This is a genomic window from Aeromonas bivalvium (genome assembly GCF_000819765.1).
Lineage (GTDB): Bacteria > Pseudomonadota > Gammaproteobacteria > Enterobacterales > Aeromonadaceae > Aeromonas > Aeromonas bivalvium.
Map to the genome: position 1 here is coordinate 35,625 of NZ_CDBT01000010.1, position 113,509 is coordinate 149,133.

At 62.6% G+C, this 113,509-nt stretch carries 106 protein-coding genes, 2 tRNA genes, 1 pseudogene and 1 riboswitch (1 of these 110 running past the window's edge); of the genes and pseudogenes, 38 read left to right on the forward strand and 71 right to left on the reverse strand.

Translation table 11 applies throughout. The annotated features are described in order from the left end of the window. The coding region (locus BN1119_RS03695; RefSeq protein WP_041994110.1) for a GGDEF domain-containing protein at nt 1-1,317 on the reverse strand (1,317 nt) is incomplete at its 3' end. 381 nt (nt 1,318-1,698) lie between these two features. Between BN1119_RS03695 and BN1119_RS03700 the strand changes: the two genes are divergently transcribed. Beyond that, nucleotides 1,699-2,862 carry a trans-sulfuration enzyme family protein gene (locus BN1119_RS03700; protein WP_041994112.1) on the forward strand — a complete coding sequence of 388 codons (1,164 nt, stop codon included), beginning with the start codon at nt 1,699-1,701 and terminating at the stop codon, nt 2,860-2,862. Nucleotides 2,863-3,004: 142 nt separating this feature from the next. Here the strand turns inward: BN1119_RS03700 and asd are convergent, their stop codons facing one another. Beyond that, nucleotides 3,005-4,120 carry an aspartate-semialdehyde dehydrogenase gene (asd, locus tag BN1119_RS03705; protein WP_041994115.1) on the reverse strand — a complete coding sequence of 372 codons (1,116 nt, stop codon included), beginning with the start codon at nt 4,118-4,120 and terminating at the stop codon, nt 3,005-3,007. Between the two features lie 337 nt (nt 4,121-4,457). On the opposite strand from asd, the gene sugE reads away from it, so the two are divergent. Further along, nucleotides 4,458-4,772: a quaternary ammonium compound efflux SMR transporter SugE gene (sugE, locus tag BN1119_RS03710; RefSeq protein ID WP_041994117.1), complete on the forward strand. Its 315-nt coding sequence runs from the start codon at nt 4,458-4,460 to the stop codon at nt 4,770-4,772. 78 nt (nt 4,773-4,850) lie between these two features. Here sugE and BN1119_RS03715 read toward each other — a convergent pair whose 3' ends face one another. Beyond that, nucleotides 4,851-5,549: a B3/B4 domain-containing protein gene (locus BN1119_RS03715; RefSeq protein ID WP_041994119.1), complete on the reverse strand. Its 699-nt coding sequence runs from the start codon at nt 5,547-5,549 to the stop codon at nt 4,851-4,853. Between the two features lie 301 nt (nt 5,550-5,850). Here BN1119_RS03715 and ycaO point away from each other — a divergent pair, with 301 nt between their 5' ends. Further along, a complete protein-coding gene (gene ycaO / locus BN1119_RS03720; RefSeq protein ID WP_041994122.1) occupies nt 5,851-7,611 on the forward strand; it encodes a 30S ribosomal protein S12 methylthiotransferase accessory factor YcaO in 1,761 nt (586 codons plus the stop codon). A 67-nt stretch (nt 7,612-7,678) separates the two neighbouring features. Here ycaO and BN1119_RS03725 read toward each other — a convergent pair whose 3' ends face one another. Both BN1119_RS03725 and uvrB read right to left on the reverse strand, forming a co-directional pair. Next, entirely contained in the window at nt 7,679-7,951 is a 273-nt protein-coding gene (locus BN1119_RS03725) for a YkvA family protein (protein ID WP_084205272.1), read from the reverse strand. Beyond that, a complete protein-coding gene (uvrB, locus tag BN1119_RS03730; RefSeq protein ID WP_041994126.1) occupies nt 7,948-9,960 on the reverse strand; it encodes an excinuclease ABC subunit UvrB in 2,013 nt (670 codons plus the stop codon). Before uvrB ends, BN1119_RS03725 begins: the two co-directional genes overlap by 4 nt. Before the next feature lie 132 nt (nt 9,961-10,092). Between uvrB and BN1119_RS03735 the strand changes: the two genes are divergently transcribed. Both BN1119_RS03735 and BN1119_RS03745 read left to right on the forward strand, forming a co-directional pair. Then, nucleotides 10,093-10,168, forward strand: a tRNA-Asn gene (locus BN1119_RS03735). Nucleotides 10,169-10,949: 781 nt separating this feature from the next. Continuing rightward, nucleotides 10,950-12,635: an aspartate:alanine antiporter gene (locus tag BN1119_RS03745; RefSeq protein ID WP_041994127.1), complete on the forward strand. Its 1,686-nt coding sequence runs from the start codon at nt 10,950-10,952 to the stop codon at nt 12,633-12,635. 110 nt (nt 12,636-12,745) lie between these two features. Here BN1119_RS03745 and alr read toward each other — a convergent pair whose 3' ends face one another. The 15 genes from alr to pspA form a co-directional block, all read right to left on the reverse strand. Further along, nucleotides 12,746-13,810 (reverse strand): alanine racemase, encoded by a 1,065-nt coding sequence (alr, locus tag BN1119_RS03750; RefSeq protein WP_041994129.1) that lies wholly within the window; start codon nt 13,808-13,810, stop codon nt 12,746-12,748. A 410-nt stretch (nt 13,811-14,220) separates the two neighbouring features. After that, complete coding sequence (locus BN1119_RS03755; protein WP_041994131.1) at nt 14,221-15,885, reverse strand: AMP-binding protein; 1,665 nt, start codon at nt 15,883-15,885, stop codon at nt 14,221-14,223. Nucleotides 15,886-15,984: 99 nt separating this feature from the next. Continuing rightward, on the reverse strand, nt 15,985-16,263 hold the full coding sequence (locus BN1119_RS03760; protein ID WP_041994133.1) for a YfcL family protein: 279 nt from the start codon (nt 16,261-16,263) through the stop codon (nt 15,985-15,987). Nucleotides 16,264-16,365: 102 nt separating this feature from the next. Continuing rightward, complete coding sequence (locus BN1119_RS03765; protein WP_041994135.1) at nt 16,366-17,481, reverse strand: ATP-NAD kinase family protein; 1,116 nt, start codon at nt 17,479-17,481, stop codon at nt 16,366-16,368. Between the two features lie 169 nt (nt 17,482-17,650). Further along, a complete protein-coding gene (locus tag BN1119_RS03770) occupies nt 17,651-18,130 on the reverse strand; it encodes an outer membrane lipoprotein YfiB (RefSeq protein WP_041994138.1) in 480 nt (159 codons plus the stop codon). Beyond that, entirely contained in the window at nt 18,127-19,398 is a 1,272-nt protein-coding gene (locus BN1119_RS03775) for a diguanylate cyclase DgcN/YfiN (protein WP_041994140.1), read from the reverse strand. Before BN1119_RS03775 ends, BN1119_RS03770 begins: the two co-directional genes overlap by 4 nt. Then, complete coding sequence (locus BN1119_RS03780) at nt 19,395-19,949, reverse strand: regulatory sequestration protein YfiR (protein WP_041994142.1); 555 nt, start codon at nt 19,947-19,949, stop codon at nt 19,395-19,397. The genes BN1119_RS03775 and BN1119_RS03780 overlap by 4 nt, the downstream gene beginning before the upstream one ends. Nucleotides 19,950-20,175: 226 nt before the next feature. Continuing rightward, on the reverse strand, nt 20,176-21,723 hold the full coding sequence (tyrR, locus tag BN1119_RS03785; RefSeq protein ID WP_041994145.1) for a transcriptional regulator TyrR: 1,548 nt from the start codon (nt 21,721-21,723) through the stop codon (nt 20,176-20,178). Nucleotides 21,724-21,888: 165 nt separating this feature from the next. Beyond that, nucleotides 21,889-22,227 carry a 4a-hydroxytetrahydrobiopterin dehydratase gene (locus BN1119_RS03790; RefSeq protein ID WP_041994149.1) on the reverse strand — a complete coding sequence of 113 codons (339 nt, stop codon included), beginning with the start codon at nt 22,225-22,227 and terminating at the stop codon, nt 21,889-21,891. Nucleotides 22,228-22,273: 46 nt separating this feature from the next. Beyond that, nucleotides 22,274-23,068, reverse strand: a complete 795-nt coding sequence (phhA, locus tag BN1119_RS03795) for a phenylalanine 4-monooxygenase (protein ID WP_041994511.1) — start codon at nt 23,066-23,068, stop codon at nt 22,274-22,276. Between the two features lie 192 nt (nt 23,069-23,260). After that, nucleotides 23,261-24,298 carry a YcjF family protein gene (locus tag BN1119_RS03800; protein WP_041994151.1) on the reverse strand — a complete coding sequence of 346 codons (1,038 nt, stop codon included), beginning with the start codon at nt 24,296-24,298 and terminating at the stop codon, nt 23,261-23,263. Nucleotides 24,299-24,358: 60 nt separating this feature from the next. After that, a complete protein-coding gene (locus tag BN1119_RS03805; RefSeq protein ID WP_041994155.1) occupies nt 24,359-25,774 on the reverse strand; it encodes a YcjX family GTP-binding protein in 1,416 nt (471 codons plus the stop codon). After that, nucleotides 25,771-26,175 (reverse strand): envelope stress response membrane protein PspC, encoded by a 405-nt coding sequence (pspC, locus tag BN1119_RS03810; RefSeq protein ID WP_041994158.1) that lies wholly within the window; start codon nt 26,173-26,175, stop codon nt 25,771-25,773. The genes BN1119_RS03805 and pspC overlap by 4 nt, the downstream gene beginning before the upstream one ends. Continuing rightward, nucleotides 26,172-26,408, reverse strand: a complete 237-nt coding sequence (gene pspB / locus BN1119_RS03815) for an envelope stress response membrane protein PspB (RefSeq protein ID WP_041994160.1) — start codon at nt 26,406-26,408, stop codon at nt 26,172-26,174. Before pspB ends, pspC begins: the two co-directional genes overlap by 4 nt. A gap of 3 nt (nt 26,409-26,411) precedes the next feature. After that, nucleotides 26,412-27,089, reverse strand: a complete 678-nt coding sequence (pspA, locus tag BN1119_RS03820) for a phage shock protein PspA (protein ID WP_041994163.1) — start codon at nt 27,087-27,089, stop codon at nt 26,412-26,414. 195 nt (nt 27,090-27,284) lie between these two features. On the opposite strand from pspA, the gene pspF reads away from it, so the two are divergent. The 6 genes from pspF (at nt 27,285) to BN1119_RS03850 (ending at nt 34,022) form a co-directional block, all read left to right on the forward strand. Next, nucleotides 27,285-28,343 (forward strand): phage shock protein operon transcriptional activator, encoded by a 1,059-nt coding sequence (gene pspF / locus BN1119_RS03825; RefSeq protein ID WP_041994166.1) that lies wholly within the window; start codon nt 27,285-27,287, stop codon nt 28,341-28,343. Between the two features lie 63 nt (nt 28,344-28,406). Then, complete coding sequence (gene sapA, locus BN1119_RS03830; protein WP_041994169.1) at nt 28,407-30,002, forward strand: ABC transporter substrate-binding protein SapA; 1,596 nt, start codon at nt 28,407-28,409, stop codon at nt 30,000-30,002. Nucleotides 30,003-30,176: 174 nt separating this feature from the next. Continuing rightward, nucleotides 30,177-31,136: an ABC transporter permease gene (locus BN1119_RS03835; RefSeq protein ID WP_041994172.1), complete on the forward strand. Its 960-nt coding sequence runs from the start codon at nt 30,177-30,179 to the stop codon at nt 31,134-31,136. A 35-nt stretch (nt 31,137-31,171) separates the two neighbouring features. Beyond that, nucleotides 31,172-32,065, forward strand: a complete 894-nt coding sequence (locus BN1119_RS03840) for an ABC transporter permease subunit (RefSeq protein WP_041994175.1) — start codon at nt 31,172-31,174, stop codon at nt 32,063-32,065. A 61-nt stretch (nt 32,066-32,126) separates the two neighbouring features. Continuing rightward, nucleotides 32,127-33,125: a peptide ABC transporter ATP-binding protein gene (locus BN1119_RS03845; RefSeq protein ID WP_041994178.1), complete on the forward strand. Its 999-nt coding sequence runs from the start codon at nt 32,127-32,129 to the stop codon at nt 33,123-33,125. A 96-nt stretch (nt 33,126-33,221) separates the two neighbouring features. Then, a complete protein-coding gene (locus BN1119_RS03850; RefSeq protein WP_162625831.1) occupies nt 33,222-34,022 on the forward strand; it encodes a peptide ABC transporter ATP-binding protein in 801 nt (266 codons plus the stop codon). 133 nt (nt 34,023-34,155) lie between these two features. On the opposite strand, the gene miaE is transcribed toward BN1119_RS03850, so the two are convergent. Beyond that, nucleotides 34,156-34,923, reverse strand: a complete 768-nt coding sequence (gene miaE, locus BN1119_RS03855; protein ID WP_041994181.1) for a tRNA isopentenyl-2-thiomethyl-A-37 hydroxylase MiaE — start codon at nt 34,921-34,923, stop codon at nt 34,156-34,158. Between the two features lie 152 nt (nt 34,924-35,075). On the opposite strand from miaE, the gene BN1119_RS03860 reads away from it, so the two are divergent. After that, entirely contained in the window at nt 35,076-35,675 is a 600-nt protein-coding gene (locus tag BN1119_RS03860; protein WP_041994182.1) for a Yip1 family protein, read from the forward strand. 79 nt (nt 35,676-35,754) lie between these two features. On the opposite strand, the gene purF is transcribed toward BN1119_RS03860, so the two are convergent. The 8 genes from purF to lrp form a co-directional block, all read right to left on the reverse strand. Then, the gene (gene purF, locus BN1119_RS03865; RefSeq protein WP_041994185.1) at nt 35,755-37,275 is read right to left on the reverse strand and encodes an amidophosphoribosyltransferase; all 1,521 of its coding nucleotides are present in this window, start codon (nt 37,273-37,275) and stop codon (nt 35,755-35,757) included. Between the two features lie 18 nt (nt 37,276-37,293). Further along, nucleotides 37,294-37,785: a CvpA family protein gene (locus tag BN1119_RS03870; protein WP_041994188.1), complete on the reverse strand. Its 492-nt coding sequence runs from the start codon at nt 37,783-37,785 to the stop codon at nt 37,294-37,296. A gap of 124 nt (nt 37,786-37,909) precedes the next feature. Next, nucleotides 37,910-39,499, reverse strand: a complete 1,590-nt coding sequence (locus BN1119_RS03875; protein WP_041994191.1) for an AbgT family transporter — start codon at nt 39,497-39,499, stop codon at nt 37,910-37,912. Nucleotides 39,500-39,733: 234 nt separating this feature from the next. Then, nucleotides 39,734-41,029 (reverse strand): serine--tRNA ligase, encoded by a 1,296-nt coding sequence (gene serS, locus BN1119_RS03880; protein ID WP_041994194.1) that lies wholly within the window; start codon nt 41,027-41,029, stop codon nt 39,734-39,736. Nucleotides 41,030-41,241: 212 nt separating this feature from the next. Next, nucleotides 41,242-42,585, reverse strand: coding sequence for a replication-associated recombination protein A (locus BN1119_RS03885; protein ID WP_041994197.1), 1,344 nt, complete (start codon nt 42,583-42,585; stop codon nt 41,242-41,244). 70 nt (nt 42,586-42,655) lie between these two features. Further along, entirely contained in the window at nt 42,656-43,264 is a 609-nt protein-coding gene (gene lolA, locus BN1119_RS03890) for an outer membrane lipoprotein periplasmic chaperone LolA (protein WP_041994200.1), read from the reverse strand. A 55-nt stretch (nt 43,265-43,319) separates the two neighbouring features. After that, complete coding sequence (locus tag BN1119_RS03895) at nt 43,320-45,818, reverse strand: DNA translocase FtsK (RefSeq protein WP_041994203.1); 2,499 nt, start codon at nt 45,816-45,818, stop codon at nt 43,320-43,322. A 191-nt stretch (nt 45,819-46,009) separates the two neighbouring features. Next, nucleotides 46,010-46,501, reverse strand: a complete 492-nt coding sequence (gene lrp / locus BN1119_RS03900; protein ID WP_005300047.1) for a leucine-responsive transcriptional regulator Lrp — start codon at nt 46,499-46,501, stop codon at nt 46,010-46,012. A 1,073-nt stretch (nt 46,502-47,574) separates the two neighbouring features. Here lrp and trxB point away from each other — a divergent pair. Both trxB and BN1119_RS20835 read left to right on the forward strand, forming a co-directional pair. Further along, complete coding sequence (trxB, locus tag BN1119_RS03905; protein WP_041994209.1) at nt 47,575-48,525, forward strand: thioredoxin-disulfide reductase; 951 nt, start codon at nt 47,575-47,577, stop codon at nt 48,523-48,525. Nucleotides 48,526-48,583: 58 nt separating this feature from the next. Then, a pseudogene (locus BN1119_RS20835) lies at nt 48,584-48,889 on the forward strand (hypothetical protein); the annotation flags it as partial. 89 nt (nt 48,890-48,978) lie between these two features. Here BN1119_RS20835 and BN1119_RS03910 read toward each other — a convergent pair. Further along, nucleotides 48,979-49,449 carry a glycine zipper 2TM domain-containing protein gene (locus BN1119_RS03910; protein ID WP_041994212.1) on the reverse strand — a complete coding sequence of 157 codons (471 nt, stop codon included), beginning with the start codon at nt 49,447-49,449 and terminating at the stop codon, nt 48,979-48,981. Nucleotides 49,450-49,469: 20 nt separating this feature from the next. Here BN1119_RS03910 and aat point away from each other — a divergent pair, with 20 nt between their 5' ends. From aat to infA, 3 genes are all read left to right on the forward strand, one after another. Further along, nucleotides 49,470-50,177 (forward strand): leucyl/phenylalanyl-tRNA--protein transferase, encoded by a 708-nt coding sequence (gene aat, locus BN1119_RS03915; protein ID WP_041994215.1) that lies wholly within the window; start codon nt 49,470-49,472, stop codon nt 50,175-50,177. Continuing rightward, nucleotides 50,174-50,890 (forward strand): arginyltransferase, encoded by a 717-nt coding sequence (locus BN1119_RS03920; RefSeq protein ID WP_041994218.1) that lies wholly within the window; start codon nt 50,174-50,176, stop codon nt 50,888-50,890. The genes aat and BN1119_RS03920 overlap by 4 nt, the downstream gene beginning before the upstream one ends. Nucleotides 50,891-50,958: 68 nt before the next feature. After that, nucleotides 50,959-51,177, forward strand: a complete 219-nt coding sequence (gene infA / locus BN1119_RS03925; protein ID WP_005300033.1) for a translation initiation factor IF-1 — start codon at nt 50,959-50,961, stop codon at nt 51,175-51,177. A gap of 65 nt (nt 51,178-51,242) precedes the next feature. Here the strand turns inward: infA and clpA are convergent, their stop codons facing one another. Both clpA and clpS read right to left on the reverse strand, forming a co-directional pair. Then, nucleotides 51,243-53,495, reverse strand: coding sequence for an ATP-dependent Clp protease ATP-binding subunit ClpA (gene clpA / locus BN1119_RS03930; protein WP_041994221.1), 2,253 nt, complete (start codon nt 53,493-53,495; stop codon nt 51,243-51,245). A 59-nt stretch (nt 53,496-53,554) separates the two neighbouring features. Then, on the reverse strand, nt 53,555-53,872 hold the full coding sequence (gene clpS / locus BN1119_RS03935; RefSeq protein WP_041994230.1) for an ATP-dependent Clp protease adapter ClpS: 318 nt from the start codon (nt 53,870-53,872) through the stop codon (nt 53,555-53,557). A 230-nt stretch (nt 53,873-54,102) separates the two neighbouring features. Between clpS and cspD the strand changes: the two genes are divergently transcribed. Next, on the forward strand, nt 54,103-54,321 hold the full coding sequence (gene cspD, locus BN1119_RS03940) for a cold shock-like protein CspD (RefSeq protein ID WP_041994233.1): 219 nt from the start codon (nt 54,103-54,105) through the stop codon (nt 54,319-54,321). A gap of 196 nt (nt 54,322-54,517) precedes the next feature. On the opposite strand, the gene BN1119_RS03945 is transcribed toward cspD, so the two are convergent. Together BN1119_RS03945 and BN1119_RS03950 are read right to left on the reverse strand one after the other, a co-directional pair. Further along, nucleotides 54,518-54,605 (reverse strand) — tRNA-Ser (locus BN1119_RS03945). A gap of 135 nt (nt 54,606-54,740) precedes the next feature. Beyond that, entirely contained in the window at nt 54,741-55,196 is a 456-nt protein-coding gene (locus tag BN1119_RS03950) for a type III secretion system chaperone family protein (protein WP_084205273.1), read from the reverse strand. Between the two features lie 156 nt (nt 55,197-55,352). Here BN1119_RS03950 and BN1119_RS03955 point away from each other — a divergent pair, with 156 nt between their 5' ends. Continuing rightward, nucleotides 55,353-56,690: a flavohemoglobin expression-modulating QEGLA motif protein gene (locus BN1119_RS03955; protein WP_041994240.1), complete on the forward strand. Its 1,338-nt coding sequence runs from the start codon at nt 55,353-55,355 to the stop codon at nt 56,688-56,690. A gap of 81 nt (nt 56,691-56,771) precedes the next feature. Here BN1119_RS03955 and BN1119_RS03960 read toward each other — a convergent pair whose 3' ends face one another. Together BN1119_RS03960 and BN1119_RS03965 are read right to left on the reverse strand one after the other, a co-directional pair. Next, a complete protein-coding gene (locus BN1119_RS03960) occupies nt 56,772-57,353 on the reverse strand; it encodes a thymidine kinase (RefSeq protein ID WP_041994243.1) in 582 nt (193 codons plus the stop codon). 85 nt (nt 57,354-57,438) lie between these two features. After that, nucleotides 57,439-59,013, reverse strand: coding sequence for a Na+/H+ antiporter NhaC family protein (locus BN1119_RS03965; protein WP_041994246.1), 1,575 nt, complete (start codon nt 59,011-59,013; stop codon nt 57,439-57,441). Between the two features lie 86 nt (nt 59,014-59,099). After that, a riboswitch (Lysine riboswitch) is annotated at nt 59,100-59,271 on the reverse strand. Nucleotides 59,272-59,587: 316 nt separating this feature from the next. Here BN1119_RS03965 and BN1119_RS03970 point away from each other — a divergent pair. Then, the gene (locus BN1119_RS03970; protein WP_041994249.1) at nt 59,588-59,989 is read left to right on the forward strand and encodes an H-NS family histone-like protein; all 402 of its coding nucleotides are present in this window, start codon (nt 59,588-59,590) and stop codon (nt 59,987-59,989) included. Between the two features lie 82 nt (nt 59,990-60,071). Here BN1119_RS03970 and BN1119_RS03975 read toward each other — a convergent pair whose 3' ends face one another. The 5 genes from BN1119_RS03975 to BN1119_RS03995 are packed head-to-tail and all read right to left on the reverse strand — an operon-like array spanning nt 60,072 to nt 62,909. Further along, nucleotides 60,072-60,632, reverse strand: coding sequence for a cob(I)yrinic acid a,c-diamide adenosyltransferase (locus BN1119_RS03975; RefSeq protein ID WP_041994252.1), 561 nt, complete (start codon nt 60,630-60,632; stop codon nt 60,072-60,074). Continuing rightward, nucleotides 60,629-60,859, reverse strand: coding sequence for a DUF3820 family protein (locus BN1119_RS03980; RefSeq protein WP_041994256.1), 231 nt, complete (start codon nt 60,857-60,859; stop codon nt 60,629-60,631). Before BN1119_RS03980 ends, BN1119_RS03975 begins: the two co-directional genes overlap by 4 nt. After that, nucleotides 60,860-61,531 (reverse strand): 7-carboxy-7-deazaguanine synthase QueE, encoded by a 672-nt coding sequence (queE, locus tag BN1119_RS03985; protein ID WP_041994516.1) that lies wholly within the window; start codon nt 61,529-61,531, stop codon nt 60,860-60,862. A 51-nt stretch (nt 61,532-61,582) separates the two neighbouring features. Further along, complete coding sequence (gene queC / locus BN1119_RS03990) at nt 61,583-62,272, reverse strand: 7-cyano-7-deazaguanine synthase QueC (protein WP_041994259.1); 690 nt, start codon at nt 62,270-62,272, stop codon at nt 61,583-61,585. Nucleotides 62,273-62,285: 13 nt separating this feature from the next. Continuing rightward, complete coding sequence (locus BN1119_RS03995) at nt 62,286-62,909, reverse strand: tRNA-uridine aminocarboxypropyltransferase (protein WP_041994519.1); 624 nt, start codon at nt 62,907-62,909, stop codon at nt 62,286-62,288. Here BN1119_RS03995 and rrtA point away from each other — a divergent pair. Then, a complete protein-coding gene (gene rrtA, locus BN1119_RS04000; protein ID WP_084205274.1) occupies nt 62,908-63,486 on the forward strand; it encodes a rhombosortase in 579 nt (192 codons plus the stop codon). The genes BN1119_RS03995 and rrtA overlap by 2 nt on opposite strands. Here rrtA and pyrF read toward each other — a convergent pair. The 6 genes from pyrF to cmk form a co-directional block, all read right to left on the reverse strand. Continuing rightward, nucleotides 63,461-64,162 carry an orotidine-5'-phosphate decarboxylase gene (gene pyrF, locus BN1119_RS04005; protein ID WP_041994265.1) on the reverse strand — a complete coding sequence of 234 codons (702 nt, stop codon included), beginning with the start codon at nt 64,160-64,162 and terminating at the stop codon, nt 63,461-63,463. The genes rrtA and pyrF overlap by 26 nt on opposite strands. A gap of 15 nt (nt 64,163-64,177) precedes the next feature. Further along, the gene (gene lapB / locus BN1119_RS04010) at nt 64,178-65,344 is read right to left on the reverse strand and encodes a lipopolysaccharide assembly protein LapB (RefSeq protein ID WP_041994268.1); all 1,167 of its coding nucleotides are present in this window, start codon (nt 65,342-65,344) and stop codon (nt 64,178-64,180) included. 9 nt (nt 65,345-65,353) lie between these two features. After that, nucleotides 65,354-65,650: a LapA family protein gene (locus BN1119_RS04015; protein ID WP_041994271.1), complete on the reverse strand. Its 297-nt coding sequence runs from the start codon at nt 65,648-65,650 to the stop codon at nt 65,354-65,356. A 157-nt stretch (nt 65,651-65,807) separates the two neighbouring features. Continuing rightward, complete coding sequence (gene ihfB / locus BN1119_RS04020; RefSeq protein WP_041994274.1) at nt 65,808-66,092, reverse strand: integration host factor subunit beta; 285 nt, start codon at nt 66,090-66,092, stop codon at nt 65,808-65,810. Nucleotides 66,093-66,184: 92 nt separating this feature from the next. Then, complete coding sequence (rpsA, locus tag BN1119_RS04025) at nt 66,185-67,855, reverse strand: 30S ribosomal protein S1 (protein ID WP_041994277.1); 1,671 nt, start codon at nt 67,853-67,855, stop codon at nt 66,185-66,187. A 93-nt stretch (nt 67,856-67,948) separates the two neighbouring features. Then, nucleotides 67,949-68,641: a (d)CMP kinase gene (gene cmk / locus BN1119_RS04030; protein WP_041994280.1), complete on the reverse strand. Its 693-nt coding sequence runs from the start codon at nt 68,639-68,641 to the stop codon at nt 67,949-67,951. Nucleotides 68,642-68,894: 253 nt separating this feature from the next. On the opposite strand from cmk, the gene ribA reads away from it, so the two are divergent. Further along, nucleotides 68,895-69,488, forward strand: a complete 594-nt coding sequence (ribA, locus tag BN1119_RS04035; protein WP_041994283.1) for a GTP cyclohydrolase II — start codon at nt 68,895-68,897, stop codon at nt 69,486-69,488. 114 nt (nt 69,489-69,602) lie between these two features. Here the strand turns inward: ribA and cysB are convergent, their stop codons facing one another. Together cysB and BN1119_RS04045 are read right to left on the reverse strand one after the other, a co-directional pair. Then, nucleotides 69,603-70,577, reverse strand: coding sequence for an HTH-type transcriptional regulator CysB (gene cysB / locus BN1119_RS04040; RefSeq protein WP_041994286.1), 975 nt, complete (start codon nt 70,575-70,577; stop codon nt 69,603-69,605). Nucleotides 70,578-70,628: 51 nt separating this feature from the next. Next, entirely contained in the window at nt 70,629-71,525 is an 897-nt protein-coding gene (locus BN1119_RS04045; protein WP_041994289.1) for a LysR family transcriptional regulator, read from the reverse strand. Between the two features lie 88 nt (nt 71,526-71,613). Here BN1119_RS04045 and BN1119_RS04050 point away from each other — a divergent pair, with 88 nt between their 5' ends. Beyond that, nucleotides 71,614-72,816: an MFS transporter gene (locus BN1119_RS04050; protein WP_041994292.1), complete on the forward strand. Its 1,203-nt coding sequence runs from the start codon at nt 71,614-71,616 to the stop codon at nt 72,814-72,816. A 25-nt stretch (nt 72,817-72,841) separates the two neighbouring features. Here BN1119_RS04050 and BN1119_RS04055 read toward each other — a convergent pair whose 3' ends face one another. The 4 genes from BN1119_RS04055 to BN1119_RS04070 form a co-directional block, all read right to left on the reverse strand. Next, nucleotides 72,842-73,402: a VOC family protein gene (locus BN1119_RS04055; protein ID WP_041994295.1), complete on the reverse strand. Its 561-nt coding sequence runs from the start codon at nt 73,400-73,402 to the stop codon at nt 72,842-72,844. Between the two features lies 1 nt (nt 73,403). After that, entirely contained in the window at nt 73,404-74,171 is a 768-nt protein-coding gene (locus BN1119_RS04060; RefSeq protein ID WP_041994298.1) for a hypothetical protein, read from the reverse strand. Between the two features lie 174 nt (nt 74,172-74,345). Then, nucleotides 74,346-75,071 (reverse strand): oxygen-insensitive NADPH nitroreductase, encoded by a 726-nt coding sequence (nfsA, locus tag BN1119_RS04065; RefSeq protein ID WP_041994301.1) that lies wholly within the window; start codon nt 75,069-75,071, stop codon nt 74,346-74,348. 59 nt (nt 75,072-75,130) lie between these two features. Further along, entirely contained in the window at nt 75,131-77,113 is a 1,983-nt protein-coding gene (locus BN1119_RS04070) for a putative bifunctional diguanylate cyclase/phosphodiesterase (RefSeq protein ID WP_041994304.1), read from the reverse strand. Nucleotides 77,114-77,402: 289 nt separating this feature from the next. On the opposite strand from BN1119_RS04070, the gene BN1119_RS04075 reads away from it, so the two are divergent. The 4 genes from BN1119_RS04075 to BN1119_RS04090 all read left to right on the forward strand — a co-directional run bounded on the left by BN1119_RS04075 (nt 77,403) and on the right by BN1119_RS04090 (nt 80,491). Continuing rightward, nucleotides 77,403-77,945, forward strand: coding sequence for a DUF2982 domain-containing protein (locus BN1119_RS04075; protein WP_244463675.1), 543 nt, complete (start codon nt 77,403-77,405; stop codon nt 77,943-77,945). A 72-nt stretch (nt 77,946-78,017) separates the two neighbouring features. Continuing rightward, nucleotides 78,018-78,920, forward strand: a complete 903-nt coding sequence (locus tag BN1119_RS04080; RefSeq protein WP_041994310.1) for a LysR family transcriptional regulator — start codon at nt 78,018-78,020, stop codon at nt 78,918-78,920. A 75-nt stretch (nt 78,921-78,995) separates the two neighbouring features. After that, nucleotides 78,996-80,024, forward strand: a complete 1,029-nt coding sequence (locus BN1119_RS04085) for a response regulator (protein WP_041994313.1) — start codon at nt 78,996-78,998, stop codon at nt 80,022-80,024. Between the two features lie 8 nt (nt 80,025-80,032). Continuing rightward, entirely contained in the window at nt 80,033-80,491 is a 459-nt protein-coding gene (locus BN1119_RS04090) for a PAS domain-containing protein (protein WP_041994316.1), read from the forward strand. 63 nt (nt 80,492-80,554) lie between these two features. On the opposite strand, the gene maiA is transcribed toward BN1119_RS04090, so the two are convergent. The 5 genes from maiA to BN1119_RS04115 form a co-directional block, all read right to left on the reverse strand. Beyond that, on the reverse strand, nt 80,555-81,190 hold the full coding sequence (gene maiA, locus BN1119_RS04095) for a maleylacetoacetate isomerase (protein WP_041994320.1): 636 nt from the start codon (nt 81,188-81,190) through the stop codon (nt 80,555-80,557). Nucleotides 81,191-81,232: 42 nt separating this feature from the next. Next, a complete protein-coding gene (locus BN1119_RS04100; protein WP_041994322.1) occupies nt 81,233-82,216 on the reverse strand; it encodes a fumarylacetoacetate hydrolase family protein in 984 nt (327 codons plus the stop codon). A gap of 10 nt (nt 82,217-82,226) precedes the next feature. After that, nucleotides 82,227-83,378, reverse strand: coding sequence for a homogentisate 1,2-dioxygenase (locus BN1119_RS04105; RefSeq protein ID WP_041994324.1), 1,152 nt, complete (start codon nt 83,376-83,378; stop codon nt 82,227-82,229). Nucleotides 83,379-83,410: 32 nt separating this feature from the next. Next, on the reverse strand, nt 83,411-84,517 hold the full coding sequence (hppD, locus tag BN1119_RS04110) for a 4-hydroxyphenylpyruvate dioxygenase (RefSeq protein WP_041994326.1): 1,107 nt from the start codon (nt 84,515-84,517) through the stop codon (nt 83,411-83,413). 230 nt (nt 84,518-84,747) lie between these two features. Next, nucleotides 84,748-85,401 carry a TIGR01621 family pseudouridine synthase gene (locus BN1119_RS04115; protein WP_041994329.1) on the reverse strand — a complete coding sequence of 218 codons (654 nt, stop codon included), beginning with the start codon at nt 85,399-85,401 and terminating at the stop codon, nt 84,748-84,750. Between the two features lie 85 nt (nt 85,402-85,486). Here BN1119_RS04115 and BN1119_RS04120 point away from each other — a divergent pair, with 85 nt between their 5' ends. The 4 genes from BN1119_RS04120 (at nt 85,487) to BN1119_RS04135 (ending at nt 90,556) form a co-directional block, all read left to right on the forward strand. After that, on the forward strand, nt 85,487-87,079 hold the full coding sequence (locus tag BN1119_RS04120) for an ABC transporter substrate-binding protein (RefSeq protein ID WP_041994332.1): 1,593 nt from the start codon (nt 85,487-85,489) through the stop codon (nt 87,077-87,079). A 173-nt stretch (nt 87,080-87,252) separates the two neighbouring features. After that, nucleotides 87,253-87,909, forward strand: coding sequence for a Bax inhibitor-1/YccA family protein (locus tag BN1119_RS04125; protein ID WP_041994335.1), 657 nt, complete (start codon nt 87,253-87,255; stop codon nt 87,907-87,909). A gap of 126 nt (nt 87,910-88,035) precedes the next feature. Further along, nucleotides 88,036-90,192 carry a YccS family putative transporter gene (gene yccS / locus BN1119_RS04130; RefSeq protein WP_041994338.1) on the forward strand — a complete coding sequence of 719 codons (2,157 nt, stop codon included), beginning with the start codon at nt 88,036-88,038 and terminating at the stop codon, nt 90,190-90,192. A gap of 19 nt (nt 90,193-90,211) precedes the next feature. Continuing rightward, nucleotides 90,212-90,556 (forward strand): TusE/DsrC/DsvC family sulfur relay protein, encoded by a 345-nt coding sequence (locus tag BN1119_RS04135; RefSeq protein WP_041994342.1) that lies wholly within the window; start codon nt 90,212-90,214, stop codon nt 90,554-90,556. A 64-nt stretch (nt 90,557-90,620) separates the two neighbouring features. On the opposite strand, the gene dedD is transcribed toward BN1119_RS04135, so the two are convergent. The 7 genes from dedD to BN1119_RS04170 all read right to left on the reverse strand — a co-directional run bounded on the left by dedD (nt 90,621) and on the right by BN1119_RS04170 (nt 99,154). After that, nucleotides 90,621-91,382 carry a cell division protein DedD gene (gene dedD / locus BN1119_RS04140; protein WP_041994345.1) on the reverse strand — a complete coding sequence of 254 codons (762 nt, stop codon included), beginning with the start codon at nt 91,380-91,382 and terminating at the stop codon, nt 90,621-90,623. A gap of 49 nt (nt 91,383-91,431) precedes the next feature. Further along, on the reverse strand, nt 91,432-92,685 hold the full coding sequence (gene folC, locus BN1119_RS04145) for a bifunctional tetrahydrofolate synthase/dihydrofolate synthase (protein ID WP_041994347.1): 1,254 nt from the start codon (nt 92,683-92,685) through the stop codon (nt 91,432-91,434). Between the two features lie 2 nt (nt 92,686-92,687). Next, a complete protein-coding gene (gene accD, locus BN1119_RS04150) occupies nt 92,688-93,551 on the reverse strand; it encodes an acetyl-CoA carboxylase, carboxyltransferase subunit beta (RefSeq protein ID WP_041994349.1) in 864 nt (287 codons plus the stop codon). Between the two features lie 119 nt (nt 93,552-93,670). Continuing rightward, nucleotides 93,671-94,480 (reverse strand): tRNA pseudouridine(38-40) synthase TruA, encoded by an 810-nt coding sequence (truA, locus tag BN1119_RS04155; RefSeq protein WP_041994352.1) that lies wholly within the window; start codon nt 94,478-94,480, stop codon nt 93,671-93,673. A 105-nt stretch (nt 94,481-94,585) separates the two neighbouring features. Beyond that, the gene (locus BN1119_RS04160) at nt 94,586-96,676 is read right to left on the reverse strand and encodes a FimV/HubP family polar landmark protein (RefSeq protein ID WP_041994355.1); all 2,091 of its coding nucleotides are present in this window, start codon (nt 96,674-96,676) and stop codon (nt 94,586-94,588) included. 242 nt (nt 96,677-96,918) lie between these two features. Beyond that, nucleotides 96,919-97,935 carry an aspartate-semialdehyde dehydrogenase gene (locus BN1119_RS04165; protein ID WP_041994358.1) on the reverse strand — a complete coding sequence of 339 codons (1,017 nt, stop codon included), beginning with the start codon at nt 97,933-97,935 and terminating at the stop codon, nt 96,919-96,921. 97 nt (nt 97,936-98,032) lie between these two features. After that, nucleotides 98,033-99,154 carry a 4-phosphoerythronate dehydrogenase gene (locus BN1119_RS04170; RefSeq protein WP_041994522.1) on the reverse strand — a complete coding sequence of 374 codons (1,122 nt, stop codon included), beginning with the start codon at nt 99,152-99,154 and terminating at the stop codon, nt 98,033-98,035. A gap of 376 nt (nt 99,155-99,530) precedes the next feature. On the opposite strand from BN1119_RS04170, the gene BN1119_RS04175 reads away from it, so the two are divergent. Continuing rightward, nucleotides 99,531-100,301 carry a phosphatase PAP2 family protein gene (locus BN1119_RS04175; RefSeq protein WP_041994361.1) on the forward strand — a complete coding sequence of 257 codons (771 nt, stop codon included), beginning with the start codon at nt 99,531-99,533 and terminating at the stop codon, nt 100,299-100,301. Nucleotides 100,302-100,353: 52 nt separating this feature from the next. On the opposite strand, the gene BN1119_RS04180 is transcribed toward BN1119_RS04175, so the two are convergent. After that, complete coding sequence (locus BN1119_RS04180) at nt 100,354-101,181, reverse strand: MetQ/NlpA family ABC transporter substrate-binding protein (protein WP_041994364.1); 828 nt, start codon at nt 101,179-101,181, stop codon at nt 100,354-100,356. Nucleotides 101,182-101,538: 357 nt separating this feature from the next. On the opposite strand from BN1119_RS04180, the gene BN1119_RS04185 reads away from it, so the two are divergent. Next, a complete protein-coding gene (locus tag BN1119_RS04185) occupies nt 101,539-101,925 on the forward strand; it encodes a VOC family protein (protein ID WP_041994368.1) in 387 nt (128 codons plus the stop codon). A gap of 84 nt (nt 101,926-102,009) precedes the next feature. Next, entirely contained in the window at nt 102,010-102,549 is a 540-nt protein-coding gene (locus BN1119_RS04190; RefSeq protein WP_041994370.1) for an isochorismatase family protein, read from the forward strand. Between the two features lie 2 nt (nt 102,550-102,551). Here the strand turns inward: BN1119_RS04190 and modF are convergent, their stop codons facing one another. After that, nucleotides 102,552-104,015: a molybdate ABC transporter ATP-binding protein ModF gene (modF, locus tag BN1119_RS04195; RefSeq protein ID WP_041994373.1), complete on the reverse strand. Its 1,464-nt coding sequence runs from the start codon at nt 104,013-104,015 to the stop codon at nt 102,552-102,554. Between the two features lie 303 nt (nt 104,016-104,318). Here modF and asp point away from each other — a divergent pair, with 303 nt between their 5' ends. Next, on the forward strand, nt 104,319-106,196 hold the full coding sequence (asp, locus tag BN1119_RS04200) for a serine protease Asp (RefSeq protein ID WP_041994376.1): 1,878 nt from the start codon (nt 104,319-104,321) through the stop codon (nt 106,194-106,196). 18 nt (nt 106,197-106,214) lie between these two features. Continuing rightward, on the forward strand, nt 106,215-106,676 hold the full coding sequence (locus tag BN1119_RS04205; protein ID WP_041994379.1) for a serine protease chaperone: 462 nt from the start codon (nt 106,215-106,217) through the stop codon (nt 106,674-106,676). Nucleotides 106,677-106,923: 247 nt separating this feature from the next. On the opposite strand, the gene ppsA is transcribed toward BN1119_RS04205, so the two are convergent. Next, nucleotides 106,924-109,302: a phosphoenolpyruvate synthase gene (gene ppsA, locus BN1119_RS04210; RefSeq protein WP_041994383.1), complete on the reverse strand. Its 2,379-nt coding sequence runs from the start codon at nt 109,300-109,302 to the stop codon at nt 106,924-106,926. Nucleotides 109,303-109,598: 296 nt separating this feature from the next. Here ppsA and ppsR point away from each other — a divergent pair, with 296 nt between their 5' ends. Further along, nucleotides 109,599-110,411: a posphoenolpyruvate synthetase regulatory kinase/phosphorylase PpsR gene (ppsR, locus tag BN1119_RS04215; RefSeq protein ID WP_041994386.1), complete on the forward strand. Its 813-nt coding sequence runs from the start codon at nt 109,599-109,601 to the stop codon at nt 110,409-110,411. 118 nt (nt 110,412-110,529) lie between these two features. Here the strand turns inward: ppsR and BN1119_RS04220 are convergent, their stop codons facing one another. Then, on the reverse strand, nt 110,530-110,796 hold the full coding sequence (locus tag BN1119_RS04220) for a hypothetical protein (protein ID WP_052448020.1): 267 nt from the start codon (nt 110,794-110,796) through the stop codon (nt 110,530-110,532). A 502-nt stretch (nt 110,797-111,298) separates the two neighbouring features. On the opposite strand from BN1119_RS04220, the gene BN1119_RS04225 reads away from it, so the two are divergent. Then, nucleotides 111,299-112,675, forward strand: coding sequence for an amino acid permease (locus BN1119_RS04225; protein ID WP_041994393.1), 1,377 nt, complete (start codon nt 111,299-111,301; stop codon nt 112,673-112,675). Between the two features lie 109 nt (nt 112,676-112,784). Here BN1119_RS04225 and BN1119_RS04230 read toward each other — a convergent pair whose 3' ends face one another. Together BN1119_RS04230 and der are read right to left on the reverse strand one after the other, a co-directional pair. Further along, nucleotides 112,785-113,021, reverse strand: a complete 237-nt coding sequence (locus tag BN1119_RS04230; RefSeq protein ID WP_041994396.1) for a zinc ribbon domain-containing protein — start codon at nt 113,019-113,021, stop codon at nt 112,785-112,787. Between the two features lie 161 nt (nt 113,022-113,182). Next, nucleotides 113,183-113,509, reverse strand: partial view of a ribosome biogenesis GTPase Der gene (gene der / locus BN1119_RS04235; RefSeq protein WP_041994399.1) — the 3' portion only. The gene runs 1,170 nt beyond the window's last position; the window shows 327 of its 1,497 coding nt (coding positions 1,171-1,497); its start codon lies beyond the right edge, outside the window — the gene reads right to left on this strand; its stop codon occupies nt 113,183-113,185.

A 113,509-nucleotide genomic window follows, 5' to 3' on the forward strand; every position in this document is an offset into this window, starting at 1 on the left:
CAGCTCGCTCAGGGTCTGCGCGCCCTGGGCCCGCCTCAAGCCACCGCTGACCGTGATCCTCATCCCCTCCATCAGATGGGGCTCCGCCACCCCCTGGATCAGGCGTTCGGCCTGGGCCTGCAGCGCCTGCGGCTCCCCCGTCGGCAGCCAGACGGCAAACTCCTCTCCCCCCATGCGGCCGAGCAGGGCCCGGGGCGGCAACAGGGTCTCCAGTCGTCGGCAGAGCCGTATCAGCACCGTATCCCCGGTTGGGTGGCCGAACTCATCATTGATCTTCTTGAAATGATCCACGTCGATCAACAGCAGGGCTCCACCATGGCGGGCCATCCGTTGCTCGGCCTGCTCGCAGAAGGCACCACGATTGAGCACCCCGGTCAGGTAGTCATGGCTCGCCACCTGTTGCAGGCGCGCGAACAGCTGATCCCGCTCGGCCACGGCGCAGGCGGTGGTGATGGCGCTTAGCGCCAATATGGTGATGCCGGCCCGAAACGAATAGACGGTGGCCGCATCCTTGCTCCATTGGTGCAGCAGCTGATCATCGAGCACGGTGAACATGTAGAGAGAAGCGGCACTGGTCGCCAGACAGGTGAAGAAGCGGTTGCCGGAGAGCGCCAGCCAGATGAGGGCGGGTACCGGCAGCACCAGCAGGCCCGGGCCACTCAGATACTGATGGAGCAGCGGCACCAGCAGGAGCAAGACCAGGGCAGGACCCAGATAATGGCGATCTCGCCACAGCGACTGGCGGCACTGGCGCCAGGAGTCCGGCAGGGTCAGCAGGGAGGGCAGCAAGACGGAGAAGTTAATCAGCTCGGCCAGATACCACATGATGGTGCTCTTCAGGCCGCTCGCGCCCCCCAGCCAGACCACGGCGGCACCGCCGCACAGGGCGCCGGCCAGAAGGGCGGGCTGGCAGCGCAGCATGAGCTTGGGAATGGCGGTGGCACTGATCAGCCCCTCTGGCCCCAGGCCCTGACGGCGCAGACTGAGCCAGGCGATGGCGACCGTGAGGATATTGGCACCATTGAGCAGCAGACTCTTGCGCCAGGGGGTGCCGTAACAGGCATCCACCAGCAGGAAACCCAGCAGGGCGATCAGCAGATGAAGCAGACCCGCCCTCGGGTAGAAACGCAGCAGTATCCCCACCAGGGCGGCGTTGGCGGGCCAGAGCAGAGAGAAGCTGGCACCGCTGCGCGCCACCACCCCGAGCCAGGTGAGCAAGACGCTGACAAGCAGCAGGCAGGCCAGAGAGGCGAGGAGCGGACCCGCGCCCGGGTCGGTCTGGGATGAGGGGCCAGTGGCCCCAGGATCGAGAGTCAAAACAGTCTCCATGCGCAACAAATGAGCCTCGATAGTAAGGGAGTGACTCCCCCACTCCAAGTCCGGCGTGCCCCAATCTGGCTGACAGACAGAAAATTGACACAAAAATCGAACACTATTTCGATATTTATCTATAAGTAAGAATTATTTGTTGTTTTGATATCTTTTTCCGAATGAATACTATTGCAGCCCATTCAGATGGCGGCCAACGGCGCCCCGGTGCCAGGAGGCGTCCCGCCGTGAGCCCCCTGGCGGCGAGCGCGTCCTCCCTGTGCCCTCTACCGGGCAAGGGAGCGCCCCCAGTGTCCCCCGGCGCATCCCGCCCCAGGGGCATCCCCCATAACGATGAAGGGCCTATCGAATGGCCATGATGGAGACACGATGAAATTCAAGACCATGAGCGTACACAGCGGCCAACGGATCGATCCCCAGACCGGCGCCCTCACCACCCCACTCTACCAGAGCAGCACCTTCAGCTACGTCAATGCCCAGGCGGGCAAGGAGCGCTTCGCAGGCCAGGCCCCTGGCTTTATCTACAGCCGCTTTGGCAACCCCACCACCGCCGAGCTTGAGCAGAAGCTGGCGGCGCTGGAAGGCGCCGACGAGGCGCTGGTGGTGGCAAGCGGCATGGCGGCGGTGAGCGCCATCCTGTATGCCCTGGCGGACAGCGGCGATGAAGTGGCCTATGTCGGCCCCCTCTACGGCGGTACCGATGCGTTCTTGAAGCAGACCTTCAGCCGCGCCGGCATCCGAGTCACCGGCTACCAGAGCGACCAGGATCTGCTGGCCAACATCAACCCGGCCACCAAGGTGGTGCTGTTCGAGACGCTGACCAACCCCACCCTCAAGGTGGTGGATCCGCGGGTGGTGGTGGAGGCGGCCCGCAAGGTGGGCGCCATCAGCGTGTGTGACAACACCTTCCTCACCCCCTATCTGCTGCGCCCCCTGGAGCTCGGGGTCGATCTGGTGATGCACAGCGGCACCAAGTATCTCGGCGGTCACGGCGACATCATCGCCGGGGTGGTGGCGGGTCGTCATGAGCTGATGAAAACGGTGCGCACCGTGGCCCTCAAGCACATCGGCTCCCCCATAGGCCCCCAGGAGGCCTACCTGCTGCAGCGCGGGGTCAAGACATTGCCCCTGCGCATGGATGCCCACCTGCACAACGCCCAGAAGGTGGCCGAGTTCCTGGCGGCCCATCCGGCGGTGAAGCAGGTGATCTACCCGGGCCTTGCCAGCCATCCGGGCCATGATGCCCTCGGCGCCTTCGCCAGCGGCTTTGGCGCCATGGTGAGCATAGAGCTGGAAGGGGGCTTTGCGCGCTGCGCCACCCTGCTCGACAACCTGCAACTGTTCGTGCAGGCGGTGAGCCTCGGCGATCTCGAGAGCCTGGCCTGCCACCCGGCCAGCACCACCCACGCCGCCATGGATGAGGCGAGCCGCCTCGCCGCTGGGGTCAATGACAGTCTCATCCGCCTCAGCATAGGGGTGGAAGACGCCGACGATCTCATCGCCGATCTGGCGGCGGCCCTGGCCCTGATCTGAGGGCCAGCCTCCCGGCGCAGACGGCCTGGGCAGCAAAAAGGGAAGGCAGATGCCTTCCCTTTTTCGTTATCCGCCCCGTGCTCCGTTGATCGCAAGGGGCACGATAGAGGCACCAGGCCCCAGTGTCGACGAGCCCCCTGGCTCAACCCCGGGCCAGCAGGATGCGCAGCATGCGGCGCAGCGGCTCGGCGGCGCCCCACAGCAGCTGGTCACCCACGGTGAAGGCCGCCAGGTACTCGGGGCCCATGTTCAGCTTGCGCAGGCGACCCACGGGGATATTGAGGGTGCCGGTCACCGCGGCCGGGGTCAGTTCCCGGGCGCTGATGTCGCGCTCGTTGGGGATCACCTTGACCCAATCGTTGTGGGCGGCCAGCAGGGCTTCGATCTCCGCCAGCGGCACGTCTTTTTTCAGCTTGATGGTGAAGGCCTGGCTGTGGCAGCGCAGGGCGCCGATGCGCACGCACAGGCCATCCACCGGAATGGCGGCACCGTCGATCCCCAGGATCTTGTTGGTCTCCGCCTGACCCTTCCACTCTTCCCGGCTCTGGCCATTGTCGAGCCGGGTGTCAATCCAGGGGATCAGGCTGCCGGCGAGCGGCACGCCGAAGTTGTCCACCGGCAGGGTGCCGGAGCGGGTCTTCTCGGTCACCTTGCGCTCGATATCCAGGATGGCGGAGGCGGGATCCGCCAGCTCCACCGCCACCTCATCGCGCAACATGCCCATTTGGGTCACCAATTCCCGCATGTGACGAGCGCCGCCGCCGGAGGCCGCCTGATAGGTGGCCACGCTCACCCACTCCACCAGCTCGGCCTTGAACAGGCCGCCCAGGGCCAGCAACATCAGGCTGACGGTGCAGTTGCCGCCGACGAAGGTCTTGACCCCCTCGTTCAGGGCCTGCTCGATCACCTCGCCATTGACCGGATCCAGGATGATGACGGCGTCCTGCTCCATGCGCAGGGAGGAGGCGGCATCGATCCAGTACCCCTGCCAGCCGGCGGCTTTCAGGCGTGGATAGACATCCTTGGTGTAATCGCCCCCCTGGGCGGTGATGATGATCTCCTGCTCGGCCAGGGCCTCGATATTGAAGGCATCCTTGAGCAGACCGGCATCGACACCGAAGTTGGGGGCGGCCTCACCGGCCTGGGAGGTGGTGAAGAAGGTGGGCTGAATGTGCGCAAAATCCTGCTCTTCCTGCATCCGGCTCATCAGCACGGAACCCACCATGCCACGCCAACCGACCAAACCTACTTTTTTCATAATGTCCTACCCTGGATAGCTGCTAAATAGTGCGGATCCTCTACCCATCCGGCCCGGGAGGGCCACCGCCACATGGCGAAGCCCGGGGGCCTGACGGGTAAAATTCTGCTGCGAAAAATGTGTCTATCCACATTACGGATTGTGGCGAATGGCGCAAGTCGATTTATGCAATATTCTCTGCCAGTTGCTGCAATACCCGCCAACGGGGCCGGACAGACCCCCTGGCAGGGCCAATCCCGTTCTGGCAAGATGGCGCGACACGGCCCTTGGCCCGGCGGGGACGACCCCGTTGCCCACCACCTCGCAGGGACGACCCTGCCCCGTCTGGATGCACATCATGTCCTGGATCCTGCTGCTCGTCGCCGGCCTGTTCGAGGTCGCCTGGGCCATTGGCCTCAAATATACCGAGGGTTTCAGCCGTCCCCTCCCCACCCTGCTGACCCTGGGCGCCATGGGGGTAAGCGTGCTGCTGCTCGCCATGGCGGTGAAGCAGCTGCCCCTTGGCACCGCCTACGCGGTCTGGACCGGCATAGGCGCGGTCGGCACAGTGCTGATGGGGATCTGGCTGTTCAACGAACCGGCCACCCTGGCCCGTGTGCTCTGCCTGCTGCTGATCATCGGCGGTATCCTGGGGCTCAAGTTGATCGGCTGATAGTGATGGGGAGTGCCGCCCCGGCACTCCCCATCACTGCGTATAAAAGCGGCCACCCAAGGTGGCCGCTGCGTCGTCTCATGAGCCCCCTGGGCTGGCTAGCAGTGCGCTCTCTATCCGGGCTGCCGGCATCATCTGCCTTAAGCCGTCCATCAGCCTATCCCCGGCCTCCTGCAGCGCCGCCAGCGGCATTTCAGGCAAGCTTTCCAGGATGAACCACATCTGCCCGGACTCGGCGCTGAGCCGGGTTCGGATCCCCTGGCGCCAATTCCAGCGCCGACAGGTCACGCCTCTGTCATCACACCAGACCACCTCGCCGGGCTCCGGGCGCTCCTGGCCAGGCACCCCTTCCTTCATGGTGTCAAACAGCTCGGTGCCATCGGCGATGATGAGGCGCGGCGCCCCCTCATAGGCGGCAAGATCCTCGCCACCGACCGGGATGGCGTATTCGACGCTGATGGCGTTGTAGAGATCGACGACGGGATCGATGCTGGGCAGGCTTCCCTCCCGCAGCACCCGCTTGCGCAGCGCCTGTGCCGAGCAGGGGGTGCGCGATGGTTTGGCCCCGAAGCGCTTGAACACCTGATCCCAGGCGGACAGATGCGCCTGCGCCCAGGGGGCCCCGCCCGCCGCCACGGACTGGCAGGCCCGGGCCAACGCTTGCGTGCCGACCCTGCGATCGACGATGGCGGCCCCCTCGACCCGGATGCTCAGGGCCCGGAACCCCGGGGCCAGGGCGACCACCCTGGGGTCAATCTGTGGTGTCATGAAGGGCATGGTCGCTCCTTGTGGGTGAATCGTGGCGACGGCGGAGGCGAGCAGGTGGCCATGGCTGACATGCGGGCATGGGCGCCTGCTCGCCCCGCAGCCATCAGAGGGGCCCATGATGGGCGATGGCCTGAGATAAAAAAATCTACTTTTTCTTAAGTCTGTTAAGAAAAACTGATGCTCCACTCCCTCCACGCCCGCTGGCCGCCCCCTGACCCGCCCCAGGAGCGGGATTGTCCTGGCCGCTTTCCCCGCCACTCATGCTATTATCTGCGGCCGAACATGAGCCAATAAACATCAGGACATTGTGATGACCGACCACACTTTTATTCCCGGCAAGGACGCGGCGCTGGAAGACTCCATCGAGCGGTTCCAGACCAAGTTGCAGGCCCTGGGCTTTGACATCGAGGAGGCCTCCTGGCTCAACCCGGTGCCCAACGTCTGGTCCGTGCACATCCGGGACAAGGAGTGCGCCCTCTGCTTCACCAACGGCAAGGGCGCCAGCAAGAAGGCGGCTCTGGCGTCCGCCCTGGGGGAGTATTTCGAGCGTCTCTCCACCAACTACTTCTTCGCCGACTTCTATCTGGGTGAACAGGTGGCGAACGGCGACTTCGTCCACTACCCGAACGAGAAGTGGTTCCCCATCGAGGGAGATCAGCTGCCGGCCGGTCTGCTCGACTCCTTCACCCGCAAGTTCTACAACCCGGACGGTGAAGTGACCGCCGACATGCTGGTGGATCTGCAGTCCGGCAACGAGGAGCGCGGCATCGTCGCCCTGCCCTTCGAGCGCCAGTCCGACCATCAGACCGTCTACATCCCGATGAACATCATCGGCAACCTTTATGTCTCCAACGGCATGAGCGCCGGCAACACCAAGACAGAGGCCCGCACCCAGGCGCTGTCCGAGGTGTTCGAGCGCCACGTGAAGAACAAGATCATCGCCGAGGCCATCAGCCTGCCCGAGATCCCGAGCGAGGTCATCGCCCGCTACCCCGGCATTGCCGCCTCCATCGCCGCGCTGGAGGCCGAAGGCTTCCCCATCTACAGCTTCGATGCCTCCCTCGGCGGCCGCTATCCGGTCATCTGCGTGGTGCTGCTCAATCCGAACAACGGCACCTGCTTTGCCTCCTTCGGCGCCCACCCGCGCTTCGAGGTCGCCTTCGAGCGCACCGTCACCGAGCTGCTGCAGGGCCGTGGCCTCAAGGATTTGGATGTGTTCGTGCCGCCGTCATTCGACAACGAGCAGGTGGCGGATCACCACAACCTGGAGACCCACTTCATCGACTCGTCCGGCCTCATCAGCTGGGATCTGTTCAAGCAGGAGTCCGACTTCGAATTTGCCGACTGGGATTTTCGTGGCACCTCCCAGCAGGAGTTCGACCACCTGCTCGGCATCTTCCACGAGCTGGAGCAACCGGTCTACATCGCCGACTACGAGCACCTGGGCGTCTACGCCTGCCGCATCCTGGTGCCGGGCATGTCCGACATCTACCCGGCCGAGGATCTGCTGCTGGCCAACAACACCATGGGCGCCCACCTGAGGGAAACCATACTGGCCCTGCCCTCCCTGGAGTGGGACTCAGAGCAGTACATGGCCTTCTATGACCAGCTGGAAGAGGAAGGGCACGACGAGCGTACCCGGGTGCGCGAGCTGCTCGGCATAGCCGCCGCCAAGGGCACCGCCCTGCACACCCTGCGGATCGGCGAGCTGAAAGCCATGCTGGCCCTGGCCGCTGGCGAGCTGGAAACGGCGCTGGATCTCATCAACTGGACCATGGAGTACAACCAGTCGGTGTTCCCGGCCGATCGCGCCAACTACTATCGCGCCCTCAAGAGCTGTGTCGAGCTGTTCCTGGACACGGATCGCGATCCCGAGCAGTACCGCGCCGTCTTCACCCGCATGTATGGCGAGCAGACCCTGGCGCAGGCGTGGGCCCACGCCAGCGGCGAGGCCCGCTTCCACGGGCTGTCGAGCGCGGATCAATCCCTCAGCCAGTTCCCGCTGCACCAGAAGCTGCTGGCCGCCTACCAGAAGCTGCAAGTGGCCAAGGGTGCCGCCAACTGGCAGTAACCCTGAGGCAAACAAAAACCGGACCCACTATGGGTCCGGTTTTTTTATGGCCGGAGGATGGGCCGCGCTATTTCGACCTGGTCTGCTGCGCGATGGCCTGGCGCACCTTGGCCGGCAGGCAGGACTCCCACCCCCAGATGAGCCAGGCGAACAGGGTCAGATCGTCGAGCCAGCCGAACAGGGGGATGACGTCCGGCACCAGATCCAGGGGGCTGATGCCGTAGACCAGCACCAGCAGCGCCAGTCCCTTGGCCCAGAGGGGCGTATCCGGGTGACGAAAGCCCAGATAGAGGCGGCGCAGTCTGGGCCCAATCCCCAGCAGAGTGCGCAACGGCCTCAACTCTCGATCAACTCGTGGCGCAGTCGCTGGATGCTGTCGCGCAGGGCGGCGGCCTGCTCGAACTCCAGATCCCGGGCATGTTGGAACATCTGCTCTTCCATGCGTTTGATCTCCTTGGTGATCTCGCTGGTGGTACGGGCATGGTACTCCCCTTGCGGTTCGGCGGCCTTGCGACTCCCTTTGCCAGCCTTGCCCGAGATGCGGCTGCCCCCCATGTCCATCATGTCCCCCACCGCCTTGTTGAGGCCCTTGGGGGTGATGCCGTGCTCGAGGTTATGGGCATGCTGCAGGGCGCGGCGCCGCTCCGTCTCCTCGATGGCTACTTTCATGGAGTTGGTGATGCGATCCCCATAGAGGATAACCCTGCCGTTGAGGTTGCGAGCGGCCCGGCCAATGGTCTGGATCAGTGAACGGGTGGAGCGCAGGAAGCCCTCTTTATCGGCATCCAGTATGGCCACCAGGGAGACCTCCGGCATGTCGAGTCCTTCGCGCAGCAGGTTGATGCCCACCAGCACATCGAACTTGCCGAGCCGCAGATCGCGGATGATCTCGACCCGCTCGACCGTCTCGATGTCCGAATGCAAATAGCGCACCCGCACGTCGTGATCCGCCAGGTATTCGGTGAGATCCTCCGCCATCCGCTTGGTCAGGGTGGTGACCAGCACCCGCTCGTCCACCGCCACCCGCAGCCGGATCTCGGAGAGCAGGTCGTCCACCTGGGTGCCGACCGGACGCACTTCAATCACGGGATCGAGCAGGCCGGTGGGGCGCACCACCTGTTGCACCACATCACCACCGGATTTCTCCAGCTCATAGGGGCTGGGGGTGGCCGAGACAAACACCGTCTGTGGCATCAGGGCCTCAAATTCGTCGAACTTGAGCGGCCTGTTGTCCAGGGCAGAGGGCAAGCGGAAGCCGTACTCCACCAGGGTCTCCTTGCGGGATCTGTCCCCCTTGAACATGGCGCCTATCTGCGGCACGGTCACATGGGACTCATCGATGATGAGCAGACCATCCCCCGGCAGGTAGTCGAACAGGGTGGGGGGCGGCTCGCCGGGGGCGCGCCCCGACAGGTAGCGGCTGTAGTTCTCGATGCCCGAGCAGTAGCCCAGCTCCTGCATCATCTCGATGTCGAACTGGGTGCGCTGGCTGATGCGCTGCTCCTCCACCAGTTTGTTGAGGGAGATCAGCTGTTCGCGCCGCCCCTTGAGCTCCTCCTTGATGTGATCGATGGCACCGAGGATGGTTTCGCGGGGGGTGGCGTAGTGGGTCTTGGGATAGATGGTATGACGCACCACCGTCTGCTCGATGGCGCCGGTCAGGGGGTCAAACAGGGAGAGTCGCTCTATCTCTTCGTCAAACAGCTCGACCCGCAGCGCCAGCTTGTCCGATTCCGCCGGATAGATGTCGATCACCTCCCCCCGCACCCGGAAGGTGCCGCGCTGGAAGGCCAGGTCGTTGCGGCTGTATTGCAGCTCGGCGAGGCGACGCAGTATGTCTCGCTGGTTGATGATGTCGCCGAGTTTGAGGTGCAGCATCATGCTCAGGTAGGCCTGGGGGTCCCCCAGGCCATAGATGGCTGACACCGAGGCGACGATGATCACGTCCCGCCGCTCCAGCAGTGCCTTGGTGGCCGACAGCCGCATCTGCTCGATGTGATCGTTGATGGAGGCATCCTTCTCGATGAAGGTGTCCGTGGTCGGCACATAGGCTTCCGGCTGGTAGTAGTCGTAGTAGGAGACGAAGTACTCCACCGAGTTCTCGGGGAAGAACTCCTTCATCTCCCCATAGAGCTGGGCGGCCAGGGTCTTGTTGGGCGCCAGTATCATGGTGGGTCTGTTCAGGGTCGCTATCACGTTCGCCATGGTGAAGGTCTTGCCCGAGCCGGTTACCCCAAGCAGGGTCTGGTGGGCGAGTCCGGATTCTATCCCCTCAAGCAGTTGGCTGATGGCGGCCGGCTGATCCCCCGCAGGGGAGAACTGGCTGACGAGTTGAAACGACTTGCTCATGAAGACTCCGGACAAGAAAAGCAAAGCGCAAGTGTACCCCGACTTTCCCCGTGACGGGTATCGCTCTCCACCCCCGGGCGGCTATTGACCCGACGTGGCGCTATCTGTATAGTGCTCCTCCTTGCCTGATGTTCCCCCGTAGTTCAGTCGGTAGAACGGCGGACTGTTAATCCGTATGTCACTGGTTCGAGTCCAGTCGGGGGAGCCAATTCCTCACCATCTCGGTGCAAGTTATCCACTTTAGTGCCCCCCTCTGCCAAATTTAATGCACAAGTCATCTTGACTCGCGTTTCACTCCCCTTGCATCCCTTGCTCCCCCGTCAGTATTTTGTGCTGCCGCCATTAACTATTTGATTTTTATAGAAACATATTTTAGCCGGTATTTTTTGAACAGGGCTTCCAGGCCAGTAGCAGCAAGGGCTGGCGCCCCTTTTTCAATTTTCACGCACAGGGTTATCCACAGAATCTGTGGGTAAGTGCCCCAAGCCCAGACGGCGCCTGCGTTTGGCCCATTCAGGCCCTGCTTCCCCTCCCCCTCCCGGGTCAACCCGATTTTCTGCTGTTTTGCAGCCAGAGGCTGCGCGAGCAGAATGGCCTGGCTGCGCCACTTTTTTTGATGCCTGATTGGCAAGCCCAGATGCCATGGGTCAGCGGGGCATGGGACCAGGTGGCCAAGCCGCCCAAGGGGCGCTCCCCTGTGCCAATCCGGCAGCATCATGCTCTGTTATGGGGACGAAATCGCGCCCCGGGCAGCATTCTCTAAACGCCGCCTCGACCTGCGTCTCGCCGGGGGCCAGACAGCACGAATCACTCATTGACAGCGGCTCTGACAGACGGAAAAACTCGCTCTCTCACCCGAGAGGGTGAAAACCCCATGCCCCCGAACGGGGCACCCGCCCGAGATGCCGATTTGTCCCATCCGGCGCTTCTTTATTGGCGAGGGATCCGGCACAATACCGGCCCCACTTTTTTCCTCGGTTATTCCGGGCATGACCATAGATTTCGTGACACTGCTACACCAAAGCGACTCCCTGCTGCTGTTCGTGGTACTGGCCTTCGGCCTGCTGCTGGGCAAGGTGCGGGTCGGCAACTTCCAGATAGGCAACACCATAGGCGTGTTGTTCACCGCCCTGCTGTTCGGCCAGATGGGTTTCCAGTTCTCCGCCACCACGGAAAACCTCGGCTTCATGCTGTTCATCTTCTGCGTCGGCATCGAGGCGGGACCGCACTTTTTTAGCGTCTTCCTGCGCGACGGCATCCACTACATCACCCTGACCCTGGTGATCCTGCTGACCGCCCTGCTGCTCACCGTGGGGCTGGCCAAGTTCTTCAACCTGGGGCCCGGCATGGCCGCCGGCATCCTGGCGGGATCCCTCACCTCCACACCGGCGCTGGTGGGGGCCCAGGATGCCCTGCGCAGCGGATTGCTCAACCTGCCCCATGAGACCGACATGCGCGCCGTGCTCGACAACATGGGTATCGGCTATGCGCTGACCTATCTGGTGGGGCTGGTGGGGCTGATGCTGGTGGTACGCTACCTCCCCGCCATGGCACGGCTCGATCTCAGCACCGAGGCCCAGAAGATCGCCCGCGAGCGGGGCCTGTCGGACAGCGAGAATCGCAAGACCTACCTGCCCATCATCCGCGCCTATCGGGTCGGTCCCGAGCTCGCCGCCTGGATAGGTGGCCGTACCCTGCGGGAAACCGGCATCTATCCCCACACCGGCTGCTATGTGGAGCGCATTCGCCGCAACGGCATACTGGCCAGCCCCGATGGGGACGCCGTCATTCAGGAAGGGGACGAGATCGCCCTGGTGGGCTATCCCGAGAGTCACGAGAAGCTGGACGTCAACTACCGCAACGGCAAGGAGGTGTTCGATCGCAACCTGCTTGACCTGCAGATCGTCACCGAAGAGATCGTGGTGAAGAACGATGCCGTGGTGGGCCGCCATCTGGTGGAGCTCAATCTCACCGAGAAGGGGTGCTTCCTCAACCGGGTGGTGCGCTCCCAGATAGAGATGCCGTTCGATCGCAACATCATGCTGCAAAAGGGCGACGTGCTGCAGATCAGCGGCGAGAAGCAGAGGGTCAAGCAGCTGGCCAACAAGATAGGCTTCATCAGCATCCACAGCCAGACCACGGATCTGGTGGCCTTCGCCACCTTCTTCGTGCTTGGCCTGCTCATCGGCTCCGTCTCCCTGGTGTTCGGCCAGATTGAATTTGGTCTGGGCAACGCCGTCGGCCTGCTGCTGGCGGGGATCCTGATGGGCTACCTGCGCGCCAACCACCCCACGGTCGGCTATGTGCCGCCGGGCGCCCTGCGCCTGGCCAAGGATCTGGGCCTCGCCGTCTTCATGGTGAGCACGGGCTTGAAGGCGGGAAGCGGCATCCTGGATCATCTGAGCCAGGTGGGGGCCGTGGTGCTCTTCTCCGGCATGCTGGTGACCACCTTGCCGGTGCTGGTGGGTTACCTGTTTGGGGTCTGGGTGCTCAAGATGAACCCGGCCCTGCTGCTGGGGGCCATCACGGGGGCCCGCACCTGCGCCCCGGCCATGGACGTGGTCAACGAGGCGGCCAACAGCTCGATCCCGGCGCTCGGCTATGCGGGCACCTATGCGGTGGCCAACGTCATGCTGACCCTGGCGGGCTCCTTTATCATCGGCTTCTGGTTCTAGCGCCCCCTGCCATCACGTCTCCCCAGGGAGACGTGTTCCTCTGCGGCGTCTCCTTGCGCACCATGACAACAAAAAGGCCGCCCACGGGCGGCCTGTTGCCAGCTGGCGACTCAGCACATCTGCCATGCGACCCGCCCGGTCAACCGGGTCACCAGCTCGTAGGGAATGGTGCCTATGTGCTCGGCTACCCGCTCGACCGGCAACCCCTCCCCCCACAGTACCACCTCATCCCCCACCCGATCGGTCGCCGCCGGGCCGAGATCCACGGTCAGCATGTCCATCGAGACCCGCCCGACGATCGGCACCTCGCGACCATTGATGAGCATGGGCGTCCCGGTCGGCGCCAGCCTGGGATAACCGTCCCCGTAGCCGGTTGCCACCACCCCGAGCCGGGTGACCTGGGGGGCGTGCCAGTGGGCACCATAGCCAACAGGGGCCCCGGCCGGACAGTCGCGCACCGCCATCAGCCGGCTCTTGAGGGTCATGACGGGACGCAGCCCGCGATCCCGTCCGCTCTCACCGGCGAAGGGGGAGATGCCATAGAGCGCGAGCCCGGGCCGCACCCAGTCCCCCAGCGCATCGGCCCAGCCCAGTAGCCCGGCCGAGTTGGCCAGGGCCTTCTCCCCCGGCAGGTGGCGGGTCAGGGCATGAAAACGGGTGATCTGCTCGGCCGTCGCCTCGCAGTCAAGCTCGTCGGCGCGGCCAAAATGGGTCATCTGCCGCACCGGCTGCGTCACCCCAGGGCAGCGCGCGAGGCGCGCCAGCACAGCGGCCAGCTCCTCACCCCGGATCCCGAGCCGGTTCATCCCCGTGTCTATCTTGAGCCAGAGGGTGACGGGGCGGCTCGGCGCCGCCTGCTCCAGCAGCGTCACCTGTTCGTGGCAGTGCAGGGTCGTCTGCAATTCCCACTCGGCCATCTGGGCCAGCTGCTGCCCATCATGGAAACCGCCCAGCACCAGGATGGGCTGCCTGATGCCATGGCGGCGCAGCTGGATCCCCTCATCGACACGGGCCACGGCAAACGCCGGGGCCTCGGCCAGCGCCTGCGCCATCTGCACCATGCCATGCCCATAGGCGTTGGCCTTGAGCACCGCCATGATCCGGCGATCCCCCGCCTGGGCCTGCAATACCTTCACGTTGTGCCGTAGCGCCGCGACGCTGATCTCCGCTCTCACTGGAACCTCCTGTTCACTCGCCGCTACCCGCGGCGATATCGGGCAAAACAACGCCGTTTCGCGATCCCTGTGGTTCGCAAAATTGGGAGACGGCTGATGATGGATCCCCGGCCTGCCAGGCTGGACGAAGGTTCGCCAGTGGGCCGGTTCACGATGGAGGCAGTATACGATAGGGGTTACAGCTTTTTGCGCTCTTTTAACAAGAAAAACACATAATCAACAAAATAACAAACCACAAAAATGACATGTGATAGATATCATTACTGGTCATTCCATGCATATGTAAAACAATACCCCACAAACAGCGCCACTACGCAGTCCATCGCGCTGCCATTGTGCTCCCCACCTGTCTTCCGCCATGAAAAAACCCCGCATGGCGGGGCTTTCGGAGAATAACGCGGCGGGAGGGATCAGGATTCCCACACCACGTTGCGATCGGCCGGCCACTGCTCCCCCAGCTCGGCATATTTCTGTTCCAGCAGATGACGGCGGATCTTCATGGTCGGCGTCAGCACCCCGTTTTCTATGTTCCAGGGGGTCTTGACCACCAGGATGCCCCTCAGCCTGGCATGGGCCTCCAGCTGGCCGTTGACCCGTTGCCGCGCCGCCTCCAGCTGAGCCTCTATCTCGGCATGCTCTCCCTGCATGGCCCGCTCGGCCAGCTGCACCAGAGCGATGGGCTGGGGCATGCCGTAACCGATGACACACAGCTGCTCTATGATGGGATCCTGTCCGAGCAGCCCCTCGATGGGCACCGGAGCCACGTACTTTCCCTTGGCGGTCTTGAACACATCCTTCATCCGCCCCGTGATGGTGAGATAGCCCTCGCTGTCGAGCTTGCCCATGTCCCCCGTGTGCAGCCAGCCTTCGGTGTCGATGGCTTCACTGCTGTGCTCGGGATCCTTGTAGTAGCCCAGCATCATGCCCTCGCAGCGACAGAGGATCTCTCCTTCCGGGGAGATCTGGATGCGCACCCCGGGCCCCGCCTTGCCGACCGTGCCTATCTTGTCGGCCCGGAACGGGTAGTTGAGGGTGGCATAGGCATGGTTCTCCGTCATGCCCCAGGCCTCTGTGATGTTGAGGCCTATGCTGTGGTACCAGGCCAGCAGTGCCGGGGCCACCGGAGCCGAGCCGCAGCCCAGCACCCTGGCCTGATCCAGCCCCAGTCCCTGTTGCAGCTTGCGCTTGATGAGGCCGGAAACGAGGGGGATCTTGAGCAGCAACGCCAGCTTCTTCTGGGGCAGCTTCTCGTGGATCTTGATGCGGAACATGGCCCACAGACGAGGCACAGAGATGAAGACGGTGGGACGACAGCGTTTGACGTCGTCGATGAAGGTGTCGAGGGACTCGGGGAAGCTGATTTCGGCGCCGCTGAACAGGCTGCCGCCATAGATGTAGACCCGCTCCGTGATGTGGGCCAGGGGCAGGTAGGAGAAGCCGCGATCCTGCTCCCTCAGCCCCACCGCCTCCACCAGTTTCTCGCAGGACCAGGCGTAACGCTCGACGCTGAGCATGGCGCCCTTGGGCTTGCCGGTACTGCCGGAGGTGTAGACCAGGCTCAGCAGATCCTCGCCACGCTGGGCAGGCAGATCCCGGGCCGGCTCGTGACTGGCCAGCAGGGCCTCCCACTGATGCTGGGCCGGCATGGTGTCATAGGGCATGGCGATGCGCGGCAGATCCGCTGGCAGACCCGGCTCCTGGCTGCGCCAGTCGTCCAGCTTGCCGACGAACACGGCCCTGGCCTCGCTGTGACGCAGCACATATTCGATGGTATCGACGTTGGCGGTGGGATAGATGGGCACGCTGACATACTGGCCCATCTGCATCGCCAGATCGGCGATGAACCACTGGGCACAGTTCTTGGAGAGCAGGGCAATCTTGTCCCCCGGCTCGAACCCCATGGCGCGCAGGGCCGTCACCAGGCGACGGGCCTCATCGGCCACCCTGGCCCAGCTGAAGTCGTGGTACTGACGGTTGATGGTCTGACGAAGGTAGATCCGATCCGGACAGTGCTGCTCCCAGTGATAGAGCATGTCGAGGGGCAATCGCTGGGCGATGGTGGAGGCGCTGGTCATGGTGCTTTCCCTGAAACAGATGAGGTTATTTATTATTAACCTTTTGTTAACTTTCGGGAAAGCACCAATCTTAAACTTGTGTTTGAATTGTGTCTGGGATCAAGCTTCTGCCTGCAGTTGCAGCCGTTTCCACATACCCTGCACCAGGGTCTCATCCTGCTCCGACAGCTCCCCCTGCAGGATCGCCTCGTTGAGGCTGCGCAGCACATAGCTCTTCACATCCCGCACCAGGGTCTTGCCCTCCAGCTCGGCCCGGGCCACCGCCAGCGAAATATGGCCTCGCAGATAGCCCCCGGCAAACAGCTCGTCATCGGTCGCCGTGGCCACCATGCTGTCTATCAGTTCCAACAACTTGTGCTCAAAATCATGAATCGTCATTTAACGCAGCCTCATTCGCCGGGGTGGCCGGCAAGATAACGTTGGGGTGGAGCCCAGGTCCGGTTGACCGGGCGCCACAGGGTCAGCCGCATCCTTGCAGTGCTATTGCGGGTTGGCCACCGGATAGATGACCTGATCCCGATATCCTGTGATGATGCGCCGATAACCACACAGCGCCCGATCCAGCACCTCGTCACCGGTATCCACCAGCAGGGGGCGTCCGTCGAGCAGGGCCAGCTTGCGTTTGCTCGCCACTATCTGGATGTTGTCCAGACCGACCGCCCGGATCACCTCCGGGCTGAGCTGCTGATTACCGCGGCCAAACAGGTGTCCCTGACCGCCGATCAGGGTCACGATCAGCTGGCAGCGACGGCCCTGGATCCGGGTCAGGATCTCGCGGGCGCCCAGATCCTGCCCGATCAGCCGGCCATTTTCCACCAGATCCACACCGAGCAAGCTATTTTCCAGGCCAAGGTGCGCCATGCAGGCGGCAACCGTGCCCCCCGAGCCCATCAGGTAGAGGGTATCGGGTGCCATCTGCTCCACTATCTCGGCGGCGATCTCCTCGAGCACCAGCTCCTCGCTCTCCCGGCCCCCCTGCTTGACCGCCTGCACGTAGCGCAGATCCCCCGGCACCTTGAGCTGGCCATAGTGGCGGGCACGCACCCTCCCCTCGCGAAAGGCCGCCTCGTCGATGTCCATCACTTCCCCCTCCATGAGGCTGAGCAACTCCCCCTCTATCATGCGGGCAGCCACCCGGCCGCTGGCCTGGGGGGTCACGCCGTAGACACCGGAGTGGATCTTGCAACCGGCGGGGATGCCGAGCACATGGAGCCGCTCCCCCACCTCGGCGCAGATGTCCCGCGCCGTGCCATCCCCACCGGCGAACAGCAGCAGATCCACACCGGCCTCCAGCATGCGCCGCGCCGCCGCCCGCGTATCCTCCGGGGTGGTCTGGGGGGCCGCTGGCCGATAGATGATGCTGTGGCTCAGGCCAAGCTCGGTCACCAGGCGCTCCCCCATCTCCCCGGCCACGGTCACCACCTCGAACGGGCGCGACAGTGCCAGCAGGGGTTGCAGTGCCAGGCGGGCCCGTTCATTGGCCCTCGGCACGGCCCCCCGGGCCAGGGCCTCGGCCAGCATGCCGTCGCTCCCCTTGAGGGCAACCTGACCCCCTATGCCGGCGACCGGGTTGATGATCACTCCTAGCCGAAACATGGCTCTTCTCCCTGCATCCTGTCCGATAGTGGCCGCTATTCTAACCAGCGCCCGCCCGGGCACAAGGGGCAAAAACGCAGGCTCCCCCTGCTCGTCAACGACAAGAGGGGCGCTCCTGGGCACCCCTCTCTTGCATCACACACCGGCGCCCGGGCGCCACGGCCCCCGGTTACTGGCTGGGGACGACGATGGAGACTCGCCGGTTCTGGGCACGCCCCTCCCGGGTCTTGTTGTCGGCGATGGGCTCGACCTCTCCCCGCCCCTGGATGATCAGATCCCCGGGCTTCATGCCGGCGGCCACCATGACATCCGCCACCGACTGGGCCCGGGTGAGGGAGAGCCGCTGGTTATAATCCGCCGGACCATTGGTATCGGTATGGCCCTCGATCCGCACCCGGTTCAGCCCCACCAGCTGCAGGCTGTCGGCCAGCTTCTCGACCGTGCCCCTGGTCTGGTCGCTGAGCCGGCCCACGTCATTGGCAAACAGGACACGATTGGAGAGATCCAGGGTCCAGCCCTCCTCAGTCAATCGAAACCCCTGCTCCTTGAGCATGGCGATCTGCTCGGCGCTCAGCCCTGTCTGGGCCGCGCAGCCACCAAGCAGCGCCAGCAGGATCCCGGCCAGGGCGGTGCGAATAACCATCTTCATTGCTTCTTTTCCTCTGTGGGTGTGTGAACCTTCTGTTGTCGGGCACGCCGTGCCTTGTCCTGACGCTTGGCCAGGTACATGGCGTGATCCGCATGTTGCAGCAGGGCCTCGGCCGTCTGGCCATCGGCAGGAAAATAGGCCGCCCCTATGCTGAGGGTGCAATCGAGGCGGTGACCATCGCTCAGGGCGACGGGTTCGGCCATGGCCTGGCGGATCCGCATCATGATGTCGCTGACCTCCTGATCCGCCGAGATGGCGCTCAGCAGCACCACGAACTCGTCGCCCCCCAGGCGCGCCACCAGATCCTGGGGCCTGAGCTGGTGTTGCACCCGACGGGCAATGGCCACCAGCACCTCATCCCCTGCGCCATGACCCAGGGTATCGTTGATCGGTTTGAAGTTGTCGCAATCGAGGTAGAGCAAGGCGAAGCGCTCGTCATGGCGCAGCCCCGCCAGCACCGCCTGCTGCAAACGGGCCTCGAACAGTGCCCGATTGGGCAACTCGGTCAGCTTGTCGTGGGTCGCCTGGTGCAGCAGGCTGGCGTTCTCCCGCTGCTGATGGGCCTGCCAGGCCTCCAGCTCGTCGAGCAGGGAGTTGAAGTCCTGACCCAGGGTATCGAGCTCGGTGATGCTCGCCGCCGGCACCCGCAGGGCGAGGGAGCGCTCCCGGCTCACCCCGTGCGCCACCCGCGCCAGGGAGCGCAAGGGGCTGGTGATGGAGCGCTGCATCAGGCGGGCGATGTAGAGGGCGCCCAGGGTACTGAGCAGCATGCAGATCAGCATGGCCGCCAGCACCTGGACCAGAAAGCTGAGCAGATACTGGCCATGGCCCACCAGCTTGATGGTGGCTATCTCGCGGCCGTTGTGGGCCATGGGCAAGATGATGGGACCGGGCAGCACCAGTTCCGCCAGTTGCCGCTCCAGGGCAAACCAGGGCTGGGAGGCGTGTCGGGTCCAGGTCGCCAGCACCTCTCCCGAGCTGAGCACTATGCTCACCTCGGCGACATCTTCCCGGGAGGCGATGTTCTGCAGCGCTTCGCGCGCCGCCTCGCCATCTTCGAACACCACGGCGGCTTCCGTGGTGTAACTGATGGCGCGGGCCACCAGGTCCAGATTGTGATCCGTGTAGAAACGCAGGGAGAGCAGGGCCACGCAGGTGAGCAGGCCGCCGACCAGGCAGACCCCGGTCAGGGAAACCATCAGATGGGTACGGTCCAGGCTCTGACGCAGGGAGAGCCGCTGCTTGCCGAGCCGAAAGAAGGCGATCATGGCAGGCCCCCGGACCGGCCCAGCTTGAGCACGGCAGGATGAACCTTGACCCCGCTCAGGGCCAGGGCATCCAGATTGACGTTGAAGCGCACCCGATCGTCACTCACCCGCAGGCAGAAGACGCTGTTGGCAGCGTTGGCACCGCCCTGCTCGCTGACGCTGAGGATGGCGTACTCCCGCAGGCGGGCGAACAGGGTCAGGCGCTCCTCCTCGGTCAGGGTGCCCAGGTAGAGCACATCGCACTGGGCCGGGATCAGGGGATCCCCGGCGCTGTAACGGCGCACGCTCACCACACGGCCATTGGCCTGGTGGCTGATCTGAAACAGGCCGTCGGCATATTCGGTGGGGCCCACCACACACATGCGCAAGACCGCAGGCTCCACCGGCCAGCGGGTATAGCTGAGGATATCGAGCACCGTCTGGCGCACATGGTCAACCCGCAGCTCGGCCTGGTTGGCGATGCGATGGGGGGGCTGGGTGTCGGCCAGTGCCAGCGAACTCGCCAGCAGACAGAGGCCCCCCAGCAGCTGGAGCAGATAGGATAGATGCATAAAGTTGTTCATGTTAATAGCCGAACAGATCCTAACACGGCCCCGCAAGAGAGAGTTAGCCTGACGAAACCGCAGCCGGTCACCTTCTGTCAAATTTTCACCGCTTCCGCCGGCAAAAATGGGGGCGTCGCGGCTCCCGAGACTCTCCCGACCCAGGCCGGAGCAGACAAGACAAGGGGCCCTGACGGCCCCTCTTCCTGTTTCCTGTCCACCTGGCGACGCGGCGCTATTTCTTGCCGATGCCGTACTCCCGCAGCTTGTTGGCAATGGCGGTATGGGAAACCCCGAGCCGCTTGGCCAGCTGGCGGGTCGAGGGGAAGGCCGGGTAGAGACGTGCCAGCAAGCGGCTCTCGAAGCGCTTGACCGCCTCGTCCAAGTCTCCCTCGAACCACTCGTCGATGAGCGGCATGGCCTCCTGGGCCACCGGCAGATCGATCTGCTCCGGGCCAATCTCGTCCCCTTCCAGCAGGGTCATGGCACGATAGAGGCAGTTGCGCAGCTGGCGCACGTTGCCGGGCCAGCGGTAGGCGGTGAGATACTCGGCCATGTTGCGGGTGAAACGCGGCTTGGGACGCTGCAACTCGCTGGCGAAGCGGGCCACGAACTGCTGGGCCAGGGCCATGATGTCGGCCTTGCGCTCGCGCAGGGGCGGCAACCCCAGGCTCAGCACGTTGAGGCGATAGTAGAGATCTTCGCGAAACCTGCCTTCCGCCACCAGATCCAGCAGCTGCTTCTGGGTGGTGCAGATGAAACGCACATTGACCTTCACCTCCTGCTCGTCGCCGACCCGGCGAAACACCCCGTCTTGCAGCACCCGCAGGAACTTGGTCTGCAGATGGGGGGACATGTCGCCAATCTCGTCGAGCATCAGGGTGCCGCCACTGGCGAGCTCCAGCACGCCGCGCTTGCCCTCGGTGTTGTTGCCAAAGGCGCCGGGGGCATAGCCGAACAGCTCGCTCTCGGCCACGTTATCGGGCATGGCGGCGCAGTTGAGGGCCATGAAGGGGTGGCTGGATCTCAGGCTGGCGCCGTGGCAGGCGCGGGCCAGCAGCTCCTTGCCGGTGCCGGTCTCGCCGACGATGAGCAAGGGGGCATCCTGCATCGCCAGCTTGCTGGCCTGGGCCAGCACCTGCTTCATCTTGGGGCTCTCGGCCTGAAGATGTTCGAAGCCCCCCACCTCGATGGCATGGAGGGCACTGAAATGCAGGCCGACCCGGCGGGCGGATTTCAGCACCACCACGGCGCCGGCCAGGGCCTGTCTGCCCTTCTCCTCGGCCACAAACAGCGGCATCAGATCCGCCAGGTACTCCTCTCCCCCCAGGCTCAGCTTGCAGGTCTGGGGCTTGATGTCCGCCGATTCCAGCCAGCGGGTGAAGGCAAACCCCTTGAGCAGGGAGCCCAGCGGCTGTCCCTTGACCTCCGCCAGCGGCAGATTGAGGGTGGTCAGGGCCGACTGGTTCACCTGGGTGATGCGGCCACGGCTGTCGAGGGAGAACACCAGATCCGGCAACGCCTTGAGCAGGGCGCGGATCTCGTGATGCTCCCGCTCCGAGGGCAGATAGGGGATGGTCTTGACGTCGTGCACCCCGGGGATGCGACGGATCTCCGGCATCAGATGCTGGAAGTCGCGAAACTCCAGCTCGGGGAAGTTGAGGTAGATGATGCCTGTGGTATCGATTTCGATGCCGCGCAGATCGATGTTGTGCTCCACCAGACGATCGAGCAATTCCCGGGTCAACCCCAGGCGGTCTTCACAGCTGACTTCAAGACGCATTCGAGACACACTTCCTGGCTAACTTCATGATGGGCGTGATAATAACGTCTCGCCCCCGCCAGCGCGAGACTTGCCCGGCAAAAATGCGGGCCCGCCCCGATTTGCTCCGGGCGGGCCCGCCGTCATGACGCCGCGGCACCGGGGCACGGCCCCGGCGACCTGGCCCTAGTCAAGCAGCGCGTCGGTGCGTGCCGCCATGATGAAGTCGTTGCGATGCAGGCCATGGATCTTGTGGGTCCACCAGCTCACCGTCACCTTGCCCCATTCGGTCAGTATGCCGGGGTGGTGAAATTCCGCTTCGGCCAGCTCGCCGACCCGGTTGGTGAAGGCCAGCGCCTCCTTGAAGTTGCCGAAGGTGAACTCCCGGCGCAGTTGCAGCGCCCCTTGCTCGCTCACCGGCTGCCAGTCGGGCAGGGCGCGCATCAACTCAGCCAGCTCCTCCTCGCTCACCCTGGGGGCATCGGCGCGGCATGCCTCGCAGTGCTGGTTTGCCAATTGGGACATCTTTCTCTCCTGTTTGCTATGACGAATACGACGTGACGGGGCGGCCCTAGCCGGCGGCCCTGCTCGGTTTGGGAGGATAGGCGGGGGCGAACAGCCCCAGCGCCCTCGCCTGCACCAGATTGGCCAGTATCTCCTCCCGGGTCAGCTGGTAGAGGCTGTCCAGGCTCGGCAGCACATAATAGATCGGCTGCATGATGTCGATGCGATAGGGGGTGCGCAGCACGTCCAGCAGCCGGAAGGGTGCGAGGCGCGGCGCGCCCGACAGGGCATAGCTGGTCTCGCCGATGGAGGAGAGGATGCCGCCCCCATAGATGCGCAGTCCCTCCGGGCTCTGGAGCAGACCGAACTCCACGGTGAACCAGTAGAGCCGCGCCAGGAAGACCCGCTCCTCCTTGCTAGCCGCCAGTCCCAGCTGGCCATAGGTGTGGGTGAAGTCGGCGAAAGCGGGGTTGGTCAGCATGGCGCAGTGGCCGAAGATCTCGTGGAAGATGTCCGGCTCTTGCAGGTAGTCCAGCTCCTCCCGGCGCCGGATGAAGGTGGCCACCGGAAACTGGCGATGGGCGAGCAGTTCGAAGAAGCGGTCAAACGAGATGAGCGCAGGCACCGCCACCACGGACCAGCCGGTGCAGGGGGTGAGCACGGCATTGATCTCGCCGAGCTGGGGAATGCGATCCCGGGGCAAGTCGAGCAGGCTCAGTCCGTCCTGGTACTCGGCGCAGGCGCGCCCGGCGAGACAGGGCAGCTGGCGCTCGATCAGGGTCTGCCAGGTGGCATGCTCCTCCTGGCTGTAATCGATAAACCCCCGGCCATCCGGCTGGTGGGCGCGGTAGTGAGTTCCCATGCTGGCATCCTGCTGCATCTGTGGCCATGGTGCCTCTCCCCCCCTGCCTTCCTTGGCGCCGACTGGGTTATAGCGAGGGGGCGAAAGCGACACCTCATGGGATCACTGTAACGATTTGCCTCCTGAAAAAGCAGCCGACCCCGGGTCGACTGACCGCACCTGAATGTAAAGAAAATGTGACAAGGCGGTTTGTCAGGGGGCGGAGCGCTCGCCGTTGAGGTAACCCGCCAGCTTGCGCACCAGCCCCTTGCGCATCTCGGAGAGCCTGGGCTTCTCGTCCGCGCACCAGGGCAGCGGGCGGCAGGCCTCCATGGTGCGCAGGCCGAGCCTTGCCGTCAGCAGACCCGCCCCCACCCCCTGCGCAGCCCGGGCGGAGAGCTTGGCGGTGAGCTCGGCCCCCAGCAGATCCATGCCCACTTCGGTCACCAGCTCGGTGGCGCCGGCATAGAGCATGTTGCGAAATACCTGACGGATGAGGCGAATGCGGCTCCAGTAGCCCAGCTCGATGGCGTAGACATCGGCGATGTCCTCGATCATCCGCAGGTTGCGCCACAGCATCAGCATCATGTCGACGGTGGCGAGCGGGCTCAGGGCCACCAGCACGGCGGCCTCCCCCGACCATTTGGCCACCCGCGCCTGGGCCAGCTTGTCGCGCTCGGTCAGCACCAGCTGGCTGTAGAGGGTCAGCACCTCCCGATCGCTGTGGCTCTCGTCCTGCTGGGCCAGCCAGGTCTGATAGCCCTCCCGCCCCTTGTCGCCACTCTTTGCGGCCAGGGCCTCGCAGAAGGCCAGCCCCTGCCCCACCCCCTGATGGGCCAGCAGATCCTCGGCCCTGGAGCGCACATCCTGGCGCCGCTTGAGCTTGCGCAGCCGCAGCCACTCGCGCCCCGCCACGGTGGCGGTGCCCGCCAGCACCAGACCGGAGGCCAGCAGCCAGGCCCCGCCCCAGAAGGGGGAACTCAGGAAGCTGTCGTAGAGAAAGCGGCCAAACTGACCCAAGGACAACAGGCCGACCGCCCCCAGCCCCCAGGCCAGCAAGCGGTGACGACGGCGGGGCCGCACCGTCAGCGCGGGTGCCACTTCGGTCAGGGGATCCAGGGCTTCCAGGGCCTCGAAACTCTCCTCTTCCAGCAGGCGAGCCCGGGCCAGGGGCGCAGGCTCGGGGGAGGAGAGGCTCTCCTCCAGCACGACCCTGCCCTGCAATCCGGGCTTGTGGCTAGGTTCACTCATGATGATTCTCCTCGTGCCGCCTGGGACTCAGGGGCATGGATCCGGGGCGTCTTGCCCTGTCTATTCCAGCTTGTCGCCAAGCAGAAACTCCAGGGCGGCATCCAGTCGAATGTGGGGCATGGCCTGATGGGGGCTCATCGCCAGGGGGCGAAAGGCCTGAAAGTCGAACTGCTGTCCCTGCCACCAGCCTGCGGACGGGATCTGGGCCGGCACCTCGCCCGGGAAGAGCAGCAGCGGCTCACCGGCCAGGCTGGTGCCCTTGATGGCGGGAAACTCGCGCCCGCCCGCCATGCCCCTGCCCACCTCGGTCGCCTTGATGGACGCCAGGGCCAGACACTCGGTCGTGATCCCTTCGAAGCGGGCCTGGCCGCGCCCCTGCTGCACCAGGTGCTGCAACAGGGAGACCAGGGGGCCATGCTGCTCGGGGGTGACATGATCGGCCTTGCTCGCCACGAACAGCAGCTTATCGATGCGCGGGGCGAACAGGCGCCGCCACCAGTTGCTCTTGCCGTAGGCGAAGCTCTCCATGATGCGGGCGATGGACTGCTGCATGTCGGCGAAGCTCTCGGCCCCGGCGTTGAGGGGCGCCAGGCAATCCACCAGCACGATCTGGCGATCGAAGCCGGCAAAATGCTGCTCATAAAACCCCTGCACCAGATGCTGCTTGTACTGCTCGAAGCGGCGGCCCAGGGTGGCATAGAGGCTATCCTCGGCCGGGGTGCCCACGGGGGGATCCCAGACCCAGGGCACGAACTGGAGCATGGGCGCCCCCTGGTATTCGCCGGGCAGCACGAAGCGCCCCGGCTGAATGAGGTGCAGGCCAAGTTCGTCCTTGCAGGCATGAAGATAGGCGGTATAGCGCTCGGCCAGACGCGCCACCTCCCCCTCGTCGAAGGGGCGATCCGGGCGCCAGGGCTCCCCCTGCTCGGTCAGCTGCCAGGGGGCTGCCAGCGCCGCCAGGGCGGGACGCGTGAGCTGCTCGCGCACCTGCTGGCTCCACTGGTGATAGTTCAGCGCCAGCAGGGGCAGGTCCAGCAGCCATTCGCCGGGGTAATCCACCAGATCCAGGTAGAGGGTCGACACCTCGCCCAGGTGGCGACGCAGGGGATGGCGGGTGCGATAACGCAGCTCGAGACGCACCTCGGCCACGCCGCGGGTTGCCTCTGGCCAGGCCGGCGGCTCGGCGAACAGGGCGCCCAGGCCCCGTTCATAGGCAAAGGTGGGGATCTGGGGATTTTGCTGGGGAACCCGGCGGGCCCCCAGCAGCCGCCCCTGGCGGGCGGCATCCCACAGGGGCAGGCGGCCATCGATGGCGGCCCGCTCCAGCTGATGGACCAGGGCCGTGATGAAGGCGGTCTTGCCGCTGCGCGACAGCCCGGTCACCGCGAGTCGCAGGTGGCGGTCGCGTACCCGGTTGACCGCATCCTCGGCCTTGTGCTGCAAGGCCGAGAGCTTTCTCTCCAGTGTGCGTATCAAAGTTTGTTGAATTCTCGCTGCAGGGTGAACTCCTTGGAGGTCACCAGTTTCTCGATCTGCTGGACCCTGGGTTCGAGGGCGGCCAGCTCGCGACTCACCTTCTCCATGGCCTGGAGCGGCGTCATCCCCGCCTCCCAGCTATGGGATTTCATCCGGCTCTCCATGGGCGCCGGCTCCTGGGTCAGCAGCACAGGTTTCTTGTCGAGCAGGAACCAGGCCGCGATGTAGGCGGTGAAGGTGATGAAACCGGCGAAGATGAGGCCGCTGATGGCGAGCAGCCGCACTATCCAGATCTCGACCCCGAAATAGTCGGCAAGGCCGGCACAGATCCCGGCGATCCGCCCCTTCTGGGGGTCACGATAGAGGTTGCGGCGCTGTTCCTGTCCGAACGAATGGCTCATACCCGATTCCTCCAGCCGGGCACTTCGGCATCCAGAATGGACTCCAGTGCACCGACCCGCTCCTGCATCTTGTCTGCCGTTTGCAGCAGACCCTGCAACTGCTCGCGCTCGTTATCGGCAAGGCCGACCCCGATCCGCCCCTTGGCCCGGTAGTGCAGCACCAGCCAGATGGGCGCCACCACCACCATGAAGACGATGATGGGCGTCACGAATACCCCTAGAATGTCTTCCATCCATTACTCTCCCTGCTTGCCGTCACTGCCCTGGCCCATCTTCTGGCGCAGGGCTTCCAGTTCACGGCTGATCTGATCGTCCACTTCCAGCTCGGCAAACTGGCTGGCCAGGGTCTTGTCGGACTGGCCCAGATCGGCCCGCGCCTCCATCTCGTCGATGCGGCGCTCCATGCGCTCGAACTTGTCGACCACTCCCTGGCTGCCGCCCCGGGCGACCTGGCTCTGCACGTTCAACCGGCTGCTGGCCGCCTCGCCACGGATCGCCATGGCTTTCTGACGGGCGCGGGCATCTTCGAGCTTGGCCTCGAGCTGGCGGATCTCCTCCCCCAGTTTCTCGATGCCGGCATCCACGGCCTCGCGCTCGCGATCCAGGTTGTCGCCAAGCTCTGCCTGCTTTTTCTTCTCGATGAGGGCGGCGCGAGCCAAATCTTCACGCCCCTTGGAGAGGGCCAGTTCGGCCTTGCCCTGCCACTCGTCGACCCGCTCCTGATGGCGGGCGACCTGGCGACCTATCTCTTTCTGCTCGGCCAGGAAGCGGGCCAGGTTGGAGCGCTCCTTGACCAGTTCGTCTTCCATCTCCTGGATGATGAGGCGCACCATCTTCTGGGGATCTTCCGCCTTGTCCAGCAGTGCCGTCAGGTTGGAGTTGATGATGTCGGCCAACCGGGAAAAAATGCTCATGATGAGACTCCTGTGATTGCATGAATGAGTGACGCTGGGAATGCAGCAACCATCATGCCAATCTTTTGAATCAAGTTAACTATATGATTTATATCGGCATACTATGTTACACCGACTCGAATGCAAACGGATAGGTGATAAAAATAGCCAACTCTTGGTAAGATTGACCAGCTTTTATCAATCACAGGGATCATCATGACCACGGCCACGGAAAGCCTGCTCGGCGTGTCGAACGCCTTCCTCGAGATCATCGAACAGACCTCGCGCCTGGCGCCCCTGCGCAAGCCCGTGCTCATCATAGGGGAGCGGGGCACCGGCAAGGAGCTGATCGCGCACCGCCTACATTATCTCTCGGCGCGTTGGGATCAAAGTTTTGTCACCATCAACTGCGCCACCTTGAGCGAGAGCCTGCTGGAAACCGAGCTGTTCGGCCACGAGGCGGGCTCCTTCACCGGCGCCGCCAAGCGCCATCAGGGCCGTTTCGAGCGTGCCGATGGCGGCACCCTCTTCCTCGACGAGCTGGCCACCACCAGCGCCCGGGTGCAGGAGAAGCTGCTGCGGGTCATCGAGTATGGCGAGTTCGAGCGGGTGGGCGGCGCCAAGGCGCTCAAGGTGGACGTGCGGCTGGTGTGCGCCACCAACGAGGATCTGCCCGCCCTGGCCGAGCGCGGCGATTTTCGCCATGACCTGCTCGATCGGCTGGCCTTCGACGTCATCACCCTGCCCCCCCTGCGCGAGCGGCAGGATGACATACTGCTGCTGGCGGAACATTTTGCCCACGGTATGACCCGGGAGCTCGGCTACGAGCTGTTTGCCGGTTTCTCCCGGGAAGTGAAGGCCCTGCTGCACGACTACCCCTGGCCCGGCAACGTGCGGGAGCTCAAGAACGTGATCGAGCGCAGCATCTATCGTCAGGGCAACCCCAGGCTGGCCCTGGCCGAGCTGGTGCTCAACCCCTTCGACTCCCCCTGGCGTCCCGGGCGCGATCGCAAGCCCGCCGCCACCCAGGCAAGCCCGGGATGGGAGACGGGTGAAGCGGAGACAAAAGAGCCCCATGATGCCGGGCTGCCGACCCTGCCTTGCGATCTGAAAACCCAGGTGGCGCGGGTCGAGATGGATTTACTCAAGCAAGCGATGCGACAATCCCAGTATAATCAGCGCAAAGCCGCCCAACTGCTGGCCCTGAGTTACCACCAGTTTCGCGGCATGCTGCGCAAATACCAGCTGCTGGACGGGGACAATGACCCCGCCTGAGAGGCCGATGATCCCGGATCATCCGCTTCACTAACCTGCTAACGACATGGTTTCATAATGAGAATGCTCACACCACTGCTGCTCGCCAGTCTCGTGCTGCTTGGCGGGTGCCAGAAACAGACGGAGGCCTCCAGGACGGGGCTCATCTACTGTAGCGAAGGGGCCCCCCAGACCTTCAACCCCCAGCTGGCCAATTCCGGGGCAACCCTGGATGCCAGCGCCCGCCCCCTCTACGATCGGCTGCTGGAGTCGGATCCCGCGACCCTGACCCTGCGCGGTGGCCTGGCGCTCGACTGGGCCGTGAGCGAGGATGGGCTCACCTATACCCTGAACCTGCGCCAGGATGTCTTGTTCCATCACACCGCCTGGTTCTCCCCCAGCCGCCCCTTCAATGCCGACGATGTGGTCTTCACCTGGCAGCGACTGCTTGACAACCTGCACCCCTATCACCACGTCTCCGGCGGCCAGTATCCCTATTTTTCCAGCCTCGGGCTGGATCAGCTGCTGCGGCAGGTTCGCGCCAATGGCTCCCATCAGGTGGTATTCGAGCTCAACCGCCCCGATGCCTCCTTCCTCGCCACCCTGGCGAGCGACTACGCCGTGGTGCTCTCCGCCGAATATGGCCAGGCCATGCTGGCCGCCGGGACCCCGGCCCTGCTCGACAGTCGCCCCATCGGCACGGGACCGTTTCGCTTCAAGGCCTATCGCCACAACGAATTCATCCGCTTCGAGCGCCATCCCGGCTACTGGCGGGGCCCGGCGCCCCTCGAGCAGCTGGTCTACGACATCACCCCCAAATCCTCCAAGCGCCTCGCCAAGCTGCTCACCGGCGAGTGCGACGTGATGAGCTACCCCTCCGCCAGCCAGCTGTCGGTGATCCAGCAGCATGATGATCTCACCCTGGCGGTGCAGCCCGGCATGAACGTGGCCTTCCTGGCCCTCAACACCCGCAAGCCCCCCTTCAACAAGGTGCAGGTGCGCCAGGCCATCGCCAGTGCCATCAATGTGCCCAACCTGTTGCAGGCGGTCTATTTCGGCACGGGCCAGGGCGCCAACAGCTTGCTGCCGCCGCGCTCCTGGGGATACGATCCCAGCTCCCCTGTCCGCAAGCAGGATCTGGCCCGCGCCCGCGCCCTGCTGGAGGAGGCAGGCCTGCCGCAAGGCTTCGAGATGCAGGTGCTGGTGGGGCCGGGCTCGCGCCCCTACAACCCGGATGCCTTGAAGACGGCCCAGCTTATCCGCAACGATCTGGCGGAGGTAGGCATACGGCTGCGCATCGTGCAGCAGGAGGATCCCGTGATCGAGCAACGCCTGCGCCGGGGAAACTACGACAGCCTGCTGTCGGGCTGGATGGCCGACAACGCCGACCCGGACAACTTCTTTCGCCAGCTGCTCAGCTGCAACGCCGTGGCCCAGGGCAACAACGACAGCCGCTGGTGCAACCCCGCCTTCGATCAGCTGCTCGATGACGCGGTAGGCAGCGGTCAGCTCTCGTTTCGGCTGCGCAACTACTATTACGCCCAGCGCATGCTCAACGAGCAGTTGCCGCTCATCCCCCTGGCCCACGCCCTGCGTATCCAGGCCAGCCGCAAGGATGTGCTGGGGCTGGAGTTGATGCCCTTTGGCGGCACCTCGTTCAACCAGGTGCACAGGAAATGACCATGGCCCTCTCTTGCCGCGCGCCGGGCTCGCCGCCCCGGTTCGCATGCTCCATCATCATCCACAGGCGCAGGAACTCTACTTCGCGTTCCCCATCATCATGCACAGATGGAGAAACTGGCATGCTGCCCGACTTCCCGTTCCCCATCATCATCCACAGGCGGAGGGTCTAGCATGCTGCTCTACATAGTGCGCCGCATCAATCTGCTGCTCATCACCCTGCTGGCGCTGACCCTGGTCGCCTACCTGCTCGACTATCGCCTGCTCGGTCAGCAGCCCGGTTTCTGGGGGGGCTACCCCGACTTCCTGCGCCACATCTTCGCCGGGGATCTGGGGGTCTCCAGCGTCTCTGGGCGCCCCGTGCTCGACGAGATCTACCACTACTTCCCGGCCACCCTGAGCCTGTGCGTCGCCGCGTTCGCCATCTCCCTGCTGGTGGGCATTCCCCTCGGCACCCTGGCCGCCCTCTATCAGGGCCGCGGGCTGGATCTCTCCATCATGACCGCCGGCCTCATCGGTTATGCGGTTCCCGTGTTCTGGCTGGCCCTGCTGATGGTGATGTTCTTCTCCCTGGATCTGGGCTGGCTGCCCGCCTCCGGTCAGCTCAGCCTGCTCTATGACGTGCCGTCTATCACCGGGGTGGCCCTGGTCGATGTGCTGCTGAGCCAGGCGCCCTGGCGCGAGGCGGCGCTGCACGACGCCCTGCGCCACATGATACTGCCCTCCCTGGTGCTGGCCGTGGTGCCCACCACAGAGGTGATCCGCCACGTGCGCAGCTCCCTCATCGACGTGATGAAGCAGAACTACATCAAGGCCGCCGCCAGCCGCGGCCTCTCCCGCCGTCAGATCGTCTGGCGCCACGGCCTGAAAAACGCCCTGCCCCCCGTGCTGCCCCTGCTCGGACTGCAGCTGGGCAGCGTGCTCACCTCCGCCATGATCACCGAGGTGGTGTTCGACTGGCACGGGATCGGCCGCTGGCTCATCAACAGCATCGCCCTGCAGGATTATGCCGCCATCCGGGGAGCCACCCTGGTGGTCGCCGGTTTCGTCATCTTCATCAGCGTCAGCACAGATCTGCTGACCACGCTCATCTACCCGGCGCGGCGCAAGGAACTCTATGCAAAACAAGACTGAACGCGATCATGGCATGAGCTGGAGCGCCCTATCCCATGCAAGATAAAGCCAACCTCTACCCCGAGCTCAGGATCCTCTCGCCCCTGGCGCAGACCTGGGTCTCCTATCGGCGCAACCCCCTGGCCATGGCCGGGCTCTGGTGTTTCGCCGCCCTGCTGCTGCTCACCCTGATAGGGCCCCTGCTGGTGCCCTACGGCATGGATGAGCAACACAGCGAGCACCTGCTGCTGGCCCCCTCCTGGGCCAGCAGCGGCAATATCGACTATTTCCTCGGCACCGACGATCTGGGGCGCGACATACTGTCACGGCTGGTGATTGGCGCCCGACTCACCTTCGGCTATGCCCTGGGGGTGGTGGTGATCGCCATGGTGGTCGGCACCCTGATCGGCATGCTGGCTGGCATGAGCAAGGGGCTCAAATCGAGCGTGCTCCATCATCTGCTCGATACCCTGCTCTCCATTCCCTCCCTGCTGCTGGCCATCATCATGGTGGCCATCCTGGGGCCCGGCCTCGGCAACACCCTGATCGCCATCACGCTCGCCTTGATACCGCCTTTCATCCGTGCCACCTACAACGCGGTGCACACCGAGATGCAGAAGGAGTACATCATCGCCAGCCGCCTCGACGGCTCGCCCCCCTGGCGCATCATGCGTCTGGCGGTGCTGCCCAACATAGTCGAGACCCTGGTGGCCCAGACCACCCGTACCCTCTCCGCCGCCATTCTGGACATCTCGGCAGTGGGCTTTCTCGGGCTGGGCGCCCAGTCGCCCCAGCCGGAATGGGGGGCCATGCTGGCCGATTCCAGCGATCTCATCTATCTCGCCCCCTGGACAGTGACCCTGCCTGGCATGGCCATCCTGTTCAGCGTGCTCATCACCAACCTGGTGGGGGAAGGGATCCGCGAAGCGCTCAAAGAGGGGAATGACTGATGATGTCCCTGCTCGATACCCACCCGTGCCTGGCGGCGAGCCGCCATGAGGAGCACCACTGATGCCCCTGCTCGATATTCGCAACCTCACCATCGAGATAGACACCCCCCAGGGCAAGGTGAGGGCGGTGGACAAGGTGAGCCTCACCCTGAGCGAGGGGGAGATCCGCGGCCTGGTGGGGGAATCGGGTTCTGGCAAGAGCCTGGTGGCCAAGGTGATCGTCGGCATCCAGAAGGACAACTGGGTGGTGCGCGCCGATCGGATGCGCTTCAATGACATGGATCTGCTGACCATGGAGCCGAGGGAGCGGCGGCGCATCATGGGCCGCGAGATCGCCATGATCTTCCAGGATCCCACCAGCTGCCTCGACCCGTCCGAAGTGATCGGCACCCAGCTGGAGGAGGCCATCCCCACCAGCGCCTTCAAGGGCAAGTTCTGGCAGCGCTTCCAGTGGCGCAAGAAGCAGGCCATCGCCCTGCTGCACCGGGTCGGCGTCAAGGATCACCGCAAGGTGATGCGCGCCTACCCCCACGAGCTGTCCGACGGCATGTGCCAGAAGGTGATGATCGCCATGGCGATTGCCAACCAGCCACGTCTGCTGGTGGCGGACGAGCCCACCAGTGCCATGGAGTCCACCACCCAGTCCCAGATCCTGCGGCTGCTGGACAAGATGAACAAGCTGGGCAACACCACCATCCTCATCATCAGCAATGACATCGCCGCCATCGCCAACCTGACGGACAACATCAACGTCATGTATTGCGGTCAGATGGTGGAAGTGGGGACCCGGGAGCAGATCCTCACCTCCCCCCACCACCCCTATACCCATGCCCTGCTGCAATCGATCCCCGATTTTGACAAGCTGGTGCACCACAAGTCGCGGCTCGAGACATTGCCTGGGGTCATTCCCCCCTTGCAGCATCTGCCCATCGGTTGCCGGCTGGGCCCGCGCTGCCCCCATGCCCAGAAGCTGTGCGTGCAGACCCCCTTGATGAGCAAGGTCAAGGGCCATCAGTTCAGCTGTCACTTCCCCCTCAACATGGAAGAGCCGAAGAAATGACGGGCCATCATGATCTGACTACCCCCGGGTTGCCCCCCTTCACTCCTGGGTGGGGAACCTGTCCCCGCCCTTATTGCCGACTTCGGAGCCATCGCCGTGCTGACTGAGCCCACTCATCCCCCTTCACTGCTCCAGGTCAGGTCGCTGAGCAAGACCTACCAGAACCGGACCGGCCTGTTTCGCTCCCGCGCCGTGCAGGCCGTCAAGCCGCTGTCGTTCGATCTCGAGGTCGGCCAGACCCTGGCCATCGTCGGCGAGGCCGGCTCGGGCAAGAGCACCCTAGCGCGGATCCTGGCGGGCATGATTGAACCCTCCAGTGGCGAGATCCACATCGAGGGCCAGCTGATGCGCCACGGGGATTACCAGACGCGCTGCAAGCTGCTGCGCATGATTTTCCAGGACCCCAACTCCTCCCTCAACCGCAAGATACGGGTGGGCCAGATCCTGGAGACACCGCTGCGGCTGAACACCGAGATGAGCGAGGAGGAGCGCCAGGAGAAGGTGATGCAGACCCTGCGCATGGTGGGCATGCTGGCGGATCACGCCTTCTTCTATCCGCAGATGTTGTCGGCGGGGCAGCAGCAGCGGGTCGCCCTGGCCCGGGCGCTGATCCTCAATCCCAAAATCGTGGTGGCCGATGAGGCCCTCTCGACCCTGGACATCTCGGTGCGCTCCCAGATCATCAACCTGCTGCTGGAGATGCAGGAGACCATGGGTCTCAGCTATGTGCTGGTGGCCAACGATCTCGGGGTGGTGAGCCACATCAGCGACGAGGTGCTGGTGATGCACGACGGCCAGGTGGTGGAGCGGGGCAAGACCCTCAAGGTCTTTGCCGATCCCCAGCACGAGGTGACCAAGAAGCTTATCCAGAACTACAACAACGAATATCGCCGCTGATCCCTGCCGCCCACCGCGGGCGGCGAACCCTTCCAAGTTTTTCCCCAAAAAAATCCCGGCACAGTGGCCGGGAATTGCGCTCAAAACTGCATGTGTCGCTCGTCGTAAGGAACCTTTGCAAGCATAGAGGGGCCTAGCAGGCAGCACCACTGTCAAGTCTGACAGGCAGGCCGCTGTGAAAGCGGAACTGCGAGTCGGGAGAGCGGATGAGATCCGCCTCCAGGGCGCCGAAGAAGGCGATGCGCTCATCTATGTTCTCCCCCGCGTATTGCTCGGCCAGGGCCAGATAATCCTGATAGTGACGGGCCTCGGAGCGCAGCAGCGAGGTATAGAAGCGGCCAAGCTCCTCGTCCAGGTGAGGGGCCAGCTTGGCGAAACGCTCGCAGGAGCGCGCCTCGATGAAGGCCCCTATGATGAGCTTGTCGACCACGGCGGCAGGCTCGTGGTGGCGCACATGCTGCATCAGGCCCCGTGCGTAGCGGGAAGCGGTGACAGGGCCATAATGAATGCCCCGCGCCGCCATCAGCTCGAGCACCTGCTCGAAATGGTGTAGCTCCTCCTGGATGAGACGCACCATCTTCACCAGCAAGTCGTTGCGCTCGAGCTCCTCGAACACTGTCCGCTCTTCCTCCCCCATGGTGCGCTTGCCCAGGATCTGCGCCTTCTCCGGCAAGGCATCGAGCTCGCGATAGAAATCGAGCTTGGGCAGCAGGTGGCGCTTGCCCTTGGGCAGGCAGTAACGACGCACCAGGCTGTGGGCCGTCAGGGCGGCCTTGTTCTCGCAGTTGGCATGGTCGATGAGCAGGGTCGGCAGATGAGCGGGATCCCGTGCCACGGCAATCCACTCATCCGGGGTTTCACAGTGCAGAAATTGGCGAACTGGCGCGAGCAGGGCGTCCATCAAATGGCCTCGAAACGGGATGGGGGCGCCATGTTACCGGATCTTGGCGGCGAACTCGAGTCCGGCCCCCGCCTTGACGATTAACCGATCATTAACAATAACTAATGGCAAGGCAAACCAGCCGGGGTTCGCCATATTTAGGGGTAAATACCATGATCCTGAACCACATATGGGGGCTCTACGCCCACCCGAAAGATGAGTGGCACGACATAGACGACCACCAGGAAACCGTTAGTCACAGCCTCACCCATGTCGCCCTGATGGCGCTGATCCCCGCCCTCTGCTGCTACTTCTCGGCCGTGCATCTGGGCTGGCAGGTGGGGAACGGCGAGCCCATCATGCTGACCATGCGCAGCGGCATCTGGATGGCGAGCGCCATGTACCTGGCCCTCATCGTCGCCGTCGTCCTGCTGGCGGTGCTGGCCCTGTGGATGGCTCGCACCTTCGGCGCCGACCCCAACATGTCCCAGACCCTGGAGCTGGCGGCCTACACCGCCACCCCCCTGTTCATGACCGGCTTCGCCGCCCTCTATCCCGTGATGTGGTTCATCATGCTGGTGGGGCTGCTCGGCCTCGCCTGGTCCATCTATCTGCTCTACACCGGCATCCCCATACTGATGCACATCCCGGAGGAGCAAGGCTTCATCTACGCCAGCTCCATGGTGACCTGCGGTCTGGTGCTGCTGGTCTGCCTGATGGCAGGCACGGTACTGGTCTGGGATTGGGGGCTGGGGCCCGTCTTCACCAGCTAGTGTGACGGGACAGCCATAAAAAAACGGAGGCCATCGGCCTCCGTTCTCATTCATGCGCCGGGCGCGACCGGTAAAACGTTTAACTGCCTTCGTTAAAAATTTCCAGGTTGTTGGTCTCTTCATTCCACTCACGCACCGCCTTGCTGTCGTCGTTACGCAGGGAATTGAGGTGATCCAGGTAGACCTGATCCACATCGGCGGTCACATAGTTGCCATTGAAGACCGAGGTCTCGAAGTGGCGCAGTTCGGGGTTGAGCTCGCGCACCGCCTCTTCCAGATCTTCCAGATCCTGGAAAATCAGGCCATCGGCGCCGATGAGCTTGCACACCTCTTCCACTTCACGGCCATGAGCGATCAGCTCGTTGGCGGTGGGCATGTCGATGCCGTAGACGTTGGGGAAGCGGATCTCGGGGGCGGCGGAGGCGAAGTAGACCTTGGCGGCGCCGGCTTCCCGTGCCATCTGGATGATCTGCTCCGAGGTGGTGCCACGGACGATGGAGTCATCCACCAGCAACACCTTCTTGCCCTTGAATTCCGAGCTGATGGCGTTGAGCTTGCGGCGGACCGACTTCTTGCGCTGGGTCTGGCCCGGCATGATGAAGGTGCGACCTATGTAGCGGTTCTTCACGAAGCCCTGACGGTACGGCAACCCCAGGGTGTGGGCGATTTCCAGCGCCACGTCGCAGGAGGTTTCCGGAATGGGGATGACCACATCCACGTCCAGATCGTCCCATTCCCGGGCAATCTTCTTGCCCAGCTTGCGACCCATGTTGAGGCGGGCGGCATAGACGGAGACCTTGTCGATGCAAGAGTCCGGGCGGGCGAAGTAGACATACTCGAAGATGCAGGGGTTGATCTGGGGGGCATCGCTGCACTGTTCGGAGAAGAGCTGGCCCTGCTCCGTGATGTAGATGGCCTCACCCGGGGCGACGTCGCGCACCGTCTCGAACCCGATGGCGTCAAGGGCCACGCTCTCGGAGGCGAGCATGTACTCCAGCTGGCCCTGCTCGTCGACCCGGCGACCCAGGATCAGCGGGCGAATGCCGTTGGGGTCACGAAAGCCGATGAGGCCGTGGCCAATCACCAGGGAGACCACGGCGTAGGCACCACGGACCTGCTGATGGGTCTTGCGCACCGCGGCGAAGATGTCTTCCGGCCCCAGCGCCATCTTGTCGCACAGGTCCAGCTCGTGGGCCAGCACGTTCAGCAGCACTTCGGAGTCCGAGGTGGTGTTGATGTGGCGGCGGGCCACCTTGAACTGCTGCTCTTTCAGATCCTTGGCGTTGGTGAGGTTGCCGTTGTGGGCCAGCACCATGCCGTAAGGGGAGTTGACGTAAAAAGGCTGGGCTTCCGCGGCACTGGAGCTGCCTGCGGTGGGATATCTGACATGACCTATGCCGATATGCCCTTTCAGTCGCTGCATGTGACGCACTTCAAACACGTCCTTCACCAGGCCGTTGGCCTTGCGTTGCCGGAAGTTCCCACTGTCAATGGTCACGATCCCGGCGGCGTCCTGGCCCCTGTGCTGCAACACCGTCAAGGCGTCGTAGAGGGCCTGATTGACGGGGGTGGTGCCAACTATACCGACAATACCACACATGTCCTTGCTACCTCGAAGTCACTGTACCTGTTTAAGAAAACTCGATGAGTTCTGCATGAAATCAAAGAACCACTGGATGACCAACCCGAATTCGGGGATCAACCGGGACCCGGTCCACCAGTCCGCCTGGGGCAGGCTGGTGAAGGTATCCATAAAAAACAGCAGGGCGCTGACGATGAGCGCCCCGCGCAGGGCGCCGAAACAGACGCCGAGCACCCGATCCGTGCCGGAGAGCCCCGTCTTGCTGACCAGCTCCCCCACCACATAGTTGACGATGGCCCCCAGGATCAGGGTCGCCACGAACAAGGCGGCGATGGCCAGGCCATTGCGCAGCAGTTGATCCGTGATGGAGGTGAAGAAGACGGCGAGATCGGAGTAGAAGTTGCTGGCGATGAAGAAGGCAACAAACCAGGTAACGAGGGACATGGCTTCCTTGACGAAACCACGCACCAGGCTTATCAGTGCGGAGAGGGCCACTATGCCCAGAATTGCATAATCAATCCAAACCATGAGTCGTTCGTGTGTCCTGCAAAATTGCGGCGAAGTCTAACAAAAACGATTGCGAATTGCTTGGGAAACTTCTCGCCTCCCCCGTCAAAAGACGAAGGGGCGCCCAGTTGGCGCCCCTTCTTCCTTAACCTCCCACCGGGTAGAGGGTGGCCGCCCCCGGGCCCACCGGCAGGCCCAGCACGAACACCCAGCAGTAGAACAGCAGGCTCCAGCCCACCAGGAACACCAGGGTATAGGGCAGCATGGTGGCGATCAGCGTCCCTATGCCGAGGGACTTCTGATAGCGCACCGCCACCGCCAGGATCAGGCCGAAGTAGCTCATCATGGGGGTGATGATGTTGGTCACGGAATCACCGATGCGGTACGCCGCCTGGATCACCTCGGGAGAGTAGCCAATCAGCATCAGCATGGGCACGAAGATAGGCGCCGTGACGGCCCACTGAGCCGAGGCCGACCCTATCATCAGGTTGATGACGGCGCACATCAAGATGAAGCCGAAGAAGAGACCCGGGCCGGTCAGGCCCAGGGCCTGCAGGGCCCCTGCCCCCTTGACTGCAAACACGGTGCCGAAGTTGGTCCAGGAGAAATAGGCCACGAACTGGGCGGCGAAGAACACCAGCACTATGTACATGCCCATGGTGCTCATGCTGCTGGACATCGCCTGGATCACCTCCTTGTCGCTCTTCATGGTGCCCACCACCTTGCCGTAGACGAAGCCCGGCACGGCGAAGAAGACGAAGATGAAGGCGACGATGCCATGCAGGAAGGGAGAGCCCGCGATGGCCCCCGTCTCGGGATGACGCAGGATGCCATCCTCCGGTACCACCGTCAGGGCCAGCAGGCCGCTCACCACCAGCACGGCCACCAGGGCCGACCAGAGTCCGCGCTTCTCCCGGGCACTCAGGGCTTCGGCCTGCTGATCCAGCACCACGCTCGCCTCGCTGGGATCATATTTGCCGAGCTTGGGTTCGACGATCTTCTCGGTGACCCAGGCGCCGAGACCCGTGATGAGGAAGGTGCTGACAAACATGAAGTACCAGTTCACCTCGGGGCCGACCACATAGCCGGGATCTATGATGCGGGCGGCAATCTGGGTGATGCCCGCGAGCAAAGGATCCACGGTACCGAGCAGCAGGTTGGCGGAGTAGCCGCCGGACACGCCGGCAAAGGCTGCCGCCAGCCCCGCCAGAGGGTGGCGTCCCAGGGAGTGGAAGATCATGGCCGCCAGCGGGATCAACACCACGTAGCCGAGCTCGGCCGCCGTGTTGGACATGATCCCTGCAAAGACGATGGTCAGCGTGACCATGCGGCGGGAGGCGCTCATCACCAGGCCACGCATGGCGGCGCTGAGCAGACCCGAGTGTTCGGCAATGCCGACCCCGAGCAGGGCCACCAGCACGGTCCCCAGGGGGGCGAAGCCGGTGAAGTTGGTCACCAGGTTGGAGACGATCCGTTGCAAGCCTTCGGCGCTGAGCAGGCTGACCACAGTGATCATGCCGTCCGCGCTGCGACCGGGCGCCCCTTCCGGGCGCGGATCCACCACGCTGACGCCGAACCAGGCGGCGATGCCGGAGGCCAGGATCAGGGTGAGGGAGAACAGGGCAAACAGGGTGATGGGGTGCGGCAGCAGGTTCCCGAGCCACTCAACACCGCTGAGAAAGCGGTTGAACAGACCTGGGCGTGCGGGTGCCAGCTGTGTCGTCCTCGACGTCATTCATTACTCCTTATCCATTTGAAACATGCTGTCGGCCGGTGCAGCCGATGCGCCTGCGTTTCTGATGAACTTGAGCAAGGACGGAGTGCACACCCTGATCACCGGACCGAGCCAATCCCTGATGAATTGACCGCGAGCCTTTTACCGTCAGTTAACTGAATGGAATATGAATGGGAATAGGAATAACAAAAAAGCCATGGCGAGCCATGGCTTTTAACATTCAATTGAGGCCAATCAGCCGATATGGGTCAGACCGCCCATGTAGGAGTGCAGCGCCTTGGGGATGGCGATGCGGCCATCGGCCTGCTGGTAGTTCTCGATGACCGCCACCAGGGTTCGCCCCACTGCCAGGCCAGAGCCGTTGAGGGTGTGGATCAGCTGGGGCTTGCCGTCTATGCGCACCCGCGCCTGCATGCGGCGGGCCTGGAAGTCGGTGCAGTTGGAGACGGACGAAATCTCGCGGTAGGTATCCTGGGCCGGCAGCCACACTTCCAGATCGTAGGTCTTGGCGGCGGCAAAGCCCATGTCACCGGTGCACAGTGCCATCACGCGATAGGGCAGTTCCAGCAGCTGCAGCACCTTCTCGGCGTGGCCCACCATCTCTTCCAGGGCATCCCAGGATTTCTCGGGGTGAACCAGCTGCACCATCTCGACCTTGTCGAACTGGTGCATGCGGATGAGGCCCTTCGTATCGCGACCATAGGAGCCCGCCTCGGAGCGGAAGCAGGGGCTGTGGGCCGTCATCTTGATGGGCAGTTCCTGCTCGTCGAAGATCTCGTCGCGGGCCATGTTGGTGAGCGGCACTTCCGAGGTCGGGATCAGGGAGAGCTTGCGCTCCTTGCTGCCCTCTTCGGCGTCGGAGACGATGCCGGTGTTGAACAGATCCTCGGAGAACTTCGGCAGCTGGGTGGTGCCATAGAGGCTATCCGGGTTCACCAGATAGGGCACATAGCACTCGGTGTAACCGTGCTGCTGGGTGTGCAGATCCAGCATGAACTGCGCCAGGGCGCGGTGCAGGCGGGCAATCTGGCCCTTCATCACCACGAAGCGCGAACCGGACAGCTTGACGCCATTCTTGAAATCCAGCCCCTTGATGGCTTCACCCAGATCCACATGATCGCGCACCTGGAAGTCAAACCCGCGCGGCGTGCCCCAGCGGCGCACTTCGACGTTGTCGTTCTCGTCACGGCCCACCGGGGTGGTGTCGCTCGGCAGGTTCGGCATGCCGTCGGCGATCTCCTTGATATCCCGCAACAGCGTCTCGAGCGCGACCTTGCTGGTTTCCAGCTCGTCGTTGATCTTGGTCACCTCGGCCTTGAGCGGCGCCACGTCTTCACCCCGACGCGCAGCCTCGCCGATGGACTTGGAGCGGGCGTTGCGCTCGGCCTGCAGCTCCTGGGTACGGGACTGCAGATCCTTGCGCTTCTCTTCCAGAGCATTGACCGCCGCTACGTCCAGGACGTAGCCACGTGTCGCCAGACGAGCGGCAGCGTCGTCAATCTCGCCGCGCAGATATTTGGGATCCAGCATGGTTTACCTACTTTTTTAAAATGGGATCTGGGCCCGGGTCATCATGATGGGGCAAAAACACAGATCCGGGAGTGAACATCGGTTGGCGCACCCCTATCGTCTTCACCATCGGGCATCGACATCGGCCCAAGAAATCAAGAAGATGGCGCAAGACCGAGACAAGCGGGGCCAGGGAGGCAGTGTATCAGACCGCCCCCCCGCCCGAACAGGGACTATTTGTGCCGTTTACGGGGGCTCTGTCGATCCAGCCCCTGCAAATACGCGAGTTTTTGCGCTATCTGCTTCTCGAGGCCACGCTCGGTCGGCTGGTAGTAACGCCTCCCGGCCAGCTCGGTGGGGAAATACTCCTCCCCGGCGGCATAAGCCCCCTCCTCGTCGTGGGCGTAACGGTACTCGGCGCCGTAACCCAGCTCGCTCATCAGCCTGGTGGGAGCATTGCGCAGGTGCGGCGGCACCTCGAAGTCCGGCAGGTTTTTGGCGTCCGCCAGCGCCGCCTTCCAGGCGGTGTAGACCGCATTGCTCTTGGGGGCGCAGGCGAGGTAGACGATGGCCTGGGCGATGGCCCGCTCCCCTTCCGCCGGGCCGACGCGGTGGAAACAGTCCCAGGCCGAGAGCGCTACCTGCATGGCACGGGGATCGGCGTTGCCCACGTCTTCCGAGGCAATGGCCAGCAGGCGGCGGGCGATGTAGAGGGGATCGCAACCGGCACTCACCATGCGGGCATACCAGTAGAGGGCCGCATCCGGCGCCGAGCCACGGATGGACTTGTGCACCGCCGAGATGAGGTCGTAGAAGTGATCCCCGCCCTTGTCGAAGCGCGCCACGTGCTCCCCCACCACGGCGGCGAGCAGGGCGCTGTCGATCACCTTCTCCCCTGCCCCATTGGCCTCGGCCATGTCGGCCAGCAGCTCCAGGTAGTTGAGGGATTTGCGCCCGTCCCCATCCACGGCTTTGGCCAGCGCCTCCTTCACCCCGGGGGCAAAGGTGAGGCTGGGGTCATTGAGACCGCGGGGGTCGGTCATCGCCTGATCGATCATGGCGAGGATGTCGCTCTCCTCCAGCCGCTTGAGCAGATAGACCCGGGCCCGGGAGAGCAGTGCGTTGTTGAGCTCGAACGAGGGATTCTCTGTGGTGGCGCCGATGAAGGTGATGGTGCCGTCTTCGATATGGGGCAGAAACACGTCCTGCTGGCTCTTGTTGAAGCGGTGCACCTCATCGACGAAGAGGATGGTGCGCACCCCGCGCCAGCTGTTCTCTTTGGCCTTGTCGATGGCGGCACGGATCTCCTTGATGCCGGAGGTGACCGCCGAGAGTCGCTCCACCTCTGCCTGACAGTAGTGGGCCATCAGCTCGGCCAGCGTGGTCTTGCCGGTGCCGGGCGGCCCCCACAGGATCATGGAGTGGCAGTGCCCCGCCAGGACAGCCTTGCGCAGGGGTTTGTCAGGCCCCAGGATATGCTGCTGGCCTATGTACTGCTCCAGGGTTTGCGGCCGCATCCGGGCCGCCAGCGGACGAAAGTCCGACGAGAAATCCAGGGACAAGTTGCTCATCTGCATCGACCGCTCTGGGATATGGCGACCACCCACCCGGGGCGGCCTGACGAGGAATCCGCAGCCAGGCGACCCATCAGCGTTGGTCGTCCAGCTGGGCCCCCTTGGGCATCTTGAACACGAACTCGCTCCCCTTGAGCGCCGGCTTGCGGTTGAAGCTGGTGAGGGTGAATTCGCTCCACTGCCCCTGGGCCTCTTTCACGTCGAAGCGATCTATGTTGTCCTGCCGATCGAAGCTGACCCGAAAGGAGGCGATCAGCTCATCCTGGTTGCGGCTGGTGACGGTGAACACATTGCCCTGGCGCACCACGTCGTAGTGCTTCCAGTACTTGTCATCGCCGCTGGCGATCAGGATGAAGGGGGTATTGACCACGGCGTCCTGCAGCTTGAGGGCGGTGACCTGCTCGACGAAGGGATCATAGATCCAGACGTCCTTGCCGTCCGCCACGATCAGGCTCTCGTCCGGGCGCTGGGTATGCCAGTTGAAACGATTGGGCCGGGACACCAGCAGATCGCCGCTCGCTTTTTGCAGCTCCTTGCCCTTGCTGTCATAGACGGTCTGCTGGAATCGGGCGGAAAAAAGATTGACCGCCGCCAGCTTCTGCTTGAGATCGCTGGCCGCATCGGCCCAGGCCTGGCCACTGGCGATGAGCAGCACAGTGCCCATCAGTAAGGTTTTTTTCATAGGGTCTCTCGCTAAAAGGCCACGCCCCGAGGGCATGGCCAGAATACCACTGCGGTTAATCGCGCACCGGGGGCGGTGCCAGCACGTCGCGCTGGCCGTTGCCGCCCGGGCTGCTGACGATGCCCTGGTTCTCCATCTGCTCGATGAGACGGGCCGCCCGGTTGTAACCTATCTTGAACTTGCGCTGCACGCTGGAGGTGGAGCCACGGCGGGATTCCACCACGAAGGCCACCGCCTCGTCGAACAGGGGATCCAGCTCCTCGTCGCCGCCGCCGTAGTCGCCGCCACCGCTGCCCCCCTCTTCCGACTCGCCGGAGAGGATCTCGTCGATGTAGTTCGGCTCGCCCCGCAGTTTCCAGTCCGCCACCACCTTGTGCACCTCGTGGTCATCGACGAAGGCGCCGTGGACCCGGGTCGGGTTGGAGGTACCGGCGGGCATGTAGAGCATGTCACCCATGCCGAGCAGGGATTCGGCGCCGCCCTGATCCAATATGGTGCGGGAATCTATCTTGCTCGACACCTGGAACGAGATCCGGGTCGGGATGTTGGCCTTGATGAGGCCGGTGATCACATCCACCGATGGACGCTGGGTGGCGAGGATGAGGTGAATGCCGGCGGCCCGTGCCTTCTGGGCAATGCGGGCAATCAGCTCTTCCACCTTCTTGCCGACGATCATCATCATGTCGGCAAACTCGTCCACCACCACCACTATGTGGGGCAGTTTTTCCAGCTCCGGCGGCATCTGATCCATGGAGTCGCCCGGACGCCACAGCGGATCGAGCAGGGGATCCCCCGCCTCGATGGCGGCCAGCACCTTGTCGTTGTACCCCTTGAGGTTGCGCACCCCGACCGCCGACATCAGCTTGTAGCGGCGCTCCATCTCGCCTACGCACCAGCGCAGGGCGTTGGCGGCATCCTTCATGTCGGTGACCACCTCGGTCAGCAGATGAGGGATCCCTTCGTAGACCGAGAGTTCCAGCATCTTGGGGTCGATCATGATGAAGCGCAGATCCTCGGGGGAGGATTTGTAGAGCATGGAGATGATCATGGTGTTCACCCCCACCGACTTGCCCGAGCCCGTGGTACCGGCCACCAGCAGGTGCGGCATCTTGGCCAGGTTAACCACCACGGGTTCCCCGGCGATGTCCTGGCCCAGCCCCATGGTGAGCGGATTGTGGCTGGCCGAGAAGGCCTCGCAATCCAGGGTCTCCCGCAGGTAGACGGTCTGGCGCACCCGGTTGGGCAGCTCGATGCCGACATAGGTCTTGCCCGGGATCACCTCTACCACCCGCACACTGCTGGCGGAAAGGGAGCGGGCGAGATCCCGGGAGAGGTTGGTGATCTTGCTCGCCTTCATGCCAGGAGCCAGATCCAGCTCGAAGCGGGTGATGACCGGGCCCGGATAGACACCGACCACCTTGGCCTGCACGTTGTAGTCCGCCAGCTTGGCCTCCACCAGGCGCGCCATGCGCTCCAGCTCATCCGGGCTCATGGACTGGGTCTTGACCGGGGGACGATCGAGCAGTTCCAGGCTCGGCAATGGCGCCATGCCAGCCATGGCGGTGCGCCGGGAGACGGGGCGGGCTGCGGGGGCAGGACTCGGCGCCTCGTCCCCATTGTCCGCCCAGGGCAGATCCATCTCCTCTTCCCTGGCCATGACCACGGGCTGACGGGCACGTGGGGCGCGCCTGGGCGGGGCCGGCTGATCGTCCTCGTCATCGAAATCGGGATCGAACTGGAAGGTATCCTCGTCGAGCTCGGGGAGCCAGTCATCGGACTTGGCCGCCTTGCTCCCCTTCGCCGGTTGGGACGCCTTGGTACGGCGCACCCAGCCGCCATGGGGCTCATCCTCCTCATCCTCCAGCGCCAGGGCGCCGGCGCTGCCTTCCAGCAGGGGGTCCGGCCCCTCAAAACGGGGCTGACGCCAGCCACCGTTCAGCCAGTTTCCAAGGGTGGTGGGCAGGTGATAGAGCGCGGAAACAGCGCCGGTACAGGCACTGCCGAGCCGCTCGACGATGGTGAGCCAGGACCAGCCGGTAAACAGGGTGATGCCGGTGGCCACGAAGCAGAGCAGCATCAGGTTGGCCCCCACGCCGCCAAACAGCGGGATCACCGCGGAGGCGATCACATCGCCGACCAGGCCGCCGGCGGAGAAGTTCTGCATGTCGTTGAAATTCATGCTGGCAATGGCCGACATGCCAAGTACGGTCAGCAGGAAGCCGACGATGCGCACCGACAGGGTCAGGTAGTCCACGTCCAGCAGCCGGCTCGGCCGCCAGAACAGGCTCCAGCCCAGTAGCACCATCAGGGGGGGCACCAGATAGGAGAAAGCTCCGAAGGTGAACATGGTGATATCGGCAATCCAGGCGCCGGCGCTGCCCGCCAGATTCTTCACCTCCCCTTGCCAGGAGGTCTGGGACCAACCGGGATCGGCAGGGTGATAGGTTAGCAGGGCAAGCAAGAGGTAGGCGGCCAACAGCGTGATGGCGATCAAGACGGCTTCGAAGATCCGTTGGGTGCCTGATAATGGAGTAAACAGCTTTTTCTCGGCCAAACTCCGGCTCCTTTCTGAAAACATGGTAACGCATGGGACAAGGGGGCCCAGTATCCCTGAAAATCCTATCGCTTGTCAGCCTGCGTGCCCATTGACGCGACAAGTCCGACAAGCAGAAACGAGCGGACCTGCCGCTCGTTTCTGACGTTTATGATGCATCAATCGCTCGCTACATCACAGCACAAAATACTCTATCGGGTGCTGATCACCAGACGACTACTCTGTTTCACTTCCTCCATCACCACATAGGTGCGGGTATCGTTGACACCCGGCAGGCGCAGCAGGGTTTCCCCCAGCAGGCGGCGATAGGCGGACATGTCGCTGACGCGGGTCTTTAGCAGATAGTCGAAATCGCCGGAGACCAGATGGCACTCCTGGATCTCCTCGAGCACCTGAACAGCCTTGTTGAACTGCTCAAACACATCGGGGGCGCCACGATTGAGGGTAATTTCCACAAACACCAGCAGAGACGCGTCCAGATAATGAGGGTTCAGAATGGCGGCATACCCTTCGATATACCCTTGCCGCTCGAGGCGACGAACCCGTTCCAGACACGGTGTGGGACTCAGGCCAACTCGTTTGGACAACTCAACGTTCGAAATCCTGCCATCCTTTTGCAGTTCATTCAGAATGTTGCGGTCAATCCTGTCCAAATCCTTTAGCCGACTCTTAGCTTCCATCATTTAATTCCATCCTTTGGCTATTTTTTGGTAAGAATCACCAGTCATTTTATAATTATGGTCACAAATCCTGTCAATGCCTGAATAAAGAAGGTGCAAATGCCGCACTACATCAGGGCGACATGAAACACCGATCAATAGACGAGGGATAGCATGATTATCGGTGTACCTGAAGAAATAAAAAACCATGAATATCGCGTAGGCATGGTTGTGGCCAGTGTACGTGAACTGACAGCATGAAACCATACCGTTTTCGCCCAAAGCGGGTCGGGAAGCCCTGCAGGCTTCATCGGCGCAGATTATCACGCTGTCGCTGGCGCGATCCCGGCCTTCCCTGCCTATGTTTTCGCCATCCTTAGGGGCAACCAAGATCGGGCAATGGAAGGCACCATGCCGCACCGTTTCGCCCACGCGACCTTGGGCCCCAGAGGCCGGCGGCGGCGCCATCATCCTCGGGTCAGAGGCAGGGATCTGTCATCGGGGTGGCCTCGCCCTGGGGGCCTCCCTCACCCGGAGCGCCGCGCGCATGTCTATGCAAATGGCCATCCATCAGTCAGCCCCTCATCAAAGAGCAATATGCTGGCTGGCACGCCCCAGGCCCCATGGCCTGAGTATCGAGACCCCACAGACCGTCTCTGGCCACTGTGTCGGCAGGCGCCTTGCCAGCCCGGGCAGCACTGCGCCAGGAGTTGTCATCCGTGCCCGGATCAGCGCCAGGGTACAATCCCATGACCCAGCTCAGGGCGGCCAAGGAAAGCCCCTATGAGTGCACCGCCATATGGTCACGCTTCATTCCCCTCGCACGGCGCAGGCCATGGCAATACCGCCAAGCAGGGACACAGACGAGCGGTCCCCATCCGTTGACAGGCGGCCCCATTTCCATTGCGCCATAAGAGGGGCGACTCCCTGACCTTGAACCCGCCCCTCCCCTCTTCCCGGCAGTGCGAGAGCCCGAGGGCAACCGAGTCGGTAAAGATGCCGTCCGGGCGATTGGGACAATCGGCACGCCGCCCTTTGACCCCGGATCACGAATTCCCTACAATCGCGCAAACTCATTACCTCTCGGAAATCACACCATGAGCGAAGTCATTCACAGCAAATTGCTGATCCTGGGTTCAGGCCCCGCGGGCTACACGGCCGCCGTCTACGCCGCCCGTGCCAACCTCAATCCACTGCTCATCACCGGCATGCAACAGGGTGGCCAGCTGACCACCACCACGGAAGTGGAGAACTGGCCGGGTGATCCGGAAGGGCTGACCGGTCCGGCACTGATGGAGCGCATGAAGGAGCACGCGGAGAAGTTCGAGACCCGCATCCTGTTCGATCACATCAATGAGGTCTCCCTGACCCAGCGTCCGTTCCGCCTCAAGGGTGACAGTGGTGAATACAGCTGCGATGCCCTGATCATCGCCACCGGCGCTTCCGCCAAGTACCTGGGGCTGCCCTCGGAAGAGGCGTTCAAGGGCCGCGGCGTCTCCGCCTGCGCCACCTGCGACGGCTTCTTCTATCGCAACCAGGAAGTGGCCGTGGTCGGCGGCGGCAACACCGCCGTGGAAGAGGCGCTCTACCTGGCCAACATCGCCAAGAAGGTACATCTGATCCACCGCCGCGACGAGTTCCGCGCCGAGAAGATCCTGATCAAGCGCCTCAACGACAAGGTTGAGAGCGGCAATATCGTGCTGCACACCCACCAGATCCTGGACGAAGTGCTGGGTGACGACATGGGTGTCACCGGGGTTCGCCTGCGCAGCACCCGGGACGAGAGTACCTCTGAACTGCCGCTGATGGGGGTCTTCATCGCCATCGGCCATCAGCCGAACACCCAGATCTTCGAAGGCCAGCTGGCCATGGAGAACGGTTATCTCCAGGTGCGTGGCGGCCTGCAAGGCTTCGCCACCCAGACCAGCATCGAGGGGGTCTTTGCCGCCGGCGACGTGGCCGACCATGTCTACCGTCAGGCCATCACCTCGGCCGGCACAGGCTGCATGGCCGCTCTGGATGCCGAACGTTTCCTCGACGCCCAATAAGCGCGAGGTGATAAAGGGCATGCCAATTGGCATGCCCTTTTTCTTGCAAGTCCGATAAAGCGAAGAGAAGCAGGTGGCCTGGCTGGAGGTCGGGTGATGGACTATGTGATGCAGGTCCCACGCCCTGCAAGATACCGTCGCTCCGGCGCATCGCCTCTACCTCAACCAGGGGATCGAAGTGCTGGCACGGGATGATCCGCGCACCTCGCGACCGCAAGCAGCAGCTCGCCATCATCGTCATCTCGGTATCGAACAAGCACGGCCTCTCTAGCCTGCCTCAAACAGCGGGGGCAATCACTTTTTCAACCAGCCCTTTGAAACAGAAAAGCTGCTGTGCAGAACCAGCCACCATCTGAAGACCCTTCCCACAGCCATGTCGTGTAGCGCAGCCCGTCACCCCTTGCGGCGGCAGCCGGGTAATTCTTCCCTCACTGCCTGTCTCTGCTTGCCCCGTCAGTAGGTCTTGTCGACCCGCACCCCGTCATCAAAATAGAGGATCCGCACCTTGTCCCCCTGGGCGAAGACCATGGCCGAGTCAAAATCCTGGATCACATTGACCAGCGCCCCCTGATCGCTGCGAATGAGCAACTCCACCAGCTTGTTTTCAACCACTTCGCCGCCGGACTGGTAATATTGCGCGGCCCCGGCACCCGCCAACGCCCCCACTGCGGTGGCAATCTCCCGGCCATGACCGCCGCCAAACTGGTTGCCAATCAGGCCGCCGATCAAGGCACCGCCCAATGTCTTCCAGCCCGACTGCGCCGACTCGATCACCTGGCGCTGAGTGATGTTGCGCATCGTATCCACCTGGCCAAATACCACCTGGTTGACCGGCCGCGCCGTATTGCGCTGGTACACCTCGGCACCGGCCTGCGCCGTGACAAAGCACAGCAGGCTGGATACTATCAGGATAATGGCCTTCATCTACGAAACCCCTCGATGCTATGTCTTGCTACCTGACCCAACTGGATGATGAGCCGAACCGGTTCCCCCACCCCAAACACGCGCTGGATGAGCCCAACGGCCTGCTGGCGATCGGGGGGGATCTGTCTGCTCCCCGTCTGCTCGCAGCTTATCACAACGGGATCTTCCCTTGGAATGAACCCCATCAGGCCCTGCTCTGGTGGTCACCGGATCCCCGCGGGGTCCTGATCCCATCACGCCTGCATGTCGGTCGCAGTCTGCAGAAATTTTTACGCCGCCACACCTTCGATATTTCCATCAATCGTGCCTTTAATGAGGTGATCACGGCCTGCGCCGCCCCCAGGCCCGGCGCCAGTGGCACCTGGATAAGCGATGAGATGATCGCCGCCTATCAGACACTCCACCGCCTGGGCCACGCCCACTCGGTGGAGGTGTGGCAAGATGGTCAGCTGCAAGCCGGCCTCTACGGCATCGCCGTCGGGCGTCTCTTCTGCGGTGAATCCATGTTCAGCCGGATCGACAACGGCGCCAAAGTCGCCATGTGGGCACTGTGTCGTCATTTCGAGTGCCATGATGGCGCCCTCATCGACTGCCAGATGCAAAACCACTTCCTGGCCACGCTGGGCATTGAGGAGTGGCCTCGCAGCCACTTCCTCTCGGCACTGGCGACGCTGCGACAACAAGTGCTCCGTGAGGGGTGCTGGCAAGCGAGGTTCATCAACCTATGACAGAAGAAGTGATCCTCAAGGTCGGCCTGACCCCCAAGCATGCCTGCAGCTATCTCGAACATCAGCAGGAGCAGTTGCTGGTGCTGATGGATAATGAACTGCTCAACGCCAATGGCTACGAGCGCCTGCTCACCGCCGGTTTTCGGCGCAGCGGCAACGACATCTATCGCCCCCATTGCCCCAGTTGCAGTGCCTGCCAGTCGCTACGCATCCACAGCGAGCAGTTTGTCCCCAGCCGCAGCCAGAAACGAATCTCGCAACAGAATCAGGATCTCAACCTGGTGCTGAGCTATGACGACAAGCCCGAGTATTACCAGCTGTACGAGCGCTATATCCGCCAGCGTCACCGGGATGGCAGCATGTATCCTCCCAGCCGCAGCCAATACAAGGGGTTCCTGCATTGCGACTGGATGCCACCCCTCTACCTGGAGATTCGTCTGGACAACCGCCTGATCGGGGTCGCCGTCACCGATCTCCTGCCCCACTCCCTGAGCGCCATGTACACCTTCTTCGATCCCGAATTTGCCGATCGCTCCCTCGGTACTTTTGCCATCCTGAGTCAACTGGATCTGGGGCGTAGAACCGGGCGCCACTGGCTCTACCTGGGGTACCAGGTGGAAAAATGCCGCAAGATGAAATACAAGAGCCGCTTCCTTCCCCATGAGCGTCTCATCCAGGGTGAATGGAAAAATATCGTCACCAGGCCCGAGTAAACTTTACACATTGGCTTAAATCCGGCATGATCCAGCGGATTTTTGTTGTGGCTTATCAAGAGGATTCAATGGCTAAAGAAGACAGTATTGAGATGCAGGGCACTATCTTGGAAACCCTGCCCAATACCATGTTCCGTGTGGAACTGGAGAATGGTCACGTGGTTATCGCTCATATTTCCGGCAAGATGCGCAAAAACTACATTCGTATCCTGACTGGAGACAAGGTGACAGTCGCTCTGACTCCCTACGATCTCTCCAAGGGTCGTATTGTTTTCCGCTCTCGCTAAGCCAGGAATTCAGCAAAAAACCCCAACCTGATGGTTGGGGTTTTTTGTCGTTTCATGGCGTTTGATCAGTGGGACACGGCTTCAACATCGACCTGAAAATCGAAGCTGAGGCTATCATTTACCCTCTCAACCTTGACGATACCCCCATCGACCAGTGAGCCAAACAGGATCTCATTGGCCAGGGGTTTCTTGAGGTGTTCCTGAATCACCCGGCCCATGGGTCTGGCTCCCATCGCCCTGTCATAGCCCTTCTCGGCCAGCCAGTGACGGGCTCCCTCCGAAATCTCCAGAGACACGCCCTTGGCATCCAGCTGGACCTGCAATTCAACAATGAACTTGTCGACGACCTGGTAGATCACCGCCATATCCAGGTGATTGAACCAGATGGTATGGTCGAGTCGATTGCGAAACTCGGGGCTGAAGGTCTTGTTGATCACCTCCATGGCATCATGACTGAGATCCTGCTGTTGGAAGCCGATGGACTTGCGCTGGGTCTCCTGTACGCCGGCATTGGTGGTCATCACCAGAATGATGTTGCGAAAATCGGCTTTTCGACCGTTGTTATCGGTCAGGGTCCCGTTGTCCATCACCTGCAGCAGCAGATTAAACACATCCGGGTGCGCCTTCTCTATCTCATCAAGCAGCAAGACCGCATGGGGATGCTTGATCACAGCGTCGGTCAGCAGCCCCCCCTGCTCAAAACCAACGTAACCGGGAGGAGCCCCGATCAGGCGTGACACCGTGTGCCGCTCCATGTATTCGGACATATCGAAACGCAACATCTCTACCCCGAGCGCCTTGCCCAGCTGCTGGGTCACTTCCGTCTTGCCCACACCGGTCGGGCCGGCAAACAGGAAACAGCCAACAGGGCGGTGTTCATTGCCCAGGCCGGAGCGAGCGAGGCGAATGGAGTCCGTCAACACAGAGATAGCCTTGTCCTGGCCGAACACCACCATCTTGAGGTTACGTTCCAGATTCTTGAGCACCTCTTTATCGGAAGAGGAGACCGATTTCTCCGGGATCCGCGCAATTTTTGCCACGATAGCCTCAATTTCGGCCACATTGATCACTTTTTTACGCTTGCTCGCCGGCAGCAGCCGCTGACCCGCCCCCGCTTCGTCGATCACGTCGATGGCTTTGTCAGGCAAGTGACGATCGTTGATATATTTCGCCGAAAGCTCGGCCGCCGCGCGAATGGCCTTGGCGGTATAACGGACGCTATGATGCGCCTCATAGCGACTCTTGAGCCCCATCAAGATGCGGGTGGTGTCATCTATCGTGGGCTCGACGATATCGATCTTCTGGAAGCGGCGCGCCAGTGCGCGATCCTTTTCAAATATCTGGGCATATTCCTGATAGGTGGTCGACCCCACGCAGCGCAACAAACCATTGGATAGCAAGGGCTTGATGAGGTTGGCCGCGTCCAGCTGGCCACCGGAGGCAGCTCCCGCACCTATGATGGTGTGGATCTCGTCGATAAACAGGATGGCCCCTTCCTGGCGCTCGATCTGCTTGAGCAATACCTTGAGGCGCTTCTCGAAATCACCGCGATACTTGGTACCTGCCAGCAAAGAGCCCATGTCCAGGGAATAGATGGTGCTGTCGGCAATGACCTCGGGCACATCTCCCTTGACGATACGATAGGCCAAGCCTTCGGCTATGGCCGTCTTGCCGACACCCGCCTCTCCGACCAGCAGGGGATTGTTCTTGCGACGACGGCACAATACCTGGATGGTGCGGCTCAGTTCCTGATCCCGACCAATGAGAGGATCGATCCTCCCCTCCAGTACCAGCTGGTTGAGATTGGTGGCAAAACTTTCAATCTGGGCGGCAGAGACCTCGTCGTCCGACTCGGCACTATTGGGCGGAGAGTCAGGCTTGCTGTCCTTACGGACCCCATGGGAGAGAAAGTTGACGACATCCAGCCGGCTGATGTCGGCTTTCTTCAGGAAATAAGCGGCTTGGGATTCCTGCTCGCTGAAGATGGCGACCAATACGTTGGCACCACTGACCTCGGTATGGCCCGAGGATTGCACATGGAATACAGCACGTTGCAGTACACGTTGGAAGCCCAGGGTGGGTTGGGTCTCCCGATCCTCGTCATCGGCAGCGATCAGCGGGGTCGTCTGGCTGATAAAGGCACCGATCTCCTTGCGCATCTGTTCCACATCCGCACCACATGAACTCAAGGCCTCATGGGCTGAGCTGTTATCCAGCAGGGCTAACAACAGGTGCTCGACGGTCATGAATTCGTGACGCTCATCTCGAGCGAGCTTGAAAGCCTCGTTCAGCGTCTTCTCTAACTCTTTGTTCAACATAGGCACCTCCCCTCAGTACAGCAACAATGTGGTGTCGTCTTGTCATCACGTCATGTCGTTTAGGCCTTTTCCATCGTACATAGCAGTGGATGTTCGTTATTACGTGAATAGGTGTTGACCTGGACCACCTTGGTCTCCGCTATCTCGGCGGTGAAGGTGCCACAGATCCCTTTACCACTATAATGCACACTTAACATGATCTGGGTTGCCTTCTCCAGATCCATCCGGAAGAACCGCTGCAACACCTCGACCACAAACTCCATCGGGGTGTAATCGTCGTTATTGAGCAGCACCTTGTACATGGGCGGTGGCTGCAACTTGGTCTTCTCAGACTCGGCAATCTCTTCATTAACAAAGAGTTCTTTTTGCTTACTCATGGCTGTGCTTGGGTACCTCTAGATTACTACCGTCCGCCGTCATGCTGTCAATAGAGTTGTTAACTGGATCACAGGGCTTGTTAACAACTTCTTGACTCGACTCTCAGTTGGACTAAATTGGTTACTTGCTAATCGGCGCCCCACCATTATTGGGTAGATATAGCTAGTTATAATGGGCTGGCGCAGGTTACTCAACGACTTCAGGGTAATCAATAAAAGGATGTAGAAGTATGGCAACCGGAACAGTCAAGTGGTTCAACAACGCAAAAGGATTTGGGTTTATCTGTCCGGAAGGGGGCGGTGACGATATCTTCGCCCACTACTCCACCATTCAAATGGAAGGTTATAAGACGTTGAAGGCGGGCCAGGCCGTGCAGTTTGAACTGCAGCAGGGTCCGAAGGGGAATCATGCCGCTGTTATTGTGCCAAACGAAGCGCAAAACATCTGAGTCAGGATGGATAAATAAAAAATCCGGCCTGATATCAGGCCGGATTTTTTATTTATTGCCAGAAAGGGTCTCAAAGGGGCCTTATGTGCTGGGGACATCCCTCTTGCAGCCTGTCTTGGGTCTATGGCTGTTGCCACTGCGCACACAAGTGCTGCAGATAGCAAAAAACCGACCCTGAGGTCGGTTTTTTTCAATTTGGCGGTGAGGGAGGGATTCGAACCCTCGATACGTTGCCGTATACACACTTTCCAGGCGTGCTCCTTCAGCCACTCGGACACCTCACCAAATTTTGGCCTGTGGTTTAACGTGTTCAGCCAACACGGTATTCACTGCGCTGTTGCGCTGGAACGGGGCGTAATTTAGGGGAAAGCCGCGCGCCCGTCAACGGCTTTCTGCCCACCTGACGACTGACCGCCCGATTAATGTACAGAGCCAGGTTCAACCACCATCTCCGGCAGATTGAGGAAGCCCAGGCGCTCGCACTCGGCAACCACTTCATGGGTGGCGGCGATGGTGCTCTGGACAAACAGGATGAACTGCTCGACGGTGAGACCCGCCTTGGTAAACACGGTATGCCCCACCACCAGGCGCGGCAGGTTGTCATCTATGATGTCGAGAAACACCTTGAGGGACGGGTACTGCATGTTGAGCCGACCGAGTTCGGCCACCAGAGGCAACAGGGCCGAGGGGCGAACTTCCAGCTCGGAGGAGAACAGCAGCCCCTCCTCCTCGACGAAGACGCGGCTCTCCTGAATGCCCTCCACGGACTGCAGGGAGACGATGTGGATGCCATGGCATTGATCGCAGACATAATGTTCGATGCGAGCCTGCTGCAACCAACGCATTATCATTTCGGAGCTGGGTGTATTCATCATGACGTTTCGAAACTCTGGATAGCGAGGGGCGCAGTCTAAACCAATTTGTGGCCAACCTGAAGCAGAGGCCCTCCCCTGCTGTGTTTGCGCTTCTTTTTGACACGAACAGTACCTTATACTCAGCCCACCCAAACGCCCGCCCTCCACCGAGTCACCATGACCATCCAAGAGAAATATCGCCTGCACCTCAAGTCGCTCTCCGACGAGCTGCTGGTGCTGCAAAAGCCGATCCGCATCTTGGACGCGATCAAGTGGCCTCATCGCATTGGCCATGACTTCCTGGCCAAGGGAGGGAAAACCCTGCCCGCCATTGACGCCGACTTCTATCAGCGGCTGGCCCTCGGTTTCGATCCGCGCAACAAGTACCTGGAGCTCAAGGAGCTCAGAGACAGGATCCGCAGGAAACTCGGCCCCAATGACGAGCTTGGCCGCATCCTCCAGGCCAACGTCGATCAATACATGGTGGTGATAGAGATGCTGCGCCAGCGCGGCCAACCTGACTTTTTGCGCTACAGCCAGCACCTCTATGGCTCGGCCCGGGACCACCTTCGCGGCGATCGCAAGACCCTGCGCGAGCTGGGGGAGCGATTGTGCGACATCTTCTCCCTGCCCGGCGCACGCCACCTGGTGCGCCCCTATCCCAAGGAGTTCGAGGGGCAAGCCGCCGTCGATCGGCTGCAGGAGAAACTGTCCGGTTATTTTCGCGACGGCCAGGTGCAGGTCAAGCTGAGCGATGGCATCGTCTCGGACGCCGCCGCCGGGGGTGATTACATCAAGCTCAGCAGCCATGCCCGCTTCTCCGAGCTGGACTTGCAGGTGCTCGAGGTCCACGAGGGCTGGGTGCATGTCGGCACCACCCTCAATGGCCGCCAGCAACCCTATGCTACCTGGCTGAGCGCCGGCTCGCCGCGCATCACCGCCTGTCAGGAAGGGTTGGCTGTGCTGATCGAGACGCTCACCTTCAGCTCTTTCCCGGATCGGGCCAAACGCATCTCGGATCGGGTCATGGCCATCGACATGGCCGAGAATGGCGCCGATTTCATCGAACTCTATCGCCACTTCTTGGACAAGGGAGCGAGCGAGCATGATGCCTACAAGATCACCCAGCGAGTGTTTCGAGGCGGCATGGTGGCTGGTGGCGCCTGCTTCACCAAGGATCTCTCCTACGTGAAGGGCTATGTGGAAACGGTCAACTTCATCCGCAGCGCCGTGTTGGAAGGGGTCCCCGAGATACTGCCCATGCTGTTTGTGGGCAAGGTGACCCTGGACGACATCCCTGTGCTCTATCAGCACTATCTGGAGGGACTGATCGCCGCCCCCCGATACCTGCCTCCCATGTTTCGCGATCTGACCGGTCTCTACGTCTGGTTCGGCTTCGCCTCCGGCATGTCGCTGGTCGACATCGGCCGGGTCCAGCAACACTTTCGGCAGCTGTTCCACCGCCTGCCGGTGGCGGATCCCATCATCACCCCGGTCGATTGCGAATTTGATTGAGCCAAGCTGGCCAAATCATCGGGCGCCCGCGCAATAAAAAAGGCCCAATAGGGCCTTCTTTACCTCGTCGCGTCGAGCGCCTCAGCGAAACGCCTGGCCAATCAGATAATGCTTGCGGCACAGGGAGACATAGCGGGCATTGCCCCCAATTTCCACCTGGGCGCCGTCCCGCGCCACCTGGCCATCGGCATTGACCCTGGCATTCATGTGCGCCTTGTTGCCGCACCAGCAGATGCTCTTGAGCTCCTCCACCTTGTCCGCCAGACAGAGCAGATGGTACGAACCGGGAAACAGCTCGGCACGAAAATCTGTCTTGAGCCCGTAGGCGATGACGGGGATGTCCGCCTCGTCCACCACCCGCGCCAGCTGATAGACCTGCTCCTTGGTGAGAAACTGCGCCTCGTCGACGATGAACACATCGATGGGCTGTTCGGCATGACGTGCCTTGACCATCTCGAACAGATCGCAGCTGTCGCTGAACACTTCTACCTTCAACTCCAGACCGACCCGGGCGCTGATCACCCCGAGCCCGAACCTGTCATCGATGGCCGGCGTCATGGCGAGCGGGTGCATGCCGCGTTCGAGATAGTTGAAGTGCGCCTGGATCAGCTGGGTGGACTTGCCCGAGTTCATCGCGGCGAATTTGTAGTGTAATGAGGCCATGCTTGCTCCGATGCCAATTGATGGCGCGCATGCTAACGCAGGGAAGGGTCAAAAACAAAGGGGCCCGCAGGCCCCTCGTCATGCATCAGACGGTGACAGCCGTCTTCTGGTTTGCTCTGAGATAGAACAGGGTCACCCCGATGAACCAGGCGCAGCTGACCACCAGGCCGACGCCAACAGATTCAGTCATCCCCAGCGCCAGATAACCGGCGGCAGCCCCGACGGCGATGGTCAGCGCATAAGGCAGCTGGGTCATCACGTGATCGATGTGATGGCAACCGGCGCCGGTGGAGGAGAGGATGGTGGTGTCCGAGATAGGGGAGCAGTGATCCCCAAACACGGCACCGGCCAATACCGCAGAGAGCATGGGCAGCATCATGCCGATCTCGCTGGCGGCGGCCATGTCACCGGCCAGGGGCAACATGATACCGAAGGTACCCCAGCTGGTGCCGGTGGCGAACGCCATGGCGCCGGAGAGGCAGAACATCACCACGGGCAGCAAAGAGATGGGCAGGCCGCTCTGGGCCAGTGAGGCAAGATACTTGCCCGTCTCCACATCGCGGATCACGGCGCCAATGGCCCAGGCAAACACCAGAATGTAGATGGCGGGCAGCATGGCCATGACGCCGTGCTTGATGACCTCGAGCCAGGTGCGCAGGGCCAGGCCCATGCGCAGGGTCAGCACCACGGCCACCCCGAGGCCACACAGGCCGCCATTGACCAACGACGCCCCGACATCGGTATTTTCAAACGCGCCCAGCACCCCGAATGGCAGCCCCTTTTCTGCCAGGGCGGCGGCGCCGGAGGCCATCATGAAATAGACGGTCGACGCGGTCAGGGTCAGGATGGGCAGCACCAGATCGAGCACCCGACCACGGCTGGAGACGGGCAAGTCCCCGCTGCTGCCAGGAGGCACGCCCTTGGCCGGATCCCACAGCTGCCCCTCGAGCGCCCGTTGCTCATGACGACGCATGGGGCCAATGTCGAGCTGGAACGCGATCACCACCAGCACCATGGCCAGGGTGAACAGGGCATAGAAGTTCATCGGTATCATCTGCACGAAGGCGGAAATGGGGCTCTGATCCTGGATGCCATGGGCCGTCAGAATGCCGCCGATGAGGGCGATGATATAAGCCCCCCAGGACGAGATGGGCATCAGCACGCAGACGGGAGCCGCCGTGGAGTCCAGCAGATAAGCCAGCTTAGCGCGGGAAATATTGAAGCGATCGGTCAAGGGGCGGCAGATGGTCCCCACCGACAGGCTGTGGAAATAGTCATCGATGAAAAACAGGAATACCAGCAGCCCGGTCAGCAGCTTGGCGCCCCGCCGGTCTTTGATGCGTGCGGCGGCCCATTCGGCGAACGCCAGGGTCGCCCCCGAGACCGTCAGCAGGCTGATGATGCCTCCCAGCAATAGCAGGAACAGCAGTATGTTGACGTTCCAGCCATTGAGTGCGCCGTCAGACCAGACGATCCCCTTGGCAACCTGACCCAGGTACTGGGCGCTGGCCAGGGGGGCAAACTGGTTGACCAACAGGCAGCCCAGCACGATACCCACTCCGAGGGAGAGCAGCACCTTGCGGGTGGTCACGGCCAGCGCGACGGCCGCCAGGGGGGGAATGAGGGACCACGCCGAATCGGCGTAATGGGTAATGTCCATGATCTCTTGGCACCTATAACGAATAAGGTGGAGATCTACCGAGAGGATAAAGAAGAAAACGAGCCCGTGAGGGGTGACTCCTCCGCCCCTTCAGTAGCGCTCCATAGTGATTGACTATGGCAGTACTGCACCTGTTCGATGCAATCCCAGCGACCCTGCATGATGGCGTGATCACTTCGGCGCTGACTCCTTTCTCCATGCGTCGCAGGCATCACCCTCGGCATGAATAGTTATAGGCAGCGCGCCTCTACTTAAAAGGTATTCGGCGGGTATTTTATCGTGCCGCTATTTTATATCAAGTTTTTTGATTGAATACTCATTCGAATCGATATCTCCCCAGAAAAACCAGTACAAGACTTCATCCTGGTGGCGAGTGGCGAGATTTTAGTCTGATGACTCCTCCTTCAGGCCCCTGTAGCCAATTAACACAGCGACAGAGAGAGAAAATAATGTTCCAGAACCTTATGACTTGATTATTAATTATCGCAGCTTGACTTAATGACACCCTGACGTATAAATTACCTGAAAATAGCTATTCATATTTATCCCTTTTCTTGCTCGCATGGTAACCACTATGACTGAATTTTTGAAAGTATTGCTGAATATCCGTAGCCTGCGTGCCGCTTGCCGTGAGCTGACTCTGGAACAACTGGAAGAAGGGTTGGAGAAATTCTCCGCCATCGTTGCCGAACGTCAGGAAGATGAGGCTGCAGATCGTCAGGCTCGCGAAGAGCGTCAGCGTAAAATCAATGAATATACCGAAATGCTGAAAGCCGCAGGCATAGACCCGGCGGAATTGGTCAGCGCGGCCCCCAGCGCAGAGCCGGCAAAAGGCAGCAAGCGTGCGCCGCGCCCTCCCAAGTATCGTTATGATGACAACGGGGTTGAAAAAACCTGGACCGGTCAGGGCCGTATGCCTTCCGCCATCGCCAAAGCCATCGAAGAAGGTAAATCCCTGACGGATTTCGCCATCTGATAGGGTCAGGCCAAGTCATTAAAAAAACCCTCGCGATGCGAGGGTTTTTTATTGGTCACGGCAGCAACATATCCCTACCCTATTACCTGTCCGCAGCCTTGACCCAGCACACTTCGGCCCTGCCCTCCTGGCGCAGCACGAAGCGTGCCAGGGTAAAGAACCAGTCACTGAGCCGGTTGACATATGGGATGACGGCAGGGTTTATCTGCTCCTGTTCGCTCAAGGTCAGCAATTGCCGCTCGCAGCGGCGGGTGAGGGTTCGCACCACATGAGCCTGGGCCGCCGCCTCCGAGCCGCCGGGTAAAATAAACTGGCGCAAGGGAGGCAACTGCGCACTGTAATGGTCTATCTGGGATTCCAGCCGCGCGGTCCAGCCCTCATTGACTTGCCAAATAGCGCTCGACTGCGCCTCGCTCGAAAATGCCAGTTCTCCCCCAAGATCAAATAACTCCTGCTGAATAAGGGTCAGATCGGCTAATAGTTCAGGATGTGAATCGGCTATTTTTGCAGCGAGCAGACCTATATGAGAATTTAATTCATCTATATCGCCATAACTGGCCACGCGCTGATGATTTTTGGCGATGCGGGTCGCGTCAGCCAGACGGGTCATCCCCTTGTCCCCTTGCCGGGTATATATTCTCATCCTGATATCCTGTCGATGATGGGCACTATCATGGTTTCGAGCCCATTTAATTTGATTTCATAGGCCAATGCCAGGGATTGGCCCAGTGAACCGGCCGGGAACCCGCTCCTGGCCATCCATACCAGATAGGGCTCGGGTAAATCGATGATCCGCCTGCCACGATATTTCCCGTAGGGCATGGAATTGGCAAGGGTCAGCAATATCTGCTCGTCGGCCAGGGGGGTCATTTAATCGATATCCAGATATTTATGAGTCTGAATAGAGAGGCGCCAATTACGCTCGATGCAGACCGCCATGGCCAGCTCGGTTGCCCTGGGTTTCTGGCTGATGGGTTGCAGGGCAATGACCACATCTTCCCGCAAGCTGGCACTGGCCAGCAAGGCGTCCAGCTCCTCCACATGGCGCATCATGGCCACAGGATGCTTGATTTCGTTGGCCCGTGCCAGGGCGCCAGGCAAGACACTCAGGCCACCCTGCATGCCGATCTTGGGCGAAACGGTCACCCAGGTGGCCGGATGGGTCAGCACCTCGCTGGTGCCGCTGGTCTCGATCTGGAGCTGATATCCGGCCTGATGCAGGGTCTCGCTCAGCTCGGTGAGATCATAAAGACAGGGCTCCCCTCCCGTGATCACCACGTGTCTGGCCTTGTAGCCAAGCTCGGCAAAGCTGGCCACTATCTGGGCACTGCTCATTCCACTCCAACCATCGGACTCATTAGAACAATTGAGTACCTGGCTGATGGGCACCTCTCGCGCCGGATCGACCACCCAGGTGTGACGTGTATCGCACCAGGGACAGCCAACCGGGCAGCCTTGCAGCCGCACGAAGATGGCGGGCAGGCCGGTGAAGACCCCCTCCCCCTGGATGGTTTGAAAAATCTCGTTTATCGGGTAGTGCATCATAAAACGACGGTTACCAATGGCTGTGACCCCGTTCGGGGTGAGAGGGGCTCAACGCCCCCGTTTGTGCTCGAGGCGCTGACGAACGCCCACCCGATCGGTCAGATACTGCTCCAGCCCGCGGCGACGCAGGATACAGGCGGGGCAGGTGCCGCAACCGTCACCGATCAGGCCGTTGTAACAGGTGAGGGTCTGCTCGCGCACCAGTGCCAGCTGACCGAACTCGTCGGCCAGCGCCCAGGTCTCGGCCTTGTCGAGCCACATCAAGGGCGTCTCAAAGCGCAGCCCGCGATCCAGCCCGAGGGCCACCGCATGATTGAGCGCCTTGACGAACTCGTCGCGGCAATCGGGATAGCCGGAAAAATCGGTCTCGCACACCCCGGTGATCACCGCCTCGGCCCCGACCTGATAGGCATAGATGGCCGCCAGGGTCAGAAACAGTATGTTGCGCCCCGGCACGAAGGTGTTGGGCAGGCCATTGTCCTGCAGCTCGGTACTGACCGGAATATGATCCCGGGTCAGGGCCGACACCGCCAGCTCCCCCAACAGGGTGACATCCATCACCTTGTGGGCCGCCACCCCCAATTGCGTGGCGAGGGCCCGGGCCGTCGCGATTTCGGCCAGATGACGCTGACCATAATCGAAGGTGATGGCGTGCACCTCATCATATTGGGCCTGGGCCTGCACCAGACAGGTGGTGCTGTCCTGGCCGCCACTGAACACGACAACTGCTTTTCTCACTGGATAGATCCTCTTAGGGGCGCCGCGACTCTGGCGTGCGCGTCGAATAGGAGAGCCACTGCTCGTTGAGACGATGGAAGAGGCTCAGCAAGGGGGCGTATCTGACGGCGTCGCCCTCCCATTGCGATAACAGATGATAGCCCGCCTCCAGGGTCGAGAGCGCCGTGGAGAAGGGCTTCTTGCGGATGAGGTACTGCCCCTCGGCCGTGGCGAGGGAGAGCCTTGGCAGGGCGGCGAGCGCCGGATTGAGGCGCAGCATCTTGTAGGCCTTGCGCCAGGTGCCGTCGAGCAGCACGAAGCAGGGCGGCGCCTCTGCATCATCGGGCAGACTGGCGCGCAGGCTGGCGAGCGACTGTGCCTGCTCATCTGGCCAAAGCAGATAGCAGCGCCGCTGTGCCAGCCAGCGGGCCAGTACGGCGTCTTCGCGAAAGTCCTCCCCGACCCGGATCTCGACATGGGCCAGGCTGGCTGCCAGCAGGGCCGCCGTTCCCTTGGGATGACCCACTTCGCCTGGATGTTGCAAGATGAGCAGGGGCACCCGATTGATAACGGGGTGAATATATTCACATAGACAGGCTTTGAGGGCGCGGGTACAGCGTGTACAGTAGCGACTGTCTTGATCGTTGGGTTGTTTCATGTCGTCAGTCACATCCGGGCTATTCTGGCTTATCACGCTCTCACTCGCCTGCCTGATCCTCTTCTTCACAGTGCCAAATGACCTCATCTCCTTCAACCGGGTCCTGATTGACCAGGGAGAAGGGTGGCGCATCATAACAGGCAATCTGGCTCACACCAATCTGTGGCACCTGCTGCTCAATCTCTCGGGCCTGCTGGTACTCTACGCCCTGTTCTGCGATTACCTGCAGGATTGGGGCTTCCCGCTCCTGCTGGCACTGCTCGCCATCGCAGTCGGCCTCGGCATCTGGTACTACTATCCGCACACCCAGTGGTACATGGGTCTCTCCGGCGTGCTGCACGGTCTCTTCGTCTGGGGCGCCATGGCGGATATCCGCCACCGCCGCCATTCCGGCTGGCTCATGTTGCTGGGGATTGCCATCAAGTTGTGGCTGGATCACTACACGGGGGGAGACAGCCCGGCCGCCATGCTGATCGGAGCCAGGGTTCACACGGGATCGCACCTGATTGGGGCGGGAGCAGGCCTGGTGCTCGGCCTGCTCACCGTTGTCATCAGCGGTTGGCGAGTTCGTCGTTGATTTCGCCAAGGGTCAGGGCCGGATCGGTCGCCTGGGTGATCGGACGACCAATGACCAGGTAATCGGCTCCCGCCGCCACCGCTTCGCTCGGAGTCATGACCCGGCGCTGATCGCCCTGGGCGGCGCCGGTCGGGCGGATCCCCGGGGTCACCAGCAAGAAAGCCTCCCCCAGCGCCCCCTTGAGCTCGCTCGCCTCGTTGGCGGAGCAGACCACACCGTCAAGTCCGGCATCCTTGGTCAGTCGGGCCAGACGCAGCACCTGCTCGGCCGGGCTGATATCCAGGCCGATCCCGGACAGATCCCCTTGCTCCATGCTGGTCAGCACTGTCACCCCGATGAGCAGCGGCGCCTTGTCACCATAAGGCAGCAGCGCCTCCCTGGCGGCCCGCATCATCCGCTCACCGCCACTGGCATGCACGTTTACCATCCAGACCCCCAGCTCGGCACTCGCCGCCACCGCCTTGGCAACCGTATTGGGGATGTCGTGGAATTTCAGATCCAGGAAGACATCGAAGCCCTTGGCCACCAGCTGGCGCACGAACTGGGGACCAAACAGGGTGAACATCTCCTTCCCGACCTTGAGGCGGCACTGGGAGGGGGAGACCCGGTCCACGAAGGCCAGGGCATCGGCTTCACGCTGGTAATCGAGCGCGACCAAGACTTTGGGATCTAACATCTCTCTTCCTATAGGTTATTCACCGTCCAGACCACGGATCGGCTTGATGGATCCCCACTGTCGACAGGAGGGGCATTGCCAGAACAGAGAGTGCGTGGCAAAGCCGCACTGACGACACTTGTGGGTGGATTTTATCTTGATCTGTTCACCAACCAGCTGCTGCAGCAGCTCCAGGCTCTCCTTGGCCGGGCCAGGCTCGGCACTGGCGAGCTGGAAGCCCACCAGCTGGTAGAACCCCTTCATCGAGGGGTGGCGACGCAGCTGGCGCAACACCAGGGTTCTGGCCTGGCTCAGACCGTCGCGCTCCTCCACCAGCCTGGCCAGCGCCAGGGTCACACTCACCCCCGCATTCCCCTCCACCGCCTTCTCAAGCAGCGGGATCAGCTCCTGGCTGCGACCCAGCGCTTGATAGCACTGGTCCAGCAGCGGCATGGCCTCGGAGGCAAAATCGATATCCTGTTCGAATACCCGCAGCAGCTCACGGCTCGCTTGCAGATACTCCCCTTGTGCCATCGCCAGGGTTGCCAGACGCAAGGACGCACGGGCACAGCTGGGATTGACCCCCAGCGCCTTCTTGAGGCGAGTCAGGGCCTCTGCCTCGTTGCCGTCCATCAGGGCCAACTCGGCCAGCTCGCAGTGAAAGTGTGAGATGGGCTCGGCCAGCTTCTTGCCGGGGAATTTTTGCAGGCGCTGAGCCACCAGGATGGCTTGCTGCCAATCACGCAGCTGTTGATGAATGATCAGCAACTGGGTCAGCGCCGTCTCCTCGAAATCCGCATCTTCGCAGAGCTCGACCCAAATGGCCTCGGCCCGATCGAGCAGACCGGCCGCCAGAAAATCCCGCGCCAGCTCCTGCAGGGCCAGCTGGCGTTGCTCTCGGGTCAGCTCACGGCTGACCAGATTCTGATGGATCTTGATGGCACGGTCGACTTCGCCACGCTGGCGAAACAGATTGCCGAGGGAGAGGTGAGTTTCAATCGTATCGCTGTCAACTTCGAGCAGCTGGATGAAGAGATCGACGGCCTTATCAGACTCGTCGGAGAGCAAATAGTTGAGCCCCGCCACGTACTGGCGGGAAAACTGATTGCTCTGTTTCTGGGTGTCCTGGCGAACACTCCTGCGCCCCATGTACCAGCCATAACCAGCGGCGATGGGCAACAGCAGGAAAAGCAGTTCAAGCATGGAGGAACGTTATTCCTTACCGGACTCCTTGTCCGATGCTGTGGCCAATTCCAGCTGGCGGGATTGCCGGCGCACGGTGCGATTCAGTGTACGATTTTGCAGCTTGATCCGCAGATAGAGCAGGCCGAATACCAGCCAGCCGAGGAGGAAACCCGTACCGAAGAAGAGACCCAGCAGCAGGGAGAGCGAGAACTCGCCTTGGGCAATCAAATAGTTGAATTGCACCAGCTGACCATTTTGTGATCCGAGGGCCAGGGTGAAGATAAAGACCAGTACCAGAGGGATAAGAGCCAAGACACGCTTCATGGGATCTTCCTGTCAGTATCGAAGAGACCCAGTGATTATCCTTAAAATCAGCCACAGACTCTAGAGAGAAAGGGAAAAGACTTTCAGAAACAGGCTAATTGATGCAATAGGGCGAGCAAAAACAAAAAAGGCATACTCAGGTATGCCGTTTTCTGCATTATTCAGCGAGATTGACACGCTCTCGCAATTCCTTGCCTGGTTTGAAGTGCGGCACATATTTGCCCGTCAGCTCCACTTTATCGCCAGTCTTGGGATTACGGCCTACGCGGGGTGCGCGATAGTGCAGAGAAAAGCTGCCAAAACCGCGAATTTCAATCCGATCGCCGTTTTGCAGAGTCGATGCCATCTGCTCAAGGATCTCCTTGATGGCGGCCTCAACATCCTTGGCCGGCATATGCATGCGGCTCGCAGCCAATTGTTCGATGAGATCTGATTTGGTCATAAGGTTAAATCTCCTTCCCCGATCACATGCAATATTCATTTTGCCAGGATAAAAAAGGGCGGCGTGAAGCCGCCCTTTTCTTGCATCAAGGATTACTCACCCTTGGCGGCTTTGAACGCTTCAGCCATGGCATTGCTGAACACAACTTCTTCTTGCTGGTTCAGAGAATCGATAGCAACACGCTCGTCAGCTTCGTCCTTGGCACGGACAGACAGGCTTACGGTGCGGTTCTTACGATCAACGCCCATGAACTTGGCTTCAACTTCGTCACCAACAGACAGCACCAGAGTGGCGTCTTCTACGCGGTCACGGGCAGCATCGGAGGCACGCAGGTAGCCTTCAACACCGTCAGCCAGTTCGATCACGGCACCTTTGGCATCAACCTCGGTAACCTTACCCTTCACGATAGCACCTTTCTTGTTGTCAGACAGGTACTTGTTGAACGGGTCTTCTTCGATCTGCTTGACGCCCAGGGAGATGCGCTCACGCTCCGGATCCACTTGCAGAACAACGGCTTCGATCTCGTCGCCTTTCTTGAATTCACGCACGGCTTCTTCGCCCTGGTTGTTCCAGGAGATGTCAGACAGGTGAACCAGGCCGTCGATGCCGCCATCCAGACCGATGAAGATACCGAAGTCGGTGATGGACTTGATCTTGCCGGAAACACGGTCGCCTTTGGCGTGAGTTTCGGCAAACAGCTGCCACGGGTTGGATTTGCACTGCTTCAGACCCAGGGAGATACGACGACGCTCTTCGTCGATGTCCAGGACCATGACATCTACCAGGTCGCCAACGTTGACAACTTTGGACGGGTGGATGTTCTTGTTGGTCCAATCCATCTCGGAAACGTGTACCAGGCCTTCAACGCCTTCTTCGATTTCAACGAAGCAGCCGTAGTCGGTCAGGTTGGTCACGCGGCCAGACAGACGGGTGGTCTCCGGGTAACGCTTGGCGATAGCAACCCAGGGATCTTCGCCCAGCTGCTTCAGACCCAGGGATACACGGGTACGCTCGCGGTCGAACTTCAGTACCTTGACGGAGATCTCGTCGCCAACGTTGACGATTTCGGAAGGATGCTTGACACGCTTCCACGCCATGTCGGTGATGTGCAGCAGGCCGTCAACACCGCCCAGATCTACGAATGCACCGTAGTCGGTCAGGTTCTTGACGATACCCTTAACTTCTTGACCTTCTTGCAGGTTAGCCAGCAGGCTTTCACGCTCGGAGGTGTTCTCGGTCTCGATCACGGCGCGACGGGAAACAACAACGTTGTTGCGCTTCTGGTCCAGCTTGATGACCTTGAATTCGAGTTCTTTGTTTTCCAGGTGAGCGGTGTCACGGATCGGACGCACGTCAACCAGAGAACCCGGCAGGAAGGCACGGATGCCATTCAGTTCAACGGTGAAACCACCCTTGACCTTGCCGTTGATGATACCGATAACGGTAGCTTGCTCTTCGTAAGCCTTTTCAAGCTGCAGCCAGGCTTCGTGGCGCTTGGCTTTTTCGCGGGACAGCTTGGTTTCGCCGAAACCATCTTCGATAGAGTCCAGAGCTACGTCGACAGTGTCACCTACGTTGATTTCCAGCTCGCCCAGGGCGTTCTTGAATTCTTCGGCAGGAATGGCAGACTCGGATTTCAGGCCGGCGTCAACCAGAACGAAACCGTTCTCGATGGCAACGACGGTACCCTTGACGATGGAACCTTGACGGGTTTCAACGGAGTTCAGGGACTCTTCAAAGAGTTGAGCAAAAGATTCGATCATTGTTTGTGTCACAAATGAAACATCCACTAGCAATCCGGCACCAGCGGGGCTGTTTGAAATAATCTGCTCCATCCTTGGCGCAGACGACCGATGTCAGCGCGAGCCAACACCATTGAGTTGTTGCTTCGCATAGGATAGTACCGTTGCCAGCACTTCATCTATGGTCAGCGCGGTGGAGTCCACCACCAGGGCATCTTCGGCCGGTTTCAAGGGGGCAACGGCACGATTGCGATCGCGATCGTCACGCTCCTGGATCTCGGTCAAAAGACGCTCAAAGTTAACATCAAAGCCCTTATCTTGCAACTGCTTATAGCGGCGCTGTGCCCGCTCCTCGGCGCTGGCGTCAAGGAAAATTTTGATCTCGGCATCGGGGAAAACCACTGTGCCCATGTCGCGGCCATCGGCGATGAGACCCGGGGTCTGGCGAAACGCGCGCTGACGGCGCAGCAGGGCCTCGCGCACACGGGGGAAGACGGCGACCTTGCTGGCGGCATCGCTCACATCCTGGGAGCGGATGGTACGGGAGACATCTTCCCCTTCAAGCACCACCTTGACCTGTTCGCTGTCGACCTGGAACTGCACATCCAGATTGGCGGCCAGGGGCACCAGGGCCGCTTCGGAATCGAGCTCCACATCATGGTGCAACGCAGCCAGGGCCAGCACCCGGTAGATGGCGCCGGAATCGAGCAGGTGCCAACCCAGCTCTGCGGCCAGCAGCTGGCACAAGGTGCCTTTACCGGCACCACTCGGGCCATCAATTGTCATCACGGGGGCCATATGGGGCATAAAATATCTCCTGCACTTGATGTTGCGCATCATCCCGATGGGATGAGGTAATGGCCGCAGAGTATACCCAAATGTGCCAAGCCTGGCAGTCGTCACCGCACAGTTCCGTACAAAAGCCGTCGTGAGTGGTTCTTTTGCGTACAGCCCCCCGCCCACCATGGCGCCGAGCATGACGGGTTCTGATGGTCGCAGAGGCCGAGGCGCGCTAAACTGGCCCCCTTTTTTCGAGTCCTTGTCGTTAAGGAGTACCCCCATGAGTAGCATTACTCTCGTGGCCAAGTCCCAGTTGCCGACCCCCTGGGGCACCTTTACCTTGGTCGGTTTTCAGGAAGTTGGCACGGGGAAAGACCACGCAGCCCTGGTCATGGGCGATGTCAGCGGGGATGAGCCCGTCCTCGGCCGCATTCATTCCGAGTGTCTCACCGGCGATGCCCTGTTCAGCTTGCGTTGCGACTGTGGTTTCCAACTGCAGGCCGCCCTGCAGCACATCGCCGCCGCCGGGCGCGGCGTCTTGCTGTATGTCCGTCAAGAGGGGCGCGGAATAGGCCTGCTCAACAAGATCCGGGCCTATCACCTGCAGGATCAGGGCGCCGACACCGTCGAGGCCAACGTGGCGCTGGGCTTTGCCGCCGACATGCGCGATTACACCATCTGCGCCGACATGCTCAAGGCGCTCGACATCAAGAGCCTGCGCCTGATGACCAACAACCCGCGCAAGGTCAAGGCGATGGAGAGTTTCGGCATCCCGGTGGCCGAGCGGGTACCCCTGCAGGAAGGGCGCAACCCCCACAACGAGTTCTATCTCTCCACCAAGGCGAGCAAGCTCGACCATATGCTGAAGAAATGAGTCGGTTGCGCCCATGAAAAACGCCTCCCATCGGGAGGCGTTTTTCGTTGTGGATGTACGGGGTTGCGTGTCGGTACCGTCCCCCGCATGCCATGGCGGCGGAGTCCCGCTTCCTCAGCGGATCGGCAGCTCTATGTCGGCAAACATGGCGTCCACGTCGTCGCTCGAGCGCATGGCGATGGCTTTTTCCACCACATCCCTCGTCAGATGCGGGGCAAAACGGGTCATGAAGTCATACATGTAGGTTCGCAGGAACGAGCCCTTGCGAAACCCTATCTTGGTGGTGCTGTGGGCGAACAGATGACTGGCGTCCAGCGCCACCAGATCCGTGTCGGTCTGCTTGTCCAGCGCCATGGTGGCCATCACGCCGATGCCGACGCCAAGGCGCACATAGGTCTTGATCACATCCGCATCCGTGGCGGTGAAGACGATGTTGGGCTCGAAACCGGCGCGATTGAAGGCGGTATCGAGCTCGGAGCGACCGGTAAAACCGAACACATAGGTGACCAGGGGGAAGTGGGCAATGTCGGCGATGGAGAGCTTGCTGACCTGGGTCAGCGGGTGACCCCGCGGCACGATCACGCTGCGGTTCCAGTGATAGCAAGGCAGCATGATGAGATCTTCATAGAGGTGCAGCGCCTCGGTGGCAATGGCGAAATCCGCCATCCCCTTGACCACGGCCTCGCTGATCTGGGTCGGTGTGCCCTGGTGCATGTGCAGGGAGACCTTGGGAAAGCGCTTGATGAACCCCTTGATCACCTCGGGCAGGGCATAACGGGCCTGGGTGTGGGTGGTGGCAATGTGCAGGGTTCCCTGCTCCGGATGAGTATGCTGGCTCGCCACCGACTTGATGCCCTCCACCTTGCCGAGGATCTCGTTGGCTATCTTGATCACGTCGCGCCCGGCCGGGGTGATCTGGGTCAGATGCTTGCCACTGCGCTCAAATATCTGAATTCCCAGCTCATCTTCGAGCATGCGAACCTGTTTGCTGATCCCGGGTTGAGAGGTATACAGGCTCTCCGCCGTCGCCGACACGTTCAATCTGTGGTTGGCAACTTCCACGATATAACGCAATTGTTGGAGTTTCATGGTGTTAGGCTCTAAAGACGACTTCAACTAATACTAACAAACTTTTAGTTATTAGCCCTCGCTTCTTGCCGTTTCTGCCATGGGCTGCGCCAGCAGGAAATCCCGCAATGCCCGATTGGCCAAGGAGAGGGGATCGCCACGGCGCCAGGCGACGCACAGATCGAGAAAAATGGGCGGGTCGAACGGGATCCCCGCCAAGGCCTTGTCTTCTTCGACCACCATGCGCAGGAAGGTGCTGACCGCAAACCCCTGACGTACCACTGCCTTGAGCAGCGGGATGAGATTGCTCTCGAAGGCGATGGAGGGCTCGATGCCGAGCCCCTGGGCCAAGGTCTCCATGTGTTCCCTGTGATAGAAACCGCGGCGAAACACCGCCAGCTCCTGGCGAAAATACTCGGCCAGGGTGACCCGCTTCGCCCCGTAGAGGGGATGCTCCTCCCCCACCACCATCAGCATCTCTTCGCGCAGCAGCTGACCCCCTTCCAGGGCGGGGGGCAGGTCACTGGTGATCAGGATGGCCAAGTCCAGCTCTCCCGCCACCATGCGACTGAGCAGCTCCCGGGTGCCCGCCTCCTCGACCCGTATCTTCAGCCCCGGATACCTGTGCTTGAACGCCATCAGTATGGGGGGGAAGTAGTAAGAGCCCATCATGTAGGGGATCCCGATCCGCACTTCCCCCCGCTCCAATCCCTTGAGCTCGGCCATCTCCGCCTCCGCCTGGTGCATCTGCAACAACAGTCGCTCGGCATGGCGACAGAGCACCTCCCCCTCCGGAGTGAGACGCACCGACTTGTCCTGGCGATCGAACAGGCGCAGCGCCAGCCCCTGCTCCAGCTTGGCGATGGCCATGCTGACCGCGGGCTGGGCCACATGGAGCTGCTGGGCGGCCCGGGTGAAGGAGCCTGTGTCCCGCACCGCCAGCAGATAGCCGAGTTGCTTTAGGTCCATATCAATCCCAGTTATGAGTTGGATAACTTAAATATATTATATTTATGGGTATGGGCCCACTACCCTAGGGAAAACCCTGGAGCATCCCATGATCGAAGTAGGAAGTCGCCCCTGGCTACGTGCCACCCTGGCCCTGAGCCTGGGCTCATTTCTGGTCTTTTTGAATCTCTACCAGAGCCATCCCCTGCTACCCATGCTGGCGAATGAGTTCGCCATCAGTTCCCTCCACTCCGGCTGGACCCTGGCGGGCTGCACCGCGGGGCTCGCCTTCGCCTTGCTGATCTGCGCCAGGCTGGCCGATCGCTTCGGCCGCCGCCGGGTCATGTTGTGGACCCTGACCGGCGCCATACTGCTCTCTCTGGTCGCGAGCGGGGTCGAACAATTCGGTTCCCTGCTGGCCCTGCGCATCCTGCAGGGCATGCTGCTGGCGGGCCTGCCCGCCACCGCCATCGCCTACATGGGGGAGGAGTTCACGCGCCGCGCCCTCATCTCGGCAGTGGGCATCTATATCGCCGCCAACTCTCTGGGGGGGATCGCTGGCCGGGTGCTGGGTGGTCTGCTGGCCGGCTGGTTCGACAGCTGGCATGCCACCTTCCTCGGCATAGGCCTCATCAGCCTGCTGCTCCTGCCCCTGGTGGTCTGGCTGCTGCCGACCCAGCGCAACTTCACCCCCAGCCAGGCGAGCCCGGGCCAGCTCAGGCAGGCACTGGGAAGCCATCTGCGCAATCCCCTGCTGGTGGGGGCCTACCTCATCGGCGGCCTCAACTTCATGGTGTTTCTCAACCAGTTCAGCTACCTCACTTTCCTGCTCTCGGCCGAGCCCTTCTCCCTGCCGCCCCAATGGCTCGGCATGCTGTTTCTGACCTATCTGTCGGGCACCCTCGCCTCCTCCATCAGCGGGCGCTGCGCCCAGCATCTGGGGGCTGAGCGGCTGCTGCTCGTGGGGATCGCCTTGATGGCCCTGGGGGCCCTTCTGCTACTGGGGGGGAACCTGGCCGCCATCCTGGCGGGGCTGCTGGTGTCCAGCTTCGGCTTCTTCCTCGCCCATGCCTGCGCCAGTGCCTGGGTCGGCCAGCACGTGACCCACGACAGGGCACTGGCCTCGTCCCTCTATCTGGTGGCCTATTACCTAGGGGCGAGCCTGGGGGGATTCTATCTGCACCCCTTCTGGGTAGAGGGGCAGCTGGCGGGCATGGTGCTGGGGATCGAGCTGGTACTGCTGGTCACGGCTGCCCTCTCCCTCTGGCTGGCGCGCCAGAAGGCCCATCGCCAGCAGCCGCTGACCATATGAACGGGCCCCTGTCAGGGGCCCGGATTCAAGATTGGCGCGAGAAATAATCGGCCGGCACGGGCACCACAGCGTCGGTGGCCAGCTCCTCCTCGATGACGGCAGACAGGGGGAGCAGATGAAACTTCACCTGACCCGATGCCAGCATCAGGGCCACATCCGGGTTGCGAAGGCTCGCCATGTTGCCCGTCTTGAACGGGAGGGCGGGGTGCGCCGCCACCAGGGCCGCCAGATCGGCCACCACCAGCTCGATATGCTCAAGCCCCGCCTTGTGGCTGCGTCCCGGCTTGGGGGCCGCCAGCTCGATGCAGGGCACGCTGAGCGGCTCGCCCCGCCAGGCAAAGCAGAGGGGCTGGGCAAAGCGATAAGTGGCGATGGGGCGGCCCCCTATCATGCCCTCCACCAGCAGGCAGCCCGCCTCGGCCAGGATGCCTCGCAGGGTCAGATATTCATCCACGCTTGCGGCCCGGTAGCAGAGGTGATCGATCTCGGGCCGCGCCAGAGGGATGTCCAGGGCAGCGAGCTCATCGAGCAGGCCAATGGCAAAAGGGGCCATGGGCCCCAGTGTGTCGTCCAGAGGATGGGTCATATCACCACTTCTTCTTGGGTTGGAACAGGACGTCGAGTTCGTCGGTCTCCTTGTCCTTGATGTTTTGCAGCTCGGATTCGCTCTGCTGGGCCAGGTGCTCGTCCAGGGATTTGAGCCCCTGACGCATCTCCTCTTCCCGGGCCAGCAGGTAGGCATCCTTGTCACTGATGTTGCCCACCGCCGCCAGTCCCTTGGTAAACAGCTGGCGACAGGTACCGTACTGCCCCTGGATCTGGGCATCCATGGCCCGCTTGAGCAGGTTGGCGATGTTGATCTTGAGCTGCATCAACTCGAGGCGGCGATCCTCCTGGGCGAACCCCTGCGGATCTATCTTGCCCTTGTTGTGCTCGACCCGCAGCACGGCGCGCATCTTCTTGACCAGCTGCAGCATCTGGATCGCCTGGCGATCGGACTCCGGGGTCTTGAAGTGCCCCTCGTCGTGGGGGCTGTAGTTGTCCTGCACATTCTTGATCTGAGTCTGCACATCCTGGATCCGCTGCCGGATCTGGCCATTGCCCGGCATCACCTGGGCGATGGCGCGATAGGCATCCAGGATCCTGTGTTGCAGCAAGAGCACCAGGTTCTTGGAGAAGGGGACCAGGTTGACGTTGAGCAGCATCTCCTCCGTCTCATCGGCGATGGACTTGTGCTTGGCGATGGCCTGGCGCTTGTCGGCTTCCGCCTTCTGCTTATATTGCTGCACCACGTTGTAGGCGATCACCAGAAACAGGAGCGCGCCGATAGACAGCAATATCAGTGTTAAAATCATAGGCTTTATCCGTTCCTTCCCTATCCAATATCCTGATCCTACAGCAGCTTACCACCGGGGGATAGCCTGCAGGGCTCACACTCTCATCACGTCGTCACCCAGGGGACAGACCCTATCATATCGCCCGCCATCGCCATTTCTTGAATCGGGCCGACCGCCTGGGTCGGCCTCCCCTCACTTCAGATTGAATCCCTGGGATTGCAGGAAGGCATCCATGAAGGGACGCGCCTCCTTGCCGAGGGTCCCCGCTATCTGGCTGCTCCAGGTTTGCAGCTTGTTGTTGCTGCTGCGGGCCTGGTAATAGTCCTGGATCTGGCGATCGTAATCGGCCAGCAGCGCCTCGTCGAGCCGCTCGGGGTAGCGATTCTCGTGAACCACCATGGCCTGGGGCAGACGCGGCTTCTGCTCGGGTTGCTGGCTCGGGTGGCCCAGGCACAGACCAAACAGGGGGATCACGTGCCTGGGCAGGCCGAGCAGGGCCACCACCTCGGCGGGGTGGTTGCGAATGCCACCGATATAGACGCCGCCAAGGCCGAGGGACTGGGCCGCCAGCAGGGCATTCTGTGCCATCAGGGCGCCATCGATGGCCCCTATCAGCAGCTGCTCGACGAACCCGGTGTGCGCCGCCGGCACTATCTGCAGGTGGCGATGGAAGTCGGCGCAGAACACCAGAAACTCGGCGGCCTGCGCCACATAGGGCTGGGGCCCCGCCAGCTCTGCGAGTTGCTGGCGGATCAGGGGATCCGTGACCCGCATGATGCTGTTGGCCTGCAGGAAGCTGGAGCTGGCCGCCGCCTGGGCGGCCTGCAAGATGAGGTCGAGCTGCTGGGGCTCGATGGGATCGTGTGTGAACTGGCGAATGGAGCGGTGGGAAAGAATGAGATCTATGGTCTGGTTCATGCTGCCTCCTGATGAGCAGGCCACTCTACCCCAAAAACGCGGCGGGCCCCAAGACCCGGCTAAGGGGATCCGTGACGCGGGAGCGTGAACTCCCCCACCTGGCTGTAGAGGGTGAAAGGGTTCTCCTCTATCTCGGCCACCGTCATCGGCCTGCCGAACAGGAAGCCCTGAAACACGTGGCATCCCTGGGCCCGCAGCGCCACCAGCTCATGCTCCTCCTCGACCCCCTCCGCCATGATGCCGAGGCCAAGCCCCGTCGCCATGGCGACCGTGGCGCGGATCACCGGCAGATTGAGTCCCACCACGAAGGAGCGATCCAGCTTGATGGTGTCGATGGGCAGCCGGTTGAGGTAGGCCAGGGAAGAGTAGCCGGTACCGAAGTCGTCGATGGCGATCTTGATCCCCTGCTCGCTCAGGCGATCCAGGATGCCGATGCAGCCGTTCATGTCGAGCATCAGCACCGTCTCCGTCAGCTCCAGGGTCAGCAGATGAGGCTCCACCCCGTGCTCCCTGAGGGAGGCGGCGACCTGTTCTGGCAGGGAGGGGGTAAGCTGAAAGCCGGACAGGTTGACCGAGACCGGCACCTTGACCGCGAACTGGCGCTGCCACAGGGCCATCTGGGCCAGGGCCGTGTCCAGCACCCAGCCCCCTATCTCGCGGATGAGACCCATCTCCTCGGCCAGGGGGATGAACTCCCCCGGCGAGACCTGCCCAAGCACAGGATTGTGCCAGCGGATCAGCGCCTCGAACCCCAGCAGCTGCCGGCTTGCGGCATCGACCTGGGGCTGATAGCAAAGGCTGAGCTCCTGGCGACCGATGGCCTTGGCCAGAAACTGCTTGAGGGTCAGCTTGCGGTGCAGATTCTGCTGCATGCTGGGGGTGAAGCGCTGCCAGCGCAGGCGCCCCATCTGCTTGGCCTGGTACATGGCCATGTCGGCGCGGGTGATGAGGTTGTCCCCGTCATCGGCATCGTCCGGGTAGACGGCGATGCCTATGCTGCCCCCTATGGTCACCTCGGGCAGGCCGCTCAGCTGCAGCGGCTTGCTCATCTGGGAAAGCATGAGGTCGGCGACCTCCTCGGCCCGCACGCTGCCGTGGTTCAGGGGCACCAGGGCGGTAAATTCGTCGCCGCCGAGGCGGGCCAGCTCCACGTCCCGGGGGCAGACCTGCTTGAGGCGACCGGCCACCCGCTCCAGCAGGCGATCCCCGGCCTTGTGGCCATAGTTGTCATTGACCAGCTTGAAATTGTCCAGGTCCATGAACACCAGGGCGAAACGCCCCCCCATGCCACAATAGGCCTCGAGCGACTTCATCAGGCCATAGCGGTTGAGCAGGCCGGTGAGGGAGTCGTGCCAGGCGAGGTGGCGATGCTCCAGCTCCTCGAGCTTGCGATCCGTGATGTCCCGCATGGTGAGCAGGATCCGCTCCCCCTGCTGGATATGGCGGAACTGATACTGAAACCAGCGCATCCCTTTGCGGGTCAGACACTCCCCCTCGGTCACCACCTCGTCAAGCCGGGAGAGCCGCTGAAAGAAGGCGTCATCGTTGCCGGAGAAGATCTGAGCCAGGGTGACGATCCCCGTACCGAAACAGGATTCGAAGTGGTGGTTGCCACTGACCAGCAGACCGCTGTCATCAAACAGGCAGGCCAGGGTATCCCCGGTGGCGAGGGAAGATTGCTGATGCAGGCTGTCGGCATCGATCACCGCCTCCGTCATCATCATCAGACGACCGGCCAGCTGTACCCCGGACAGGCGAAGATAGACCTGCTTCTTCACCCCCTTGGGGGAGAGGCTCCACCATTCGTTGTAGCTGCGCCCCTGCTGGAAGTCGCCAAGGTAGCGCTGAAGCAGCAGACTGATGGCATCAGCCATGTCGGCCCCGAAGTCGCGCCCCTTGAGCTCGGTGAGGGAATCCGCCTCCCAGAGGGCGAGTGCGGCCTCATTGGCCCAGAAGATGCGATGATGGAGGATGTCATAGATCCAGATAGGCGTGTGCAGCACTTCGAAGTTGTCGAGGGTGCATTCGTCGAGTGTGTTCATCTGTTATGGCAATTCATCAGCATGTTCCTTGAGTGTGAGGAACGAGCGCCATCCACACCATATCTGCCTGACTGCAACACATCTTGATATGGGGCTTAGACTGAAAGAACAGGAAGAGCGGCAAGGTCATCCTCATATGCAAACACTTCACGTACAGCCCATGGTCAGAAGAAACGGACTCACTCTAGTATTGCTTGGCTCAATAATAACCATTGCCATGATTTCTATACTTTTTTTACTCGGTGAACAACCACTAATCCCCATCTACTGCGGGTTGCTGGCGGGGCTGATGACCCTCTTCATCGGTACCTTGAAACTCAGAGAGCCTCATTTTAGTCTCTCTTTGTGTCACGACTGTTTGCAATATCACCACAAGCATGGCGGCTGGGTGCTCAAATGGGTAAATATTCAGCGGATTGACCACCCGCGTATCCATATGGGGTGGGATCTGGTGGAGATCCCCTTCATTGGCTTGCGGATAAAAGATTACGACAGTTTTTTGACATTGATCACACCCCGGCTGGCGGTAGGGATACTGACGGAGCAGCGCGCCGTGCTGATGCAGGTGCTGCAAAGCGAGCAGACGGACTGCCCCACCGGCACCTGTGCCAGCCAGTTCGACGACCTGTTCGAGGAGAGCCACTATCGCTCCCGGGAAGGGGCCCAGTACGAAGGGGTGATCGCCATGCTGGCCAATCGCATGGCGAGGCTGAGAAGCCTCCTCGGCTACGATCTGCTGGTCCCCGTCGGCAGCCTGGACAGGGATCCCGCCGACTTCATCCGCCTGCTGCATCAATACCAGCGGGAGTCGAACCTAATCCAGATCAATTAAAGGCGTGATTGCCCTTGCCAAGGGGAGGCCCGCTTCTTAAGGTCACGGTTTGCCTCGAGTGCCACGCCTCCTATGAAGTACATCGAAGAGTTCTATCTATTCGTCAAGGTGGTACAGGAGGGGGGCTTCTCCCATGCCGCCAGCGCACTGGGCATGCCCACCGCCACCATCAGCCGCCGCATCTCCCATCTAGAAGAGATCCTGGGCCACCCTCTGCTGCACAGATCCACCCGCAAGATCCGCCTCACCGACGAGGGGCTGCGCTACTACGAGCGCCTCTGCACGCCCCTGGCCGACATAGAGCAGGCCACCGGCGAGATCCAGGGCAAAGAGGCCGATCTGGCGGGAGTGATCCGGCTGGCGGCCCCCGTCTCCCTCTCCAGTACCCTGCTCATCGACATGGTGACGGCCTTCTCCCTGCACCACGACGAGGTGCAATTTGACATCAGCCAGACCAACGACCACCAGCAGTTGCTCGAGGGAGACAGGGATCTGGTGTTCTTCAACGGCGAGCTGCCCCAGACCCAGCCCCACACCACCCTGCTCGGCCAGGTGAGATACGGGCTGTTCGCCTCCCCTCTCTATCTGGCGAAACGGGGATGCCCCGCCCACCCGGCCGCCCTCGACGAGCAGGATCTCATCTACTGCTGGCCCCACCAGCACTGGCAGCTCAGCAACCGGGAGGGAGAGAGCGCCAGGATCTGTCCCCAGGCCAAGCTGACCGTCAGCCAGGCCCAGGCTGCGCTGCGCGCCGCCGAGCAACACCTGGGCATCATCAATGTCCCCCGCTACCTGGTGCAGCAAGCGCTCCGGGAAGGACGGCTTCAACCGGTTCTGCCTGACTGGCAGACCCCGAGCCGTCCCTTCTATATGCAGCTGACCCAACCCAATTTTGCGCCGCTGCGTGTTAAGCTGTTCGCCGAGTTTGTCGAGAAATACTCGGAACCTTACCGGCAGGATCGCCCAGCCCCATAGCCCAGGCCGGCCGTGGTGGCGTACCGGACAGGCCGAGCCACACTTGTCTCCATGAAGCATTGAGAGGGCGGCCCCATGAATGTGTTGATCTGCGATGATTCGGGTTTTGCCCGCAAGCAACTGGCCCGGGCATTGCCCCGGGAATGGGACATTCGGCTGCATGAAGCCGGCGATGGCCAGGAGGGACTGGAGCAGATCCTGATGGGTCACGGCGATCTGGTGCTGCTCGATCTCACCATGCCCAGGATGGATGGTTATGACGTGCTCGAGACCCTGCAACGGGAAGGGATCCGCAGCAAGGTGCTGGTGGTCTCGGGGGACATACAACCCGAGGCCCACGCCAGGGTGATGGCGCTGGGAGCACTGGATTTCATCAAAAAACCCGCCTCCCCCGAGACCCTGCACGCCTTCTTGCGCCAGCATGGTTTCTGGCAGCCCAGGGAAGAGAGCATCACACAGCCACAAGCAAGCCCGGCGCCGGCTCCACAGCACGCCCCCCCTTCCGGCCCGCTGCTGACACCCCAGTCCCGGGATCTCTATCAGGAGCTGGCCAACGTTGCCATGGGCCAGGCCGCCGATCTGCTGGCCCGCCTGCTCGGCGCCTTCGTGGTGCTGCCCATCCCCAACGTCAATGTGCTCGAGGTCTCAGAGCTGCACATGGCCCTCTCCGCCGCCGCCGAGTCCGATACCCTCTCCGCCGTGTGCCAGGGGTTCATCGGAGCCGGGATCGCCGGGGAGGCCCTGCTCCTGTTCCATGACGCCAGCTTCGCCGAGCTGGCCCGGCTGATGAAACACGAGGGGGAACTCGACAGGGCCGCCGAGCTGGAGCTGCTGATGGACACGGCCAACGTGCTGATCGGCGCCTTCCTGCGCGGCTTCAGTGCCCAGCTCGACACCCACTTCAGCCAGGGGCATCCGGTGCTGCTGGGCCAGCACAGGCCCATCCACCAGCTGATCCAGACCAACCAGAGCCGCTGGCGGCGCACCCTGGCCATCGAGATCAACTACCGGCTGCAGGGCCACAAGGTGCAGTGCGATCTGCTGCTGCTGTTTACCGAAGATTCCATCGCCACCATGGATCACAAGGTTCAACATCTGCTCTAGGAGTGCACATGGAAATACGGGAATTTCACTGGCTGATGAACATAGTCCAGAACCTGGACGTGGGTCTCTTCGTGCTGGATCGCCAGTTCAGGATCCAGGTCTGGAACGGGTTCATGGAGAGCCACAGCGGTCGTCAGGCCGCCACAGTGCGCGATCGGGTGTTGTTCGAGCTGTTTGACGAGCTGGATCGGGCCTGGTTCGAGCGCAAGGCCAATCAGGTCTTCACCCTCAACAACCGCGCCTTCAGCACCTGGGAGCAGCGCCCCTATCTGCTGCGCTTTGACAACTACAGACCCATCACGGGGTCGGCCCCCTTCATGTACCAGAACCTGACCCTGGTCCCCCTGGCCGATTTCAGCGGCCAGGTCAGCCACCTCGGAGTCATGATCTACGACGCCACCGACGAGGCCATCCTGCTCGGCCAGGTCCGCGCCACTGAACAAGCCGGCGCCGGGACGCCAGACTAACGCCACCACGCCCCAAACGAAACAACCCCCGCGATGCGGGGGCTGTTCATTTGACCAGCATGCTTATGACGCATCCGGCTGGCGTTCCGGCGCCGCCCTGACGAAGGCCTGCAACTGCTCGCAGTTGGCGACGATGCGTTGGATGGTGGGATACTCCTCCAGGCTCATCTGATAGCGGCGAGCGTTGTAGACCTGGGGTACCAGCATGCAGTCCGCCAGGGTCACCTCGTTGCCGACGCTGTAGACGCCGGCCGTGGTCATCAGCAGCGGCTCCAGGGCCCGGAACGTCTCGTCAATCCAGTGACGATACCAGGCCTCCCTGCGGGGCTGATCCACCCCCAGCGCCTGCTCCAGATAGTTGAGCACCCGCAGGTTGTTGAGGGGGTGAGTATCGCAGGCAATCATGTTGACCACCTGACGCACCCGCGCCCGCGCCTGGGCGGACGAGGGCATCAGCGGATAGGCGGGATAGGCCTCGTCGAGGTACTCCATGATGGCCACCGACTGACCCAGCTGCACATCCCCGTCGATGAGAAACGGCACCAGCCCCTGGGGATTGATCCGGTGAAACCCCTTCTCATGCTGCTCGCCCAGCCTCAAGTTGACCGGGTGGAACTCATAGTCGAGCCCCTTGAGCTGCATCAGGATCCGCACCCGATAGCTGGCCGACGACCGCCAATATCCAAACAACTGCAACATAATCTGTCCCTGTTCTGGCGAGCCTGTCTCCCCGCCGCTGCCCTACTCCGCCTGGGTTACCCGCTGAGAAATGGTCCCAAACAGTGCCAATCCGTTGCGATCCTGCATCGCGATGGACACTGTATCACCAAAGCGCAGAAAGGGTGTAGTGGCTTGACCTGACTCGATAATTTCCAGCATCCGTCGCTCGGCGAGGCAGGAGGATCCCCGGCTTCTGTCGTAGTTGGAGACGGTGCCCGACCCTATGATGGTGCCGGCGGCCAGCGGCCTCGTCCTCGCGGCGTGGGCCATCAGCTCGAAAAAGTTGAAGGTCATGTCCACCCCCGCATCCGGCTCCCCGAACAGGGCGCCATTGAGGCGGGTCACCAGGGGCAGGTGCACCTTGCCATCCTGCCACGCCTCCCCCAGCTCGTCCGGGGTGATGGCCACCGGCGAGAAGGCGCTCGACGGCTTGGACTGGAAGAAGCCAAAGCCCTTGGCCAGCTCCCCGGGAATGAGGTTGCGCAGGCTCACATCGTTGACCAGCATCAACAGCTTTACGTGGCCCTCGGCCTCCCCGGAGTCGGTGCCCATGGGTACGTCGTCCGTGATGATGGCCAGCTCGGATTCAAAATCGATGCCCCACTCCTCGGAGCCCATCAAGATGGGGCCATGGGGGGCGAGGAAGCTGTCCGAGCCCCCCTGGTACATAAGGGGATCGTGCCAGAAGCTCTCCGGCATCTCGGCGCCCCGGGCCTTGCGCACCAGCTCCACGTGGTTGACGTAGGCGCTGCCATCGAGCCACTGATAGGCGCGGGGCAGCGGCGAGAGGCAGGCGCCCTCATCGAAGGGGAAGGCGTCGGGGCAGGCGCCGTCGTTGAGGGCCTGATAGACGGCGGTCAATCGGGGGGCGAGCTCGGCCCAGTCGTCCAGCGCCCCTTGCAGGGTGGGGGCTATGTCGGCCACGGCCACCGCCCGGCTCAGATCCCGGCTGACCACCACCAGGGCGCCATCGCGCCTGCCATTGTTCAAGGTTGCCAATTTCATGTCGAATTCCTTATTTGCCTGGGGTGGCGTCTGGCCGCTGCCAGCTGGACACATAACGGGGATCTTCTATCCCCTCGCAGATCTGGCCGACGCCCAGGGCATCCCGGGTGTCGAGCATCACGGCCACCTCGTCGGTGAAGGTCTTGGCATGGGCCTGCCCCACCGCAAAGGCCTTGGGATGGGGGCCGTGGGTGAAGCCGGCAGGGTGGAAGGTGACCATGCCCCGCTCGATATTGTCCCGGCTGAAGAAGTCCCCGGCGTGGTAGAAGAGCACCTCGTCAAAATCATCGTTGCTGTGGTAGAAGGGCACCCGCAAGGCTCCGGGATCGCTCTCTATGGGGCGCGGCACGAAGGTGCAGATGACGAAGCGGCTCGCCACGAAGGTGGAGTGGGCCGAGGGCGGCAGATGGTAGCGGTGGCTCATCAGGGGGCGAATGTCGCGCCAGTTGAGGCGCACCACGCACAAGTCCCCGTGCCAGCCCTGGGCATCCAGGGGGTTGAAGGGCCAGGTGATGACGGAGACCCGATCGTGGCGTTTGATCTGCAGTGACCAGGGGTTCTCGTCCTGCTGGGCCAGGAAGCGCTTGTTGATGGCGGGCACGTCCAGGGCCGCCGGATCGAAGATGGCGTGGTTGCCCACCAACCCCTTGTCCGGCAGCTGATAGCTGTCCTCGGTCGCCTCTATCATCAGGATGAACAGGGGCGCGGTGGGCTCGATGCGCCACATGGTGCCCCGGGGGATCACCACATAGTCGCCGTCCCGCAGGGTCAGATGGCCGTAGTCGCAGTAAAACTCGCCACTCCCCTCGTGGATGAAGAGCAGCTCGTCGCCGTCGGCGTTGCGCACCAGAAACGGCATCTTGTCCGCCAGGCGCCACATCCGGTAGCGGCAGTGGGGATTGCTGAGCAGATCCGGCATCACCCAGGGGGAGAGGGAGCTCACCTCCTCGCCGAGGGCGTTGAGATCGAACAGGCGTGGGCGCAGCGGCCCCTCCCAGTTGACCCAGTCGGTGGGGGCATGCTTGTGGTGCATGTGGGTGGCCGGCCCGAAGAAACCGGAGCGGCCCAGTTCGCGCTCATAGATGGCCTGCTCGGGCAGGTCGGCATGGGCCTGGCGGGAGTGGGTCCCCTCCCGGTGGGGGAAACGTATCCAGTTACGCATGGCAGCCTCCTGCCCGGGGGAAAATAGGATGGTTACGCATCGTGCAGCTCCCCGTCCTTCTCGCCGTGGAGCACGCCGCGGCGGATCTGATCCAGCTCGATGGATTCGAACAGTGCCTGGAAGTTGCCCTCGCCAAAGCCTTCATTGCCCTTGCGCTGGATGATCTCGAAGAACACCGGGCCTATGACGGTGTCGGTGAAGATCTGCAGCAGGATGCCATCTTTCGTCGGCGAGCCGTCGATGAGGATGCGCAGCTCTTTCAGTGCCGCCAGATCCTCCTGATGTCCCTCGACCCGGCTGTCGACCTGCTCGTAGTAGGTGTCCGGCGTGGGCATAAAGCCGGTGCCGCGACCACGCAGGGTACGGATGGTCTGGTAGATGTCGCTTGAAGCGAGGGCTATGTGCTGGATCCCCTCCCCCTTGTACTGGCGCAGGTACTCCTCGATCTGGGACTTGTCATCGGAGGACTCGTTGATGGGAATGCGAATCTTGCCGCAGGGAGCCGTCATGGCACGGGAATGCAGCCCGGTCAGCTTGCCTTCGATGTCGAAGTAGCGAATTTCCCGGAAGTTGCCGATCCGCTCGTAGAAGTTGGACCAGACATCCATGTTGCCGCGCTGGACGTTGTGGGTCAGGTGATCGATCTCAAGGAGCCCCGCATCCACCTCGGCCATGCGCGCCTGCCAGTCGGGGTAGAAGAGGAAGTCCACGTCATAGATGGAGCCCCGCTCGCCGTAACGGTCGACAAAGGAGAGGGTGCTCTCGCCGATGCCGTAGATGGCGGGGATGTTGAGCTCCATGGGCCCTATCTTGCCGACGAAGGGCTTGGCCCCCTTGGCGATGGCGTATTGCTGGGCACGGCCCGCATCGCTCACCCGAAATGCCATGCCGCACACGCTCGGGCCATGGTCGCTGGCAAACTGCTCCGCCTGGGAGTGGGGTTCGGCATTGACCACGAAGTTGATGTCCCCCTGGCGGTAGAGCCAGCACAGCTTGTGCTTGTGACGGGCCACCTCGGCAAAGCCCAGGGAGACAAACAGCGCCTTGAGGGCATCGATGCCGGCGGCGGTCGGCGCCGTGTATTCGACGAACTCGAAGCCGTCGGTGCCGAGGGGGTTGTGGGTCTGGGTCGTCGCCATGGTGCACTCCTTTGCATGAAATCAGGTTGAATGAAGGTGTTAACAACTTGTTTCATTAGATGCGTGGCGCGACGGGAAGAAAAGAGTCTGGGCCGAGATGGGCCTGGGCCAAAGCGGCCCGGAAGATGTAAATGAAATGTGACATCACCATGACAACTTCGGGGGACGGGCCTCCTTGCCCCCGGGGCTGTCCGTTTTTCGTTACAACCGGCAAAGGCCGGGCGACGCCGTCAGGGAGCGAGCAGGGCGATGGCCTGGACCAGCTCGGGCGGGGTGAAGGCCTCCCCGAGATCCGGCGCCGACTCGAAGGTGAAGGGATCGCCCCACAGGGTAAACGCCAAGCGCCAGGCATGCAGATAGCCGCGATCCGCCGCCGTGCCGCCGTAGCGCTCATCCCCCAGGATGGGCGCCCCTATGCTCTTCATGGCGACCCGGATCTGATGGGTCTTGCCGGTCTGGGGCTTGATGCGATAGAGCCGCAGCCCCTCGCGCACCGGGGTGGAATCAAACCAGCTGATGGCCGGGTTCTCCTGGCTACGGGCCAGCAACCAGCTGCCGCCGCGCCCCTTTTGCATGTCGCCCTTGATCCAGCCCTGCTTCTTCTTGGGCTTGCGATCCGACAGCGCCAGATATTGCTTGGCCACGACCCGTTCGGCGAATCCCATGCTCAGGGCCCGGTTCGCCTCCGGAGTGCGCGCCAGCAGCAGGAGCCCGGAGGTCATCTTGTCGAGGCGATGCACTGGGTAGAGGGCGAGCCCGGTCTCGGCGCGCACCAGGCTCACCAGACCCGGCTCCCCCCCCTCGTCGTGCATGCCAATACCGGGCCCCTTGTCGATAACAAGGAAGTGTTCGTTCTGTGACAGGATGCGATACTTTGGCAACATTTTGGCGTATTCTCACGGTCAATGGCACTCAAATGTGCCCGAATAAACACCCCATCCCGGCTAACCAATGTGAAGACTCGCACGGATGATGAGATGCTTGATTTGCTTGTTCTTGTTCTGCCTTGACGTCATCGGCCAGGCTCAGGCTGGCGAAGAGGCCCCCCCGGGCGCGGATCGCGTCGTGCTGCAACTGCGCTGGCTGCATCAGCCCCAGTTCGTGGGCTATCACATGGCCAAGGCCAAGGGCTATTACGCCGAGGCGGGGCTGGATGTGGAGATCCTCCCCGGTGGCAAGGGGTTGAGTCCGGTGGCCGAGGTGCTGAGCGGGCGCGCCGATTTTGGCGTCGGCAATACCGAGGTGCTGACCCAGTTCGCCGAAGGCCAGCCCCTGCTGGCGCTGGCGGCCATCTTCCAGCACTCCCCTTCCGTCTTCCTCGCCCGGCGCGACAGCAATATTCTCACCCTTGCCGACATGCGGGGCAAACGGATCATGATGTTCCCCGGCCACCAGGATGCCGAGCTGCTGGCCACCCTCTTCTATCAGGGGATCCGCGAAGACGAGCTGATCCCGCTGCAGACCTCGGTCAACATCCACGATCTGCTGGAGCGGCGGGTCGACATCTTCAACGCCTACCTCAGCAACGAGCCCTTCTATCTGGAGGAGCTGGGGGTGCCCGTCTCCGTCATCAGCCCGCGCAACTACGGGGTGGATTTTTACAGCGACATCCTGTTCACCACCCAGGCCAATCAGGCCAAACACCCGGATCGGGTCGAACGCTTTCGCGCCGCCAGCCTGCGGGGCTGGCAATATGCCCTGGCCCATCCCCAGGAGGCGATCAACCTGCTGCGCGAGCAGTACGGGGTCAACCGCACTCAGGCCCACATGGAGTACGAGCTCCAGGTGAGCAAGGAGATGATACAGCCGCTCTATGTGGAGATTGGCTACATGAACCCGGCCCGCTTCGAGCACATCCTCAACCAGCTGGTGGAGATAGGCCTCATCAAGCGCAATGTCTCCCTGGCCAGCTTTCTCTACCATGTCCCCTCGGCGCAATGGGTATTCTGGCGCCCCTGGTTCATGCTGAGCCTGGCCGCCACCGCCCTGATCCTGGTGCTGGCCCTCTACCTCTGGCTGTGCAACGAGCGCCTGAGCCGGGAAGTTGCCCTGCGCAAGCAGCGCGAGCAGGAGATCCTGCAGCTCGCCCAGCGCGATCCCCTCACGGGTCTGCCCAATCGCCTCAGCCTGATGAACAAGCTGCGCCAGCAGATAGCCCAGCCCTCCCCCGGCTGCCTGCTGTTTTGCGATCTCGATGACTTCAAACGCATCAATGACAGCTTCGGCCACAGCCAGGGGGATGCCATCCTCTGTCAGCTGGCTCGCCGGATCAACGACGCCATCGCCCATCAGTGCTTCTTCGCCCGCCTGGCAGGGGACGAATTCATCCTGCTGCTGCCGGGCTACAACCTCAAGCAGGCCCATGACATGGCCGAACTGCTGCGGTTGGCCATGTCGGCCCCATTCGATCTGGATGGCCATCCCATCCAGGTGGGGATCAGCATAGGCGTCAGCCACTATCAGCGCGGCTGGAGCGCGGAGCAATGGCTCATCCAGGCCGATAGAGCCATGTATTGCGACAAGGGCGGCGCCATCACCGCCCTGGCCGAGCCCTCGGGCTGAGGCCGCGCCTTCGCCCCCTCGTTCATGCACAATACATGTTTGCCTTGCAATAGTGGGAGCCGACACGGGTGGGGGCCTTGAAATCAGCGCTCGTCATCCACACATTCAGTGCATACAATGCGTTAACGAAGCACAACCGATCGCTTCACCCCGGAACTCAAGAGGACATCAAGATGGATACCCGTTCTATCTACACCGGCACCCAGGGTGCCGTGCGCGACACCAACAAGGTGCTGCGCAATACCTATATGCTGCTCTCCCTCACTCTTGGCTTCTCCGCCGTGGTTGCCGGGGTAGCGACCGTGATGAACATGCCGCCCCTGCACTGGGCCATCTTCCTGGTCGGTGTCTACGGTCTGATGTTTTTGACCGAGAAGAACCGTGACAACGGCATGGGGCTGGTGTTCACCTTCGCCCTGACCGGCCTGCTCGGCTATAGCCTGGGCCCCATCATCAACATGTACATGAACAACGGCGGCGGCGAGATAGTGATGACGGCCCTTGGCGGCACCGCGCTCACCTTCTTCGGTCTGTCGGCCTATGCCCTGACCACCAAGCGTGACCTCTCCTTCATCGGCGGCATGCTGTTCGTCGGTTTCTGGGTGCTGCTGGTGGCCATGGTCGCCAACATCTTCCTGCAGATGAGCGCCCTGAGCCTGGCCCTGTCCGCCATGTTCATGCTGTTCTCCTCCGGTGCCATCCTGCTGACCACCCAGCAGATAGTGCGCGGCGGCGAGACCAACTACATCTCCGCCACCGTGACCCTGTATGTCTCCATCTACAACATCTTCCTGAGTCTGCTGAGCCTGCTTGGCGGCAACCGCAACTGATGAAAAACCCCGCTTCGGCGGGGTTTTTTATGACTTGCCGGTGCGCGCCCTGATCCAAATCAGGGCCATTTGGTCACCGCTCCGTTACACTCACTGCCTCGACCGCCAGAGAGACCGCTTCACCCCATGCCAGTGGAATATTCCGGCCTGCTGCGCCGCCTGCTGACCGACAGCCATGTCTACTTCGCCCTCAAGGTGCTCATCGCCATGCTGGGCCTGCTCGCCATCGCCCTCGGCACCGGCGATATCCAGCTCACCGTGCTGCTCTCCCTCGGGGTGGTGGCCGGAGCCATCGCCGAAACAGACGACAGCCTGTGGGGCCGGGTCAAGAACCTGGCCATGACCCTGGTCTGTTTCCTGTTTGCCTCCTTGTGCGTGCAGTACCTCTTCCCCACCCCCTGGCTGTTCGCCCTCGGCCTGGCCAGCTCCACCTTCCTCTTCGTGATGGTGGGGGCGCTCGGACAACGTTACGCCACCATCAGCTTCGGCTCCCTGCTCGTCGCCATCTACACCATGCTGGGGGCCGCCAAGGCGCCGGACCTCTTCTACCAGCCCCTGGCGCTCGGTGCCGGTGCCCTCTGGTACGGGCTGGTGTCGCTGCTCTGGCTCTGGCTGCTGCCCTACAAGACGCTGCACGAGCAGCTCGCCCAGAGCTATTTCGCCCTCTCTCGCTATCTGGAGGAGAAATCCCGCTTCTTCCCGGCCGACGAGCACGGCGCCCAGGCCATCCGCCACAATCTGGCCCAGCTCAACATCAATCTGGTCGGTTCCCTGAATCTGGCCAAGACGGCGCTCAATGCCCGCCTCCATAGCCAGCGGGCCCAGGCTGCCCCCGAGCTGGCCGGCCTGCTTCGCCTCTATCTGCTGGCCCTGGAGATCCACGAGCGGGCCACCTCCAGCCATTACCCCTACAGCCGGCTCGAGGCCGATCTCAAGCAAGGCAGGGTCATCGCTGGTTTTCAGGAGGTATTGCAGCAACTGGCCCAGGCGTGCCAGCAACTGGGTTACGCCATCCTGGTCCATGAGCCCTATCATCACCCCAAGCGCATCCGCTGGACCCTGGAAGCCCTGGAGGATCAGCTCGAATTCACCCACCTCAAGCAGCACTACCCCCAGAGCCTGCTCACCCCCATGAAGTTTCTGCGCCGCAACCTGGCCAGCATCAACGGGCTGCTGGCGAGTGCCGAGGAGCTGCAAAACCCGGCGGCAGTACCGGCGCCGCTGCCTCCCCTGGCCCGGCCAGCCCCCAGGCCCCTGCTGGCCTTGCTGCGCCAGCATCTTAGCCTGGACTCCATGGTGTTTCGCCACGCCCTGCGCCTCTCTTTGGGACTGGTGGTGGGCTACGGCATCTTGCAGACGTTCGAGCTGGACAAGGGCTACTGGATCCTGCTGACCGTGCTGTTCGTCTGCCAGCCCAGCTACAGCGCGACCCGGCGCCGCCTGATGCAGCGGATGCTCGGCACCTTCATCGGCCTGCTGATCGGGGTACCCGTGCTCTGGCTGCTGCCCAGCCTGCACGGCCAGCTGGTGGTGATGGGGCTCGCCGCCTTCCTCTTCTTCACCCAGGTGCGCAGCAACTACAGCGCCGCCGTCTGTTTCATCACCCTCTATGTGCTGATGGCCTTCAACCTGCTGGACGGTATCGGCTTCGCCATCCTGGGGCCGCGCCTGCTCGATACCCTGCTCGGCTGCCTGCTCTCCTACGCCCTGGTGGCCTGGCTGTGGCCGGATTGGCAATACAAGCGCCTGCCCCAGCTCATCGCCAACTCCCTGTCGGCCAACGCCAGGTATCTCTCGGCGGTGCTTGCCAGCCTGCACCTGCGCCGCGATGAGTCCCTGGCCTATCGCATCGCCCGCAAGGAGGCCCATCTGGCCGACAGCGAGCTGGCCATGGCCTGGCAGAGCATGCTGGTGGAGCCGAGCAAGCGCCGCCGCTTCCTCGACCTCTGTTTCACCCTCACCTGGCGCAACCACGCCCTGCTCTCCTACATCTCGGCGCTGGGCGCCCACCGGGATCAGCTTGAGCCCATCACAGGGCTGGCGCAGATCAGTCGCCACCTGAGTCATACCCTGACCCAGGCGGCGGGACAGCTGGCCGGGGAGGCCCCCCAGGAGGAGCAGGGCCCCTGCCCCCTGCCCGCTCCGGACAGCACGGAGGAGCAGCTGATGCTGAGCCAACAGCTCACCCTCATCAGCCAGCTGGCGGACGAGCTGCTCGCCCTGGCCAACCAGAGCCGGTTGCTCACGGCGACCCAAGGCGCTACCATGCCGACCCCATCCTGAGTTGCCCCAAGGAGGCATCATGGCTGACAATCCGGTGCTGATAGTTGACGGGCGCACCATCGCGACCGATGCCAAGGGCTATCTGCTCAATGTGGACGACTGGAGCGAGGCGCTGGCGCCTGTGCTGGCCGAGCAGGAAGGCATAGTGCTGGAGGAGCCCCACTGGGAGGTGGTGCGCTTCGTGCGGGCCTTCTACCTGGAGTTCAACACCTCCCCTGCCATCCGCGCCCTGGTCAAGGCGATGGAGAAGCAGTATGGCCCCCAGAAGGGCAACAGCCGCTACCTCTACAAGCTGTTCCCGCAAGGACCCGCCAAGCAGGCCACCAAGATTGCCGGCCTGCCCAAGCCGGTGAAGTGCATCTGATGGGCTGACCGCCATGAAAAAGACCGCGCCAGGGCGCGGTCTTTTTCATGCAAAGCGAGGCGATTCAGGGGTTGTAGGCCACCACAGAACCGCTCAGCCCGGTCAACTGGCTCACCTTGCTCTGTATCCCCTGCAACTTGGCCCTGGAGACATCCGGCCCGATGAAGACCCGGTTGATCTGCCCCTGCACCGGGGTACGGGGCACTGTGTGGGCCGAATAACCCGCCGCCCTCAGCTTGCCCACCAGGGCATTGACGCTGTCCTTGTTGCGAAAGGCGCCGAGCTGGAGGATCCAGCTGCCCTGGGCCGGCTCGGGGGCCTTGGCCACCAGCTGCTTGCTCTGCAACAGATCGTCCATGGTCTTGATCTGACCGGCTTGCGGTTTGGGGGCCGGTTTGGCCACCTCCACCGGTTTGGCCGGCTCGGGTTTGACCACAGGCTTGGGCAGTTCCGGTTTTTTGGCCACCACCTCAGGCTTGGGTTGAGGCTTGGTCGTCGCTGGCTGTACTGCCGGCTGCACTGCCGGCGGCTGGGTTGCCTGGCCCTGCTGGCCCAACGTCATGGGATCGGGCACCTCTTCCACCTGCCACTGCTCGGCGGCGGCCGCCTGCTGCTGGCTCGCCGCGTGCTGCTCGGGCAGGGTGCTGGTGGCGGAGACCTGCAGGGCGGGCTTGGCGGGTTCGAGCTCGGGGCGCAGCGGTATGGTGGCGAACGACTCATCCTTCTGGGCCAGCTTCTGGCCATCGAGCATGTCCGGCAAGAAGATCACCACCAGGGCCACCAGGATCACAGTGCCCACCAATCTGTTTTGGAACTTGGAAGCCAAACCTTACTCCTACCCTTGTGTTGCTGTCCGGTGCGTCGCCCTGGGGCGCTCAGACCGGCTGTATCGCCAAAATGTCGGCGACAGTGTAAAACGAACCAAAGACAATGACCATATCGCTGGGACTCGCGTCGGCCAGGGCCTGCCGGTAAGCCTCTGACACGGCGTCATATTGCGCCGCGCCATCCTGACCCAGGGCATCGGCAAGCAGGGCCGCCGTCGCCCCGCGCGGGCCGGTCAGGCTCGCCAGATACCAGTGGTCGATGAGGCCATCGAGCTCGGCGAGCGATCCCGCCATGTCCTTGTCCTTGAGCATGCCGACCACGGCCAGACGCCGCCCCTGACAGGGGATCTGGCGCAGCTGGCTGGCCAGGTAAGCCGCCGAGTGCGGATTGTGGGCCACATCGACGATGACCAGGGGCTCGCTCTGCAGCCGCTGCATCCGCCCCGCCAGCCTGGCGTTTGCCAATCCTTCGCGGATGGCGGGCTCGGGCAGCGGCAGGCCGAGGGACTCCAACGCCGCCAGCACTGTGACCGCGTTCATCAGCGGCAGGGCCGGTTTGGGCAATCCCGGCCAGTGGTGCTGGCCGTGATAATCCCAGTCAGCATCGTGCTCATCGCCGTGGAAGTCACGGCCCACCTGGCGCAAGGAGGCTTTGATGCGCGCCGCCTCGCTCGCGATGGTGGCAGGGGGATGGGGCTCGCCGCTGATGGCGGGTTTGCCCGCCCGATAGACGCCGGCTTTTTCCACCGCCACCGCCTCCCGGGTATCCCCGAGCCAGTCGCAGTGATCCAGGGCGATGGAGGTGATCATGGCCACATCCGACTCCACCACATTGGTGGCATCGAGCCGCCCCCCCAGTCCCACTTCCAGCAGCACCACATCGGGGGCATGGCGGCGAAACAGCCAGAGGGCGGCCAGGGTGGCGAACTCGAAGAAGGTGAGGGCAATCTCGCCCCGGGCCGCTTCCACCTCGGCAAACGCCGCGCAGTGCTCGCTGTCGGCCAGCTCCTGGCCATTGACCCGTACCCGCTCGGTGAAGCGCAGCAGGTGGGGAGAGGAGTAGACCCCCACCCGGTAGCCCGCGGCCATCAGTATGCTGGCGGCCATGGCGCAGGAGGACCCCTTGCCGTTGGTGCCCGCCACAGTGAGCACCTTGCCGGGCAGCCGGGTCAAGCCCATGCGCCGCGCCACCTCACCGACCCGTGTCAGACCCATGTCGATGTTGACCGGATGGATCTGCTCCAAATAAGAAAGCCAGTCGACCAGCGACCGGCTTTGAGATTGTTGCATGTGCGAACTCATGTTCAGTCTTCGATGACCTGGGTGTTCATCAGCTTGGCCAGCAGGCTGGCCAGACGGTCCCGCATCTCGCGCCTGTCGACGATCATGTCGATGGCGCCCTTCTCCAGCAGGAATTCGGAACGCTGGAAGCCTTCCGGCAGCTTCTCGCGCACTGTCTGCTCGATGACGCGGGGGCCAGCGAAGCCGATCAGCGCCTTGGGCTCGCCCACGTTGATGTCACCCAGCATGGCCAGGCTGGCGGAGACGCCGCCCATGGTGGGGTCGGTCAGCACCGAGATGTAGGGCAGGCCCGCCTTGGTGAGCCTGTCGAGCGCCGCACTGGTCTTGGCCATCTGCATCAGGGAGAACAGGGCTTCCTGCATCCGCGCCCCACCCGAGGTGGAGAAGCAGACCAGGCCGCGGCCCTCCTTGATGCTCTCCTCGACGGCGCGCACGAAGCGGGCACCGACCACGGAGGACATGGAGCCGCCTATGAAGGAAAACTCGAACGAACAGGCGACGACCGGCACCCCCTTGAGGGTCCCCTTCATCACCACCAGCGCATCCTTCTCCCCCGTCTCTTTCTGGGCGGTGGACAGACGATCCTTGTAGCGCTTGGAATCCTTGAACTTCAATATGTCTTGCGGCTCCAGCTCGGCGCCGACTTCACTGCGACCTTCTACGTCGAGGAAACACTCGAGGCGGGCACGGGCGCTGATGCGCATGTGATGATTACACTTGGGGCACACCTCGAGGTTGCGCTCCAGCTCTGCCCGGTAGAGCACCTGTTCACAAGATCCGCACTTGGTCCACACCCCTTCCGGAATGTTGTGACGACGGGGGGTAGTGATCTTGCTCTTGGGAAGGATCTTCTCAAGCCAGCTCATGGAATTCCTTAATGCTTTTGTGCCTGACAAAACGCACCGAGCCTTGATTGTTCAATGACTTATCGGCTCGGTGGCAATAAACGACGGATCATTAAACCACAATTTTTCGGGCGCAGTTACTAAAAACTGGTCGTACCCGGTGCCGAGTCCGGCAGCCAGAGCGGGCCGAGCGGCAGCCGGGGCAGGCCCTGTTCGGCGGGATAATCGACGTCCACCAGATAGAGGCCGCCCGCCTTGGCGGTGGGCCCCGCCAGGTTGCGATCCTTGGCGGCCAGCACCTCGGCAATCCACTCCACGGGTTTTTGCCCCTGCCCCACCAGCAGCAGGGAGCCGGTGATGTTGCGCACCATGTGGTGCAAGAAGGCGTTGGCCTTGATGTCGAGCACGATATAGGGACCGGAGCGGCTGACACACAGGTGGGTCACGTTGCGCCAGGGACTCTTGGACTGGCACCCCACGGCGCGAAACGAGCTGAAGTCCCGCTCCCCGAGCAGGCTCTGCCCCGCCAGGTGCATCAGGTCGGCATCCAGGGGCTCGTGGTAGTGGCTGACGCCGCTGCCGAGGATGGCGGGACGATAGTTGTGGTTGTAGATGACATAACGGTAGCGACGGGCCGTGGCGCTGAAACGGGCATGGAACCCTTGGTCCACCTCCTTGACCCAGCGTACCCCTATGTCCGGGGGCAGGTTGGAGTTGAGCCCCAGGGTCCAGGCGGATTCGCTGCGAACGGCATGGGTATCGAAATGGATCACCTGGCCGGTGGCGTGGACACCGGCATCGGTGCGCCCGGCGCACTGTATGGCCACCTCGTGGTTGGCGATGCGGCTGAGGGCCTTCTCCAGCTCCTGCTGGACGCTGATCACTTCTCGTTGGCGCTGCCAGCCAAAATACCGGCTGCCGTCATATTCAATACCTAGGGCAATTCGCATGGGTCACACTGTCTTTGAGAGAAAACGCGGCGAATTATACGCACACAGGCACAAATGTCCCAAAAAGAAGGGCGCCCCTGGGGTCGCCCTGTTGGCATCCGGCGATCAGGCCAGCCGCTTGAGCAGCTTCTCGGCCTCGCTGCGCTGGTGATCGTTGCCCTGCTCGGCCGCCTCCACCAGCAGCTCGCGGGCACTCTCCTTGTCGTCGATCTCGAGATAGGCCCGGGCCAGATCCAGCTTGGCCCCCACCCCGCCGTCATCGGCATCCACGTCGAAGCCACCAGACTCGGGCAACACCTCGGGGAAGCCATCCAGTCCCACGTCCAGGGAGAACCCCTGATAGGGCTCCTGCTCGCTCTGGTTCGCCTCGGCCTCCGCCAGCAGGCTGTCTATCTCGACGAAGTCGTCGGCGGCTGCCTCGGCGCGGGGCTTGAGGGGTTGGCTCGGCTCGACATCGTCGAACGCATCCTCAAAGTCCGCCAGGGCCAGTTCGTTGGGATCCCTGGCCGGCGCTGGGGTATCCGCCGTCTCGGGGGCCATGCCCCACTCGGCCAGCAGCTCCTCCGCGCTGGGGGACGGCTTGTGCTCGCTCGGCGCCGGCTCGTCGTCCAGGCTGGTGTCGAAATCGCTGAAGTCGAGCTCGGGCAGGCTGTCATCCTCATCCCGCCCGGCCTCATCCCTGGCGCGGCGATCGTCTTCCCCATCGAGTTCGGCATTGAGATCGGCGAACAGGGCCGCTTGCAGCTCCTCCTCGCTCATCAGTGCCTCATCGGCGGCGGGGTTGAACTCGCCGGCCAGATCCATCTCTGGACGCTGGGGCCGCTCAAAGCGCTCGTCGGCGGCGAGATCCAGCTCGGGCACCAGATCCGGATCCCGCAGATCCCGGGCCTGCTCCCCCTCGTCGCTGAAGACCAGCTCCAGATCGTCCGGCACCTCGGTATCGGGGACGGAGGCGGGCGCAGGCTCGGGGCGGCTCAGTGGCTCCTCGTCGATGTCGGCGCCGATCAGCTGATCGAACTCGCTCGTCTCCTGGCCCATCACCACAGAGGTGGTCTCCGCCAGGTTCTTCTCCTGCTCCTCCAGCTCGCGCCGCGCCCGGGCCCGCAGCCAGAGCGTCACCAGGGCCAGCACCAGCAGCACGGGCAGCAGGATGATCATGGCCAGATTGAGCGGAGAGGCGAGCAGGTCGGTCAGCCAGTTGCGGGGGGCGGGCGGCGCCACCACGGGGGGCACGGGATTGGCCCTGAGCTCGGCCACCTCTTTTTGCAGGGCCAGCTGATCTTGCAGCTGGGCCTTGAGGGTTTCCACCTCTTCGGTGAGGGATTGCAGCCGCAGCTTGAGCCTGTGGTTCATCTCGGTCACCTGACCGAGCTGGGCATTGGCATCTTCCAGGGCCAGGGCCATCTCGGTGCCCGGCTTGGCCTGCACCGTCTCGGTGGCCACCGGCAGGGGAGCCGGGGCGCTGCTGGCGGCGCTGGCCAGTACGGGGGCCACCGCCAGGGCCGCTCCCGCAGCCTTGGCGGGGCTGTCGGTGGCCTTGGTCGGGGCTGCGCTCGGCAGCGGGGCGGCCTGCGTTGCGGGTGCCTTGGTGGCAGCCACGGCCTTGGCCGCGGCAACCGGCTGGGGAGCGGCCTTCACCACCGGCTTGCTGGCCGGTTTGGCGGGGGCCGCGGGCTGGGCGCTCTGTTTGCTGGCCAGATATTTGGGGCTCAGCCCCTTCCAGCTGGCGTTGTCGCTGTTGAAGCGTTGCCGGGCCTGGGCATCCGTGTGGCGGCGCGCCTCGGCTTCGCTGGGCAGCGTGATGCTCGACCCCACCAGTATGTGGTTGATGTTGCCATCGGCGAAACTGGTCGGGTTCTTGTCATAGATGGCCACCATGGTCTGGTAGACGCTGACCCGGCTACTGGGCCTGTGCCTGCTGGCGAGGCTCCAGAGGGTGTCGGTGGGACGGACCGGGCCGTAACGCCTCCCGCTCTGCGCCTGGGCGGCCACGGGTTGCGGCTGACGCACCGGCTGGGACTGGGGCAAGGCCCTGGGGACGGGCTGGCTCGGCGGTACGGGCTGGCTGACGGGTTCGTCAGGGCCCCTGAGTTCCACGAAGAAGGGATCCCGGCCTGCCTCCTCGGCAGTCGCAGAGGCGGTATTGAGCAGACCCAACGCAAGCAGCGTCGCCAGTGTTATGCGGGATTGTCCCATGTTCGTTCCTTCGTATGACGGCCTATCACATTGAAAAATCTGGATAGTTGCCTCAAAACAGTCGGTTCAATATAAATCAGGCTTGGGCGCCAAGCCAGTCATCCGACGCAATTAGCCCCAAAACGCCCCGAGTGTAAGGGCAAAGTTAATTAATTGATATTAAGGGGGAATGTCGGAGCCACTTCCTGCCACTCCGATCACACTCGGCCCCCCTTGTCGGGAGACCGAGTGTCAATGGGAACTTACAGGTAGTCGCGGATCAGCAGCTCTGCGATCTGCACGCTGTTGGTCGCCGCGCCCTTACGAACGTTATCGGCCACGATCCACATATTTATACCGCTGGGGTGAGAAATATCCTGGCGGATGCGCCCCACCATCACCTCGTCCTGGCCGGTGGCGTCGCCAACCGGGGTCGGGTAGCCCTCCTCCTCGTCGAACAGACGCACCCCGGGGGCGGCCCGCAGCAGATCCTTGACCTGCTCGGCATCCAGGGGCTGGTGCAGCTCGACGTGCAGCGCCTCGGCGTGACCGTAGAAGACGGGGACCCGCACGCAGGTGGGGTTCACGGCAATGCTGGCATCTCCCAGGATCTTCTGGGTCTCCCACACCATCTTCATCTCTTCGCGGGTGTAGCCGTTGTCGGTGAACTCGTCGATCTGCGGGATGAGATTGAAGGCGATCTGCTGCGGGTAGAGGCTCGGCTCCACCGGCAGGCCGTTGAGCAGTTTGGCGGTCTGGCCGGCCAGCTCGCTCACCCCTTCCTTGCCGGAGCCCGAGACCGACTGATAGGTCGCCACATTGATGCGGGCAATGCCCACCTCATCGTGCAGGGGCTTGAGGGCCACCAGCATCTGTATGGTGGAACAGTTGGGGTTGGCGATGATGTTGCGATTGCGAAAATCGGCCAGAGCATGGGGGTTCACCTCGGGGATCACCAGGGGCACATCCTCCTCGTAGCGGAAGCAGGAGGTGTTGTCGATGACGATGCAGCCGTGCTCGGCGGCAATCGGCGCCCACTTGGCGGAGACCTCGGCCCCGGCGGAGAAGAGGGCCAGCTCGACCCGGCTCCAGTCAAACTCCTCCACATCCAGGATGTCGAGGTTCTTGCCGCCAAAGCGCACCACATCACCGGCGCTGCGGCTGGAGGCCAGGGGATAGAGACTGGCCACCGGGAAGTTGCGCTCCTCCAGGACCTCGATCATGGCCTGGCCCACGGCGCCGCTTGCGCCCAATACCGCTACGTTGAACTGCTGACTCATTGCTCTCTCCTGTCAAAGGGGTAGGCGCCCCCGAAGGCACGCCCGTCGCAGGGATGATCCTGCCTGTTTCGTTAATCGTTGAGGGCCGCCCCTGGCATCAGGCCTGGGTGCGAAACCCCAGGGCCGCCAGGGCCGGATCCTCGCCAAAGGGGCCCGTCAGGCGCAGGGAGGAGAGCTCGCGCCGCTCCGGATATCCTTTGCGCTGCTCGTCGAAGCTGCCCGGGATGGCGAGGCGCGCCCGAAAGCGGGCATCGTCGCGGCGCACATCATAGATGAGGTGGACCAGCTGCTTGATCAGCGCCTGATCCGCCGCCCGCCCCGGGCTGAGCTCGGTCACGTCCGGCGCGGGCAGCAGCCGTTCCAGCTCGGCCCGGGGCTGGCGCCCCTCCTGCTGGCAGAGGGCCTGATAGAGCATCCAGGTGCCGCGCGCCTTGCCCTCCAGGCTGTAACCGGCGATGTGGGGGGTGGCCAGCTCGGTGTGGGGCACCAGGGCGGCCAGCACCTCGGGCTCCTTCTCCCACACGTCCATCACCAGTCGCAACGGAGCGGCCCCCTGCTGGCGGACGAGCAGGGCTTCATTGTCCCACACCTCGCCACGGGAGGCGTTGATGAGGATCTGCCCCGCGGGACACCGGGCGATCTCCTTCGCCCCCAGCAGGTGGAAGCTGGCATCCTGCCCCTGCTCCGTGATGGGCACGTGGAAGCTGACGATGTCGGCCGAGAGCGCGGTCTGGTAATCGACAAAGCCGCTCGCCCCTTCCTGGCGTGCCCGCGGCGGATCGCAGCGAAGCACCTTCATGCCGAGCGCCTGCGCCTTGCCCGCCACACACTCGCCGGTGTTGCCGGCGCCGATCACGGCCAGGCTCATCCGACCAAGGTCGAGCTCATGGCGCTCCGCCAGCACCAACAGGGCGGAGAGGACATAATCCCCCACCGACACCTTGTTGCAGCCGGGGGCGCTGACGAAGGGGATGCCCCGTTCGGCCAGCAGCGCCTTGTCCACATGGTCCGTCCCTATGGTGGCGGTGCCCACGAAGCGCAGTCTGGGGCAGTCGGCGAGCAGGGCCCTGTCCACCCGGGTGATGGAGCGCACCATGAGGGCGTCCACGTCTTTGAGATCCGCCGCGCAGATCTGCCGCCCCGCCAGGGGGATCACCTCGCCAAATTCGGCGAACAGCGCCTGGGCATGGGGCATGTTTTCGTCGACCACGATTCGCATGGGCATTCGCATGGCACTTCTCCTGACTCTCACTCTCGATGGACCGCGGACACGGGCCCGCCCGGCGGGTCGGCCATTCTAGCCCAAAGCGCGCCAAGAGTTCAGCCCGATCTGCGCCCCGGGGCAGATGACCCCATCCGCTGCGGGCAACTGCCTCGGCAACGGCAAGGGGCGATGCCCTGGTTGCACGGTTCCCCGCCCCAGCGGCCTGAAAAACTGTAACGGGAGATGACAAACGCCCCCGGCGCCTTGATCCTGACGAGCCGGCTGGCACAATGCTCCCTTCACGGCCAGCCCGGGCGCAGATGCCGGCTCGCCGCCATGCCGCCCGCCGTGACGCGGGCAGGCCAGTCCACCTCACGCCGGTCCCTCGCCCATGCCCCATGCCCCCCGCTTCCCTCGCGCCGCGCCGCCTTCATCCGGCCTCTGCCGCCGTGCCCTGCTCGGCCATGGCGCCCTCCTCTTCCTGCCCCTGCTGCTGCTGTGCGCCCTGCCGCCACTCTTCATGAGCGATACCCTGAGCGCCCCCTGGCTGCAACTGCCCTACTGGCTGAGCCGCAGCGTCGATCTGCCGGGCCTGGGGCTGACCCTGACGGGACTGCTGCTCGTCAGCTGGCGCAAGCTCGCTCTCTCCCCCGCCGCCCTGCTGACCCTGGCCGCGGCTCTCCTGGCGGTGCTGGGCGCCGACCTTGCCATAAAGAGCGGCCTCAAGCTCTTGACCCAGGAGCCAAGGCCCTACTTCATCTGGCTCAATGAGCAAGGGTTGATCCCCGCCATGAGCCACTTCTACGGCGCCGAGCAGGCTGTGCGCGCCGAACAGGTCTTCGCAGCCAGCCAATGGCTGGCCCTGCCCGACTGGCTGGCCCGGCACTGGCGCCACGAGGTCAACTACGCCTTCCCCTCGGGGCACACCATAGCGGCCATGAGCCTGGCCCAGTTCTTCGGCCTCCTCTGGCTGGCGCGGGCGCCGCGCCTGGCCTGGCTGCTGCCGATCTGGGCCCTGGCGGTCGCCCTCTCGCGCCTGCTGCTGGGCATGCACTGGCCCCGGGACCTGCTGGCCAGCGCCCTGCTCGGCGGCCTCACCGCCCTGCCGGCCGCCTGTTGGTGGCTGCGCCGTCATCCCCTCGTGGCCAAGACGGCGCAATAGAAACGGGCACCCTGGGGTGCCCGTTCTCATCTTGCCCGCGCCAGCGTGGCGCTCACCCCTTGGCGGGAACCTGCCAGCCTTCGGGGTATTTGTAACCGACGAAGCGCTTGGCGGCATAGGCCTTGAACTCGGGGGAGTTGTAGGCGGCCGCCACGTCCCTGGCAAAGGGCTTGTCCGCGTCGGCACTCTTGACCACCACCCAGTTGATGAAGTCATAGCTGCGCTCGAGGAAGAGCCCCTCGCTGAAGGGGATGCCACTGGACGCGGCATAGTTGCCGTTGATCACGGTGAAGTCCACGTCTTCACGGGAGCGGGGCAGCTGCGCCGCCTCCAGCAGCACCAGCTTGATGTCATGCGGGTTCTTCACCACATCGAATTCGCTCGCCTTGAGGGGGTTGATCCCCTCTTTGAGGGTGATCCAGCCCAGGTCCTGCAGCATCAGCAGGGCGCGGGCCTGGTTGCTCGGGTCGTTGGGAATGGCGACCGTGCTCCCCTCTTTCAGGGCCTTGAGATCCCCCAGCTTGCCGGCATAGAGCCCCATGGGGCCGGTCGGTACTTGGGTGATGGGGGCAAGCGACAGCCCCCTGTCCTTGGCGAAGCTCTCCAGATAGGGCTTGTGCTGGAAGCAGTTCACGTCAAGCGACCCGTCCGCCAGGGCGATGTTGGGGCTGACATAATCGGTGAACTCCACCAGTTTGACCTGGTAGCCCTTGGCTTCGAGCTGGGGCTTGATGGCGTCGGTCACCATGTCGGCAAAGTCCCCGACCGTGGTGCCGATGACGATCTCTTTCTTGGCCTCATCGAGGGCAAAGGCGGACAACGGCAGGCTGCCGGCAAGCAGGGCCAGGGCGGAGAGGGTGAAGAAGGAACGACGCTGCATAGAAACTCCCTGTCAACATGATCATCAAAACGGTGGGCGGTCGGCGGGGTCATCATCAAGGGTGACACCACGACCATCTAGCCATCCAAATGGCTAATTGCGACCACCATAGCAGAGCCCTTCGACTTCGCCAAGCAACAAAACCGGGCAAGCTTGGCCAGATGGCGGTGAAGTCCCTCCGGCCTCGAGCTGAAAATCTTTGACAACGCACGCAGTTATCGCGTTTGCCCCCTCCCCGCTTGAGGCACAACTGGCCTATTGTGGTCATTCGATACCCATCACCCCGGGGATCCGGCTGGTGGCGCCTAGGTGACCATATTGCCTCTCCCCTTCATCCAGGCAGCACAAGGAGTGGTTGTGTTCGATCATGTTGAAATCAAGGTGGTGCACTTCGACGACTGCCGACGCTTCTATGAAACCGTGCTGGCCCCCCTCTTGATAGCACTCAAATGGGTAGACAAAGACGCCGCAGGTTTCGGCCGGGTTGGTCACGACAAGGTGGGCTTCCTGATAGAGCGGGGCGAACAGGGTGCCCCCTGTCATCTCGCTTTCACAGCCAGCAGCGCTGCGCAGGTGGATGAGTTCTATCAGGCTGGTGTCAGGGCCGGTTTTGCCTGCAACGGGCAGCCGGGACTGCGCCCCCACTATGCCCCCAATTACTACGCCGCCTTCCTGCGCGATCCGGACGGCAACAACATAGAGGTGCTGGCCTACCTTGACCCCCCTGGCATGGCGAACCCGTGAAGAGGCGCCGTGCAGCTTGTCAGCAGAAGCCCGGCGTCGTTGACCTCGGGGCCAGGAAACTCGCCACAAACAAAGGAGAAAATCATGCTTGAACGCCGCAGCACTGGCCTGTTGGTCGTCGATATCCAGGGCAAGCTGGCCCGTCTGGTCGAGGGGAGCGAGTCGCTCATCGCCAACACGGCCCGACTGGTGCAGGGAGCCAAGGCGCTGGGGTTGCCGGTTGTCTGGCTGGAGCAGAACCCGGACAAGCTCGGGGCCACAGTGCCCGAGTTGCAGCCGCAGCAGGCAGGCGCCCTTGTGCTGCCGAAGTTCAGCTTCGGCGCCCTGGGGGAGCCGACGGTCGCCACCGCCCTGGCCGGAACCGGGGTCGGCCACTGGCTGGTATGCGGCATCGAGGCCCATATCTGCGTCTACCAGAGCGTGCAGGGGCTGCTGGCCAGCGGCGCCCGGGTCTCTTTGGTGGTGGATGCAACGTCATCCCGCACCGCAGCCAACCGGGATCTCGCCATCAGCCAGCTGGCGGCCAGGGGCGCATCCCTCACCTCGGTGGAGATGTGCCTCTTTGATCTGATGGGAGATTGCCGCCATCCGGCATTTCGCCAGATACTGGCACTCGTCAAATAGGCCTAGGCAGACCCCTTCCCCAGCTTCTCCTGCAGATAGCGATAGCCCCCGGCGCCGTCCGGCACGAAACTCAGCCGGTGGCTGAGGCAGGGGGGCGCATCCTCGGGGTGGTGGGAGACGAACAGCAACTGGGTGCCTTGGCCTATGAGGCGCACCACCATCTCCCGCACCAGGTGGCGGTTCAAGGGATCCAGCCCCTGCAGGGGCTCATCCAAAATGAGCAGCGGCGGATGCTTGACCAGGGCTCGGGCAATCAGCACCAGGCGCTGCTGACCAAAGGAGAGGGCGTGGAAGGGCAGCGCCCCCTGATCCTTTAGCCCCAGCAGTGCCAACCACTGGTTGGCGAGCGCGAGCTGGCGATCCCCCGGGCGGGTATAGAGGCCGATGGAGTCATAAAAGCCGGAGAGGATCACCGTCTGCACCGAACAACTGACGCGATAGTCCAGGTGCAGCGCCGGGCTGACCAGGCCGATGTGGCGCTTGATCTCCCAGATGCTCTCGCCACTGCCCCGGCGCACCCCGAACAGGCGCAGATCATTGCTGTACCCCTGCGGATGATCCCCTGTGATGAGGGCGAGCAAGGTCGACTTGCCGGCGCCGTTGGGCCCCACCAGTTGCCAGTGCTCCCCCTCGGCAATGGTCCAGTCGAGCCCGTCGATGATGACCTGGTCCCCGTAGGCGACGCGCAGGGCGCGCATCTGAACCCGGGGGCCGGGGGGCAAAGGCGTGGGCGCCTGGAGCGGAGGGGGCAGCTGCGGGCTCTGCCCCTCGGCCCGTGCCAGCTGGGCCACCTCCTGGCTGCCGAGCACGGCGTCACGCTCCCCCGCCAGCAACAGGCGGCGCTCCCCGAGCAGGCCGAGGTGACTGGCGAAGGGGGGGATCTCGTCGAAGCGGTTGACGATCACCACCAGACGTTGCCCCTGCGCCACCAATTGCGCCAACAGCGACATCAGATCCCTGCGCGAGCCTTGATCCAGGCCATCGAAGGGCTCGTCCAGCACCAGCAGCTCGGGTCGTCCCAGCAGGGCGCGGGCCAGCAGCAGCTTGCGCCCCTCCCCGCTCGAGAGATGGCGATAGGGGCGATCCCACAGAGACTCGATGCCGAAGCGCGCCAGCAACGATCGGGCTTGCGCCTCCTCTCCCCCCTCCTCCAGCATCAGGGTCGACACCCGATAGCCCGCCTCCTCCTCTTCCCCCAGCATGTCGGTGTTGCGCCGCTGCCAGTCCAGCTCCCCGAGCCGCTGTTGCGACTCAAACGAGAGGCGCTCGGTCCTCACCCGGCCAGTCACCCCCCCTGCACGGACAGCCAGCTCGCCGCACAGGGCAGAAGCCAGTGCCGTCTTGCCACTGCCGTTGCTACCGACGAAGGCCCAGCACGCCTGAGGCGCCAGGGTGAGGTCGGGGATGAAGAGAGTCTGGTCGCCGTAAAGAGCCAAGCTGGCTGATTGCCACTGCAAAAGAGTCATGGATCCGTCCTGAGTGCTGTTTTGCCCTTACCTTAACAGGGATAGCGACCAGCGGCAGCCTTGGCAGGTGGTGAGGGGCGCTTGACAGCAGGCCCTTCTATCGACAAAAAGATCATTAGCATTGAATGCGAATGACTCTCAATGAAACACGTAATCTGCCCCATTGATACCCCCATATGGGCTCGAATGAGATTTCTTTGAGCCCCCTCTCAACTCCGAAATGAGAGCCTTTTGAATCGTCTTTTCTCATGTATAGATGCCCGTCGCACCTCGGACGGTGCGCCCTTAAGATGGAGTTTATCAATGAGAAAAACATCGTTAGCATTGGCAATCACGGCCCTGCTCTCGGCCCTGCCTGTCGTCTCGGCTCAGGCGGCCGAGGGTTGTTCCCCCCTCACCGGCAGAGAAGTCGACATGGATACCGGCCGCACCAGCGCACAGCGCTGCCTGCCCGGCATCAACCCCTTGCAGGACCAGCAGTGGCACCTGCTCAACAGTGGCCAGCATGCCTTCAGTGCCCGTGGCGGCGTGGCGGGCAATGACCTCAACCTCTGGTGGGCCCACCGCACAGAGGTGCTCGGCCAGGGGATCAATGTGGCCGTCGTGGACGACGGTCTGGCCATAGCCCACCCGGATCTCGCCGACAACGTCCGCCCCGGTTCACGTAACGTGGTGACCGGCAGCGACGATCCGACGCCGACCGATCCGGACAGTGCCCACGGCACCTCTGTCTCCGGCATCATAGCCGCGGTCGACAACGCCATCGGCACCCGGGGCGTGGCCCCTCGGGCCCAGTTGCAAGGCTTCAACCTGCTCGACGACAATAGCCAGCAGTTGCAGCAAGACTGGCTCTATGCCCTCGGCAACAGCCAGGCCAGCCGCGACAACCGCGTCTTCAACCAGAGCTACGGCATGAGCCTGGTCGACCCCCAGGGGGCCGGCGGGCTCAACCAGGTGCAACTGGATCGCCTGTTCGAGCAGATGACCCTGAAGACGCAAGGGGCCGCTTACATCAAGGCCGCGGGCAACGGCTTCAGCCGCATTGCCGCCGGCAACTATGTGCTCAACCGCACCGGCGGCGAGCTCAGACTACCGTTTGAAAACAGCAATATAGATCCTTCCAACAGCAACTTCTGGAACCTGGTGGTCAGTGCCAGCAACGCAGACGGCGTGCGCTCCTCCTACTCCAGCGTCGGCAGCAACGTCTTCCTGACGGCCCCGGGCGGCGAGTATGGCACCGCCTCACCGGCCATGGTCACCACGGATCTGCCCGGCTGCGACCTGGGCTACAACCGCACCGATCGTCAGAGCGCCAACCGGCTGCACGGCAACCTGGCGCTGGATGCCGGCTGTGACTACAACGGCACCATGAACGGCACCTCTTCGGCCACCCCGAATACCGCTGGCGCCATGGCGCTGCTGATGTCAGCCTATCCGGACCTGTCGGTGCGGGATCTGCGGGATCTGCTGGCACGCAACGCCACCCGCATCGATGCCAATCAGGCAGCGGTCACGCTGAGCTACACGGCATCCAATGGTCAGCAACGCCGGGTGACAGGGCTGGAAGGCTGGGAGCGCAACGCCGCCGGGATCTGGTTCAACCCGACCTACGGCTTTGGCCTCATCGATGTGAACAAGGCCCTGGCGAGCGCCGCCACCCACAACCCCTTGCCGGCGCTGGTACAGCTGCCGTGGCAGAAGGTCACTGTGCAGGGCAATGCCCAGGGCGCCATCCCGGATCTGGGCAGCAGCCCGACCACCTCCAGCACCCGGGTCGAGCAGGCGCTCACGGTGGAAGCTGTGCAGGTGCAGGTCAGCCTGGATCACCAGCGGCTGCCCGATCTGCTGATCGAGCTCGTCTCGCCCTCCGGCACCCGCAGCGTGCTGCTCAACCCCAACAACAGCCTGGTGGGTCAATCCCTCGACCGGCAGCAACTGGGTTATGTGCGCACCAAGGGGCTGCGCGACATGCGCATGCTCTCCCACAAGTTCTACGGTGAATCGGCCCAGGGCGAGTGGCAACTCGCGGTGACCGACGTCGCCAGCGGCACTCGTCAGGTCTCGCTGCTCAATCGCAGCACCAACGCCCGCACAACCCTGACCGAGCGCAACAACAGCCAGCCGGGTCAACTGCTCAACTGGTCCCTGCGGGTGATCGGCCATGAAGCAGCTTCCCTCTAATCGCACAGGAGTCACAACATGAAACACAGCTTACTCAGCCTTGCCCTGGCAAGCCTGCTGGCCTCGGTTTCCGCTCAGGCCACGGCCGAAGAGTCGGTGGTTATCGAGGGCAAGCAGTACAGCACCATAGAGGTGAACGGCCAGACCTACCTCACGCCGGACAACGGCAGCAAGAAGCGCGTCGCCCGCAGCCTGGATGGCAAGGCGGCACAACCTGGCCTGCGCAGCGGTGACGTCTTGCTGCAAGGAGTCGCCAGCCCCGAGCTCACCGTCAGTGGCACCCTGCTGATCGAAGCCGATGAGCCTCAAGCCAGGGCACTGGCCACGCGCCACGGTCTGAGCTTCAAGCAGAGCAGTGGCGGCATCGCCCTGCTGGAGGCCAAACCCGGCACCGATCTGAACGCCATCAGCGCCCGGCTCCAGCAGGAAGGCGTGAAGGTGCAGATCGAACTGGCCGGCGCCGAGCAGCAGCCCAGGTGAAGCACGCCTCGCACTGAAGGCGTCATGTCATCGAGGGGGCCATTGGCCCCCTCGTCTTTAGCTACTACACCGCCGCAACCCCATCCTCCAATGCCCACCCGGCGATAATACTCCCATATAGAGCGAGAGAGATTAGGTCCAATTCATCTTGCATGAACGCATCATCAACACAGCACCATATTGGTAATAAAAAACGGCACCGAGAAGGTGCCGCCATGGATTATGGTAGGGAGCTGCCTGTGCTGGCTCAGCCAGCCTTGTGCTGCTCGGCCAGATAGAGCCAGGTGTCGACCACGGTATCCGGGTTGAGCGACACAGAGTCGATCCCCTGCTCCACCAGCCAGGCGGCGAAGTCCGGATGATCCGACGGGCCCTGGCCGCAGATCCCCACGTACTTGCCCGCCTTGCGGGCGGCGGCGATGGCCATGGCCAAGAGCGCCTTGACCGCCTCGTTACGCTCGTCGAACAGGTGGGCGATGAGGCCCGAATCCCGGTCAAGGCCCAGGGTCAGCTGGGTCATGTCGTTGGAGCCGATGGAGAAGCCGTCGAAGTGCTCGAGGAACTTGTCCGCCAGCAGGGCGTTGGAGGGCAGCTCGCACATCATGATGACTTTCAGCCCCCGCTCGCCACGGCGCAGGCCGTTCTCCGCCAGGATCTCGATCACCTGCTCCGCCTCACCGACCGTGCGCACGAAGGGGATCATCACCTCGACGTTGGTCAGCCCCATCACATCCCGCACCCGCTTCATCGCCTCGCATTCTAGGGCAAAGCAGGGACGGAAGCTGTCGGCGATGTAGCGCGACGCGCCACGGAAACCGATCATGGGGTTCTCCTCGTGAGGCTCGTAACCACGGCCCCCCACCAGGTTGGCGTATTCGTTGGACTTGAAGTCCGACATCCGCACTATGACCCGCTCCGGCCAGAAGGCGGCGGCCAGGGTGGCGATCCCCTCGGTCAGCTTGGCCACATAGTATTCCCGCGGGCTCTCGTAGCCGGCAATCATCTTGGTGATGGTGGCCTTGAGCTCCGGGCTCTGCTGGTCGAACTCCAGCAAGGCCTTGGGGTGCACCCCTATCATGCGGTTGATGATGAACTCGAGTCGCGCCAGGCCCACACCGGAGTTGGGCAGCTGGGCGAAGTCGAAGGCCCTGTCCGGGTTGCCCACGTTCATCATCACCTTGATGGGCAGGCGCGGCATGTTGCCCACCTCGGTCACCGCCACGTCAAAATCGAGCTTGCCGTCGTAGATGAAGCCGGTATCCCCTTCCGCGCAGGAGACGGTGATGAGCTGGCCCGGCGCTATGTGATCGGTGGCATCGCCACAGCCCACCACGGCCGGGATGCCGAGCTCGCGGGCGATGATGGCGGCGTGGCAGGTGCGGCCACCCCGGTTGGTGACGATGGCGGAGGCCCGCTTCATGATGGGCTCCCAGTCCGGATCCGTCATGTCGGTGACCAGTACGTCGCCGGGCTGCACTTCGTCCATCTGGCTGATGGAAGAGATGACCCGAGCGGGGCCCGCGCCAATCTTGTGGCCGATGGCGCGCCCCTCGATCAGCACCTTGCCCGATTGCTTGAGGGCAAAACGCTCGAGGGTGTTGGCCTCCTGGCGGCTGCGCACGGTTTCCGGGCGAGCCTGGACTATGTAGAGCCTGCCATCCTGACCGTCCTTGGCCCACTCGATATCCATGGGGCGGCCGTAGTGCTGCTCTATGATGAGGGCCTGCTTGGCCAGCTCCATCACCTCGTCGTTGCTGATGCAGAACTGGCTGCGCTCGGCATCCGAGGTGTCGACTATCTTCACCTGACGACCGTGACCGGCGTCATCCGAGTAGGTCATCTTGATGAGCTTGGAGCCGAGCGTCTTGCGCACCACGGCGGGACGCCCCGCTTTCAGGGTCGGCTTGTGAACATAGAACTCGTCCGGGTTGACCGCGCCCTGCACCACCATCTCCCCCAGCCCCTGGCTGCCGGTGATGAAGACCACGTCGTTGAAGCCGGACTCGGTATCCAGGGTGAACATGACCCCGGAGGCGGCCAGGTCGGAGCGCACCATGCGCTGGATGCCGGCAGAGAGGGCCACCCCCTTGTGGTCATAGCCCTGGTGCACCCGATAGGAGATGGCGCGATCGTTGAAGAGCGACGCGAACACGTGCTTGACCGCCGTCATGACGGCATCGATGCCGCGCACGTTGAGGAAGGTCTCCTGCTGGCCGGCGAAGGAGGCGTCCGGCATGTCTTCGGCGGTGGCGGAAGAGCGCACCGCAAACGACGCCTCGAGGCCCGCGCTCAGGGTGTCATAGGCGGTGCGAATGGCCTGCTCCAGCTCCGGCTGGAAGGGGGCATCGATCACCCACTGGCGGATCTGGTTGCCGGCGGCGCCGAGGGCCGCGATGTCATCCACATTCAGGCTGTCGAGCAAGTCATGGATCTTGTCGTTGAGCCCGCTGCGGTCCAGAAACTCATTAAAAGCAAACGCCGTGGTGGCAAAGCCACCTGGCACGGATACGCCCGCTCCCGAGAGCTGGCTGATCATTTCACCGAGGGATGCGTTTTTGCCGCCAACTCGTTCTACATCTTGCATTCCGAGTTGCTCGTACCAGAGTACGTATTGTTGCACTTGCATGTCTCCAGGTTGGTGGGCATGGGGGCCGGGGCACCCTCTGCGCCTTGTTGTGTGCTTTTTGTTGGTTTGTTCCGTCGCCGCCCGCCGAGAAAACGTTTTCTTCTCCCGGTCAAAAAAATCCCCACGCAAGATTTGGGGATAGGCCGAATGACACAGTCATTCTACAATGCCAACACAAAAAGGTAACGATTCAGGTTTGCAACCTGGTTCACAACTTGGCAACGGCAGATCGGTTGACAATGGCCGTTTGGTATCGAGCGAAACTTTCTTCGCATCAAGCAAAAAGGGAGAAGGACGTGCACACGGTTTTTTATGTTTCAGATGGCACCGCCATTACCGCCGAGGTATTTGGTCACGCCGTGCTCAGCCAGTTCCCCATGATCTTCGAGCAGATCACCATTCCCTTCGTGGAGACCCTGGAGAAGGCGCGTCTGGTGCGACAGCGCATCGACGAACAGTTCCGCCAGACCGGGGTGCGCCCCATCCTGTTCCACACCATCGTCGACCCCATGGTGCGGGAAGAGGTGCTCAAGGCCCATGCCAGCAGCCACGATTTTCTCAACACCTTCGTCAGCCCCCTGGAGCAGGAGCTGGGGATCAAGGCCACCCCCCGCCTGCATCGCACCCACGGCATGGAGAATCGCAAGCTCTATGACGATCGCATCGAGGCGGTCAACTTCGCCCTGGCCAACGATGACGGCATCACCACCAAGGAGTATGACGAGGCGGACATCATCCTCATCGGGGTCTCCCGCTGTGGCAAGACCCCCACCAGCCTCTATCTGGCGCTGCAATTTGGCATTCGCGCCGCCAACTACCCCTTCATCGAGCAGGACATGCAGGGTCTGACGCTGCCCAGCGCCCTCAAGGCCAATCGCCACAAGCTGTTCGGCCTCACCATCACCCCGGAGCGGCTGCACGAGATCCGCAACCAGCGCCGCGCCAACAGCCGCTACTCCTCCCTGGAGCAGTGCCAGCAGGAGCTGGCGGCGGTGGAACGCCTCTATCGCCAGGAGGCGATCCGCTTCCTCGACACCAGCGCCCACTCGGTGGAGGAGATCAGCGCCAAGATCCTCGAAGGCACCGGCATGCGGCGCCAGCTCTACTGACCCCCTGTTTCTGGCCCCGGCCGTGCCTGGGATATCGGCAAGGCGCCCCGGTCGCCAAGAGCGGGACGCCTTGCTCCTGGACTGAAAATGGCAAGAGGGCGCCCGTCAGGGGCGCCCCTTATGCTCCCCGGCCGTCAAGCTCGCGGTTGCTCATCAGCTTGCCGTAGAAGGAGACCAAGCCATGACCATGGCGCACCCGCTCCGCCAGCCAGGCGCCCAGGAGCAGGCCCATGGCGCCCGCCCCCGCCATCACCCAGCCCCAATACGCCTGCGCCAGCAGCCCCAGACACAGGGCCGCCCCCAGGGCCAGCAGCAACAGCAGGGGAGCCAGACACAGCATCCCCCATAGCAGGGCCTGTATGACCCAGGCCACTATCTTCATCATTCCTGACTCCACTCTGTCCAACATGATGGGAGGGGCGCACCTGGAGGATGGCAGCCCCCTCTCCTCTCAACGCACATCATGACACCCCATGGCCGCACAGGGCCTCTCCCTCACAGCCCATCCCCTGGTGCCACGAATCGCCAACTAAGCCTCCTATGAGGCCCGCCAGCATCAGGTCACGAACGAAATGAAAGGTCAAGCCAGCCCGATTCAGGCGAACAGATATTGAACAATGACTGACTAAAGTGAGAAGAACATCAAGAAAAGGCTGCAAAATGGCGAAAAAGCCAGCGAATGATAGCAAAAACAGGTGCATTTCGGGTCGATTATCACTATTCTGCTGCGGTTGGTAGTCATTACAAAAAACAGCAAATGACACAATGTAACGAAATAAGTACGGATTTTGTCACGTTTTCGGCACGACATGCCAAGCCATGGCACAGGAAGTGTCCTGGCCAACGGGGCGAGAGACGAGTGAACTCAGCGACGTAAGGAAGGAAGCATGGATCTTCAACAAGAGGGCCAGGAGCTCAAGCGCGGACTCAAGAACCGCCATATTCAGCTCATCGCCCTGGGCGGTGCCATCGGTACCGGCCTGTTTCTCGGCATCGCCCAGACCATCAAGATGGCCGGCCCCTCGGTGCTGCTCGGCTATGCCATCGGCGGTTTCATCGCCTTTCTCATCATGCGCCAGCTGGGCGAAATGGTGGTGGAAGAGCCGGTTGCCGGTTCGTTCAGCCATTTTGCCTACAAGTACTGGGGTGACTTTGCCGGTTTCGCCTCCGGCTGGAACTACTGGGTGCTCTATGTGCTGGTGAGCATGGCCGAGCTGACGGCGGTGGGCATCTATGTCCAGTACTGGTGGCCCGAGATCCCGACCTGGATGTCGGCGGCTTTCTTCTTCGTGCTGATCAACGCCATCAACCTCACCAACGTCAAGGCGTTTGGCGAGATGGAATTCTGGTTCGCCATCATCAAGGTGGTCGCCATCGTCGGCATGATAGGTTTTGGCGGCTACCTTCTGGCAAGCGGCAGCGGCGGCCCGGATGCCAGCATCAGCAACCTCTGGGATCAGGGAGGCTTCTTCCCCAATGGCATCAGCGGTCTGGTGATGGCCATGGCGGTGATCATGTTCTCCTTCGGCGGCCTGGAGCTGGTCGGCATCACGGCGGCGGAAGCGGATGATCCCCAGAAGAGCATCCCCAAGGCCACCAACCAGGTGATCTACCGCATCCTGATCTTCTACATCGGCGCCCTGGCCGTGCTGATGTCCCTCTATCCCTGGGGCAAGGTGGTGGAAGGGGGCAGCCCGTTCGTGATGATCTTCCACGCCCTGGACAGCAACCTGGTGGCGACCGTGCTCAACATGGTGGTGCTGACCGCCGCCCTCTCGGTCTACAACAGCTGTGTCTACTGCAACAGCCGCATGCTGTTCGGCCTGGCCAAGCAAGGCAATGGTCCCAAGGCCCTGCTCAAGACCAGCAAGAGCGGCGTGCCCGTGGCGGCCATCTCCGTCTCTGCCGCCGCCACCCTGCTGTGCGTGCTGATCAACTACCTGATCCCGGGCAAGGCGTTCGAGCTGCTGATGGCCCTGGTGGTCTCGGCCCTGGTGATCAACTGGGCCATGATAAGCCTGGCCCACCTCAAGTTTCGCAAGGCCAAGCAGGCCGAAGGGGTGACCCCCAGGTTCAAGGCGTTCTGGCACCCGGTGGGCAACTACCTCTGCCTCGCCTTCATGGCCGCCATCCTGGTGATCATGTACCTGACCCCGGGCATCCAGATCTCGGTGCTGCTCATCCCGGTCTGGATAGTGGTACTGGCCATCGGCTACCAGTTCAAACGCAAGCGCCTGCTCGCCGCCGCGACGCAGACTGCCTGACGGATACGCACCAGGCCCGCCAAGAGGCCGAGTCAAACCTTAAGCAAAGAGGCGCCCCCGGGGCGCCTCTTTTTTATCCGTCAATCCGGATGGGGCCAGCCCCATCCACCTATTCATCGACCGGGGTAATGGCAAAGATCACCCGGCGCTTGGAGATCAGGGAGCTGCATCCCTGGCAGAAGTAGTCGACCGCGCCGCACGCCTGCAAGCGCTCCAGCGGTGCCCCGCAATCGGGACAGCTTGCCTCGAACCTCAGCTCGGCATGACAGCCGGGGCAACGCTGCTCGCCGTGGCGAGGATCCAGCGCCGCCGCGCAGAGGGGGCAGCAGGGGGTGGAATCATTCATGACATGGGTCCTCATTGGATGGCGTCGGCCCGGGCCGGCGCGCTGGTTCACCGCTATCAGCATGGGGGTGACGGCTGGCCCGGGTCAAGGTAACAGGGGCCTGGCCCCCGAACCTTGACCCCCATCAAGATAAAACGGCTGCCCTGAGGCAGCCGTTGTCATCACTTCTTCTTCATCTTGAGCAGGCGCTTGCGTTGGCGCTCCTGACTCAGGGTGAGGTTGTTCTTCTTGCCCTCGAACGGGTTGACCGACTCCTGGAACTCGACCCGGATCGGGGTGCCCATGATCTTGAGGGACTTGCGGAAGTAGTTGATGAGATAGCGCTTGTAGGAATCCGGCAAGTCGTTGAGCTGGTTGCCGTGGATCACGATGCGCGGCGGGTTGTAGCCACCGGCGTGGGCATACTTCAGCTTGACCCGGCGACCGTTCACCATGGGCGGCTGGTGGTCTTCCTGGGCCATCTGCATGATGCGGGTCAGCATGGCGGT

Bases quoted from the DNA above. Each gene is read 5' to 3' on its own strand.
- BN1119_RS03700 (WP_041994112.1), top strand. From the start codon at position 1,699: ATGAAATTCAAGACCATGAGCGTACACAGCGGCCAACGGATCGATCCC.
- asd (WP_041994115.1), bottom strand. From the start codon at position 4,120: ATGAAAAAAGTAGGTTTGGTCGGTTGGCGTGGCATGGTGGGTTCCGTG.
- sugE (WP_041994117.1), top strand. From the start codon at position 4,458: ATGTCCTGGATCCTGCTGCTCGTCGCCGGCCTGTTCGAGGTCGCCTGG.
- BN1119_RS03715 (WP_041994119.1), bottom strand. From the start codon at position 5,549: ATGCCCTTCATGACACCACAGATTGACCCCAGGGTGGTCGCCCTGGCC.
- ycaO (WP_041994122.1), top strand. From the start codon at position 5,851: ATGACCGACCACACTTTTATTCCCGGCAAGGACGCGGCGCTGGAAGAC.
- uvrB (WP_041994126.1), bottom strand. From the start codon at position 9,960: ATGAGCAAGTCGTTTCAACTCGTCAGCCAGTTCTCCCCTGCGGGGGAT.
- BN1119_RS03745 (WP_041994127.1), top strand. From the start codon at position 10,950: ATGACCATAGATTTCGTGACACTGCTACACCAAAGCGACTCCCTGCTG.
- BN1119_RS03755 (WP_041994131.1), bottom strand. From the start codon at position 15,885: ATGACCAGCGCCTCCACCATCGCCCAGCGATTGCCCCTCGACATGCTC.
- BN1119_RS03760 (WP_041994133.1), bottom strand. From the start codon at position 16,263: ATGACGATTCATGATTTTGAGCACAAGTTGTTGGAACTGATAGACAGC.
- BN1119_RS03765 (WP_041994135.1), bottom strand. From the start codon at position 17,481: ATGTTTCGGCTAGGAGTGATCATCAACCCGGTCGCCGGCATAGGGGGT.
- BN1119_RS03770 (WP_041994138.1), bottom strand. From the start codon at position 18,130: ATGAAGATGGTTATTCGCACCGCCCTGGCCGGGATCCTGCTGGCGCTG.
- BN1119_RS03775 (WP_041994140.1), bottom strand. From the start codon at position 19,398: ATGATCGCCTTCTTTCGGCTCGGCAAGCAGCGGCTCTCCCTGCGTCAG.
- BN1119_RS03780 (WP_041994142.1), bottom strand. From the start codon at position 19,949: ATGCATCTATCCTATCTGCTCCAGCTGCTGGGGGGCCTCTGTCTGCTG.
- tyrR (WP_041994145.1), bottom strand. From the start codon at position 21,723: ATGCGTCTTGAAGTCAGCTGTGAAGACCGCCTGGGGTTGACCCGGGAA.
- BN1119_RS03790 (WP_041994149.1), bottom strand. From the start codon at position 22,227: ATGTCCCAATTGGCAAACCAGCACTGCGAGGCATGCCGCGCCGATGCC.
- phhA (WP_041994511.1), bottom strand. From the start codon at position 23,068: ATGGGAACTCACTACCGCGCCCACCAGCCGGATGGCCGGGGGTTTATC.
- BN1119_RS03800 (WP_041994151.1), bottom strand. From the start codon at position 24,298: ATGAGTGAACCTAGCCACAAGCCCGGATTGCAGGGCAGGGTCGTGCTG.
- pspC (WP_041994158.1), bottom strand. From the start codon at position 26,175: ATGAGCCATTCGTTCGGACAGGAACAGCGCCGCAACCTCTATCGTGAC.
- pspB (WP_041994160.1), bottom strand. From the start codon at position 26,408: ATGGAAGACATTCTAGGGGTATTCGTGACGCCCATCATCGTCTTCATG.
- pspA (WP_041994163.1), bottom strand. From the start codon at position 27,089: ATGAGCATTTTTTCCCGGTTGGCCGACATCATCAACTCCAACCTGACG.
- pspF (WP_041994166.1), top strand. From the start codon at position 27,285: ATGACCACGGCCACGGAAAGCCTGCTCGGCGTGTCGAACGCCTTCCTC.
- sapA (WP_041994169.1), top strand. From the start codon at position 28,407: ATGCTCACACCACTGCTGCTCGCCAGTCTCGTGCTGCTTGGCGGGTGC.
- BN1119_RS03835 (WP_041994172.1), top strand. From the start codon at position 30,177: ATGCTGCTCTACATAGTGCGCCGCATCAATCTGCTGCTCATCACCCTG.
- BN1119_RS03840 (WP_041994175.1), top strand. From the start codon at position 31,172: ATGCAAGATAAAGCCAACCTCTACCCCGAGCTCAGGATCCTCTCGCCC.
- BN1119_RS03845 (WP_041994178.1), top strand. From the start codon at position 32,127: ATGCCCCTGCTCGATATTCGCAACCTCACCATCGAGATAGACACCCCC.
- miaE (WP_041994181.1), bottom strand. From the start codon at position 34,923: ATGGACGCCCTGCTCGCGCCAGTTCGCCAATTTCTGCACTGTGAAACC.
- BN1119_RS03860 (WP_041994182.1), top strand. From the start codon at position 35,076: ATGATCCTGAACCACATATGGGGGCTCTACGCCCACCCGAAAGATGAG.
- purF (WP_041994185.1), bottom strand. From the start codon at position 37,275: ATGTGTGGTATTGTCGGTATAGTTGGCACCACCCCCGTCAATCAGGCC.
- BN1119_RS03870 (WP_041994188.1), bottom strand. From the start codon at position 37,785: ATGGTTTGGATTGATTATGCAATTCTGGGCATAGTGGCCCTCTCCGCA.
- BN1119_RS03875 (WP_041994191.1), bottom strand. From the start codon at position 39,499: ATGACGTCGAGGACGACACAGCTGGCACCCGCACGCCCAGGTCTGTTC.
- serS (WP_041994194.1), bottom strand. From the start codon at position 41,029: ATGCTGGATCCCAAATATCTGCGCGGCGAGATTGACGACGCTGCCGCT.
- BN1119_RS03885 (WP_041994197.1), bottom strand. From the start codon at position 42,585: ATGCAGATGAGCAACTTGTCCCTGGATTTCTCGTCGGACTTTCGTCCG.
- lolA (WP_041994200.1), bottom strand. From the start codon at position 43,264: ATGAAAAAAACCTTACTGATGGGCACTGTGCTGCTCATCGCCAGTGGC.
- lrp (WP_005300047.1), bottom strand. From the start codon at position 46,501: ATGATGGAAGCTAAGAGTCGGCTAAAGGATTTGGACAGGATTGACCGC.
- trxB (WP_041994209.1), top strand. From the start codon at position 47,575: ATGAGCGAAGTCATTCACAGCAAATTGCTGATCCTGGGTTCAGGCCCC.
- BN1119_RS03910 (WP_041994212.1), bottom strand. From the start codon at position 49,449: ATGAAGGCCATTATCCTGATAGTATCCAGCCTGCTGTGCTTTGTCACG.
- aat (WP_041994215.1), top strand. From the start codon at position 49,470: ATGTCTTGCTACCTGACCCAACTGGATGATGAGCCGAACCGGTTCCCC.
- BN1119_RS03920 (WP_041994218.1), top strand. From the start codon at position 50,174: ATGACAGAAGAAGTGATCCTCAAGGTCGGCCTGACCCCCAAGCATGCC.
- infA (WP_005300033.1), top strand. From the start codon at position 50,959: ATGGCTAAAGAAGACAGTATTGAGATGCAGGGCACTATCTTGGAAACC.
- clpA (WP_041994221.1), bottom strand. From the start codon at position 53,495: ATGTTGAACAAAGAGTTAGAGAAGACGCTGAACGAGGCTTTCAAGCTC.
- clpS (WP_041994230.1), bottom strand. From the start codon at position 53,872: ATGAGTAAGCAAAAAGAACTCTTTGTTAATGAAGAGATTGCCGAGTCT.
- cspD (WP_041994233.1), top strand. From the start codon at position 54,103: ATGGCAACCGGAACAGTCAAGTGGTTCAACAACGCAAAAGGATTTGGG.
- BN1119_RS03950 (WP_084205273.1), bottom strand. From the start codon at position 55,196: ATGATGAATACACCCAGCTCCGAAATGATAATGCGTTGGTTGCAGCAG.
- BN1119_RS03955 (WP_041994240.1), top strand. From the start codon at position 55,353: ATGACCATCCAAGAGAAATATCGCCTGCACCTCAAGTCGCTCTCCGAC.
- BN1119_RS03960 (WP_041994243.1), bottom strand. From the start codon at position 57,353: ATGGCCTCATTACACTACAAATTCGCCGCGATGAACTCGGGCAAGTCC.
- BN1119_RS03965 (WP_041994246.1), bottom strand. From the start codon at position 59,013: ATGGACATTACCCATTACGCCGATTCGGCGTGGTCCCTCATTCCCCCC.
- BN1119_RS03970 (WP_041994249.1), top strand. From the start codon at position 59,588: ATGACTGAATTTTTGAAAGTATTGCTGAATATCCGTAGCCTGCGTGCC.
- BN1119_RS03975 (WP_041994252.1), bottom strand. From the start codon at position 60,632: ATGAGAATATATACCCGGCAAGGGGACAAGGGGATGACCCGTCTGGCT.
- BN1119_RS03980 (WP_041994256.1), bottom strand. From the start codon at position 60,859: ATGACCCCCCTGGCCGACGAGCAGATATTGCTGACCCTTGCCAATTCC.
- queE (WP_041994516.1), bottom strand. From the start codon at position 61,531: ATGCACTACCCGATAAACGAGATTTTTCAAACCATCCAGGGGGAGGGG.
- rrtA (WP_084205274.1), top strand. From the start codon at position 62,908: ATGTCGTCAGTCACATCCGGGCTATTCTGGCTTATCACGCTCTCACTC.
- BN1119_RS03995 (WP_041994519.1), bottom strand. From the start codon at position 62,909: ATGAAACAACCCAACGATCAAGACAGTCGCTACTGTACACGCTGTACC.
- pyrF (WP_041994265.1), bottom strand. From the start codon at position 64,162: ATGTTAGATCCCAAAGTCTTGGTCGCGCTCGATTACCAGCGTGAAGCC.
- lapB (WP_041994268.1), bottom strand. From the start codon at position 65,344: ATGCTTGAACTGCTTTTCCTGCTGTTGCCCATCGCCGCTGGTTATGGC.
- BN1119_RS04015 (WP_041994271.1), bottom strand. From the start codon at position 65,650: ATGAAGCGTGTCTTGGCTCTTATCCCTCTGGTACTGGTCTTTATCTTC.
- ihfB (WP_041994274.1), bottom strand. From the start codon at position 66,092: ATGACCAAATCAGATCTCATCGAACAATTGGCTGCGAGCCGCATGCAT.
- rpsA (WP_041994277.1), bottom strand. From the start codon at position 67,855: ATGATCGAATCTTTTGCTCAACTCTTTGAAGAGTCCCTGAACTCCGTT.
- cmk (WP_041994280.1), bottom strand. From the start codon at position 68,641: ATGCCCCATATGGCCCCCGTGATGACAATTGATGGCCCGAGTGGTGCC.
- ribA (WP_041994283.1), top strand. From the start codon at position 68,895: ATGAGTAGCATTACTCTCGTGGCCAAGTCCCAGTTGCCGACCCCCTGG.
- cysB (WP_041994286.1), bottom strand. From the start codon at position 70,577: ATGAAACTCCAACAATTGCGTTATATCGTGGAAGTTGCCAACCACAGA.
- BN1119_RS04045 (WP_041994289.1), bottom strand. From the start codon at position 71,525: ATGGACCTAAAGCAACTCGGCTATCTGCTGGCGGTGCGGGACACAGGC.
- BN1119_RS04050 (WP_041994292.1), top strand. From the start codon at position 71,614: ATGATCGAAGTAGGAAGTCGCCCCTGGCTACGTGCCACCCTGGCCCTG.
- BN1119_RS04055 (WP_041994295.1), bottom strand. From the start codon at position 73,402: ATGACCCATCCTCTGGACGACACACTGGGGCCCATGGCCCCTTTTGCC.
- BN1119_RS04060 (WP_041994298.1), bottom strand. From the start codon at position 74,171: ATGATTTTAACACTGATATTGCTGTCTATCGGCGCGCTCCTGTTTCTG.
- nfsA (WP_041994301.1), bottom strand. From the start codon at position 75,071: ATGAACCAGACCATAGATCTCATTCTTTCCCACCGCTCCATTCGCCAG.
- BN1119_RS04070 (WP_041994304.1), bottom strand. From the start codon at position 77,113: ATGAACACACTCGACGAATGCACCCTCGACAACTTCGAAGTGCTGCAC.
- BN1119_RS04075 (WP_244463675.1), top strand. From the start codon at position 77,403: ATGACCCTCTTCATCGGTACCTTGAAACTCAGAGAGCCTCATTTTAGT.
- BN1119_RS04080 (WP_041994310.1), top strand. From the start codon at position 78,018: ATGAAGTACATCGAAGAGTTCTATCTATTCGTCAAGGTGGTACAGGAG.
- BN1119_RS04085 (WP_041994313.1), top strand. From the start codon at position 78,996: ATGAATGTGTTGATCTGCGATGATTCGGGTTTTGCCCGCAAGCAACTG.
- BN1119_RS04090 (WP_041994316.1), top strand. From the start codon at position 80,033: ATGGAAATACGGGAATTTCACTGGCTGATGAACATAGTCCAGAACCTG.
- maiA (WP_041994320.1), bottom strand. From the start codon at position 81,190: ATGTTGCAGTTGTTTGGATATTGGCGGTCGTCGGCCAGCTATCGGGTG.
- BN1119_RS04100 (WP_041994322.1), bottom strand. From the start codon at position 82,216: ATGAAATTGGCAACCTTGAACAATGGCAGGCGCGATGGCGCCCTGGTG.
- BN1119_RS04105 (WP_041994324.1), bottom strand. From the start codon at position 83,378: ATGCGTAACTGGATACGTTTCCCCCACCGGGAGGGGACCCACTCCCGC.
- hppD (WP_041994326.1), bottom strand. From the start codon at position 84,517: ATGGCGACGACCCAGACCCACAACCCCCTCGGCACCGACGGCTTCGAG.
- BN1119_RS04115 (WP_041994329.1), bottom strand. From the start codon at position 85,401: ATGTTGCCAAAGTATCGCATCCTGTCACAGAACGAACACTTCCTTGTT.
- BN1119_RS04120 (WP_041994332.1), top strand. From the start codon at position 85,487: ATGATGAGATGCTTGATTTGCTTGTTCTTGTTCTGCCTTGACGTCATC.
- BN1119_RS04125 (WP_041994335.1), top strand. From the start codon at position 87,253: ATGGATACCCGTTCTATCTACACCGGCACCCAGGGTGCCGTGCGCGAC.
- yccS (WP_041994338.1), top strand. From the start codon at position 88,036: ATGCCAGTGGAATATTCCGGCCTGCTGCGCCGCCTGCTGACCGACAGC.
- BN1119_RS04135 (WP_041994342.1), top strand. From the start codon at position 90,212: ATGGCTGACAATCCGGTGCTGATAGTTGACGGGCGCACCATCGCGACC.
- folC (WP_041994347.1), bottom strand. From the start codon at position 92,685: ATGAGTTCGCACATGCAACAATCTCAAAGCCGGTCGCTGGTCGACTGG.
- accD (WP_041994349.1), bottom strand. From the start codon at position 93,551: ATGAGCTGGCTTGAGAAGATCCTTCCCAAGAGCAAGATCACTACCCCC.
- truA (WP_041994352.1), bottom strand. From the start codon at position 94,480: ATGCGAATTGCCCTAGGTATTGAATATGACGGCAGCCGGTATTTTGGC.
- BN1119_RS04160 (WP_041994355.1), bottom strand. From the start codon at position 96,676: ATGGGACAATCCCGCATAACACTGGCGACGCTGCTTGCGTTGGGTCTG.
- BN1119_RS04165 (WP_041994358.1), bottom strand. From the start codon at position 97,935: ATGAGTCAGCAGTTCAACGTAGCGGTATTGGGCGCAAGCGGCGCCGTG.
- BN1119_RS04170 (WP_041994522.1), bottom strand. From the start codon at position 99,154: ATGCGAATCGTGGTCGACGAAAACATGCCCCATGCCCAGGCGCTGTTC.
- BN1119_RS04175 (WP_041994361.1), top strand. From the start codon at position 99,531: ATGCCCCATGCCCCCCGCTTCCCTCGCGCCGCGCCGCCTTCATCCGGC.
- BN1119_RS04180 (WP_041994364.1), bottom strand. From the start codon at position 101,181: ATGCAGCGTCGTTCCTTCTTCACCCTCTCCGCCCTGGCCCTGCTTGCC.
- BN1119_RS04190 (WP_041994370.1), top strand. From the start codon at position 102,010: ATGCTTGAACGCCGCAGCACTGGCCTGTTGGTCGTCGATATCCAGGGC.
- modF (WP_041994373.1), bottom strand. From the start codon at position 104,015: ATGACTCTTTTGCAGTGGCAATCAGCCAGCTTGGCTCTTTACGGCGAC.
- asp (WP_041994376.1), top strand. From the start codon at position 104,319: ATGAGAAAAACATCGTTAGCATTGGCAATCACGGCCCTGCTCTCGGCC.
- BN1119_RS04205 (WP_041994379.1), top strand. From the start codon at position 106,215: ATGAAACACAGCTTACTCAGCCTTGCCCTGGCAAGCCTGCTGGCCTCG.
- ppsA (WP_041994383.1), bottom strand. From the start codon at position 109,302: ATGCAAGTGCAACAATACGTACTCTGGTACGAGCAACTCGGAATGCAA.
- BN1119_RS04220 (WP_052448020.1), bottom strand. From the start codon at position 110,796: ATGATGAAGATAGTGGCCTGGGTCATACAGGCCCTGCTATGGGGGATG.
- BN1119_RS04225 (WP_041994393.1), top strand. From the start codon at position 111,299: ATGGATCTTCAACAAGAGGGCCAGGAGCTCAAGCGCGGACTCAAGAAC.
- BN1119_RS04230 (WP_041994396.1), bottom strand. From the start codon at position 113,021: ATGAATGATTCCACCCCCTGCTGCCCCCTCTGCGCGGCGGCGCTGGAT.